The 115,343-nt window shown below is 65.2% G+C and carries 98 protein-coding genes, 1 tRNA gene, 3 rRNA genes and 12 pseudogenes (2 of these 114 only partly in view); 19 read left to right on the top strand and 95 right to left on the bottom strand.

Annotation, left to right across the window (positions count from 1 at the left end; translation table 11 throughout):
- A protein-coding gene (locus tag H8R18_RS03195; protein ID WP_191072322.1) for a hypothetical protein crosses the window boundary here: on the bottom strand, positions 1-1,193 show its 5' portion. The gene continues 331 nt to the left of window position 1, outside the view; only the first 1,193 of its 1,524 coding nucleotides appear in the window; its start codon is at positions 1,191-1,193; the stop codon falls past the left edge of the window.
- A 179-nt stretch (positions 1,194-1,372) separates the two neighbouring features.
- On the opposite strand from H8R18_RS03195, the gene rpmB reads away from it, so the two are divergent.
- Entirely contained in the window at positions 1,373-1,564 is a 192-nt protein-coding gene (gene rpmB, locus H8R18_RS03190; RefSeq protein WP_191072323.1) for a 50S ribosomal protein L28, read from the top strand.
- Positions 1,565-1,670: 106 nt separating this feature from the next.
- Here the strand turns inward: rpmB and aspA are convergent, their stop codons facing one another.
- From aspA to hisD, 14 genes and pseudogenes are all read right to left on the bottom strand, one after another.
- Positions 1,671-3,122, bottom strand: coding sequence for an aspartate ammonia-lyase (aspA, locus tag H8R18_RS03185; protein WP_191072324.1), 1,452 nt, complete (start codon positions 3,120-3,122; stop codon positions 1,671-1,673).
- Between the two features lie 99 nt (positions 3,123-3,221).
- A complete protein-coding gene (gene thiL, locus H8R18_RS03180) occupies positions 3,222-4,214 on the bottom strand; it encodes a thiamine-phosphate kinase (RefSeq protein ID WP_227712863.1) in 993 nt (330 codons plus the stop codon).
- Positions 4,204-5,034, bottom strand: a complete 831-nt coding sequence (locus H8R18_RS03175; RefSeq protein WP_191072326.1) for a TrmH family RNA methyltransferase — start codon at positions 5,032-5,034, stop codon at positions 4,204-4,206. The genes thiL and H8R18_RS03175 overlap by 11 nt, the downstream gene beginning before the upstream one ends.
- 6 nt (positions 5,035-5,040) lie before the next feature.
- Positions 5,041-5,424, bottom strand: coding sequence for a 50S ribosomal protein L20 (gene rplT / locus H8R18_RS03170; RefSeq protein WP_191072327.1), 384 nt, complete (start codon positions 5,422-5,424; stop codon positions 5,041-5,043).
- 29 nt (positions 5,425-5,453) lie between these two features.
- Positions 5,454-5,652: pseudogene (gene rpmI, locus H8R18_RS03165) on the bottom strand (50S ribosomal protein L35).
- Between the two features lie 76 nt (positions 5,653-5,728).
- A complete protein-coding gene (gene infC / locus H8R18_RS03160) occupies positions 5,729-6,343 on the bottom strand; it encodes a translation initiation factor IF-3 (protein WP_265087407.1) in 615 nt (204 codons plus the stop codon).
- Between the two features lie 221 nt (positions 6,344-6,564).
- Entirely contained in the window at positions 6,565-7,305 is a 741-nt protein-coding gene (locus H8R18_RS03155; protein ID WP_191072329.1) for an SseB family protein, read from the bottom strand.
- Positions 7,302-8,023, bottom strand: a pseudogene (priA, locus tag H8R18_RS03150) (bifunctional 1-(5-phosphoribosyl)-5-((5-phosphoribosylamino)methylideneamino)imidazole-4-carboxamide isomerase/phosphoribosylanthranilate isomerase PriA). The gene H8R18_RS03155 and the pseudogene priA overlap by 4 nt, the downstream one beginning before the upstream one ends.
- A gap of 23 nt (positions 8,024-8,046) precedes the next feature.
- Positions 8,047-8,664: an imidazole glycerol phosphate synthase subunit HisH gene (gene hisH / locus H8R18_RS03145; protein ID WP_191072331.1), complete on the bottom strand. Its 618-nt coding sequence runs from the start codon at positions 8,662-8,664 to the stop codon at positions 8,047-8,049.
- Positions 8,661-9,254, bottom strand: coding sequence for a hypothetical protein (locus H8R18_RS03140; RefSeq protein WP_191072332.1), 594 nt, complete (start codon positions 9,252-9,254; stop codon positions 8,661-8,663). The genes hisH and H8R18_RS03140 overlap by 4 nt, the downstream gene beginning before the upstream one ends.
- Positions 9,251-9,850, bottom strand: coding sequence for an imidazoleglycerol-phosphate dehydratase HisB (hisB, locus tag H8R18_RS03135; RefSeq protein WP_191072333.1), 600 nt, complete (start codon positions 9,848-9,850; stop codon positions 9,251-9,253). Before hisB ends, H8R18_RS03140 begins: the two co-directional genes overlap by 4 nt.
- Complete coding sequence (locus tag H8R18_RS03130) at positions 9,847-10,947, bottom strand: histidinol-phosphate transaminase (RefSeq protein ID WP_191072334.1); 1,101 nt, start codon at positions 10,945-10,947, stop codon at positions 9,847-9,849. The genes hisB and H8R18_RS03130 overlap by 4 nt, the downstream gene beginning before the upstream one ends.
- A gap of 37 nt (positions 10,948-10,984) precedes the next feature.
- Positions 10,985-12,226 carry a dicarboxylate/amino acid:cation symporter gene (locus H8R18_RS03125; RefSeq protein ID WP_194189377.1) on the bottom strand — a complete coding sequence of 414 codons (1,242 nt, stop codon included), beginning with the start codon at positions 12,224-12,226 and terminating at the stop codon, positions 10,985-10,987.
- 24 nt (positions 12,227-12,250) lie between these two features.
- Positions 12,251-13,558 (bottom strand): histidinol dehydrogenase, encoded by a 1,308-nt coding sequence (gene hisD, locus H8R18_RS03120; protein WP_191072336.1) that lies wholly within the window; start codon positions 13,556-13,558, stop codon positions 12,251-12,253.
- Between the two features lie 75 nt (positions 13,559-13,633).
- On the opposite strand from hisD, the gene H8R18_RS03115 reads away from it, so the two are divergent.
- A complete protein-coding gene (locus H8R18_RS03115; RefSeq protein ID WP_191072337.1) occupies positions 13,634-13,864 on the top strand; it encodes an RNA-binding S4 domain-containing protein in 231 nt (76 codons plus the stop codon).
- Here H8R18_RS03115 and H8R18_RS03110 read toward each other — a convergent pair.
- From H8R18_RS03110 to H8R18_RS02995, 26 genes and pseudogenes are all read right to left on the bottom strand, one after another.
- The gene (locus H8R18_RS03110) at positions 13,861-14,298 is read right to left on the bottom strand and encodes a Fur family transcriptional regulator (RefSeq protein ID WP_191072338.1); all 438 of its coding nucleotides are present in this window, start codon (positions 14,296-14,298) and stop codon (positions 13,861-13,863) included. The genes H8R18_RS03115 and H8R18_RS03110 overlap by 4 nt on opposite strands.
- Before the next feature lie 49 nt (positions 14,299-14,347).
- The gene (dnaE, locus tag H8R18_RS03105; RefSeq protein ID WP_194189376.1) at positions 14,348-17,899 is read right to left on the bottom strand and encodes a DNA polymerase III subunit alpha; all 3,552 of its coding nucleotides are present in this window, start codon (positions 17,897-17,899) and stop codon (positions 14,348-14,350) included.
- Positions 17,896-18,837, bottom strand: a complete 942-nt coding sequence (locus tag H8R18_RS03100) for an RluA family pseudouridine synthase (protein ID WP_191072340.1) — start codon at positions 18,835-18,837, stop codon at positions 17,896-17,898. The genes dnaE and H8R18_RS03100 overlap by 4 nt, the downstream gene beginning before the upstream one ends.
- Positions 18,834-19,349, bottom strand: coding sequence for a signal peptidase II (lspA, locus tag H8R18_RS03095; RefSeq protein WP_191072341.1), 516 nt, complete (start codon positions 19,347-19,349; stop codon positions 18,834-18,836). Before lspA ends, H8R18_RS03100 begins: the two co-directional genes overlap by 4 nt.
- A gap of 91 nt (positions 19,350-19,440) precedes the next feature.
- The gene (locus H8R18_RS03090) at positions 19,441-20,088 is read right to left on the bottom strand and encodes a DivIVA domain-containing protein (protein ID WP_338088382.1); all 648 of its coding nucleotides are present in this window, start codon (positions 20,086-20,088) and stop codon (positions 19,441-19,443) included.
- Between the two features lie 218 nt (positions 20,089-20,306).
- The gene (locus tag H8R18_RS03085; RefSeq protein WP_223875413.1) at positions 20,307-20,627 is read right to left on the bottom strand and encodes a YggT family protein; all 321 of its coding nucleotides are present in this window, start codon (positions 20,625-20,627) and stop codon (positions 20,307-20,309) included.
- Positions 20,620-21,072, bottom strand: coding sequence for a cell division protein SepF (locus H8R18_RS03080; RefSeq protein WP_191072343.1), 453 nt, complete (start codon positions 21,070-21,072; stop codon positions 20,620-20,622). The genes H8R18_RS03085 and H8R18_RS03080 overlap by 8 nt, the downstream gene beginning before the upstream one ends.
- A gap of 97 nt (positions 21,073-21,169) precedes the next feature.
- Positions 21,170-21,898, bottom strand: a complete 729-nt coding sequence (gene pgeF / locus H8R18_RS03075; RefSeq protein ID WP_227712862.1) for a peptidoglycan editing factor PgeF — start codon at positions 21,896-21,898, stop codon at positions 21,170-21,172.
- Between the two features lie 9 nt (positions 21,899-21,907).
- Positions 21,908-23,212 carry a cell division protein FtsZ gene (gene ftsZ, locus H8R18_RS03070; protein WP_191072345.1) on the bottom strand — a complete coding sequence of 435 codons (1,305 nt, stop codon included), beginning with the start codon at positions 23,210-23,212 and terminating at the stop codon, positions 21,908-21,910.
- A gap of 137 nt (positions 23,213-23,349) precedes the next feature.
- Complete coding sequence (locus H8R18_RS03065) at positions 23,350-24,495, bottom strand: cell division protein FtsQ/DivIB (RefSeq protein WP_191072346.1); 1,146 nt, start codon at positions 24,493-24,495, stop codon at positions 23,350-23,352.
- Positions 24,488-25,873 (bottom strand): UDP-N-acetylmuramate--L-alanine ligase, encoded by a 1,386-nt coding sequence (gene murC, locus H8R18_RS03060; protein ID WP_191072347.1) that lies wholly within the window; start codon positions 25,871-25,873, stop codon positions 24,488-24,490. Before murC ends, H8R18_RS03065 begins: the two co-directional genes overlap by 8 nt.
- Positions 25,870-26,976: an undecaprenyldiphospho-muramoylpentapeptide beta-N-acetylglucosaminyltransferase gene (murG, locus tag H8R18_RS03055; protein ID WP_338088383.1), complete on the bottom strand. Its 1,107-nt coding sequence runs from the start codon at positions 26,974-26,976 to the stop codon at positions 25,870-25,872. The genes murC and murG overlap by 4 nt, the downstream gene beginning before the upstream one ends.
- Complete coding sequence (gene ftsW / locus H8R18_RS03050; protein WP_223875429.1) at positions 26,969-28,246, bottom strand: putative lipid II flippase FtsW; 1,278 nt, start codon at positions 28,244-28,246, stop codon at positions 26,969-26,971. Before ftsW ends, murG begins: the two co-directional genes overlap by 8 nt.
- Before the next feature lie 2 nt (positions 28,247-28,248).
- Positions 28,249-29,682 carry a UDP-N-acetylmuramoyl-L-alanine--D-glutamate ligase gene (gene murD, locus H8R18_RS03045; protein WP_227712861.1) on the bottom strand — a complete coding sequence of 478 codons (1,434 nt, stop codon included), beginning with the start codon at positions 29,680-29,682 and terminating at the stop codon, positions 28,249-28,251.
- On the bottom strand, positions 29,679-30,773 hold the full coding sequence (gene mraY / locus H8R18_RS03040; protein WP_191072350.1) for a phospho-N-acetylmuramoyl-pentapeptide-transferase: 1,095 nt from the start codon (positions 30,771-30,773) through the stop codon (positions 29,679-29,681). The genes murD and mraY overlap by 4 nt, the downstream gene beginning before the upstream one ends.
- Positions 30,770-31,696 carry a UDP-N-acetylmuramoyl-tripeptide--D-alanyl-D-alanine ligase gene (locus tag H8R18_RS03035; RefSeq protein ID WP_338089212.1) on the bottom strand — a complete coding sequence of 309 codons (927 nt, stop codon included), beginning with the start codon at positions 31,694-31,696 and terminating at the stop codon, positions 30,770-30,772. The genes mraY and H8R18_RS03035 overlap by 4 nt, the downstream gene beginning before the upstream one ends.
- A gap of 223 nt (positions 31,697-31,919) precedes the next feature.
- Positions 31,920-32,153: pseudogene (locus tag H8R18_RS09725) on the bottom strand (Mur ligase domain-containing protein); the annotation flags it as partial.
- Between the two features lie 66 nt (positions 32,154-32,219).
- Complete coding sequence (locus H8R18_RS03030) at positions 32,220-32,873, bottom strand: penicillin-binding transpeptidase domain-containing protein (RefSeq protein ID WP_194189375.1); 654 nt, start codon at positions 32,871-32,873, stop codon at positions 32,220-32,222.
- Positions 32,870-33,220 (bottom strand): penicillin-binding transpeptidase domain-containing protein, encoded by a 351-nt coding sequence (locus tag H8R18_RS09900; protein ID WP_420846901.1) that lies wholly within the window; start codon positions 33,218-33,220, stop codon positions 32,870-32,872. The genes H8R18_RS03030 and H8R18_RS09900 overlap by 4 nt, the downstream gene beginning before the upstream one ends.
- A gap of 136 nt (positions 33,221-33,356) precedes the next feature.
- Positions 33,357-34,073: pseudogene (locus H8R18_RS09895) on the bottom strand (hypothetical protein); the annotation flags it as partial.
- Entirely contained in the window at positions 34,073-34,540 is a 468-nt protein-coding gene (gene ftsL, locus H8R18_RS03020; protein ID WP_191072353.1) for a cell division protein FtsL, read from the bottom strand. The pseudogene H8R18_RS09895 and the gene ftsL, both read right to left, overlap by 1 nt.
- A gap of 11 nt (positions 34,541-34,551) precedes the next feature.
- Positions 34,552-35,514: a 16S rRNA (cytosine(1402)-N(4))-methyltransferase RsmH gene (gene rsmH / locus H8R18_RS03015; RefSeq protein WP_191072354.1), complete on the bottom strand. Its 963-nt coding sequence runs from the start codon at positions 35,512-35,514 to the stop codon at positions 34,552-34,554.
- Between the two features lie 130 nt (positions 35,515-35,644).
- A complete protein-coding gene (gene mraZ, locus H8R18_RS03010) occupies positions 35,645-36,076 on the bottom strand; it encodes a division/cell wall cluster transcriptional repressor MraZ (RefSeq protein WP_191072355.1) in 432 nt (143 codons plus the stop codon).
- A 237-nt stretch (positions 36,077-36,313) separates the two neighbouring features.
- Positions 36,314-36,655 (bottom strand): DUF3040 domain-containing protein, encoded by a 342-nt coding sequence (locus tag H8R18_RS03005; protein WP_191072356.1) that lies wholly within the window; start codon positions 36,653-36,655, stop codon positions 36,314-36,316.
- 51 nt (positions 36,656-36,706) lie between these two features.
- Entirely contained in the window at positions 36,707-37,936 is a 1,230-nt protein-coding gene (gene dinB / locus H8R18_RS03000) for a DNA polymerase IV (RefSeq protein WP_191072357.1), read from the bottom strand.
- Positions 37,937-37,938: 2 nt separating this feature from the next.
- Positions 37,939-38,991, bottom strand: a complete 1,053-nt coding sequence (locus H8R18_RS02995) for a PAC2 family protein (RefSeq protein WP_191072358.1) — start codon at positions 38,989-38,991, stop codon at positions 37,939-37,941.
- 136 nt (positions 38,992-39,127) lie between these two features.
- Between H8R18_RS02995 and H8R18_RS02990 the strand changes: the two genes are divergently transcribed.
- Positions 39,128-41,353, top strand: coding sequence for a HelD family protein (locus H8R18_RS02990; protein WP_191072359.1), 2,226 nt, complete (start codon positions 39,128-39,130; stop codon positions 41,351-41,353).
- A gap of 55 nt (positions 41,354-41,408) precedes the next feature.
- A pseudogene (serA, locus tag H8R18_RS02985) lies at positions 41,409-42,628 on the top strand (phosphoglycerate dehydrogenase).
- Here the strand turns inward: serA and nrdR are convergent.
- Together nrdR and H8R18_RS02975 are read right to left on the bottom strand one after the other, a co-directional pair.
- Positions 42,614-43,075 (bottom strand): transcriptional regulator NrdR, encoded by a 462-nt coding sequence (gene nrdR / locus H8R18_RS02980; RefSeq protein ID WP_191072361.1) that lies wholly within the window; start codon positions 43,073-43,075, stop codon positions 42,614-42,616. The pseudogene serA and the gene nrdR overlap by 15 nt on opposite strands.
- A 77-nt stretch (positions 43,076-43,152) precedes the next feature.
- Positions 43,153-43,632, bottom strand: coding sequence for a LysM peptidoglycan-binding domain-containing protein (locus H8R18_RS02975; RefSeq protein ID WP_191072362.1), 480 nt, complete (start codon positions 43,630-43,632; stop codon positions 43,153-43,155).
- A gap of 183 nt (positions 43,633-43,815) precedes the next feature.
- Between H8R18_RS02975 and lexA the strand changes: the two are divergent.
- Positions 43,816-44,504, top strand: a pseudogene (gene lexA / locus H8R18_RS02970) (transcriptional repressor LexA).
- On the opposite strand, the pseudogene H8R18_RS02965 reads toward lexA, so the two are convergent.
- The 3 genes and pseudogenes from H8R18_RS02965 to hflX form a co-directional block, all read right to left on the bottom strand.
- Positions 44,505-45,493: pseudogene (locus H8R18_RS02965) on the bottom strand (L-lactate dehydrogenase). It lies immediately after the preceding pseudogene.
- 71 nt (positions 45,494-45,564) lie between these two features.
- Positions 45,565-47,499 carry an ATP-dependent DNA helicase gene (locus H8R18_RS02960; RefSeq protein WP_227712860.1) on the bottom strand — a complete coding sequence of 645 codons (1,935 nt, stop codon included), beginning with the start codon at positions 47,497-47,499 and terminating at the stop codon, positions 45,565-45,567.
- Positions 47,496-48,980 (bottom strand): GTPase HflX, encoded by a 1,485-nt coding sequence (hflX, locus tag H8R18_RS02955; protein ID WP_191072365.1) that lies wholly within the window; start codon positions 48,978-48,980, stop codon positions 47,496-47,498. The genes H8R18_RS02960 and hflX overlap by 4 nt, the downstream gene beginning before the upstream one ends.
- Positions 48,981-49,040: 60 nt before the next feature.
- Between hflX and H8R18_RS02950 the strand changes: the two genes are divergently transcribed.
- Positions 49,041-49,655, top strand: coding sequence for a class I SAM-dependent methyltransferase (locus H8R18_RS02950; protein WP_191072366.1), 615 nt, complete (start codon positions 49,041-49,043; stop codon positions 49,653-49,655).
- Here the strand turns inward: H8R18_RS02950 and miaA are convergent.
- The 3 genes from miaA to H8R18_RS02935 are packed head-to-tail and all read right to left on the bottom strand — an operon-like array spanning position 49,609 to position 54,476.
- Positions 49,609-50,556, bottom strand: coding sequence for a tRNA (adenosine(37)-N6)-dimethylallyltransferase MiaA (gene miaA / locus H8R18_RS02945; protein ID WP_227712859.1), 948 nt, complete (start codon positions 50,554-50,556; stop codon positions 49,609-49,611). The genes H8R18_RS02950 and miaA overlap by 47 nt on opposite strands.
- Positions 50,553-52,070 carry a tRNA (N6-isopentenyl adenosine(37)-C2)-methylthiotransferase MiaB gene (gene miaB / locus H8R18_RS02940; RefSeq protein ID WP_338088384.1) on the bottom strand — a complete coding sequence of 506 codons (1,518 nt, stop codon included), beginning with the start codon at positions 52,068-52,070 and terminating at the stop codon, positions 50,553-50,555. Before miaB ends, miaA begins: the two co-directional genes overlap by 4 nt.
- 9 nt (positions 52,071-52,079) lie before the next feature.
- Positions 52,080-54,476, bottom strand: coding sequence for an MMPL family transporter (locus H8R18_RS02935; protein ID WP_191072368.1), 2,397 nt, complete (start codon positions 54,474-54,476; stop codon positions 52,080-52,082).
- Positions 54,477-54,616: 140 nt separating this feature from the next.
- Between H8R18_RS02935 and H8R18_RS02930 the strand changes: the two genes are divergently transcribed.
- The gene (locus H8R18_RS02930) at positions 54,617-55,858 is read left to right on the top strand and encodes a DUF1015 domain-containing protein (RefSeq protein WP_191072369.1); all 1,242 of its coding nucleotides are present in this window, start codon (positions 54,617-54,619) and stop codon (positions 55,856-55,858) included.
- On the opposite strand, the gene H8R18_RS02925 is transcribed toward H8R18_RS02930, so the two are convergent.
- The 28 genes and pseudogenes from H8R18_RS02925 to H8R18_RS02795 form a co-directional block, all read right to left on the bottom strand.
- Positions 55,828-56,316, bottom strand: a complete 489-nt coding sequence (locus H8R18_RS02925) for a CinA family protein (RefSeq protein ID WP_191072370.1) — start codon at positions 56,314-56,316, stop codon at positions 55,828-55,830. The genes H8R18_RS02930 and H8R18_RS02925 overlap by 31 nt on opposite strands.
- Positions 56,313-56,912 carry a regulatory protein RecX gene (locus H8R18_RS02920; RefSeq protein WP_191072371.1) on the bottom strand — a complete coding sequence of 200 codons (600 nt, stop codon included), beginning with the start codon at positions 56,910-56,912 and terminating at the stop codon, positions 56,313-56,315. Before H8R18_RS02920 ends, H8R18_RS02925 begins: the two co-directional genes overlap by 4 nt.
- Positions 56,912-58,000, bottom strand: a complete 1,089-nt coding sequence (gene recA / locus H8R18_RS02915) for a recombinase RecA (protein WP_227712858.1) — start codon at positions 57,998-58,000, stop codon at positions 56,912-56,914. Before recA ends, H8R18_RS02920 begins: the two co-directional genes overlap by 1 nt.
- Positions 58,001-58,190: 190 nt before the next feature.
- The gene (locus H8R18_RS02910) at positions 58,191-58,427 is read right to left on the bottom strand and encodes a DUF3046 domain-containing protein (RefSeq protein WP_191072372.1); all 237 of its coding nucleotides are present in this window, start codon (positions 58,425-58,427) and stop codon (positions 58,191-58,193) included.
- Positions 58,428-58,431: 4 nt separating this feature from the next.
- Entirely contained in the window at positions 58,432-58,860 is a 429-nt protein-coding gene (locus H8R18_RS02905; protein ID WP_338088385.1) for a helix-turn-helix domain-containing protein, read from the bottom strand.
- Between the two features lie 71 nt (positions 58,861-58,931).
- The gene (pgsA, locus tag H8R18_RS02900; RefSeq protein ID WP_191072373.1) at positions 58,932-61,073 is read right to left on the bottom strand and encodes a CDP-diacylglycerol--glycerol-3-phosphate 3-phosphatidyltransferase; all 2,142 of its coding nucleotides are present in this window, start codon (positions 61,071-61,073) and stop codon (positions 58,932-58,934) included.
- 42 nt (positions 61,074-61,115) lie between these two features.
- On the bottom strand, positions 61,116-63,668 hold the full coding sequence (locus H8R18_RS02895) for a DNA translocase FtsK (RefSeq protein WP_191072374.1): 2,553 nt from the start codon (positions 63,666-63,668) through the stop codon (positions 61,116-61,118).
- Positions 63,669-63,724: 56 nt separating this feature from the next.
- The gene (locus H8R18_RS02890; protein ID WP_194189373.1) at positions 63,725-64,408 is read right to left on the bottom strand and encodes a PfkB family carbohydrate kinase; all 684 of its coding nucleotides are present in this window, start codon (positions 64,406-64,408) and stop codon (positions 63,725-63,727) included.
- A gap of 282 nt (positions 64,409-64,690) precedes the next feature.
- Positions 64,691-65,286, bottom strand: a pseudogene (locus H8R18_RS02885) (amino acid--tRNA ligase-related protein).
- Complete coding sequence (locus H8R18_RS09890) at positions 65,231-65,539, bottom strand: amino acid--tRNA ligase-related protein (protein WP_420846895.1); 309 nt, start codon at positions 65,537-65,539, stop codon at positions 65,231-65,233. The pseudogene H8R18_RS02885 and the gene H8R18_RS09890 overlap by 56 nt, the downstream one beginning before the upstream one ends.
- On the bottom strand, positions 65,430-66,050 hold the full coding sequence (locus H8R18_RS02870; RefSeq protein WP_194189370.1) for an amino acid--tRNA ligase-related protein: 621 nt from the start codon (positions 66,048-66,050) through the stop codon (positions 65,430-65,432). Before H8R18_RS02870 ends, H8R18_RS09890 begins: the two co-directional genes overlap by 110 nt.
- A 42-nt stretch (positions 66,051-66,092) precedes the next feature.
- Positions 66,093-66,341: a hypothetical protein gene (locus H8R18_RS09125; protein ID WP_227712925.1), complete on the bottom strand. Its 249-nt coding sequence runs from the start codon at positions 66,339-66,341 to the stop codon at positions 66,093-66,095.
- Positions 66,342-66,430: 89 nt separating this feature from the next.
- Positions 66,431-66,634 (bottom strand): annotated as a pseudogene (locus H8R18_RS09885) (phosphatidylglycerol lysyltransferase domain-containing protein); the annotation flags it as partial.
- Positions 66,606-67,016 (bottom strand): phosphatidylglycerol lysyltransferase domain-containing protein, encoded by a 411-nt coding sequence (locus H8R18_RS10045; protein ID WP_476738963.1) that lies wholly within the window; start codon positions 67,014-67,016, stop codon positions 66,606-66,608. The pseudogene H8R18_RS09885 and the gene H8R18_RS10045, both read right to left, overlap by 29 nt.
- 7 nt (positions 67,017-67,023) lie before the next feature.
- Positions 67,024-68,118 (bottom strand): annotated as a pseudogene (locus H8R18_RS02860) (phosphatidylglycerol lysyltransferase domain-containing protein); the annotation flags it as partial.
- Positions 68,119-68,122: 4 nt separating this feature from the next.
- Positions 68,123-69,814: a ribonuclease J gene (locus tag H8R18_RS02855; protein ID WP_191072377.1), complete on the bottom strand. Its 1,692-nt coding sequence runs from the start codon at positions 69,812-69,814 to the stop codon at positions 68,123-68,125.
- A gap of 61 nt (positions 69,815-69,875) precedes the next feature.
- Complete coding sequence (dapA, locus tag H8R18_RS02850) at positions 69,876-70,772, bottom strand: 4-hydroxy-tetrahydrodipicolinate synthase (protein ID WP_191072378.1); 897 nt, start codon at positions 70,770-70,772, stop codon at positions 69,876-69,878.
- Between the two features lie 2 nt (positions 70,773-70,774).
- Positions 70,775-71,269, bottom strand: coding sequence for a GNAT family N-acetyltransferase (locus tag H8R18_RS02845; protein ID WP_191072379.1), 495 nt, complete (start codon positions 71,267-71,269; stop codon positions 70,775-70,777).
- A 76-nt stretch (positions 71,270-71,345) separates the two neighbouring features.
- Positions 71,346-72,092, bottom strand: a complete 747-nt coding sequence (gene dapB, locus H8R18_RS02840) for a 4-hydroxy-tetrahydrodipicolinate reductase (protein ID WP_191072380.1) — start codon at positions 72,090-72,092, stop codon at positions 71,346-71,348.
- A 9-nt stretch (positions 72,093-72,101) separates the two neighbouring features.
- The gene (locus H8R18_RS02835) at positions 72,102-73,370 is read right to left on the bottom strand and encodes a M16 family metallopeptidase (RefSeq protein WP_194189368.1); all 1,269 of its coding nucleotides are present in this window, start codon (positions 73,368-73,370) and stop codon (positions 72,102-72,104) included.
- A 163-nt stretch (positions 73,371-73,533) separates the two neighbouring features.
- Complete coding sequence (locus tag H8R18_RS02830) at positions 73,534-74,316, bottom strand: DUF5926 family protein (protein WP_194189367.1); 783 nt, start codon at positions 74,314-74,316, stop codon at positions 73,534-73,536.
- Positions 74,317-74,487: 171 nt separating this feature from the next.
- Positions 74,488-74,604 (bottom strand): 5S ribosomal RNA (gene rrf, locus H8R18_RS02825).
- 286 nt (positions 74,605-74,890) lie between these two features.
- Positions 74,891-77,988 (bottom strand): 23S ribosomal RNA (locus H8R18_RS02820).
- Between the two features lie 363 nt (positions 77,989-78,351).
- Positions 78,352-79,894: ribosomal RNA gene (locus H8R18_RS02815) — 16S ribosomal RNA — on the bottom strand.
- The 16S, 23S and 5S rRNA genes sit together here, the layout of an rRNA operon.
- Positions 79,895-80,429: 535 nt before the next feature.
- Positions 80,430-80,936, bottom strand: coding sequence for an arginine repressor (locus H8R18_RS02810; RefSeq protein WP_227712857.1), 507 nt, complete (start codon positions 80,934-80,936; stop codon positions 80,430-80,432).
- A gap of 134 nt (positions 80,937-81,070) precedes the next feature.
- Entirely contained in the window at positions 81,071-81,988 is a 918-nt protein-coding gene (gene arcC, locus H8R18_RS02805) for a carbamate kinase (protein WP_191072017.1), read from the bottom strand.
- A 33-nt stretch (positions 81,989-82,021) separates the two neighbouring features.
- A complete protein-coding gene (locus H8R18_RS02800; RefSeq protein WP_191072018.1) occupies positions 82,022-83,026 on the bottom strand; it encodes an ornithine carbamoyltransferase in 1,005 nt (334 codons plus the stop codon).
- Positions 83,027-83,090: 64 nt separating this feature from the next.
- Positions 83,091-84,341, bottom strand: coding sequence for an arginine deiminase (locus tag H8R18_RS02795; RefSeq protein ID WP_191072019.1), 1,251 nt, complete (start codon positions 84,339-84,341; stop codon positions 83,091-83,093).
- Positions 84,342-84,741: 400 nt separating this feature from the next.
- On the opposite strand from H8R18_RS02795, the gene H8R18_RS02790 reads away from it, so the two are divergent.
- On the top strand, positions 84,742-85,221 hold the full coding sequence (locus tag H8R18_RS02790; protein WP_191072020.1) for a hypothetical protein: 480 nt from the start codon (positions 84,742-84,744) through the stop codon (positions 85,219-85,221).
- A 24-nt stretch (positions 85,222-85,245) separates the two neighbouring features.
- Here H8R18_RS02790 and H8R18_RS02785 read toward each other — a convergent pair whose 3' ends face one another.
- The 8 genes and pseudogenes from H8R18_RS02785 to H8R18_RS02755 form a co-directional block, all read right to left on the bottom strand.
- Complete coding sequence (locus tag H8R18_RS02785) at positions 85,246-85,725, bottom strand: peroxiredoxin (protein WP_191072021.1); 480 nt, start codon at positions 85,723-85,725, stop codon at positions 85,246-85,248.
- 22 nt (positions 85,726-85,747) lie between these two features.
- Positions 85,748-85,831: transfer RNA gene (locus tag H8R18_RS02780), tRNA-Leu, on the bottom strand.
- Positions 85,832-85,893: 62 nt separating this feature from the next.
- Positions 85,894-86,985 carry a tRNA 2-thiouridine(34) synthase MnmA gene (gene mnmA / locus H8R18_RS02775; protein ID WP_191072242.1) on the bottom strand — a complete coding sequence of 364 codons (1,092 nt, stop codon included), beginning with the start codon at positions 86,983-86,985 and terminating at the stop codon, positions 85,894-85,896.
- Positions 86,986-87,011: 26 nt separating this feature from the next.
- Positions 87,012-87,608 carry an aminotransferase class V-fold PLP-dependent enzyme gene (locus H8R18_RS09505; RefSeq protein WP_420846893.1) on the bottom strand — a complete coding sequence of 199 codons (597 nt, stop codon included), beginning with the start codon at positions 87,606-87,608 and terminating at the stop codon, positions 87,012-87,014.
- A 28-nt stretch (positions 87,609-87,636) separates the two neighbouring features.
- Positions 87,637-87,867, bottom strand: a pseudogene (locus H8R18_RS09875) (aminotransferase class V-fold PLP-dependent enzyme); the annotation flags it as partial.
- Positions 87,800-88,174: an aminotransferase class V-fold PLP-dependent enzyme gene (locus tag H8R18_RS09500; protein ID WP_194189365.1), complete on the bottom strand. Its 375-nt coding sequence runs from the start codon at positions 88,172-88,174 to the stop codon at positions 87,800-87,802. The pseudogene H8R18_RS09875 and the gene H8R18_RS09500, both read right to left, overlap by 68 nt.
- Positions 88,171-89,151, bottom strand: coding sequence for an electron transfer flavoprotein subunit alpha/FixB family protein (locus tag H8R18_RS02760; RefSeq protein ID WP_191072023.1), 981 nt, complete (start codon positions 89,149-89,151; stop codon positions 88,171-88,173). Before H8R18_RS02760 ends, H8R18_RS09500 begins: the two co-directional genes overlap by 4 nt.
- A gap of 12 nt (positions 89,152-89,163) precedes the next feature.
- A complete protein-coding gene (locus tag H8R18_RS02755) occupies positions 89,164-89,961 on the bottom strand; it encodes an electron transfer flavoprotein subunit beta/FixA family protein (protein WP_191072024.1) in 798 nt (265 codons plus the stop codon).
- Positions 89,962-90,084: 123 nt separating this feature from the next.
- Here H8R18_RS02755 and glgX point away from each other — a divergent pair, with 123 nt between their 5' ends.
- The 3 genes from glgX (at position 90,085) to H8R18_RS02740 (ending at position 95,713) form a co-directional block, all read left to right on the top strand.
- Entirely contained in the window at positions 90,085-92,352 is a 2,268-nt protein-coding gene (gene glgX / locus H8R18_RS02750; RefSeq protein WP_191072025.1) for a glycogen debranching protein GlgX, read from the top strand.
- Between the two features lie 23 nt (positions 92,353-92,375).
- A complete protein-coding gene (gene trpS, locus H8R18_RS02745; RefSeq protein WP_191072026.1) occupies positions 92,376-93,476 on the top strand; it encodes a tryptophan--tRNA ligase in 1,101 nt (366 codons plus the stop codon).
- A 188-nt stretch (positions 93,477-93,664) separates the two neighbouring features.
- Positions 93,665-95,713: a glucose PTS transporter subunit IIA gene (locus H8R18_RS02740; RefSeq protein ID WP_191072027.1), complete on the top strand. Its 2,049-nt coding sequence runs from the start codon at positions 93,665-93,667 to the stop codon at positions 95,711-95,713.
- Between the two features lie 70 nt (positions 95,714-95,783).
- On the opposite strand, the gene H8R18_RS02735 is transcribed toward H8R18_RS02740, so the two are convergent.
- Together H8R18_RS02735 and H8R18_RS02730 are read right to left on the bottom strand one after the other, a co-directional pair.
- Positions 95,784-96,533, bottom strand: a complete 750-nt coding sequence (locus H8R18_RS02735) for a VIT1/CCC1 transporter family protein (RefSeq protein ID WP_191072028.1) — start codon at positions 96,531-96,533, stop codon at positions 95,784-95,786.
- Positions 96,534-96,717: 184 nt separating this feature from the next.
- Positions 96,718-99,081 (bottom strand): annotated as a pseudogene (locus tag H8R18_RS02730) (glycogen/starch/alpha-glucan phosphorylase).
- 174 nt (positions 99,082-99,255) lie between these two features.
- On the opposite strand from H8R18_RS02730, the gene H8R18_RS02725 reads away from it, so the two are divergent.
- From H8R18_RS02725 to H8R18_RS09110, 6 genes are all read left to right on the top strand, one after another.
- On the top strand, positions 99,256-101,508 hold the full coding sequence (locus tag H8R18_RS02725; RefSeq protein ID WP_191072030.1) for an alpha-1,4-glucan--maltose-1-phosphate maltosyltransferase: 2,253 nt from the start codon (positions 99,256-99,258) through the stop codon (positions 101,506-101,508).
- Positions 101,505-103,217: a maltose alpha-D-glucosyltransferase gene (treS, locus tag H8R18_RS02720; RefSeq protein WP_227712856.1), complete on the top strand. Its 1,713-nt coding sequence runs from the start codon at positions 101,505-101,507 to the stop codon at positions 103,215-103,217. Before H8R18_RS02725 ends, treS begins: the two co-directional genes overlap by 4 nt.
- On the top strand, positions 103,208-104,530 hold the full coding sequence (locus H8R18_RS02715; RefSeq protein ID WP_191072032.1) for a phosphotransferase: 1,323 nt from the start codon (positions 103,208-103,210) through the stop codon (positions 104,528-104,530). The genes treS and H8R18_RS02715 overlap by 10 nt, the downstream gene beginning before the upstream one ends.
- A gap of 11 nt (positions 104,531-104,541) precedes the next feature.
- Positions 104,542-105,843 (top strand): MFS transporter, encoded by a 1,302-nt coding sequence (locus tag H8R18_RS02710; RefSeq protein WP_191072033.1) that lies wholly within the window; start codon positions 104,542-104,544, stop codon positions 105,841-105,843.
- A 62-nt stretch (positions 105,844-105,905) separates the two neighbouring features.
- On the top strand, positions 105,906-107,843 hold the full coding sequence (gene glgB / locus H8R18_RS02705) for a 1,4-alpha-glucan branching protein GlgB (RefSeq protein WP_227712855.1): 1,938 nt from the start codon (positions 105,906-105,908) through the stop codon (positions 107,841-107,843).
- Between the two features lie 12 nt (positions 107,844-107,855).
- Entirely contained in the window at positions 107,856-108,149 is a 294-nt protein-coding gene (locus H8R18_RS09110) for an alpha amylase C-terminal domain-containing protein (protein ID WP_227712854.1), read from the top strand.
- 586 nt (positions 108,150-108,735) lie between these two features.
- On the opposite strand, the gene H8R18_RS02700 is transcribed toward H8R18_RS09110, so the two are convergent.
- Complete coding sequence (locus H8R18_RS02700) at positions 108,736-109,068, bottom strand: hypothetical protein (RefSeq protein WP_194189364.1); 333 nt, start codon at positions 109,066-109,068, stop codon at positions 108,736-108,738.
- Positions 109,065-109,319, bottom strand: coding sequence for a GNAT family N-acetyltransferase (locus H8R18_RS02695; RefSeq protein ID WP_194189363.1), 255 nt, complete (start codon positions 109,317-109,319; stop codon positions 109,065-109,067). Before H8R18_RS02695 ends, H8R18_RS02700 begins: the two co-directional genes overlap by 4 nt.
- Before the next feature lie 135 nt (positions 109,320-109,454).
- On the opposite strand from H8R18_RS02695, the gene H8R18_RS02690 reads away from it, so the two are divergent.
- Entirely contained in the window at positions 109,455-109,643 is a 189-nt protein-coding gene (locus tag H8R18_RS02690) for a hypothetical protein (protein ID WP_194189415.1), read from the top strand.
- A gap of 238 nt (positions 109,644-109,881) precedes the next feature.
- Here H8R18_RS02690 and H8R18_RS09105 read toward each other — a convergent pair whose 3' ends face one another.
- Genes H8R18_RS09105 through H8R18_RS02670 form a run of 4 tightly spaced genes read right to left on the bottom strand, consistent with a single transcriptional unit; the run spans position 109,882 to position 112,366 of the window.
- Positions 109,882-110,316 carry a thioredoxin family protein gene (locus H8R18_RS09105; RefSeq protein WP_227712853.1) on the bottom strand — a complete coding sequence of 145 codons (435 nt, stop codon included), beginning with the start codon at positions 110,314-110,316 and terminating at the stop codon, positions 109,882-109,884.
- A gap of 44 nt (positions 110,317-110,360) precedes the next feature.
- On the bottom strand, positions 110,361-111,359 hold the full coding sequence (locus H8R18_RS02680; RefSeq protein ID WP_191072037.1) for a hypothetical protein: 999 nt from the start codon (positions 111,357-111,359) through the stop codon (positions 110,361-110,363).
- Positions 111,356-111,745 (bottom strand): hypothetical protein, encoded by a 390-nt coding sequence (locus H8R18_RS02675; protein ID WP_194189362.1) that lies wholly within the window; start codon positions 111,743-111,745, stop codon positions 111,356-111,358. Before H8R18_RS02675 ends, H8R18_RS02680 begins: the two co-directional genes overlap by 4 nt.
- Before the next feature lie 15 nt (positions 111,746-111,760).
- Entirely contained in the window at positions 111,761-112,366 is a 606-nt protein-coding gene (locus tag H8R18_RS02670) for a hypothetical protein (RefSeq protein ID WP_194189361.1), read from the bottom strand.
- 471 nt (positions 112,367-112,837) lie between these two features.
- Here H8R18_RS02670 and H8R18_RS02665 point away from each other — a divergent pair, with 471 nt between their 5' ends.
- Positions 112,838-114,199, top strand: coding sequence for a cellulose-binding protein (locus H8R18_RS02665; protein ID WP_223875364.1), 1,362 nt, complete (start codon positions 112,838-112,840; stop codon positions 114,197-114,199).
- Positions 114,200-114,279: 80 nt separating this feature from the next.
- Here the strand turns inward: H8R18_RS02665 and H8R18_RS02660 are convergent, their stop codons facing one another.
- Both H8R18_RS02660 and H8R18_RS02655 read right to left on the bottom strand, forming a co-directional pair.
- Complete coding sequence (locus tag H8R18_RS02660) at positions 114,280-115,032, bottom strand: nitroreductase family protein (RefSeq protein WP_191072243.1); 753 nt, start codon at positions 115,030-115,032, stop codon at positions 114,280-114,282.
- Positions 115,033-115,097: 65 nt separating this feature from the next.
- On the bottom strand, positions 115,098-115,343 hold the end of the coding sequence (locus H8R18_RS02655) for an alpha/beta fold hydrolase (RefSeq protein ID WP_191072039.1). The gene runs 585 nt beyond the window's last position; 246 of the gene's 831 nt are visible here — the last part of the coding sequence; its start codon lies off the right edge, out of view — the gene reads right to left on this strand; it ends in the stop codon at positions 115,098-115,100.

Below are 115,343 nucleotides of genomic sequence, written 5' to 3'. Positions count from 1 at the left end.
GGGGCGCAGATGACCACGCCACCGTCGCGGGCCGCATCATCGGGCACGCGTCGGGCACGAGCATCACCCTGAGGCGTGGACGCGGCGATGACGGTAACGGGCTGATCGAGCCGGGCGACAATAGCGGCGAGGTCGCCCTCCCACACACCCGTGCTGAAACACACGTGTACGCCGGCGTGAGCGAGTTCTTCGACGATCCCACGCGCCCCCGTCACGGCGATGACCGCGGGGCGACGCATCTCGCCGCTCGGCCTGCGCTCAAGCAACAGCACGGACGAGTTATCGCGAGGTTCGACGAGATCAAGCGGGGTCGGGGTGTAGACCTCGACGCGCCCTGCCGCCGGCGGAATGAGGTCGAATGGACGATCAGTGCGAGCCGACACGACCCAGGTAGCGAAGCCGAACACGTCAGCCCGCCCCGTCATGACGCCGCTGCTGCCCGTGCCCGCGATGGTCTCGCGCAGGCGACGTGCCCCCTCGGCATCCGTATCGAGGGTGAAATCGACGCGCAACCGCCCGCGCCCGCGCACGCCCGACGGCATGCCCGCCGCCAGATCCTCGAGCATATGGTGGACGACTCCCAACGCATCCGTGGACTCGCTGTGGGCCAGAGCGGCAAAGGCGAGGACGACGATCGCTCCCAGCGCATCGACGACGTGTCCATCGGCGTCGATCAGCGACCCCTGGGTCGCGATCCACGCCTGCTGAACCAGTGTCGCGCACTCGAGTTCCGTGGCCTCGAGATCCACGTCATCGAGGATCGCGCGGGCAGCCAGCTCGAGCACGCCTCCTGCACGCCCCTCGCCCACCACGCAATCCGGCAACGTGCGAGCGAGGGTGCAGACGGCCTGCCCCACCTCGATCGGCCGCAACGTCGGAGCGTCAACGGCGGCGGCCATCGACGCCAACAAGTGGGCGAGAACGATGCCGCCGGCACCCTGGGCGTGGGCAAGCGCCGCGCTGGCGGCAGCATCCAGGACCCACGAGGCGTCCGAGTCTTCACGAACGTCGGCCGCAGCGCGTGCGGCGGCAGCCGCGGCCAACGCCGCGCACGTCCCCGCCTGCTCGTCCAGGCCCCCGGCATGATCGATCGCGTCGAGGATCTCTCGATCGGCCGCGAGGTGACGCGCGAGCCGATTCAGCCAGGCCGTCATGTCCCGACCGGTGACAACATCGGTGGTCGTGGCATCCATCGCGCGCCTCCTTTTTCTCACGTCCTAGTCTAAGTGGCGCGCCTGGTGAGTCCTCGCACACTTACGCGATCACGTTTTGTGAGGCGCACGCGGTCGCGGTAGGGTGGCACAGTTGCCATGCGCGGGCCTGTGCCTGCGCGACACAAATGAGGACATGAGGATTATCGAGGAGGCCGATCGTGGCTGCCAAGTGTGACGTCTGCGGTAAGGGCCCGGGCTTTGGGAAGAGCGTTTCGCACTCTCACCGCCGCACGAACCGCCGTTTCAACCCGAACATTCAGCGTGTGCGCGCCATCGTCAAGGGCGCGCCGAAGCGCCTGAACGTGTGCACGAAGTGCATCAAGTCGGACAAGGTTCAGCGTAGCGCCTAACCTGCTGACTCTCGAGACCGCCGCATGAGATCATGCGGCGGTTTGTGTATCTGCACACCTCTCCGGGTCGGCGGCTCCCCATCGGGTACCGCCGACCCGGCCATAGTTAGCCGCGGGCCGCTCGGATCGGGATGGCCGTCTCCCCCGGGGCGAACGTGCGCCCGTGGTAGGTCGGATTCATGAGATTGTCGGGCGAGAGGATCGCATCGACCTCTGTGGCATCGAGGAGACCGCGCTCGATGATGAGTTCGCGCACGCTCGTTCCCGTCCGGGCGCTCTCCTTGCCGATCGTGTCGCCGATTCCGTGTCCCAACACGTCGTTGAAATACGTGACGACCCCGATGGAGTTCTCGACGTAGTCGCGGCAGCGCTCGGGATTAGCGCTGATCCCGACGATGCACTTGCTGCGCAGCGTGTCACAGGCGTTGCGCAGTAGCGTGATCGACTCGAACATGGCCTCGGCTAGCGCCGGCTCCATGACGTTGAGTTCGAGCTGCCCGGCTTCGGCGGCCATCGTCACCGTCACGTCGTTACCGATGACCTTGAAACACACTTGATTGACGACCTCGGGGATGACGGGATTGACCTTCGCCGGCATGATCGAGGATCCCGCTTGCAGCTGTGGCAGGTTGATCTCGTTGAGCCCGCACCGCGGCCCTGACGCCAGCAGGCGCAGATCGTTGCACGTCTTGGACAGTTTCATCGCCAAGCGCTTGAGCGTCGCGTGAACCATAACGTAGGCGCCGTTATCGGGGGTCGCCTCGACCAAGTCCTCGGCCCGGGTGATGGGATAGCCCGTTACCTCGGCCAGTCGCGCGGCCGCCACCTCGGGATAGCCGTCGGGTGTGTTCAACCCGGTGCCGATGGCTGTCCCACCAAGATTGACCTCGAGCAAGAGGTTTTGTGCGTTGTCGATCGTCTTCAAGTCTTCGCGCAGGTTGCGGCCCCAGCCGCAAAACTCCTGCCCCAGCGTCATGGGTACGGCATCTTGGAGCTGGGTACGTCCCATCTTGATGATGTCGGCAAACTCGTGGCCCTTATCGAGGAACGCGTCGACGAGATCGGCGAGCACGGTCTTCAACTCCTCGACGAGCGCGTACGTCGCCAAGCGAAACCCCGTCGGATAGGCGTCGTTCGTCGACTGTGACTTATTGACGTCGTCGTTGGGATGGATGATGTGGTAGCTGCCCTTGGGATAGCCAAGGTGCTCCAGCGCGAGGTTGGCGATGACCTCGTTAGCGTTCATGTTCACCGAGGTTCCGGCGCCGCCCTGAAAGACATCCTCGGGAAACTGGTCGATGCAGCGGTCATGCTCGATGATCGCATCGCACGCCCACACGATCGCGTCGACGACGTCACTGGGCAGGACGTGGCAGTCGCCGTTTGCTAACGCCGAAGCCTTCTTCACCTGCGCCATCGCTCGAACGAAATGAGGAACGTCGCGTATCCGGGTCCCCGACAACGAGAAATTCTCGATGGCCCGCGCCGTATGGATGCCGTAGTAGGCGTCATCGGGAATTTCTTTGGTACCGAGCAGGTCTTCCTCGATCCGAGCCATGACCGTCCTTCCTTGCCCGAGCTCCCTCGCTCGTGCCTCACGTCGACCCGATCTGGGTCTGATGACAGCCTAAGCCCGCATGAGACAAAAGTCCCGGGTTTACGCGAGGGATTCCCACCCCAGCGGCCCCGTCAGCGGTTGCGAATCCACGGACACGTCGATGCCCGAGGCCGACTCCACCGAGCCAATGATCCGGAATCCGGTGGGAATAGCATCCGGAGCGCACGTCGCAACGAACGCGTGGTCCTCTCCCCCACGCAGCACCCGAGACCACGCGGTGGAACGGCACAGCTCGTCCAGGGGTGCCACGCGTTGACAATCAGGGGCCAACAGCGTCGAATCGAGACACATCGAGACGCCCGATGCTCTCGCGATGCGTTGGCAGTCGCGCGCCAGTCCGTCCGAAACGTCCATCATCGCGTGGAGGCGGGCCGCCGCTCCAATGGCTGTGTGCAACGGCGGATTTGGGGCGCGAAACACCGCGGCGCATGCCTCGGCGAGCTCGCGCACGGGTTTCTCGCTCGTCGCCTCCTCGGCTAGGCCCGTCGGTGTCATCCGGCCGGCATCGTAGAGTTCGAAGCCGGTCCGCGACATCCCGAGCGTGCCGGCAATGACGATGGCGTCGCCCACGCGGGCGCCGCTGCGCAGCACCGGCGTGCGTCCGCGCAGATCGCCCAGCGCCGTCACCGAGATGACGATCCCGCCACGCGACCGCGTCAGGTCACCACCCTCGATCCCCGCACCTATTGCCCGGGCGCGATCGGCAAGGCCACGTGCGCATTCGCGCACCCACTCCCCCGCGGCGTGGCCGGGAAGCGCCATGCCGACGACCAAAGCGCTCGGGTGAGCGCCCATCGCGGCGACGTCGGCAAGGTTCTGCGCAGCCGCGCGTTCCCCGATGTCGTACGGACTCGACCAGTCCTGGACGAAATGTTCACCCTCGACGAGCACGTCGGTCGTCGCGACGACGGGGCCGGTGACCTCGAGAACGGCGCAGTCATCGCCGGGACCCACGATCGTCGTCGGCGCGGATGTGAGAACGTCGGAGATGAGGGCGAGAACGCCGTCCTCTCCCAATTCACTAGCGTCCACGATGCTCCTGACGAGCGCACGCGGTCGCATACAGGCAAATGGCAGCGGCCGAGGCGACGTTGTAGGACTCGGCGTGCCCCCACATGCCAAGCCGCGCCGTCGCGTCCAGATGGGCGATCTCGGCCGCGCTCAGCCCCTGCGCCTCGTTGCCGAAAACCCAGCCGATTCGACCGGTCTCGTCAATGACATCGTCGAGACCGGCCTCGGCGTGTCCGTCGGCACCGACGAGCCGAATGCCGGCGCTCTTACACGCTGCGGAAACCTCCTCCAGACTGACGTCCTGGACGAGCGGCACGTGAAACACCGACCCCACCGACGCACGAATGACTTTGGGCGAGGTGAGGTCAACGGTGCCCGTGCACGCGATGACGGCGTGAGCACCCGCGGCGTCGGCCAGGCGAACGATCGTTCCCGCATTGCCCGGATCTTGGGTGCGCGGCAGAATCACGAGGAATGGCGAGGCTGCCTCAAGCGCAACCGGCAGCGACGTCATCATCGCCTCGGTGCGAGCGACCGCGACGATGCCTTGAGCCGCGGGCGCGATCGCACGTGCGACGGTCTCGCTTACCGGGTGGATCCACACCCCCGCCGCTCGCGCGTCGGCAACGATGTCAGCGTGATCCGCGGCGCAGCGATCGGTGACGTAGAGGTCCTTGATCGCCTCCGGTACCCATGCCACCGCCTCGCGGGCGGCCTGGGGTCCTTCAACGAGCGTCAAGCCCGTCTTGGTACGACGCACCCGCCCGGCCAGCCCCGCGACCTTACGCACACTGCGGGCGTTCGGGTCGTCGAGGCGGGCCGGGCGGGCGGAAGAGTTCACGAAGAACTAGGACGCGGCGGGCGCGTTGACGTCGGCCGGCAGCGCGGCTTTCGCGGCCTTGACCAGCTCGGCGAACGCGTTGGCGTCACGCACAGCCAGGTCGGCAAGCATCCGGCGGTCGATCTCAATACCCGCCAGGCGCAGCCCCTGGATGAAGCGGTTGTACGTCATGCCCTCGGCGCGAGCAGCAGCGTTGATGCGCTGAATCCACAGCTTGCGGAAGTCGTTCTTGCGCTTGCGGCGGTCGTTGAACGCGTACACGCCCGAGTGCGTGACCTGTTCCTTGGCCTTGCGGTACAGCCGCGAGCGCTGTCCGCGGTAGCCCGACGCCTGAGCCAGAACGTCGCGACGCTTCTTCTTGGCGTTAATCGCCCTCTTCACACGTGCCATCTGCTTTTCTCCTTACAGCCTGCGTTTAGCTACTTGCCGAGCAGCTTCTTGGCCTGCTTGACGTCGGCGGGGGCGAGAACCTGGTCCTTCGACAGGCGCCGGGTCACGCGCGAGCTCTTGTGCTCGAGCAGGTGACGCTTGCCCGCGCGCTCGCGCATGATCTTGCCCGAACCGGTGGTGCGTGCGGAAACGCTTCTTGGCACCGGAGTGCGTCTTCATCTTCGGCATTGTTCTATTTCCTCACTCAGCTGGCTCGCGCCAGCACTCTTCCCCGCGACCAGTGGGACACGGGGTGCATCAGTGGTCAGTCCTCGTCTGAGCGCGCCTCGGCCTCGGCGGCACGGCGAGCCTTGCGCTCGTCCTTCAGCTGCTGGCGATTGGGCTTGCGACCCTTCGCCGCCTCGCGATTGCGACGCTGATCCGACTTCGTCTGCTGCTTCTTCTTCGTCGGCGCCAAGACCATCGTCATGTTGCGCCCGTCCTGGCGCGGCATCGACTCGACGGTAGCCAGCTCCGATACGTCGTCAGCCAACCGCTGCAGCAAGCGCACACCCATTTCCGGGCGAGACTGCTCGCGTCCGCGGAACATGATCATGACCTTGACCTTGTCGCCGCCATTGAGGAAGCGCACGACGTGACCCTTCTTGGTCTCAAAGTCATGGTCGTCGATCTTCAGGCGGAACCGAATCTCCTTCAGCTGCGAGTTCGCCTGATTACGACGCGCATTGCGGGCCTTTTGCGCGGCCTCGTACTTGTACTTGCCGTAATCCATGAGCTTCGCAACCGGCGGGCGCGCCTGCGGGGCCACCTCGACGAGGTCAAGGTTGGCTTCGCGAGCCAGCCGAAGAGCGTTCTCGACCTTAACGACACCCACCTGTTCGCCGTCGGGCCCGACGAGACGGACCTCGGGAACACGGATGCGATCGTTGATACGCGGTTCAGCGCTGATGAGATGCTCCTTCTCGAGTTGCGCGCACGAAAAAGCCTCCGTACGCCAGGCGCGCGGAGGCTCTCAATCGGTGTTACCGATGCACTACCCGGATCCGCGTCGGATCCCAGGTGGGAGAAACTCCACTTGCCCATGTCTTGGGGAGAACCACTGAGGTTCTGCCCCAACGGTAGCATCCCGGCGTGGGCCTGTCACGCGCGGGTGTCGCGCGTGTGCTCACCATCACGACGCCCAGCGGCGCGGACGGGAGCTACCTCGATCGTGTCCGTGGCGACGATGAGGCGCTCGAGCGAACCGAGCCGGCGCGTCGCCTCGGTCAGGCGCGCGCGCACGTCCTCGGTTCCCGCCGCTATCGGCACGATGATGCGGTCGCGCGCGAGTTCAGCCGGCTCAAGCCGCACTCCGGAAATCCCGAGATCCGCCAGGGCATCGTCGATAAGGCGCCCCAGCTCGGTATCCGCCCACGCCGGTAGCCACGTGTCGCCTTGCGCCAACGCCGCAACCGCCGGGCGAGGAATCGCCAGGGAGCCGTCGAGGAGGAGCCGAGCCGGACCGGCAACCGCCATGAGGCACGCCCGACGAACGCTGAGAGGTGCCGGGCGCGCTTGCGGGTCGTAGGCCGCCAGCGCGTCGACCGAGCTGAATACCGCCATGGCCTGTCGGGTCGCATCCAGGGCAACAGTCGTCACGCCAGCGTCGTCGAGCGCGGCGGATTCCTCACGGGCCTGCTCCAGGGTGTCGGGACGGGCGTGGGGATAGAGCGGGACGATCACCCGCGCATCGGCCAGCGCCTCGACGACGCCGACGAGCCGCTCGCTCAGTGCGGGACGTGCCAGCGCCTCCAGCAGGCGAGGATCAGCTGCTCCGGTATCGCGCGAGCGCGGTTTCAGCAGACGCTGCGCCAGCTTCTCGCGCTGCGCCTCGGAGATCACCGTCCCTCCCCGACGGCCAGGGCCTCCTCAAGGGTGAAGGCGCCGGCGTACAGGGCTTTACCGACGATCGCACCCTCGACGCCGACGTCAACGAGGTCACGCAGGGCGCGCAAATCGTCCAGCGTCGAGACCCCACCCGAGGCCACCACCGGGGCGGACGTGTGGCCGCACACCTCGCGCAGCAGCTCGACGTTCACGCCGCTCATCGTGCCGTCCTTCGTCACGTCGGTAACGACGTAGCGTTTGCAGCCGCCTGTTCCAGCCGCTCGAGTACCTCGAAGAGGTCGCCCCCCTCGCGGGTCCACCCGCGCGCGGCCAGCGTGTGCCCGCGCACGTCGAGGCCGACGGCGATCCGCTCCCCGTGCTCACCGATGACGCGCGCCGTCCATTCGGGGTCTTCCAGCGCCGCGGTGCCGAGGTTAACTCGCGTAGCTCCGGCGTCGAGCGCACGCGCGAGGCTATCGTCATCGCGGATACCGCCCGACAGCTCCACCCGCATGTCAACCTCGCGAACGATGTCACCGAGCAGCTCGGCGTTCGATCCGCGCCCGAATGCCGCGTCGAGGTCGACGAGGTGGAGCCACGTCGCACCCGCCGCAGCGAAGTCGCGGGCAACCTCCAGCGGGTGGCCGTAGCCGGTCTCAGTTCCGGCCTCGCCCTGTACCAGGCGCACGGCCTGACCGTTGACGACATCGACCGCGGGCAAAATCTCAAGCACAGTGTTCTCCAGGGATAAGGGTCTTACAGGGTATCCAGCCAATTCGCCAGCACCACTCGGCCGGCCTCTCCCGACTTTTCGGGATGGAACTGGGTGGCGCTCACGGCGCCGCATTCGATCGCGGCAACAAAGCGCTCGCCGTGCTCGGCCCACGTGACGACGGCGTCCGGATGAGATGCGGGGACCGCGTGGGCCGCGTAGGAGTGAACGAAGTAGAACAGTTCGCCCTCGACTCCGCGAAACACTCGCGTGCCCTCGCCGGCCTCGATCGGCGACCACCCCATGTGGGGAACGATCGGGGCATGCAGCGCCGAGACGTCGCCGGAAAACACCCCGAGTCCATCGCTCGCGGCTCCCCCCTCAAGACCCTGGCTAAAGAGCACCTGCATGCCGACGCAGATGCCAAACACCGCGGCATCGGCGGCAATTCTCTCGCGAATGAGGTCATCGGCTTGGGTCTCGCGCAGCGCCCGAGCGACGGCGTCGAACGCCCCCACACCGGGGACGACGAGACCGTCGGCGTGCCTGGCGGCATCGCGATCGTCGCTCAAGCGCACGCGCGCGCCGGCCTTCTCCAGTGCTCGGCACGCCGAGCGAACATTTCCCGATCCGTAATCGAGAACAACGACCTGCGGACTCACGCGCGCCCCCTCCTGCGCATGATGCGCCCCAGATGCTTCATCGCCTGCAGTTTGGAGTGAGAACGCGCGTGATCGTGAGTCTCGAGGTCATCGGGGGTGACGCGGCCCAACAGCAAATCCTCGATCTCGGGGGCGCCCGATGACAGCAGCAGGCCGGCGGGCAGCGCGTCGCCGGGTTCTCCGTGTGCGTAGCGCCTGGCCGTGATCTGCCCGGACACGCCCGGCTCGACGTCACCTTCCTCCAGCCACGACACCATGACGACGACCGAGGGCGCGACGATCGCCGAAATCTTGCGCGCCATCGCGTCGACCTCGTCGGGGACGGGACGATCATCGCCCAGCAACGCGTCGAATTCGTCGTACTCGCTCTCGCCCAGACGGAACCACACGAGCGTGCCCGAGCTCGTCGCCATGACCTCCGCATCGATGCCGCCTAGCCCCAGCAGGGCAGCGAGATCGTCGGCCTCACGCACGGGCGTCAGGACGACGGCGACCCCTCCGGGGCGCGCTCGGACCTTTTCCTCGCGGATCAGCTGCTCAAGTTCGGCGTCGAAGTCAATATCGGCGTCCTCGGGTTCCTCGATGCTCACAGCGCCCCCTTCGTCGAGGGAATCCCGCTCACGCGCGGATCGGGCTGGCAGGCCTGCCGCAGTGCGCGCGCCAGAGCCTTGAACTGCGCCTCGACGATGTGGTGAGGGTCGCGACCGCGGATGAGATCGACGTGCAGGCACAAGCCCGAGTTCGCCGCCAGCGATTCAAAAACGTGGCGCGTCATCGATCCCGTGTAGTGGCCGCCGATGAGGTGGAAAACCTGGGCCTCAGGTTCGCCCGTGTGAACGCAGTAGGGACGCCCGGCAACGTCGACGACCGCGCGGGCCAGCGCCTCGTCCAGCGGCACCGTTGCATCGCCAAACCGGGTGATGCCCGACTTGTCGCCCAGCGCCTCTTTCAACGCCCACCCGAGACATATGGCCGTGTCCTCAACACTGTGGTGGACATCGACGTCGATATCGCCGCTGCACCGGATTCGAAGATCGAACAGCGCGTGCTTGCCCAGGGCCGTGAGCATGTGATCGTAGAAGGGAACCCCGGTGTCAATGTCGGTTTTCCCGCTGCCGTCGATCTCGAGATCGAGGCTGATCTGGGACTCCTGGGTTGCGCGCTCCACGTGAGCATGGCGGCTCATCGGTCTACCTCCTCAAGGGCTACTCGAAAGGCCCGGTCGTCGTCGGCCGTGCCGACGCTTACTCTCACGTACCCCTCGGGGCCGACCTCGCGAACGAGAACGCCGCGCTCAAGCAGTTGCTCAAACAGGCGGTGCCGATCGGCAACAGGCCCAAAGAGGCAGAAGTTGGCATCCGATTCGGGGCAGTGAAAGCCCTGCCCGCGCAACCACTGCGCAAGTCGGTCGCGCCGATCACGCAGCTCCCCGACTTGAGCCAGCTGCTCATCGGCGTGACGCAGCGCGGCTCGAGCGGCGACCTGGGTCAATCCGGACAGATGGTAGGGCAGGCGCACGACCATGACGGCGTCGATGATTTCGCGTGCGGCGACGCAGTACCCAAGTCGCAGCCCCGCCATGCCGAAGGCCTTCGACATCGTCCGTGTGACGACGAGGGAGTCGTAGTCGGCCAGTAGCTCCAACGCGCTGGGAGTGCCATCGCGGCGGAACTCGCCATAGGCCTCATCGATGATGACGATGCCGCTGGTCCCGTCCGGTCCGTTGGCCGCCGCGGCCTCGATGATGGCGCGGGCCTGTTCTACCTCCAGCGCGGTCCCCGTTGGATTATTGGGCGAGGCGAGGAAGATGATCGCCGGCGTGTGGCGCTCGATCGCCGCGATCATCGCGTCGATATCGAGGGCAAAATCGTCGCGGCGCGCGACGGTGACAAAGTCCGTGCCGGTATCGCGGGCGTATTCGGGATACATCGAATACGACGGCACCGCCGTCAGCGCACACCGCCCAGCACCACCGAAGGCCTGCAACAGCTGGGTCATGATTTCGTTTGACCCGTTCGCCGCCCACACGCGCTCCCACTCGACCTCAACGCGTGACTCGGCGCGCAGATAGGCGGCGAGATCCTCGCGCAGACCTACGCAATCGCGATCCGCGTACCGGTTGAGCGAGGCCGCGGCCTCACGAACGGCCTCGGTGATGTCGGCGATCATCGCGTCCGAGGGCGGATAGGGATTCTCGTTGACGTTGAGCCGGTGGGCGACGTCCAGCTGCGGGGCGCCGTAGGGCTCGATGCCCGCCAGCTCGGGGCGCAGGGGCAAGCTCATCGATTCCATCACCTTCTACTGTAGGCGCACTCGCCGCCTAGTCGGTGCCCGATAAGATGTCGTCGGCGGCCTCAAGCGAACGCGCCCGCTCCTTGCCCAGGCTGCCGGCCGCCAGCCGATTGACGACGAGCGCGATCGCGCCGTCGCCCGTGACATTGGTCGCCGTGCCCACCGAGTCGATGGCGATGTAAAGGGCAACCATGAGCGAATACATGGGATCGGTGAAGCCGAGCAGCCCGACGAGAACGCCCTGGGCCGCCGTGATCGCACCCCCGGGCACGCCCGGAGCCGCCACCATCGTGATGCCGAGCATGACGATGAACAGCGCATAGGAACCGAGGTCATAGCTGCTGCCCGTCATGAACAGCACCGCCATAGAAAAGGCCGTAATTTTCGTCATCGATCCGGCCAGATGAATAGTCGCGCACAGCGGGATCGTGAATCCCGCGATATCGCGCGAGACGCCGTTGGCCAGCGCGCACTCGTACGTCACGGGAATCGTCGCCGCCGACGAGGAGGTGCCCAACGCCGTGAAGTAGGCGCGCAGCATCCGCCCGAGTGCCCGCACGGGGTTGCATCCCGCGACGAGCCCGGCGAGGACATACTGAATGATGAGCAGCGCGAACGTGAGGATGATCGAGACGACGATGACCTTGACCATCGCGCTGATGACCTGGGCAATCTCGCCGGTGTAGGCCATGTTGAGGAACGACCCGAAGATGTAGAGCGGCAAACACGGCACAATCGCGCGCTTGATGACCATGATGATGTCGCGGAATTCGTCGAAGCCCCGACGAATGATGCGGGGATTGAGCGCGGCGATCGCGATACCCAACACGAAGGACAGCACGAGCGCCGACATGACGGAAAACATCGGTGGAATCTCGAAATTGTCGCCAAGTACGGAGGCGACAGCCGAGGTCGGCTCGGTCAATTCACTGACCTTCTCATTCGCCAACAGCGATGGGAACACGGCTCGGCACACCCCATAGGTGGCGAATCCGGCAAACAGGGTCGATCCGTAGGCGATGCCGACGGTGATGAGCAGCCACTTGCCGGCACCGGCTCCGAGGTCCGCGAGCGCCGGTGCGACGAGGCCGACGATGATGAGGGGAACGCAGAAGCTGAGGAATTCACCGAATACCGCGTTGAACGTCGCGAAGGGGACGATGGCCCACGCCGGCAGAACGAGGCCGAGAAGGGAACCCGCGATGATCGCGATGATGACCCAAAACAACAGGGTCCGCATGAGTGGGGGCAGCGTGCGAATGACAGACATGGGGAGTCTTTCTCGTAGGGACGGCTAGGCGCGGGCGCGCGCGGCTTCACCGTGTGCTGGCAGGTCTTCGCTCTCGGCGAGAGCACCCAGGTGAGGCGTGAGCTCGGCCAGCGCCTCGGCGGTGTAGTGAATCTGCTGGACAGGTTTGATAAACGCCATGACGTTGAGGCCGGCGGCGTAGCGCGCGGTGCCCGACGTGGGCAAGACGTGGTTCGACCCGGCAACGTAGTCGCCGAGCGGAACCGGCGAGTACGGACCCACGAAGATCGCCCCGGCGTTGTGGATGCGCGCGGCATCCGCCTCGGCGTTTGCCGTGTGAATCTCGAGGTGTTCGGCGGCGTAGGCGTTCGCGACGTCGATCGCCTGGTCGATGTCACTGACCAGGAGAATTCCCGATTGGGGTCCCCCCAACGCCGTGCGACACCGATCGCTGTGGCGCGTGGCGGCGACGATCGCCTCGAGCTCGGTGTCGACTTCGCGCGCGAGTTCCTCGCTATCCGTGATGAGGACGGAGGCCGCGGCAGGATCGTGTTCGGCTTGCGAGGCCAGGTCGGCGGCGACAAAACGAGCATGTGCCGAGTCGTCGGCAATGATGGCGATCTCGGTCGTGCCGGCTTCGGCGTCGATGCCGCACACCGAGCGGGCGACGCGCTTGGCCGCGGCGACGTAGATGTTGCCCGGCCCGGTGATGACGTCGACGGGTGCAATGGGGGCCTCGCCGTCGTCAATGCCCCAGGCGAGCATGGCGATCGCCTGAGCACCGCCAACCGCGTAGACCTCGTCGACACCCAGCAGGGCGCAGGCGGCGGCAATCGTCGGGTGAATATTGCCGTCGAAGTGGCGTTGCGGCGGTGTGACGAGCGCGGTCTCGGCGACGCCGGCAACCTGCGCGGCGACGACATTCATGACGACGCTCGAGGGATAAACAGCCAGACCGCCAGGCACGTAAAGCCCGACGCGGCGCACGGGAATCCACCGCTGGCGCACGATACCGCCGGGAACAATTTCGGTAGCAACTTCGCGTGGCATCTGGGCGCGGTGACCGGCACGATTATGCGCAATCGCGATCTCCAGCCCGGTCCGCACCGCCGGGTCGAGCTCGTCCAAACACCGATTGAGGTAGTCGGGCGAGACGCGCAGCTCCTCGGGGGCCGACCCGTCGAAGCGACGTGACCACTCGGCAATCGCCTCGCGCCCGCGCGAACGCACGTCCTCCATGATCGGGGTGACGACGTCGATGGCAGCATCCAGATCGACGCGCGCACGCGGCAGCAGCGCATTGAGCTCGGCGGGACTGGGCGAGAGATCACGCAAATCGGTGACGGAAAGCATAGGCACATGCTAGGGGATCTCGATGGCCCCTCCCCTGCCCCGTCCGCGCGGCGGGACGCGAGTAGGATTCGACACATGAGCGAGATCCTCACCCTGCCCGTGCGCTGCCCGATCAAACTGGGCCAACTCCTCAAGTTGTCCGGACTCGTCGAAGACGGTGCCGAGGCGGGCGTGGCCATCGCCTCGGGCGACGTGAGCGTCGACGGTGAGGTCGTCACCCAGCGCGGGCGCAGTCTTCACGCCGGACAGCACGTGACGCTTGCCCTGCCGACCGGCGATGTCGTTATCGCCGTGCGCGACGCCTAGGCGCCGCGAGCGCACTGCTCGCGCGCGCACTCCGGGCAGCGGCCCCAGTAGATCACCTCGGCGACGTCCACGTCCCACCCCGGCTCGAGGTTCATGGGCTCCAGGCAGGGCGCGCTGCCAACAGCGCAGGCGATGTCCCCCATGCGACCGCAGTCGCGGCAAACGACGTGGTGATGGTTGTCGCCGTGGTTGAGTTCGTAGCGCGCCCGCGATCCGGCCGGAGCGATGCGTCGCAAAACGCCGCGCGCCGTCAGCGTGTTGACGGCATCGTAGATGGCTTGTCCCGAGATCGATCCCAGTTCCGCATTCACGCCCGAGCGGATCTCGTCGGCATCGCAGTGGCCGCCCCGATCGATGACGTCCAATACGGCGATGCGCGCCGCGGTCACACGCAGACCGGCGCCGCGCAGCATCTCGGTATAGGGTCCAGCCATACGCCTCATTATGGTGGCCTTACTTGAGTCATTCAAGTGTAGGCGCGCCTCACGCCTCTAGGCAGTTTCGTCCGAGCAGGGCCTTGAGCTCGGAATACAGGCTCGCCTCGCTGTTCACCCGCAGCGCATCATCGAGTTGCACCGTCGTCACGCTCGACGACGAAACGAGACGCATGCGCACGACCGATCCCCCGGGGTGGTTGCGCAGGATCTCGCCGAGGTCTTCGGCCACCTGTCGGGTGCATCGCTCCGCGCGCATCGTGACGACCAGCGGCCCATCCGAGCCCATCGCGACGTTCGGCACCGTGAGCTCCTGGGCGACGAGCGAGGCCGATCCCTCGTCGGTGTACTTCACTCGCCCGACGACCGAGACGATGGCGTCGTCGGTTAGGTAGGTGGCAAAGGTCTCGTACTGGGTGGGGAAGAACGTCGCCTCGATCGACCCCGACAGGTCCTCGAGCGTGATGATCGCCATCGGAGATCCCGATTTCTTCGTCACCTTGCGCTCAATACCTGCGATGAGCCCGCACAGGCGCACGCGCGCACCCTCGGGAACCGCTCCCCCATCGGTGATGATGTCGGCAACCTCGTGGTCGCTGTTGCGATTGAGGACGTATTGCAGGCCGTTGAGCGGGTGGTCCGACACGTACAGGCCGAGCATCTGGCGCTCAAAATCGAGCTTGTCCTTTTTGTCCCACTCGGGCATCTCGGGAATCTCGAGGGTGAACACATCCGCCGGTCCCTCATCGAGGGCGCCAAACAGATCAAACTGACCGATCTCCTCGTTGCGCTTGAGACCGACCATCGACGACACCGCTTCCTCGTGACGGGCATGAAGGGCTCGACGCGTCATTCCCAGAGAGTCAAAGACTCCGGCCTTGATGAGGGACTCGACGGTGCGGCGGTTGCAGACCGCCTGCGGCACCTTTTGCAGGAAGTCGGTAAACGACGTGAAGTCGCCCTTTTCCTGGCGGGTCGCGATGATGGCGTCGACGACATTTGCCCCGACGTTGCGGATAGCCGAGAACCCGAATCGGATCGAATGACCGACCGGCGAGAAGTTGGCCTGCGACAAATTGATGTCGGGAACGAGGACATCGATGTCCATGCGCCGGCACTCGCGCAGGTACATCGCCAGCTTGTCGCGGTTATTTCCCGTCGAGGTGAGCAGGGCGGCCATGTATTCGGCCGGGTAGTTCGCTTTGAGGTAGGCCGTCCAATAGGACACGAGGCCGTAAGCCGCCGAGTGCGACTTGTTGAAGGCGTAGGACGAGAACGGGACGAGGATTTCCCACAGAGTCGTGATCGCCTCTTCGGGATAGTTGCGCTCGAGCATGCCCGCCTTGAACGTGGCGAACTGCTTGTCCATCTCGGCCTTTTTCTTCTTGCCCATCGCGCGACGCAACAGGTCGGCTTCGCCGAGGGAATACCCGGCGAGTTTCTGGGCAATCGCCATGACCTGCTCTTGGTAGACGATGAGGCCATACGTTTCCGACAGGATCTCGTTGAGGGGTTCTTCCAGCGTCGGGTGAATCGGCGTGATCTGCTGGCGACCGTTCTTGCGCAGCGCGTAATTCGTGTGGGACTGGGCCCCCATCGGTCCGGGTCGATACAGCGCGCCCACGGCCGAAATGTCGTTAAAGTGCGTCGGCTTCATCAACCGCAGCAAGGAGCGCATGCCCGAGCTATCGAGGTGGAACACCCCCAGCGTTTCACCGCTGGAGAGGAGATCGAAGGTCGCCTGGTCATCCAGCGGCACCGATTCCAGGTCGACGGCCGGCTTATTGTTGGCGACGATGTTGTCCTGAGCATCCGAGAGAACCGTGAGGTTACGCAACCCCAGGAAGTCCATCTTCAGCAGGCCGAGCGTCTCACACGTGGGGTAATCGAACTGGGTGATGACGGCACCGTCTTTGACGCGCCTCATCATGGGGATGATGTCGGTGAGCGTGTGCGAGGACATGATGACGGCGCACGCGTGGACGCCCCACTGGCGAGTCAGACCCTCAAGCTCGCGCGCGAGATTAACCACGGGCCCCAGCTCGGCCTCGTTCTCGGCGTAGTAGCGGCGGAATTCCTCGGCCTCGGAATAGCGCGGATCCGACGGGGTGAACATCCCCGACACGCTCATGTCCTTGCCCATGATCGCCTTGGGCATCTTCTTCGTCAGCTGCTCGCCCACCGAATAGGGCTTCGACAAGATACGCGCAGAGTCCTTGAGCGCCTGCTTCGCCTTGATCTTGCCGTAGGTGACGACCTGGGAAACCTTATCCGCGCCGTAGCGTTCGGTCACATAGTCGATGACCTCGTCGCGGCGGCGTTCGTCGAAGTCGACGTCGAAGTCGGGCATTGAGACGCGCTCGGGGTTGAGGAACCGCTCGAACATGAGACCGTATTTGAGCGGGTTGAGTTCGGTGATTCCCATCGCGTAGGCAACCATCGATCCCGCACCCGAGCCACGCCCCGGTCCCACGCGAATGCCCTGATCCTTCGCCCAGTTGATGTAGTCGGCGACGACGAGGAAGTAGCCCGGGAACTGCATGCGCTCGATGACGTCGCACTCGTATTCGGCCTGGCGTCGCTCGGCTTCGGGGACGCCATCGGGGAAACGTTTGTTGAGGCCGCGTTCGACTTCCTTGATGAACCACGATGTCTCGTCCTCGCCCTCGGGCACGGGGAATTGAGGCATGTAGGATGCACCGTCGGCGACGGTGTGGAACTCGACCTCGCACTGCTCGGCCACGCGCAGCGTATTCATGCACGCTTCGGGCAGGTCGGCAAACAGCCGATGCATCTCGTCGCCGGGACGCAGGTAGTAGCCGGTGCCGTCGAACGTAAAGCGATCGGGATCGGACAGACGCGACCCCGAGTTGATGCACAGCAAGGCGTCCTGGGTCGGCTGGTCCGCCTCGGTGACGTAGTGCGAATCGTTTGTTGCCAGCAGCGGGGCGCCCAGGTGCTTGGCCAGGTCCAACAGCTCGGTGCGCACGCGCCGTTCGATGTCGAGTCCGTGGTCCATGAGCTCGACGTAAAAATAGTCCTTGCCAAAGATGTCTTGCAGCTCCTCGGCACACCGACGTGCCTCGTCGAACTGGCCGAGCCGCATGCGCGTTTGCACTTCGCCAGACGGGCACCCCGTCGTGCCGATGAGGCCGTTGCCGTAGCGTTCGAGCAGGTCGCGGTCAGCGCGCGGCCACTTGTTCATCTGCCCGTCGAGACTGGCCTGCGACCCCAACCGAAAGAGGTTATGCATCCCCTGGGTCGTGCGTGCCAACAGCGTCATGTGGGTGTACGCACCGCGAGCCGACACATCGTCGGAGGCCTGAGACTCATCACCCCACCTCACGCGCGTCTCCTTGTCGAAACGGGAGGTACCGGGCGTGACGTAGGCCTCGAGGCCGATGATCGGCTTGATCTCGGCGGCCTTGGCAGCCGCGTAAAACTCATAGGCACCAAACAGGTAGCCGTGATCGGTAATCGCGAGCGCCCGCTGCCCGAGGCGCTTGGCCTCGGCGACGAGCTTGCCGATCTGAGCCGCCCCATCCAGCATCGAATAGTCGGTGTGAACGTGGAGGTGGACGAAGTCGGACGAGGCGCTCATGGCTCGATCCTAGGCCCGCGCGACACGCTGGCGCGTGCCGCCGTCAGCGCCGACGAGAGGTCGGACGTGTAGGGAGCCTCGATGTCGACGCGCTGGCGCGTGAGCGGATGGTCGAACGTGAGGTTCCTCGCATGAAGCCATTGCCGCGTCATGCCCACGCTGGCAGCCAATACGGGATCGGCACCGTAGGTCGAATCGCCGACGATGGGATGACCGATCGCCTGCATGTGGACGCGAATCTGGTGGGTGCGCCCTGTCTCCAGCTCGACTTCCAGCAGCGTCGCCCCGGGCAACACCTCGAGCGTGCGATAGTGCGTGAGCGCGGGTTTGCCGCCGTAGACGACCCCCATCTTGAAATCGCGTGAGGGATGACGCCCGATCGGAGCATCGATGCTGCCCTCGGTGGGATCGGGATAGCCCTGGACGAGCGCGTGATAGATCTTGCCGACGCGGCGGTAGCGGAAGTCGTTCTTGAGTTTCGCATACGCCAGCTCCGTCTTCGCCACGACCATCGCCCCCGTCGTCGCCGCATCGAGGCGATGAACGATACCCGTGCGCTCGGGGGGACCCGAGGTCGAGACGCGGTGCCCAGCGGCAAGCAAGGCGCCGATGACGGTTGGCCCCGACCACCCCGGCCCCGTGTGGGCAGCCATGCCCACGGGCTTGTTGACGACGACGAGCTCGTCATCCTCGTAGAGGATGTCAAGATCGGCCGGAGTGCGCAGATCTGGTTCTGTCTCATCGGGCAGATCGACCTCGAGGACGTCGCCGACGCGAAGCTTGTGCGCTTTCGTGCACGTCGCCCCGTTAACGCGGGCCTCGCCGCTCCTCACGAGCACACCGGCCTGGGAACGAGAAATGCCAAATAGTCGCGACAGGCCGACGTCGACGCGCTCGTCGTGGAGCGAGTCATCCACCTCGGCCCACTGCGTCGTCATTGGCGCGCCTCCACACGCCGACGCCGGGGGCTGCCCAGCGGAACGCCGGCGAGCGTGAGACCGACCACGCCTATTACCGCGGCAACGATGGCGATATCAGCGACGTTGCCGATAAACAGGCCTCCGTAATTGAGGAAATCGACGACATGGCCGCTACCGAAGGCCGGCGGTTGGATCAGCCGATCGATGAGGTTCCCCATCGCTCCGCCGACCAGCAGCCCGAGCACCGTCAGCCACCAGCGATGCTCGACGTGCGGCGCAATGTAGGCGACCGCCGCGATGACGACGCAGGCGACCACGGTAAACACCCACGTCGACGACGACGCGAACGAAAACGCCGCCCCGGGGTTACGGACGAGCTGCAGCGAGAGCAGTGAGCCGAGGAGCGGATAGGCCTCGTTTGGCTCCAACCGAGCCACGGCCAGAGCCTTCGTCACCTGATCGATAAGCAGGGTCGGGATGGTGACGGCCCCATAAAAATACGCAAAAGAGCGCCAGTTGATGGGTCGCATCGCTCCACCCCCTCCCTCGGACTCACCGTCGACTGCTATGCACACCGAAGGCGCGCATGCCACTCACATACGCGCCTTGGTGATGATCGTTTTAGTTGCCAGCGCCGGCGTCGACGTTTTGAATCAGCGACTCCAGGTGCGAGCGCAGCTGCGTACGGTACTCGCGCTCGAACTGCTTGAGATCGTCAACCTTCGACTGGAGGCTGCCACGCTCAGTCTCGAGCTTGTCGAGGACGCGGGCGGCCTCGTCGTTGGCCTCACGAATGATCTGCTCGCCCTGGGCGCGGGCCTCACCGACGATCCGGTTACCCTCTTGCTCGCCGTCACGGACGTATTCGTCATGAACGCGCTGGGCCATAGCGAGCATCGAGGACGCCTCTTCGGTCGATCCCGTCGAGGTGGGGGCGGGCGCCTGCTGCACCGCGCGACGGGCCTCGTCGAGCTCGGCCTGAAGCTGCTGCTTCTCCGCCTCGAGCTGAGCGATGCGCTCGTTCGCCGCGTCGTACTCAGCACGGAGCTGACCGTGGGCCTCATCGCCGCCGTCGACAACCGGGGCGGGCTGGGTCGCGGCGGGCAGCGGCTCGCCGGTGCCAACGCGCTCCTCAAGCGACTGGATGGTGAAGACGACCTGGTCGAGGAACTCGTCCACCTCGTCCTGGTCGTAGCCCTCGCGGAACTTCGTCGGCGTGAACGTCTTGTAGTGGACGTCATCGGCGCTCAGCAGCGGCATGTCACTCATCTCAAGTTCTTCCTGTCACTAGTGCCGCGGGCGTACCCGCGACTGCGGTTGGCATCCGTTGACCAGACACTGCCTCTCATCGTAGTCCGCGTCCACGTCACACGCAGCCGTACCACCATGAGGCGACCTGGTCGATCCCTTCCAGTCTACCCGATCATCACGTGAGCACCACCCTTCCCGTGCGCCACAACTGTCACTTATGTCGCACGGTGGCCAACTCACATGAGCAGGTAAGCGAGATACCAGATCACCCGACGCAGGATCATCAGACCAAAAAACAGGACGATAAATCCGACATCAAGCGAGACTGATCCCAAACGCGCCGGCGGAATGACACGCCGCAACGCCCGCAGGGGCGGATCCGTCAGCGCGTAGACGATGTTGGCAATAACGAGCAGCACTCCGGGAGGACGCATCTGGGGGACGAAAAAGCGAATCCACTCCAACACAGCGCGCACGAGAAGAATGAGCAGGTAGATCGAGATGATCCACGAGCACACCTGTGCCGCAAGCAGCACGATACCGTGGGGATTAATCAAAGAAACCTCGCGTCGAGTCATCCTTGACCGCGCTCACGGCAACGGTCTCGGGCGAGAGCAAAAACACCCGGTGCGTCACACGTTCGAGCTTACCGCGCAGGCCGTAGACCAGTCCTGCGGCGAAGTCGATGAGGCGGCGAGCATCACCCTCCTTCATACCCGTGACATTGAGGATGACGGGAACGCCCTCGCGAAAGGCATCACCGAGGCGGGTGGCATCGGTATCGAAGTTCGTCGTCTTAATCGTGACGATCCGGTGAACGTCACTACCCGATGAGACGACCTGCGGCGCGGGGAAAGGAGTCACATCACTGCCGGTGTCGCGATCGCTGTCGTCGAAGTCGTAGTCATAGTCGTCGACGTAGTCATGCGCATCTTCGTCGGCGCCCATTTTCGGCTCGGACAACCCCATGAAGTCCATCGCCTTGTGAACTACTCCGACCATCGGTGTCCCCCTCAATCAGTCGTGTATGGCTTAGACGTTTACGCTATCGGGTTTCGCGCCCGTCACCGCCGAGCCGGCGCGGCGTGTTGCCCACGCGTTAAGACATGATGAGACCGGCAAAGCGTCCCGTCGGGTGATAGCGGCGATGCGAATACAGCTCCCCCGATTCGTACGTGCACCGCTTCGAAATAAACGACACGGCGATGCCCTCCTCGCGCAGCTGCGCCTGGGCCGCCCCCCGCAGATCTAGCGCGGGGGTACCGAGTCGAGTCGTCGCCCAGGCCTCGGGAAGAGACTGCGTGACGTGGGCGCGCATGTCCTCGCCCACCTCGTAGCAGTGCGCGCAGATCGACGGCCCGATTGCCGCATGAAGCGTGTCCCCGCCCGCGCCCGCACGCTTGAGGACGCGAGCGGTCTCGGCGATGACGCGGCGGACAATGCCGGCGCGCCCGGCATGGATCGCCGCCACATATCGACCGCTCGCCGAGGCGATCAACACGGGAACACAATCAGCCACCATGACGGCGAGTGCCGGCACGTTAAGCCCTAACCGACGGAATTCCTCGGCATCGCATACGAGCGCGTCGCAGGTGGGCGTTACGTGGGTGTGCCCCGGGCGAACGACCTCGACGCGCGCCGAATGAACCTGATTCATCCACACGACGTCGCGCTCGATAGCGCGCGCGACGATGCGGCGATTACGTGCAACCGCCGCATCGTCGTCGCCGACGTGAAATCCGAGGTTGAGGGTGTCGTAGGGCGGCAACGACACCCCGCCCTTGCGATTGGTGAAGACCGCTTGCCCGGCTCCGCCGATGGCAAACACGCGCGGCGATCAGCGAAGGAAGTCGGGAATGTCGAGGTCGTCCTCGTCGGTGTCGTCGAAGACGCGCGGCACCTGCAGGTTCGACGTCGACGGCGCGGCGTCGTCGGCCGAGACGTAGAGCGGCACCTCGTGGGTGCGCGGCGGCAGCGACGTGCTGATGGCCGGCGCGGGTTCCTCGGCGATGATCGAGGCACGGTGCGACGGACGCGGCGCCTGAATCGAGGCGCGGTGCGAGGCCGTGCGCGGAGCAGCCTGCTCGTCCAGCGGGGGCAGCTCACCGGGACGACGCGACGTCGTCGGCATCGCGGGAATCGCGGCGGCCTGGCTCGAGTGGTTCGTCGTCTCGACGGGGACCTCGGGCTGTTCATCCACCGGGTCGAAGCCGGCGGCGATGACGGTGACGCGAACCTCGTCGCCGAGGGCCTCGTCGATGTCCTGACCGAAGATGATGTTCGCTTCCTCGTGCGCCGATTCCTTGACGAGCTCGGCGGCCTCGCGCATTTCCTGCAGCGAGACGTTCGAGCCGCCCTGGAAGAAGATCAGGGCGCCGTGGGCGCCGTCGATCTTCGCCTCGAGCAGCGGCGAGGAGATGGCCGCGTCGGTCGCCGCGATGCAGCGGCCCTCGCCGGTGGCCGTACCGATGCCCATGAGCGCGGTGCCCGCGCCCTTCATGATCGACTTGACGTCGGCGAAGTCGACGTTGATGAGGGCGTTCTTCGTGATGACGTCGGTGACGCCCTGCACGCCCGCGCGCAGCACGTCGTCGGCAGCGCGGAAGGCCTCCATCACCGAGATGTTGGCATCCGAGATCTCGAGCAGCCGATCGTTAGGAATGACGATGAGCGCGTCCACCTCGTCTCCCAGCGCCTGGATACCGGACTCGGCCTGCTTCGAGCGACGCGTCCCCTCAAAACCGAACGGGCGTGTGACGACGCCGACGGTCAATGCCCCTTGCTGACGGGCGATACGCGCCACGACCGGGGCGGCCCCCGTTCCCGTGCCGCCGCCCTCGCCGGCGGTCACGAAGACCATGTCGGCATCGCGAAGGATCTCTTCGATGTCCTCCACGTGGCTCTCGGCGGCTTTCTGGCCCACCGACGGGTCGGCGCCAGCGCCGAGACCGCGGGTCTCCTCGCGACCGATGTCAAGCTTGACGTCGGCCTCGGACGCGAGCAGCGCCTGGGCATCGGTGTTGATGGCAATGAACTCGACACCCTTGAGGCCGGCTTCGATCATCCGGTTGACGGCGTTACCGCCCCCGCCGCCGACACCGACAACCTTTAGCACCGCCAAGTAGTTTTCGGGGATAGCCATCTTTTCTCCTTCATCATTCCTTGAGCGGCAACCTTCAACTTCTTGTTGAGAGTTAACGTTTTGTCGTTCTCGAAGCGCATACATGATAGGAGCGCAAGCCCGACCCACGCGAGCGCGCGCGGGCGTGTCGCCAAGTCCTATCGGGTCGTCGGATTGAGCGGATCGGTGAGGTCGTAGACCTTCGCCTGGCGCTGGATAAGTGTCGCGAGGACCCGCGCTTTCAACTCGGAATCATCGACGGTGCCCCAACGGACGCTCGCCTGCGAATCCAGACTCATCGTCACGCGATTCTTGTCGTCAATCGTGATCGAGCGGACCTTCGCGCGCGTGTCGTCATCGAGCAGCGCCGCGATGCGCGCGCCGTCGCGTCGCGACTGACGTGCCGAGGACGTGTCGGCGACGACGAGAGACGGTAGCCCCTCCGCCGCCGTGCCGCTGGCGGGCACAATTGCCCCATCAGCCGAGACGAGCTGCGTCGTCGAGTCCGCGTTGCGCGCAACGGCACGGCGCACGTGTACGACCACGGTCAATCCGTGCGGGTAAGAACGGTCGATGTCAACCCCACTCACCCAGGGTTGATCGCGCGTGAGCATATCGGCCAGCTCACCGGTGTCGACGCGTGGTAGCGGTGTCCCCACCGCGGTGTGCACCACCTTCGTCACCGCCGTGGCCTCGACCGGCGCGCTCACGCCCCGAATCGTAATATCGCTGGCCCGCACGGCGAACAGCGGCGAGAATCCGGCGATTCCCCACGCGAGCGCGGCGACAAGGACGACGGCGGCCGCTATCGACCATGCCCGCCACACGAGGCGCCGGCGCTTGCGGGCACGCTCGCGCAACTTGACTTCGAGCGAGGTCGAGACTACCGAGTCGGCCCGCCTGTGGTCCGCGCCCGCCTGCGCAGCCGATGCGCTCGCGCGCGCGGCAGGTGCCGACGAGCGGCGAAATCGCGACACGAGACGTCGGGCGCCATCGCGTGGTGGCCGTCGAATCGACGTGGACGCCGATACCGTCGCGGCATTGGTAGCACTGGCCTGCTCGTGCGCCGCGGCTAGATCAAGCTGTTCCGTCGCCTGCGAATCGGCGGGATTGGGCACCGGCCGGCGTCGCGCACCAGCCTGACCAGAGCGTCGGAACGCGGAGCCACCGGAGCGCGTCTGCCCTGCCGCCGCGTGCGAACTCTGTGGACGCAGACGTTCCTGCGCATCACGCGACGGGCGGTTCGGAGTCTCCGAGCCGCCCCCGTCACGCATCGTGCGCGGCGTCGGCGGTCGCCTAGCCATCGGCGTGAAGCTCGCGCAACCGGGCCAGAATCGTCTCTGCGGCCGTCGTCACCGAGCCGGCGCCGACGGTAATGACGAGGTCGCCGGGGCGAGCGCGGTCGGCAAGGAATCGCGCGGCCTCATCCAGGTCGCCGATGAGATGGGCACCGGACATCGCATCGGTAATGAGAGCACTCGTGACCCCGTCAACAGGATCCTCGCGAGCACCAAAGATATCGGTAACGACAGCGACGTCCGCCCCGGCGAGCGCCTGGGCAAATTCCGTCGCGAAATTGCGGGTGCGCGAATACAGATGCGGCTGGAAGAGAACGAGGACACGACCGGTACCCGCCGCGACCCGCGCCTGCTTGATGAGGGCATCGACCTCGGTCGGGTGGTGGGCATAGTCGTCAATGACGCGAATGCGCCCCACTGCTCCACGGGTTTCAAAGCGTCGACCCGTTCCTCGAAACGCCGCGAGTGCTCTCGGCATGGTGTCGACGTCGACGCCCAGTTCGACCCCGGCGATCATCGCCGCGACGGCGTTGAGAACGTTGTGGGTGCCGGGAACGGGAACCTGAACGTTGACCTCGCCGGCACCGGGCCAGTCCACGGCGACGCTGGACGAGTCCGGATTCGCCTCAATCGAGGCGATGCGCACGTGCTCCGCCCCTGCGGGCGCATCGGCGAGGCCGTAGGTGAGGACACGCACAGATCCCGCCACCTCCTCGGCGAGAGAGCGCGAGCCAGGGTCGTCGGCACACGCGATGAGCGTCCCCGTGGACCCCAGGCGGGCGGCAAAATCGACGAAAGCCTGCCGAAAGGCCTCGGTGGTGCCGTAGTAGTCGAGATGATCGGGTTCAATATTCGTGACGATCGCAATGCTTGGCGAATAGTTGAGGAACGACCCGTCGGATTCGTCAGCCTCGGCGACGAAAGCGCGCCCGGCTCCAAGGTGAGCACCCGAGTTGAATCCCAGCACAATCGACCCGACGGCGTACGAGGGATCGACACCCGCGGCGGCAAGGCCGGCGGCCAACATTCCGGCTGTCGTCGTCTTGCCATGGGTCCCCGCAACGGCGACGAAGTCGCGGCCCTGCGCGGCAAGAGCCAGAGCCTGCGAGCGGTGGATGACGCGCTGACCGCGTTCGCGCGCCGCCCTCAGTTCAGGATCGCTCTCGCGAATCGCGCTCGAGATGACCACGGTTGCGCGCGGGTCGATGGCGTCCGGGTCATGTCCTACCCAAACGGTGCCGCCGGCCTGGCGGATGCGCCCCAGGCTCGGCTGATCGGCACGGTCGGATCCGGTAACGGCAAAGCCGCGACTGAGAAGCAGTTCGGCGACAACGGACATTCCGGCACCGCCGACGCCGATGAGATGGAAACTCTGATCGCTCATCGCCTCGCTCCTTCCACCAGTTCAGCAAGCTGGTCCGCCGCGTCGAGGTGGCCGCATGAGGCGGCGGCACGTGACATCGTGGCCAGGCGCTCGGAGTCATCAAAAATCGTCGTGATCTCGGCGAGGAGACGTTTCGCCGAGCACTGAGAATTGGGCACGATCCGCGCCCCACCCGCCGCGACGACATCGGCGGCGTTCAGACGCTGTTCCCCATTTCCAATGGCGAGGGGGACGTAAATCGCCGGGATCCCGAGCGCACACAGCTCGGCTACCGTGCCCGCACCGGAGCGGCAGACAACGAGGTCGGCGAGCGCCAGCGCCGCTTCCATGTCGCGGAGGTAATCGATGATGACGTAGCCCTCGCGCTCGCCCACATCGGCACGCACGGCAGCGTCCTTACCGCGTCCACACAGGTGAATGACCTGGACATCGGGACGAAGCTGCGCGGCCGCGCTCGCCATCGCGTCGTTGATCGTCAGCGCCCCGAGAGAGCCGCCCGTCACGACGACGATGGGACGATCGGGATCCAGCCCAAAACGTGCGGCCTGTTCCCGGCGGGCATCCCCGGCCCCTCCCTGCGCGCGCCGGCGCGCGAGGGCGGCGATCGGGGGCCGCAGCGGCAGTCCGATCGTGCGGGTGAGACCGCGACGGGCGCGCAGCGGAGTCGAGTCAAACGTCAGCGCGACGACATCGGCGAACCGGGCCCCGAGGCGGTTAGCCAGTCCGGGCCGGGCATTTTGTTCGTGTATGACGACCGGAATCTTCTCGCCGCGAGCGGCCAGATAGGCCGGTGTCGAGACATATCCGCCGAACCCCACGACGACGTCGATCGAGCGCTCGGCATAGAGTCGCCGCAGCCGACGCACCTGAGTGCGCATCGCCCCCGGCAACCGCACGAGGTCGGGCGAGGGGCGTCGTGGCAGCGGGATCTTCGCGATCGTCACGAGTTCGTGGCCGGCGTCGGGAACGAGCTCTGCCTCGAGTCCCTCGGCCGTGCCCAGGCACACGATCTCGTGATCGGCGAGCGCCGACGCGGTGGCGAGCAACGGATTGACGTGTCCGGCTGTTCCCCCACCGGCGAGAATCAGCCGCATCTTAGTCATCGCGTGTACCTCCCCGTGCTCGTTGCCCTGCGCTCTGCGTGCGGCGGTGCCGCGTCCCCAAAAGTTTCTGCGCTCCCGGTTCTTCTCGGGCACAGGCTAACACCACGCCCATGATGATGAAGCTCGCGAGCATGCTGGATCCACCGGAGGAGATGAACGGCAGCGGCACGCCAACGACCGGCGCCCAGCCGATGACGACGAGAATATTGATGAGAGCCTGCGTAATCAGCCATCCGGAAGTGGCCGCGGCGAGCACCCGCACGGCGGGATCCTTCATCCGCGTCACCAGTCGGAACAATCCATAGGCCAGAAGAACAAACAGAATGAGGACACTCACCGTGCCAAAAAAACCGAATTCTTCTCCGAGGATGGCGAAGATGAAGTCTGTGTGCGCCTCGGGGAGATAGTTCCACTTTTGCCGCGACGCCCCGGGACCGACCCCGACGAGACCGCCGGTGCCGAGACCCCATTTTGCCCGCAACGTCTGCAGGTCGGTGCCCAGGGGGTCCGACGACGAGGAGAAGATCGCCATCACGCGGGCCCGGCGCGACGGACTCATGGCGACGGCCCCGGCGACGGCCATGACGACAATCCCGCTCGAGGCGAGCAACCATCGGCGCTCCCATCCGATAACGAACAGAGTCGCCGCGCAGATCAGTCCGAAAATCATCGCGGTGCCCAGGTCCTTGCCAACCATGACGATGGCGACGGCGACGATGCACGGAAAAATAATCCACTGCCCCACGGATGCGAGGTTGCGCACGCGAACCCGACGGGTGTGGAACACCCACGCCAGCCAGATAACAATGGCGACCTTGAGCAGCTCCGATGGTTGAAGGGTTGTCACCCCGAGTGAGATCCAGTTGCGGTTACCGGCGACCTCTTTTCCCAGCGGAGTGAAGACCGTCAGCTGGAGGAGAATGGCGCCTGCCAGCCACACGGGTGCCCCCGACATGATGACCCGATAGGGAATGCGGGAGATGATGGCCATGAGGGCGAGACCGATGACGACGATGGCCAAGGGCCGCAGCACCGCCAGGTAGGGGTTGGAATTGGCCGACAGCTCGCGAATCGTCGAGGCCGAGAACCCCATGACGAGGCCGATCCCGGCGAGAAGAACGGTGACGGTGCGGATGAGGTAGAAGGTGAACCCGGGCGTTGACGTCAGGATGTGCCACGGCTTGAGCACGCGCTGCGCCGCGTGGACCTGTTCGCCACTCGACTTCTCGATACGCACGACCGGAAGGCGACGACGCAGCGCGTCGAACATCTTCACGACTGCTCCAGTCCACGGACCGCGGCAGCGAATGCCTCGCCGCGAGCGCGGTAGTTGGCAAATTGGTCCCACGACGCGCAGGCCGGGGCGAGGATGACCTGGTCACCGGGCAGCGATAGGGCAACGGCCTCGTTGACGGCTGACGTCATGATCTCGGGGTGATCTTCCAGCTCCATGACGGGGACACCGCCGCCGTGGCGTGCCAGTGCCTCGCGCAGCGGGGTGCGGTCGACGCCGATGAGGACGACTCCGCGCAAGCTCGGGGCCACCTGCGCCACGAGATCGGCGAAGTCTTGGCCCTTCGCGTCGCCGCCGGCGATCCACACGACGGAGCGTGGCGGGCACCCCGACAGCGACGCCAGTGCCGCGTGTGCGTTTGTCGCCTTGGAATCGTCGATCCACGTCACGCCCGTCGCGTGTGAGACGACGGCGCGGCGGTGGGATGCCGGGGAAAAGGCGCGCAACCCGCGCGCCACGGCGTCAGCGGGAATGTCGAGGGAGCACGCGAGCGCCGCCGCCGCCAGGGCATCGCTGAGTGTCGTCGCCGCGGGAACCTCCCCGCCGAGGTGGGCGAGGTCGGCGAATGTCGCGAGTTCGCGCGCGTGCGTGCGGCGGTTGGCGATGTAAGCACGATCGCACACGACGTCCTCGACGACCCCGATCTCGCTGAGACCGGGAATCCCCCGGGTGAATCCGATTGCCCGAGCGCCCTCACTTACGTCGGCGTCGGCGACCATGTCGATGGTGCGCGGCTCGTCACGGTTGTAGACGCACGCGAGACGGGTGCCGCGGTAGACGCGGGCCTTCGCGGCGACGTAGTCCTCGACGCTCCCGTGCCAATCGAGGTGATCTTCGGCGACGTTGAGGCACACGGCCGCGTGCGGGCGCAGCGAGTGGGTCGAGGCCAGTTGGAAACTCGACAACTCCACGGCCAGGGCATCCGCGTTGTCTTCGGCAACGGCCGTGATGATGGGATCCCCGACGTTTCCCACAGCCGGGGTGTGCCACCCCGCGGCCTCGAGAATGGCCGCGGTCATCGCGACCGTCGTCGTCTTGCCATTCGTTCCCGTGATCGCCAGCCACGGGCGCTGCGGGTGCGCGGACTGCTGCTGGTATCGCCAGGCCAACTCGACCTCGCTCCACACGTGCGCCTTCGCACTCAGTGCCGCCGCGTGCAACGGTTGGCTCGGCGCGATGCCGGGACTGACGATGACGACGTCCGCCCCGTCGTAGGCGGCGCGTACCTGCTCGAGACTGCTCGCCCGCACCAGGTCGCACGAGGCCTCAGCCGTGCGCGCGCGCTCGAGCGCGTCCTCGGAGCCGTCAACGCCGATGCAACGCGCTCCCATATCGGCCAACACCTGCAGGCACGCCAGTCCCGAACGGCCGAGACCGGCGACCGCGTAGGTCAGCTCACCGAGTGCACTCACTGGCTCGTCACCACCCATTCGGCGTAGAACAGGGCGACGCCGAGGATGGCGAACAGCCCCGCGATGATCCAGAATCGCACGACGATCGTCACTTCCGGCCACCCCTTGAGTTCAAAGTGGTGGTGCAGGGGCGCCATCTTGAACACGCGCTTGCGCGTGGCCTTGAAGACACCGATCTGGATGACATCAGAGATGACGATGACGACAAACAGGCCGCCGATGAGGATGGCGAGGAACTCCGTGTGGGTGAGGATCGACAGGCCGGCGAACGCGCCTCCCAGCGCCAGCGATCCGGTGTCTCCCATGAAGATCTGGGCGGGAGAGGTGTTCCACCACAAAAAGCCGAAGCACGCCCCGACGATTGCCGCGCATATCACGGCGAGGTCTAACGGATCGCGCACGTCGTAACACGCGCGGGCGACCTCGCTATTGAGCTGTGGACAGCGTTGATAGAACTGCCACACGCTGATGACGGCGTAGCCACCGAACGCGAACAGGCACGCCCCCGTTGCCAAGCCGTCGAGGCCGTCGGTGAGATTGACACCATTCGACCACGCGGCGACGAGGAAATTGACCCACACGATCATGATGATGAGCGCAACGGGCAACCCGTAGCGCATGAAGTCACTCCACGCGAGATCGCGCACGACCGAAAGCGCGGCTGAAGCCGGACGAATTCCGCGTTCGTCCGGACGCATGAGCGCGCCGATGGCGAACACCGTCCCCACCAGGCCCTGCCCGCCGATCTTCGCCCAGGGACGTAACCCGAGTGAGCGTTGTTTCGAGATCTTGATGTAGTCGTCGAGGAAGCCGACCGTGCCCAGACCGATAAAGAGGAACAGCAACAGCAGACTTGTCAGCGACGGTAACTGCTGGCGGAACAGGCACGCGGCCAGCCAGCCGATCACGGCGGCCGAGATAATGACGACCCCACCCATCGTCGGCGTCCCCCGCTTGGTGAAGTGCGCGGTGGGACCGTCTTGACGAATGAACTGGCCGTATTCGCGCCGACGTAGGAAGCGGATGAAACCGGGAGTCCCGACGAGGGCCGCGATGAGAGACACGCCGAGAGCCAGGCCGATAGCGATCACCGGGGTTCCTCCTCACTCACCGCGTCTGCCACCCGGCAGGCGCCCGACGCGTTCGATCCCTTGACGAGGACGACGTCGCCCGCGTGCGCCCACTCGCGAATAAAGGCCACGGCATCCTCGAGGCTGTCGGCTCGCGAGTGAGACCCCGCAGCGGCGGCGAAGTCGTCGGCGTATCCGCCCAGGCTCACCGTGTGGGTAATGCCGAGCGATCGCGCATATTCTCCGCACTCGGCGTGCAGTCGCCGCGACTCGTCGCCGAGCTCGCGCATCTCGCCGATGACGGCGAGGCTGCGGCCGCAGCGCGTGCGACTCATCTCGCACAGCGCATCGAGGCCGGCGCGCAGCGAATCAGGGTTGGCGTTGTAGGAATCGTCGATGAGGATTGCTCCGCCCGTTAGCTCGGAGACGGCCATGCGGTGCGGCGACAGGGGCCGCGCCTCGCTCAGGGCCGCGGCGATCGTGTCAAGATCGACCCCGACGCTCAGGGCCGCCGCGGCCGCCGCGAGTGCGTTGGTCACGTGGTGGTCCCCCACCAGCTGCAGACGGACGGGGGCGCTGGCTCCGCGCCACGTCAGGGTGAAGCACGGACGCAACGCATCGAGGCTCACGTTCGTCGCGCGCACGTCGGCGTCCTGGACGCGTCCGAACGTGACGACGTGCTCGGCCCGCGATGCCATGGCGGCCGCACGCGGATCATCGGCATTGAGGACGGCGGTGCCGCCCGGCACCAGCCCGTCGACGAGCTCGGCCTTGGCCTCGCTCAGCGCCTCGACCGAGCCGAATCCGCCGAGATGAGCCTGCCCGATGATGAGTTCGACGGCGACGTCGGGAGCGGCGATCTGCGTCAAATAGGCAATGTGTCCGACACCGGAAGCCCCCATTTCGAGGACGAGGTAGCGGGTGTCGGGGCCGGCGCTCAGCACGGTCAACGCATGACGACTCGTTGTTGTACGACAGCCGGGGTGCGACCGTGACGGCAACGCGGTCGAGGACCTGGCGCAGCAGGTCTTTGGTCGTCGTCTTGCCCGCGCTGCCGGTGATCGCGATGACCGAGCGGGGGCCGGTAGCGCGCAGGCGCTCCAGGTGTGCTCGAGCGAGGTCACCTAGGGCGAGCGTGGGGTCGGCGACGACGACCGCGGGGAGGCCCGCGTCGGTTGCCGCCTGAGCATCGGAGACGACAGCGGCCACGGCTCCGCCGGTCGCCGCCTGGGGAAGGAAACGATGCCCGTCGACGTTTTCGCCTTCGCGGGCAATATAGAGCGAGCCGGCGCCTACCTCACGCGAATCGGTCACGATGGGTCCGGTGACGCACACGTCATCGCCCACCAGCTGCCCGCCCACGGCCTCAGCTATCTCACTGAGCCTCCAGTGCGTCTGCATATTGCCCCTTTAGTTGCCTTCTTCTCGCCTGTCAGTCTAGGCCGCTTCACCACGGCGGCTAAATGTTTACTCGACCCGCTGCGGATAGAGGGTCTGCGCGTTCGTCGAGGGCGGTACCTCGAGCAGTGCCATCGCCTGAGCGCCGATCTTCGCAAACACCGGCCCGGCCACCGTTCCGCCCCAGACCACTTCGCCCTGGGGCCGATAGACGACCACGGCGATGACGACGCGGGGGTCCTCGGCGGGCAGCGAGCCGACGAACGAGGAGACGACTCCGTGTTCTTGGCCAACCGAACCCAAAATCTCAGTCGTACCCGTCTTACCGGCGGTGTGGTAGCCGGGCACTGCCGCCGCCCGCGCCGTCCCCTCGTCGGTGGTGACGGCCTCCATCATCTTCAACAGAGTCGATGCCGCATCCGCGTCCAGAACCTGCTTGGGTGCGTCGTGCTCGACCTTTGTCACGGCCCCCGCCGGTGTGCGGTAGCTATCGACGATGTGAACCGGCTCTTTGACACCGCCGTTCGCGATCGTCGCGACCATCGAGGCCACCTGTAGCGGCGATGTCGCCATTCCCTGACCGAACATCGTCGTGTAGCGCTGGCGTCGATCCCACTTGTCGGGCGGGCCGATGATGCCCGAGGTCTCGCCGGGCATCTCGATCCCCGTAGGTTGCCCCAGCCCCAGCGCGCGCATCATGTCCCACCGCTGCTGATCGCTCACCGGTCACCTAGTTGAACCGTGCCCGTGTTGGAGGATTCGGCCAATACTCCCGCCGCAGTGAGCTGCAACGTCGGGTGATCGTGCGCGTCGCGGAAGGTCTGGTTGTCGCGCATGGTGATCTCGTACGGCGTGGAAACCCGAGTCAGCGGAGTGAACGCCTCGTGCTCGAGACCGGCGGCGAAGGTCACGAGTTTGCCGGTCGAGCCGGGCTCGTACGTGTATTGCACGGCGCGTGACCCCGTGGTTTTCGCCTTGCCTTCCTTGACCTCGTCGGGCGACATCTGTCCCGAGTCGGCCAACGCCAACACGGCGCCGGTCTTCACGTCGAGGGCGATGGCCGTCCCCATTCGGCATGATGTGATCGACGGCCTGATCGATAGCGTCTTGAGAAAGCGCCTGTAGGTCGGCGTTGATCGTCAGTGTCACCGTGTTGCCGTCGACGGCGGCCTGCTCTTGCGAATAGCCCCCCGGGATCGTCTGACCCGACGGCGAGATCTCCACTCGGCGCTGCCCGTTCTTGCCGACGAGCAGCTTGTTCTGCGTAGCCTCGACACCGGCCTTGCCCTCGAGTTCGCTCCCCGGTGCCCCATCGCCGGCCAGCGCCGTGAACCCGAGAATCGTCGACGCCGTCGCCCCGTTGGGATACTCACGCCGATACGACGTCACCCCGTCGATGCCGGGGATCCCCATCTCCCGGATCTCGCGCCACGTCGAGACCGGCACGTTCGTCGCAATGATGCGCGAGCCTTCCGTCCCCGACAGCTCACCGCCGAGTTCAGCAGCATTCTTCTTGAGCTTTGGCGCGAGTAGCCGAGCGGCTTCGAGCGCACCGTAGCCGCGAACACGCGTGCTAATTCCGGCTCGCTTCTGCCCGTTAACCAGTGCCTTCTCGCGTGGCACCTCGTTGCCGTCGGCATCGACGTACACGACGTGCGCCCAGTTCCACAGGTATTGCCGGGCTGCGTAGATGTCATAGGTCGGCACCGACGTCGCCAGCACGGTGCCACTCGAATCGACGATGTCGCCGCGCTTGGCCGGAATGGTCACCGTCGTCACGCGAGAGGCTTCTGCTGCCTGAGCGAGTTCGGGTGCGGTGACGATCTGCAGCCACCCGAGCCGCAGCGTGCACAGCCCGAACGCGCACAGGAACAGCCCGAACAACACCCGGGCGCGACTGTTACGCCGGCGCACTCGCGTCATCACTGCCCAGCCTGGGCTGTCTCAGGGGCCTGGGTACCAGCCGTGTCATCCGCCTTCGAGTCCTCGGTTTTGCGCGGGGGCTCGCTCGCTTCTTCTCCCCCACTGATCTGGTGGGTGGCCAGGGTGAGGTAGCCCGTTGAACCCGCGGGGACCATGCCCTCTTTTTCGGCAACCTCGCGCAACCGCGCCGGAGACGACGCCTCGTCGATGCGTGAGCGCAATTCATCGTTGTCCTGTTGCAGCCGCGCCAGCGCGACTTGATCCGCGTGGGTCGAATACGACAACACCGCCGCCTGGGTGTTGATGACGATGGCGGCGACGATGAGGACGATGGCACCGATGACGAGACCGATGATGGTCGCGAGCGCCTGGCGCGGTCGCGGCTGCGGCGCGGCGGTGACGACGCGTGCGGGTGGCGTGCGCCGCCGGGCGGGAGCAGGCCTGGCTGATCGTGCCGACGCTGGCATGGCGTGTCCTCTCATCGGTGGGTATCCGTCTTCTCTAGGCAGCGCAGGCGCACGGGCGCCGAACGCGAGTTTTCCTCGACCTCAGCCGCGCTTGCTTTGCGCGCGCCGCGATGAACGAGGCGGTATTCCACGCCGCGTTCGCTCTCGCGCAGCGGCAGGTCGGCCGGCAGATCCGTGGTCGTTGCCTGCCGAAAGGCCGTCTTCACGAGGCGGTCCTCGAGCGAGTGGTAGGACTCGACGACGAGGCGCCCGCCCTCCCGCAGCGACCCGATGGCGGCGGGAAGCGCGCGCTCGAGGATGTCGAGTTCGTCGTTGACGGCGATACGCAACGCCTGAAACGTCCGTTTCGCCGGATTCCCCCCGCGCCGCATCGCCGCTTGCGGCAACGCCGCACGAATGATCTCGACGAGGCGCGCCGAGGTTGTCACCGGCGCCTCGCCGCGCGCCGCGACGATGGCGCGAGCGATCCGCCCGGCATGGCGCTCTTCCCCATACGTTGCGAGAATCCGTGCCAGTTCGCCCGCATCGGCACGGGCCAGCAGATCGGCTGCGGTGTCGCCGCGAGTGGGATCCATCCGCATGTCTAGCGCGGCATCGCGCGCGTAGGAGAACCCACGCTCGCGCTCATCGAGTTGCATCGACGAGACTCCCAGGTCCATGAGGATGGCGTCGGCGCGCTCGTAGCCGGCCTCGGCGAGGCAGTCCTCTATCCGGTCGTAGGTTGTACACACAAAGTGGCAGCGCCGGGCATCATCTGCCACACGTTCTCGCGCCAGCTCAAGCGCCCGCGGATCACGGTCGATGGCAACCGCGCGCACGTGAGGATATGCCTCGAGCACGAGACTGAGGTGCCCACCCAAGCCCGTCGTCGCATCGACGTACACTGCACCGGGATGCTCCAGGCACGGGCGCATGAGCTCAACGCACTCGCGCGCCATCACGGGGATGTGACGCGCGGCAATGGTTGAGTTCATGTGCACCTCCTTGAAGACAATCAGCGCTGAGATACGGCGGGGCGGGTAACGGATCGTGACATCGGGACCCGCTCTCGATCTGGGATCGGGGAAGTGACTCCAGAGCGTGAACGAGTCCGAACGTCGCGATCTAGAACAGTCCGGGAACCACCTCGTCTCCGGTCTCGGAGAAGATTTCCTCCTGGGCGCTCAGGTAGTCGCTCCACGCCGTCGCGTTCCAGATTTCGACGCGCGCGCCGGCACCGATGACCGCCAACTCGCGATCGAGACCGGCGTAGGCACGCAGGTTCTGGGGAATAACGATGCGCCCCTGCTTGTCGGGGGTGTCGTTGGATGCGCCCGAGAGCATGACGCGGATGTAGTCGCGCGAGGCTTTCGACGACAGTGGCGCACGCCGCAACTCGTTGTACATCTGCTCGAACTCCGCGGCGGGGAACACGTAGAGACATCGCTCCTGCCCGCGCGTCATGACGAGACCGTCGGCCAGCTGATCACGAAACTTCGCCGGAAGAATAAGGCGGCCTTTGGCGTCGAGACGCGGCTCGTAGGTGCCGAGAAACATCCGACCACCCCTCCTTCCTCACTCCCAGCCGATCCGATACGCGCCACTTTACCCCACTTTCCTCCACCTCCACAGGTGCGACGGCCTCTTTTCTCACATAACGCCAATAATTGCCGGCGATGGCGCGGCAAAACGCAGGGAGGACGGTGGAGGCGTCGCGCCGTCAATCGAGAGAGCCAACGATAAAAAACCACCATCCGGCCCGCAGAAGCCGGATGGTGGAGCGAAGTGGAGGGGTTAGCGGCGGCTGCGCCGCTCCCACTGATCGCGTTGACGATCCATAAATGACGACGAACGCGTGCGCTTGGCTTTGGCTGACGAGGACCGCGTGGCTACCAGCCGTGAGAACGGCAGCGACAGCCCGGCCACCATCAGAGCGAAGCCCACGACGGCGACGGCGATGCTCGCCAGCTGGTGCGGCAGCGAGACTCCGACGACGAGGAGAACGAGGCCGACGAGGAGAAAGACGACCATGGCCGCCCACACGCGCGGACTCACGCGTGCCCCGCGCACGGGCGTCGGCCGAAATTGGGCCTCCATCTGCTCGAGGACCTGACGTTCGTACTCGGAAAGCGCCACCGTGGGCCTCCTCTCTCAACCGCTGTCTAGTCTACCCGTACTCGACTGGCCTCATTCCGACTCGCGCCCACGCGCCCGCAGCAGCCGCGCAGGCGTGAGCGTGCGCGCTCCGAAACGCGCCGAGACCGCGTCCATCGCCTCCTCCACCGCGTGGGTACGCTCGTCATCCAAGATAGCCAGCTGCCACCCGGCGTCGACCGGTTGCAAGTTCTCGGCACGTACACCGATGAGGCGCACCCCGGCGCGGGGAATGGCAATGCGTCCGATGAGATCGTGGGCAATCCGGGCGATCTCACGGCCGGTATCGATCGGGTGGGTGAGGGTGTGCGAACGCGTCAGCGTCGTAAAGTCGGCAAAGCGAATCTTCACGGCAATCGTCATCGCCTTCATGCGTCCGGCTCGCAGCCGCGCCGCCGTCGCGTGAGCCTGGTCGAGCAGGCACGCGCGCAGAACCTCGATGTCGGCAACATCGTCGGCGAATGTCGTTTCCGTTCCCATCGACTTCTCGCGCTCGCGCTGCGCGACCGGACGCGGGTCGCGCGCCCAGGCGAGCTCGTGGAGTCGGTGCGCACTCGTCTCGCCGAGCACCGAGACCAGGGACTCCACCGGCTCGTGCGCGAGATCTCGGATCGTGTGGATGCCGCGCCTCTCCAGGCGCGCACGCGCCGCGGGGCCGACACCCCACAGGGCGCCGACGGGCAGCATGTGAAGGAAGTCGGTCGACGCGGCCTGGGGAATGAGCAGCACTCCGTCGGGCTTGGCGTGGGAAGAGGCGACCTTCGCGACGAGCTTGGTCGCCGCAATCCCCACCGAGGCGGGCAAACCGACCTCGGTGCGAATTCGGCGGCGAATCGCCGCGGCGATCTCGACCGGGCTCCCCCACAGCCGGCGCGCTCCCGACACGTCGAGGAACGCCTCGTCGACGCTCACCTTCTCGACTGCGGGGGTGAAGGAGGCAAGAATATCCATGACACGACGTGAATAGGCCGCGTAGCGGCCGTGAGAGGTCGCGAGCACCACGGCCTGGGGGCACAGCCGACGCGCCTGCGAAATCGGCTGGCCAGCGTGGACTCCCGCGGCTCGAGCCTGATAGGAGGCAGAGGAGACGACGCCGCGCGCAGACGAGCCGCCGACAATGACAGCACGCCCGCGCAGCTCGGGCCGATCCAGCAGTTCGACCTCGACGAAGAACGCGTCCATGTCGACGTGGAGGATCGGCGTTGCCGAGTCGTCAGTTCCCCAGTCGCGCCGGGCTGCGCCCAAGCGCGGCGCCGTTGACATCGCTAATCCTCGCTGACGCGGCGGTGACGCCCCTGCGGACCCGGGGCTGACGGATCATGCTCGGTCGTCGAAGGGTCCTTTGCCGCCGCGTGGCGTCCGCGTTTGCGCAACCGCTCGCGCAGGCTGCGTCGTGCGGGAGCGTCCGCTTCAAAGCGACGCGCCCGCTGGCGGTCGTTGTGCTCGAGAAAGTCCTCGAGCGACTGGGCCAGTGCCTCACCCGTCGGCAGCGGCATTCCCTGTTCGACGTCGCCACTCGGGTGCCAGATTTCGTTGTCATAGTCGCGCTCGAGCTGAGAGACGATGGCTGCGATCTCGGAGGTCTCGTCCATCGCGGCGTCCACACGCGTGCGCATCGAGGCCGCGTAGGCCTCGAGATCGCCCAGCGGCAGCGACAGCTCGGTCATGTCCGAGACCTTTTCCAGCAACGCCACCGCGGCCGAGGGATATTCCATCTCGGACAGGTAATAGGGCACCCCGACGACCAACCCCACCGAGTCGAAGCCGACGCGCCCCAAGTAGGACTGCAGGTAGAGGTCCATCGATGCCCGCATCGTCACCTGCCCGGTCTGGGCGGGTTGATCGGGAATGAGTTCGGGAGAAGATCCCGTGCGGTGAACGAACGTCGCGCGCGTGTGCGGCAACGTGGCGGCGAATCCCATGAGCGACGCCGTCATCGTCACCCCGTGTGAGCGCAGGACGTCGGCGAGGGTGGCGGCAAATTCCTGCCAGCGGACATCCGGCTCGGAGCCGTGGAGCACAAACATCGTTCGGCCCATATAGTCCTCGACGACATCGAGGGCAATATAGGGATCCTGCGTTTGAGAGATCACCCAGTTCGTCATCTCGATGATCGGACGGCGCGCCCGGTAGTCGATGAGGGCATCCGGCGAGAACGTCGCGACGCGTCGGCACGGCATCGAACTGAGGATCTGACGCACGGCCAACCGCCCGGCGTCACCGGAATCGAGGGCACCGTGAAGATAGTGGAGAAGAAACGGCGCGCGGGCCTGGCCGCCCGGGCCAAGCTCGTACAGGGCAGACGTCGGCTGGTCCATGATCGCCTCTCCTTTCTCTCGCTCCCACCCTATCCCGCGCCCCTCACGCAGGTACCGCGGACCCACCCGGCTACCCTCCTAGCGAAAAAACGCGAATAATAGATGCCCGGATTTGCGCCGCGAGAAGGGGGACGACATGGGCACTCGCGAGGAAGAGCTCGCACACGAGCAGCGAGTTGTCGACGACATCTATGCCGTCCTCGACGCCACCCGCGATCACTATCGCGCTCGCCAGCGCGCCGTCGCGGCCACCCAACCGGGCGGCTCGCCGCAGAACCGCTCCGAGCGCGATGCCCAGGCCGCCCACTACGGTGACCAGGCTCACCGTCTCGACAACGTCGAGGATCGCCTCGTTTTTGGCCGCCTCGACACCGCCGATGCCGACACCCGCTACATCGGCCGCGTCGGACTGAGCGGGGCTGACCATGAACCCCTCCTCATCGACTGGCGTGCCCCGGCCGCCCGCCCCTTCTACCAAGCGACCGCGCTAAAGCCCGCCGGACTGGTTCGTCGCCGCCACCTCCTCACGCGGCTGCGGCGCGTCACGGGCATCGAAGACGAGGTGTTCGACGTCGAGGCAGCCTCGACGTCGGGGTTGACCCTGCAGGGCGAGGGGGCGCTCATGGCCGCGCTATCTCAGGGGCGATCGGGACGCATGGGCGACATCGTGTCGACGATCCAGGCCGAGCAGGACGAAATCATCCGCGCCGACACTCGCGGTCTCCTCGTTGTCCAGGGAGGTCCGGGCACGGGGAAGACCGCCGTGGCGCTACACCGGGCCGCCTACCTCCTTTACGCCGAAGCCGAGCGATTGAACCGCTCGGGCGTTCTCATCGTCGGCCCCTCGGCGACGTTTTTGCGCTACATCGAGCAGGTGCTGCCGACGCTGGGGGAAACCGGGGTCGTCTCGACGACGCTAGGCGATCTCGTCCCCGGACTTCGCGCAACGGCGACGGAGTCCCCCACCCTCGCCGCCATCAAGGGGTCGATGCGGTGGGTCGACATCCTCGCCGCGGCCACGCGTTCACTCGAGCGTGTCCCCAAGGCGTCGCTGCACTTCGAGATCGACGGCCTGAAGCTGACGCTGCAGCCCTCGCGCATCGCCACGGCGATCGAGAGGGCCCGACGCGATCATCCGACCCACAACGGCGCTCGTGCGGCCTTCGTCGCCGACATCCTCACCGCATTGACGACGTCCTATATCAGCGCCGCGCGCGCTCAGGGCCAGGATCTCGGCGATGCCGATCGCGGCTGGGTGCGCGAGGAGCTGCGAACTCATCGCGATGTGCGCCGCGAGGTCAATCTCTGCTGGATGCCCTACACCCCCGAGAACTTCCTACGCCGCCTCTTCGCCCGCCCCGCGCTGCTCGAAGAGGTTGCCGGCGACCTGCTCAGCGCCGATGAGCGTGCCGCCATCGCTCGGGAGTATTCCGCTCCGCTGACCGAAGCCGACATCGTCCTCATCGATCAGCTCAGCGAAACCTTGGGGGAATTCGAGGATCCCCGTGCCTTACGACGGGCGGAACTTGAGCGGCGCCAGAACGAGCGCGCCCTCACCCAGGCGCGCGACACCCTCGCCAACGCGGGGTTCGAGGACGGGCTGACCCGCGCCGCCGATCTCGTCGATCGGGCCAGCGCTCCGCTGCGAGGAAATGCCCTGGCGGAGCGGGCCGCCGCGGATCGCACGTGGACCTACGGGCACATCGTCGTCGACGAGGCGCAGGAGCTGAGCCCGCTCGCGTGGGAGGCCCTGCTGCGTCGGTGTCCATCGCGCTCGCTCACCGTCGTCGGTGACCTCGCTCAGCGCCACGCCCCCACCCGCGCCGACAGATGGGCGGACCTGCTCGGTCCCGCGGCGCGCGCACTGAGGGGCGAAGCCGTCTTAAGCGTGTGCTACCGAACCCCGGCGACCATCATGGACGCCGCCGAACGCGTCGCCCGCGCTGCGGGCCACCCCTCCCCGCACGCCCCGCGCGCCGTGCGCGACGTTGCCGACGCACTGACCATCACGACCGTTCCCGACGTCGATGCCGCTCACCTGCGTACCATCGTCGAGGACGAAATCGCCAGACTCGACGCTCGCCTCGGTAGCGGCGCCGGGACGCTGGCCGTCATCGCCGCTACTGACGTCGTGGCCGACATCGCTGCCGCGACGGGGTGGGCCACCGACGCCCTCGCCGGTCGCATCGGCCTCTGCGATGCCCGGGCCAGCAAGGGCCTCGAGTTCGACACGGTGGTCCTCGTCGATCCCGCGGCCATCGGTGAGGCCTCCCCGGGTGACCTCTACGTCGCGATGACCCGCCCGACGACGCGGCTACACATCGTCACCGCGGGCCGACTCCCCGCCGGATTACGCGACTAGGTCCACCTAGCGGGCATGCGCGAGCACGGTGCCCAGATGTGGAACCATCGGCCGTATGACGAAAGCCGTGCTGCTTGAGGATCCCCACCCGTCCGCCGACCCCATCTTCGCCGACGCCGACATCACCGTCGAGCGTATCTCGGGAGCTCTCGATGAATCGGAGCTGATCGATGCCCTCTCGGATGCCGATATCGTCGGCATCCGCTCGAAGACATCGGTCACGCGGCGCGTCATCGAAGCCTGCCCGCGCCTGTCCGTCATCGGCTGCTTCTGCATCGGGACGAACCAGGTGGATATCGATGCGGCGACCGCCGCGGGAATCGCCATCTTCAACGCTCCGTATTCGAACACTCGCTCCGTCGTCGAGCTGGCCATCGGTCACATCATCTCGCTGACGCGCCGCATCCCCGCCAAGAACGCCGCGCTGCACCGCGGCGAGTGGCAAAAGACGGCCTCGGGTGCCCACGAAGTGCGCGGGAAGACGCTCGGCATCGTCGGTTACGGCAATATCGGCACGCAGCTGTCCGTCCTCGCCGAGGCCATGGGGATGAACGTCGTCTTCTATGACCACACGGACCGCCTCGCCCTGGGGAACGCCGTCAAGCTCGGCTCCCTTGACGATCTGTTGCGCATGAGCGACGTCGTGAGCCTTCACGTCGACGGGCGCGAAACCAATCGGGACTTCTTTGGCGAGCGGGAATTCTCCCAGATGAAGGACGGCGCCCTGTTCATCAATCTCGCGCGCGGCTTCGTCGCCGACATCGAGGCCCTGCGTCGCCATCTCGTGTCCGGCCACCTCGCCGGAGCCGCCGTCGACGTCTACCCAGCGAACCGAAGAAGAACGGCGACCCGTTTACCTCTCCCCTCGTCGGCCTCGATAACGTCATTTTGACCCCGCACATTGGCGGGTCGACACTCGAGGCGCAAAACGATATCGGTCGCTTCGTCGCCGGCAAGATCGTCGACTATCGGACTCGCGGCATCACCGAGATGTCGGTCAATATTCCCAACCTGACACTGCAGGCAAACCCCGACGCCCGCTACCGCCTCTGCCACATTCACCGCAACATGCCGGGTGTGCTGGCTGCCGTCAACCAGACGTTTGCAACCCAGGGCGTCAACATCAACGGCCAGATCCTCGGCACCCAGGCCGAAGTCGGCTACGCGCTGACGGATATCGCCTCGGAACTGCCCGTCGAAACCGTCGCCGCGTTGCGCGCGATGACGGAAACCGTCCGCCTGCGCGTGCTCGAGCTGGACTCAGCGAACGCCTGAGCCCGTCTCGTCGCGCAGGGCGTCGATCTCGGCTTGAAAGTCGTCGAGGCCCTGAAAACACGAATACACCGAGGCGAAGCGCAGATAGGCAACGACATCCAGAGCCTTCAGCGGCTCGAGAATCGCCCGCCCGATCGCCTGCGTATCGATCTGGGACTTGCCGGTTTCGCGCAGCGACTCTTCGACACGGCCGACGAGGACCTGTAGATCATCGTCGGTCACCGGCCGACCCTGGCACGCCTTGCGCACCCCCGCGGCGACCTTGATGCGCGAAAACGGCTCGACGACACCGGAGCGTTTGCGCACCGTGAGCGCCGCCGTCTCGATGGTCGTGAACCGCATGTGGCACGCCAGGCATTCACGGCGGCGCCGGATCGCATTACCCTCTTCGGCGCTGCGCGAGTCGATGACGCGCGAATCGTGATGCTGGCAAAACGGGCAGTGCACGCGGACTCCTTGACGGTGACGAGATGTCGTTTTAGCGTAAACATCCCCCGCGCAGCCCGCAAGCACGCGCTCTGCCATCAGCGGGGCAACCGAATCTGCTGACCCGCCGCGATATTCGAGCTCTCCATTCCGTTGAGCTGACGAATGGCCTCGGCCCCGTCTTCGGGATGTCCCGGAGTGGTGCGCTGCGCAATCGACCACAGCGTGTCGCCGTCGTGGACCGTATAGACCGCGCCGGCCTCGGGAGCGTCCGGAGCCAGCAGTGTCCCGCCGACCCACCCAATGCCGGCGCACCCCATCAGGAACGCGATGGAGGCGAGCACCGTGACGACGGGCCGTCGTGGCGTCGCCTCGCGAGGCTCAACCGGGGATCCGACAGCCCGTTGCTGCCGCGCCAACACCTCACGCTGTCGCGCACGCAGGATGGCTTCGCGCGGACCCCACACGTCGGCGCTGCTTCGCCGCTCTTCGAGGCCACCGGGAATCACGCGCAGATGCGGGCGCCGGGTATCCGAGTGAGCCGGAACCAATGGAGGCATCACGTGGGAAGTCGCCATCTCTTCTACCTTTCCGTCGAACGTCCGTTCGGCGAACGTCTGTTCGATAGGCTAGCGCGACATCGCCACGGTTTCAAGTACCACGGGGAGGAAAATCGAACATACGTTTGCCGAACGGCGCGGTGTTTTCTACTCTGGAACTAGCGTTGCATCCACCGCCGACATCTTGGGAAGGGTTATCTCATGGCCTCACCGATTCTGGCCGACCTCAAGCGTCGCCGACCGACGACCTACGCCACGTATCTGGCCATCGCCCGCGCCGTAGCCGCCGACGGCTTCGCCCCGAGTCTGCGCCAACTCGCGCAGGCGATCGGCGTCACCTCACCGGCAACCGCGAAGTACCACATGGATATCCTCGTCGACGCCGGTCTCATCCGGCGGGTTCCCGGCGCTCCTCGCGCCATTGAACTGCTCGCCACCGAAGATCCGGAACCGGCGTCGCCTCACCACGCCGATATCGTGACGATCCCCCTGCCGACCAGCACCAGCGACGGACAGGGCGCCGTCGAGGTACCCCTCGTCGGCCGCATCGCTGCCGGTGCCCCGATTCGGCCGACCAACACGTCGACGACGTCGTCACGCTGCCGCGCCAGCTGACGGGGTCGGGCGAGCTATTCATGCTCGAGGTGCGCGGCGACTCGATGATCGATGCGGCCATCTGCGACGGGGACTTCGTCGTCATCCGTTCCCAGCCAACGGCCAACAACGGCGAAATCGTCGCCGCAATGATCGACGGCGAGGCCACGGTCAAGGTGCTAGCCACGCGCGACGGGCACCGCTGGCTCGATCCGCGCAATAGCTCCTACGCACCTATTCCCGGTGACGACGCCACCATCCTCGGTCGCGTCGTCACCGTCATGCGCGCGCTGTAATCAGTAGCCGAGATCGGCCGTCACGTGACGCAGCGCGAGCGCCGAGGCACTCAACGCCTCGCGCTCGTCCAGCGTCATCGGCGGCTCGAGGACGCGCCCGGCGCCCTCAATCCCGACGATGGTCGGGGCCGCCATGCACACCCGGAGATCCCCGCCCAGCCGTCGAGCAGAGTCGAAATCGTCAATACGCGTTCCTCGTCGCGCAGCGCGGCGTTAATGATGTTCGACGCGGCCAGACCGATCGCGTAGTTGGTCGCCCCCTTGCCGTCGATGATCGTGTAGGCCGAGCGTACGACCTGGTGGGCAATGTCCGAACGGATCTCGTCGTCAAAGGGACGCCCATCCGCGGTCGCACCCCAGCGCGAGACGGGGACGTTGCCGATCTCGGCGCACGACCACAGGGCAACCTCGGAATCGCCGTGCTCGCCGGCAATGTAGGCGTGGATATTGCGCACGGCCACGCCGGTGGCCTGGGAGACGAGGTAGCGCAACCGCGAGGTGTCGAGCACCGTCCCCGAGCCGAAGATTTGCGTGCGGGGCAGTCCCGAGATCTTCAAGGCAATGTACGTGGCGACGTCAACGGGGTTCGTCACCATGAGGTAGAGGGCGTCCGGGGCGACGTTCAGCAGGCTGGGGATCATCTTCTCGAGCATCGCCGCGGTCGCGCCGGCCAACTCCAGCCGCGACTGGCCCGGCTTTTGCTTGGGGCCGGCGGTGATGATGATCATGTCGGAATCACGCATGGCCTCGACATCGTCGGAGCCAACGATCGACCCCACCGGGGTGAACTGGATGCCGTGGGCTATATCGAGGGCCTCGGCCTCGACGCGGTCCTTCGCGATGTCGTAGAGGACGACGTCGCGGGCGACGCCCTTGATAACACAGGCGTACGCGAGGGCAGTGCCGACGGCACCGGCACCGACGATGGAAATCTTTGACGGACGCAGCCGCCGCGTGGGGTACAGGGTATCCGCGCGTTCTGTCGACATCGGTAACCTCGTTTCTGCTCGCGCCATAACACTCCCAGTCTACGAGCTGTTGACGGTATGGACGAGGACTATCATCCCTCGTCCGTCGCGAGCGTCGCGGCCAGGCGGCTGAGCGCGGCATGCGCGATCTCGGCGTCCTCCGTCGGCCACAGGCCCGGCAGGCTCTTGCGCAGGTAGCCGCGGTAGCGCGCATGCGCCAGTCGCGAATCGAGAATCGCCACCATGCCGCGATCGTCCTGGCTGCGGATGAGGCGACCGGCGCCCTGCGCGAGAAGGAGCGCCGCGTGGGTCAGCGACACCTGTTGAAACGACGAACCACCCATAGCCTCGACGGCCTGAGACCTGGCCTGGATGAGCGGATCGTCCGGGCGAGGGAAGGGGATGCGATCGATGATGACGAGACGGCACGTCAGGCCCGGCACGTCGACGCCCTGCCACAGCGACAGGGTTCCCAGCAGGCACGAATTCGTCTCGCGCGTGAACGCACGCACGAGCGTGGGAAGCTGATCGTCGCCTTGGACGTAGACGGGAAAATCGAGGTCGCCCATTGCCTCGGCCGCCTGCGACAGGGCGCGGTGGGAAGAGAACAGCCCGAGCATCCCCCCGCCGCTGCTCTTTGCCAACGCGAGCAATTCGTCAATGGCCTCATCCGAGAGCCCCGAGCGGCCGGGGCGTTCCAAGTGCGCGGCGATGTAGGTGATGCCCTGACTGGCATAGGGAAACGGTGAGCCGACGTCGAGGCAGTCGTAGCGTGCACCGCTCAGCGGTAGTCCAATCTGAGCCGCCACGGCCTTAAAGCTCCCACCGAGTGCCAGGGTCGCCGACGTGAACACCGTGGTCGTCTCGGCCAACAGCGTCCGAGCCAGATCGGGGGCGACGTCAATGGGCGCGCAGTTCAGGTGCGGTTCGTCCTTCGACATCGACACCCACAGCGCATCGTCGTCCATTCGCGCCCGCCGAATATGCTCGATGGCCTCGCGCAGGTCGGCTAGGAGGGATCGATTCGTTCGGTCCGTCGCCGTCGCGTCTTTGCCCGTGGGGATGTCCTCCATGAGGGTGCTTGCGGTCGTCGCAAGCTCTCCCAGTGCCGCACCGAGCGCCTCCGGCATCGATGTCAGCAGCCCCTCTCCCGCCCCGGTCAGGGCCTCGCGCAGAGCTTTGGCGCCCTCGCGCAGATCATCGGTGCCGACGACTTTGCCGCGCGCCAGCCGCGCGGCCAGTGAGGTGATCTCGGCGGGCGTGAGCTGCGCCGACGCGGCCTGGCGAATCCGGTCGATGAGATCGTGGGCCTCGTCAATGACGGCGATATCGACGTCGCCCAACAGGTGGGAATCACTGAACGCGTCGACGCCCAGCAGCGCGTGATTGGTGACGACGACATCGGCCGCGAGCGCTCGGGCGCGGGCACGCCGCGGGAAGCACTCGGCGGCGAGGGGACAGTGGTCGCCGGGGCATTCGCGCGGCGATATCGACGCATACCGCCAGGCTTTATCCGAGACGGTGAAGGGCACATCGTCGCGGTCGCCGGTGTCCGTTTCCTCAGCCCATGCGCGAATCTTGACGACGGTTTTACCCATGCGTGATCCGGGTTCACGGGCATCGGCGACCTCGAATAACCCACCGTCGTCCTCGCCGGCGCGCAGCTTGTACACACACGCGTAATTTGACCACCCCTTGAGCGCCGCCACGTCGGGGACGGGCATGTCGAGGCTGGCCGCGACGCCAGAGACCATGGGGATGTCTTTGGTGACGAGTTGGCGTTGGAGGGCTTTCGTCGCCGTCGAGATGACGACGCGTCGTCCCTCGGTCGCAGCTGGCAGCACCGCGGCGAGATAACCGAGGCTTTTTCCCGTTCCCGTTCCCGCCTGCACCATGATGTGACGGTTGGCGTCGACGGCGGTAGCGATCGCCTCGCACATGCGTTCCTGGCCGGCGCGGTACTCGCCCTTCATCTGCTCGCGACAGGCCTCGAGCAGGCGTGTCGCTGTTGAGCGTGCCTCGCTCACGGGGTCCTCCTCGCCTCACGCAGGGCATCGGCGAGGTCGGGGCGGGCCCGTCCGACGATGTGTACGCCCTGCTCGGTGTAGTCCTCGGTGTCGATCTCACCCTCGGTATGAAGCCGGGAAACGAGGTCGAGATGGGAAAAGGGAATGAGCGCGTCGATCGGAACGTGGGGTCGCGGCAGCGCCTCGGCGATGAGCGCGCGCAGCTCGTCGATCCCCTGCCCCGTCAGTGCCGAACACACAACGTGTCGCCCCAGGTGTGCGCGCAGTGAGGCCAGTTGAACGGGGCTGGCGAGATCGGCCTTGTTCAGCGCGATGATCGACGTAATCTCGCTCGCGCCGGGGATCGTCGCGAGCACATCGGTGACGGCGCGGATCTGTGCGAGCGGATCGGGGTGGGCCGCGTCGACGACGTGGACGATGACGTCGGCTTCCGCGATTTCCTCGAGCGTGGAGCGGAAGGCCTCGACGAGTTCGTGCGGCAGGCGCGAAACGAATCCGACCGTATCGGTGAGGGTGTAGTCGCGCCCATCTGGGGTACGCGCGTGGCGCACCGTCGGATCGAGCGTGGCAAACAGCGCGTTATGAACGAGGACGTCGTCACCGGTGAGCCGATTGAGCAGCGAGGACTTACCGGCGTTCGTATATCCGGCGATGGCTACCGCCGGAACAGCGCGTGCCCGCCGGGTTGCGCGCGAGGTCTCGCGGTGGCGCTTCATGTGGGCGATCTCGCGGCGCAGTTTTGCCATGCGCTGATTGATTCGGCGCCGGTCGAGTTCGATTTTCGTCTCCCCCGGACCGCGCGATCCGATGCCGGCACCGGCGGCGACGCGGCCACCCGCCTGACGCGACATCGACTCGCCCCACCCGCGCAGGCGCGGCAGCAGGTAGGTGAGCTGGGCGAGTTCAACTTGGGCCTTGCCTTCGCGCGAGCGCGCGTGCTGGGCAAAGATGTCGAGGATGAGGGCCGTGCGATCGATGACCTTGACCTTGACGACGTCCTCGAGACCGCGACGTTGGGAGGGGTGGAGTTCGGAGTCGACGATGACGGTGTCCGCCCCCTCATCGGCGACGAGGGACGCGAGTTCGCGGGCCTTGCCCGAACCGATAAAGGTGGCGGGGTCGGGGGTGCGCCGGCGCTGGACGACGCCGCCGAGTACCTGGGATCCCGCCGTTTCAGCCAGCGCGGCCAATTCGCGCAGGGAGATCTCGGCATCCTCGACACTTCCCGTGCTCGCCAGCCCGACGAGAAAGACGCGTTCGAGGCGAAGCTGGCGATATTCGACCTCGGAGATATCGGTGGCGTCGTGGTGAAGGCCCGCCACGCGGCTGAGAGACGTGCGCTCGTCCCAGTCGAGGTCACCGGCACTGGTCGCGTCTTCTGGCGCGTTCAGTGCGGTCCCCTCGCGCGACAGTACCCGCTGGGCGATGCGCCAGGCGCGCTCGTCGCCTGGCACGGGCGAATTATCAACCTGCTCGGGCACCTATCGTCCTTCCGTCGACGTCCTCGATTCAGCCGGGCCCGGCCCACTAGGCTGGCAGGCGTGACCTCTCACTACTTTAGCGACCGTCGTCCCGCCGCTGCCGAGGATAAACACCCGCTGCACGTCACCCTCGCGGGCCGCACCCTCGATCTCGTCGGCGCCGACGGGGTGTTTTCGGCATCGGGACTCGACAAGGCCACCGCCGTTTTCCTCGATGCCGTGCCCACTCCTCCGTCCGGACGTGTCCTCGACCTCGGATGTGGGTGGGGACCAATCGCCATCAGCGCAGCCCTGCGTCAACCGGACGCACACGTGTGGGCGGTCGACGTCACGGCCCGCGCTCTCGACCTCACCCGCGACAACGCTCGCCGCGCCGGGGTCGACATCGAGGTATGGGATGCGGCCGAGGCATGCGAACGCGCCCGCACCGAGGGGATCCGCTTCGATGCCATCTGGTCTAACCCCCCGGTGCGCATCGGCAAGGATGAGCTGCGCACCCTGTTGACGACATGGTTCTCGCTGCTCACACCCGACGGCATCGCCTACTTCGTCATGGGACGCCACCTGGGGGCCGACTCGATGGCCGCCTGGCTCACCGAGCAGGGGTTCCCCACGCAGCGCATTGCCTCTAAGCGCGGTTTTCGCGTCCTCGCCACTCGTCGAGATCTCGCCTGAGGCGAGCGAATAGCTCATCGCGTTGTCGGGGATCCTCGCCATCGAGCCACGTGATGCGCGGATCGCGGCGGAACCACGTGATCTGGCGTCGGGCGAGTTTCCACGTCTGCTGAGCGATCGCCGCGGCGAGGTCGGCCTCGGGGAGCTCGCCGGCGAGGACGCTTAGCGCCTCGCGATAGCCGGTCGCACGCACTGCCGTCGGCGCCTCGCTCAGCCCGCGCGAGGCGAGATCGCGCACCTCGTCGAGGAAACCCGCCTCGACCATCTTGAGCGCGCGTTGCTCGATTCGATCGCGCAAGACGGCGCGGTCCCAGCGCAGCCCGACCTGGATCGCCGCGCGTACGTAGGTGTAGCTCGGCAACGTAGCCGAGAAGGGACGCCCGGTCAGCTCACACACCTCCAGCGCACGCACGACGCGGCGAGTGTTCGCCGGGTCGATGCGCGTCGCCGAAACGGGATCTGCCGCGGCCAGACGCCGGTGTAGAGCGGCGGCACCATGCTCGCGTCCCCACTGCTCGATCCGGTCGCGAAGGGCCGGATCGGTGCCGGGAAACTCCAGGTGATCGAGCATGGCACGCACGTAGAGTCCCGATCCCCCGCACACGAGCGGGACGCGTCCGCGCCGAGTGATGTCATCGACGGCAGCGCGCGCCTGAGTCTGATAGGCGGCGACGGATGCCTCCTCGTCAATGTCGAGGACGTCGATGAGGTGGTGAACGATCCCGCGGCGCTGCTCGAGTGGGGTCTTCGCCGTACCGATGTCCATGCCGCGATAGAGCTGAAACGCATCGGCTCCGATGAGTTCGGTCGCGTCACGTCCCAGTGACTCGGCAAAGTCGAGGGCGCACTCGCTCTTTCCCGAGGCCGTCGGACCGACGAAGGCGATGATCGGGACCGTCACTGTGTCCTCACGCTCGGCATTCCCAGCGAGACCCCGCCACCGGCTGACCCGGTCTCGCCCTGTCGGGCGGCCCAGGCATCACCGGCGCGCGTGCGCCGCAGGTGATAGTCCCCGTCGAACGCCGAGTCGGCGACGAGGTGGTGCGGGGCCGTGTGGGTCACCCGCACACTCACCATGTCGCCCGGCCGCGGCCGCTGCTCGGCGGCGAGGTCATCGGGCAGACCGACGTGGACCAGGCGGTTGTCGCGGGCACGCCCCGACACGCGGTTCGTCTCGCCGTCCTTGCGTCCCTCTCCCTCGGCGATGAGTACGTCGAGGGTGCGTCCGAGCAGCGCGCGATTGTTCTCGGCGGAAATACGCTCTTGCAGCTCAATGAGACGCATGTAGCGTTCCTGCTTGACCTCCGGGCTCACCTGGTCTTCGCGATCGGCGGCGGGAGTGCCCGGGCGCGGCGAATAGAGGAACGTAAAGGCCGACGTGAACCGGGCTTCCTCGACGACGTCGAGCGTGCGCTGAAAGTCCTCCTCGGTTTCGCCCGGGAATCCGACGATGATGTCGGTGGTGATCGCCGCATCCGGCATCTGCTCGCGCACCCGGCTGAGGATTCCCAGGAATTTATCGCGCCGGTAGGAACGCCGCATCGCCCGCAAAATGGCGTCAGACCCCGATTGCAACGGCATGTGCAGCGACTCCATGACGTTGTCCGTCTGCGCCATCGCGTCGATGACGTCGTCGGTGAACGCCGCCGGGTGCGGGCTCGTGAAGCGTACCCGTTCCAATCCCTCGATCCGCCCGCAGGCGCGCAACAGGTCGGCGAACGCACCGCGCTGACCGAAGCCCACCCCGTAGGAGTTGACGTTTTGGCCCAGCAACGTGACCTCGATGGCACCATCGGCGACAACCGCCTCGACCTCGGCAAGGATGTCGCCGGGACGACGATCACGTTCCTTGCCACGCAACGAGGGCACGATGCAGAACGTGCACGTGTTATTGCATCCCACGGAGATCGACACCCACGCCGCGTAGGCCGACTCGCGCTTCGTGGGCAGCGTCGATGGAAAGACCTTGAGGGCCTCTTCGATCTCGACGGCGGCGGCCGCGTTATGCCGCGATCGCTCGAGCAGCACCGGCAGCACGTCGATGTTGTGCGTTCCGAAGACGACGTCGACCCAGGGGGCGCGCTCGACGATGTGCTCGCGCATCTGCTGGGCCAGGCAGCCGCCCACGGCGATCTGCATGCCCGGACGAGAACGCTTGACCTCGGCCAACTGCCCGAGGTTGCCGAAGAGGCGGGTGGCAGCGGCTTCACGAACCGAACACGTGTTGATGACGACGACGTCGGCTCCTCCATCGCCCGCCGGAGTCGCCCGAGCCACCGCTTCGGGCACACTATCGACCGGCACGTATCCGGCTGCCGAGAGCAGACCGGCCATCCGTTCCGAGTCATGCACGTTCATCTGGCACCCAAGCGTGCGCACGTGATAGGTCCGAGGGCGCGTTAACGTCGATTCCACGGGGCTAGCCTAGCCACGGTGCACGCGCGATGTCCCCTCGGCGTCGTGTGAGACGGTATCCCACTCCTCGCCGCGCAGCGCAGTCTCGTGCGGGGAGGTTCGATGCAACCACCGCGGCGCCCACCAGTTCAGGGCCCCGAACAGGGTCATGAGCGAGGGAACGAGGCACAGCCGCACGATGGTCGCATCCAAGACGACCGCGACCGCCATGACGAATCCCACCTGCTTGAGCGCGATCATCGACGACGTGCAAAACGCCAAGAAGACGCACACGAGAATGCCGGCGGCCGAGGTGATGATACGCCCGGAGTGAAAAACCCCTGTGACGACCGCCCGGTCGTTGTCGCCGGTGATGACGTAGGTCTCGCGCATTCGAGCCAGCAGAAAGACCTCGTAATCCATCGACAACCCGAACCCGATGCACAGCATCATGACGACGACGTAGGATTCCAGTCCCCCGAGCTGAGGAGCGCCGAGCAGAGCGACGCCGTGACCGTCTTGGAAGACCCACGTGCAGATCCCCAATGCCGCCACGAGCGACAGCGAATTGATGACCAGTGCCTTGATCGGCACGATGATCGAGCGCGTCATGGCGAACAACAGGATGAGAGTCGCCCCCATGATGATGGCAAGGCAGCCCGGTAATCCGCGTGCGAGCGCCGCGACGAAGTCGTGTTGCTGTGCAGCCTGCCCGGTGACGTACACGGTCATCCCCTTGGGCACGTGCTCGCGGATGCGCGTCACCAGCTGTTCGGCCTCGGGGGAACCACGATCATCGTCGGTGAGCGAGACGCGCATGTAGCGATACCCGTCGCCGATGGGGCGCGGTTCGCTGACCTGACGAACGTGATCCCATGTGGCGATGTCCTCACCCCACGCCCTCACCTCGTCCGGGTCATCGGCGCGGGCGACGATCGTGATGGGCGTCGTCGCCATGGCCTCGACGTCAGAGAACTTCTCGAGAGTGATCCGCTGCGGATTGGACGCCGAGAGCAATTCGAGCATGGAATTGCGCAGTTGCAGGTGCCCGACCGGGATAACGCACGTGAGCAGGACGATGACGGAGACGAGGAGGAACGGCCACGGATGCCGATTCACCGTGCGTCCCAACCGGTACCACGGCGAGCGGGCGGGATCACGCTGCCCCTCCAGTTGCGGACCGACCAGCCGCAGCAGGCGCCAGCGCGACGGGCGCGCAAGGCGGGCCGAGGCGAGGAAAGCGAGGGCGGGAACGAGGGTGAGGGCGCAGGCGGCGGCGAGGACGACGACGCTCACCCCGGCCACGCCGAGGGAGCGCAGAAGATTGGGCTCGAACACGAGCATGCCGAGAATAGACACGGCGACGGTGATGGCCGAAAACAACACGGTCCGCCCGGCCGACGCGAGGGTGGCCTCGAGCGGGCGCACGTAGCGCTGCCGTGCCGGTGCGATGCCGGGGAGCACGAGCGCCGTACCAGAAGCATCGGCTCGCAGCTCCTCGCGGTAACGCGACAAGATGAGCAAGCCGTAGTCGATGGAGAGTCCGAGTCCGAGCACCGAGATGACGTTGACGGCGAAAGACTGCTGCTCGCCGATATAGGTCATCCCGAGCATGACCGCGAGCGCCGTCGAGATGGCGACGATTGCCCCGGCCGCGGGCATGAGTGCGGCAAGCACTCCGCCAAATACGAGGACAAGGATGATGATCGACACGGGGATACCGATCGATTCCGAGACAACGAGGTCACGCTTGAGCTCGGCGATCGACGTCGACTCGAGCAACCGCGCATGTGTTACCGAGACGCTCGCGTCGTCGCCGACGACGTCGCGTAGCCGCGGCTGCAAATCGTCAAGCGCCTTCTCAACCGCATCGATGCGGGCTTTCCCGCGTGCGCCGATGACTCCCCCGCCGTCATCGGCGTTAACCGTCACGATGATGGCGGCGTGGGTTCCCGCGTCGTTGACGAGTTCGTCGGTGGCCGGGTCCAGGGCGGCGAGCGTGGGGTGAAACACCGAGGCGACCTGGCTCACCCCGTCCATGTGTGCGATGCGATCGAGTTGGGGGCCGAGCGCATCGTCGAGGGCCTGCAGACGGGGGAAAGCGCCAGCTGGTGGGGCCGCGGCACCCGCTCCACCGGCTGCCGCGCGCGCGCGCATCTCACGGGCGCGGGCAGGGTCGTCGCCGAGATCGAGATGATCGAGTCCCGCAACGATGGAATAGCTACTGGCTTGCTCGCTCTCCATGATGGCGTTACCACGGTAGGACTGCGAGGTCTGGGCCTGCGGCAGATCCGAGTGAAGCCGATCGAACAGCGGGGTACCGAATCCCCACAAAGCAATGGAAGCGGTGACGACGACAAGCAGCATCCAGCCGGCAATGATCCGCTTGGGGTACCTCGCCACGTGGCGCGCGAGCGCTCGATACATAGGCCCAGTCTAGAGTCATAGATGCAGCTGCGCCTGGGTTAGAGAGTGGGTGAGCGAACCGGTCGACGGACGATGCCGAAGCACTCGGGGCGAGCTTGTTAGGCTTCCCCCGAGAAGCCCACCTGAGGAAGGTCCGACTCATGAGCGTCTTTGCCCCATTCCGTGCCGTGCGTCCGGCCCCCGGCCTGGCCGAGCAGATGGTGTCTCTCCCCTACGACGTCGTCTCACGTGAGGAAGCCACAGCGCTTGGTGCCGCCAATCCCTACAGCTATCTCCACGTTGTTCGCGCCGATGGCGACGTCGCTCCCGAGATCGATATGCACGCCCCGGCCGTCCACGCGCAGGCGCGTGAGACGTGGCGCCGGTGGTTGGCCGAGTCCATTCTCGTTCTCGACGATGCGCCGACCTACACGATTTACCGCGAGCATCAAGACGGCCGTAGCCAGGTTGGCATCGTGGGGTGTGCGTCGATCGATGAGTACCTCGACGGCACAATCGCACGTCACGAGGTGACGCTGGTCGAGAAGGAACGCGACCGCATCACCCATTTCGATACGGTCGACGCCCACACCGAACCAATTTGGCTCGCTCACCGTCCGTCGCCGGCGCTGGCGGCGATCATCGACCGCTATGTCCGCGACGCAGCCGACGTCGACGTCGCAGATCCGCAGGGAGTCCGTCACGAGTTGTGGCGCGTCAGCGACGCCGACGACATCGCTGCCATCCGTGAGGCCTTCGCGGCACTTGATCGCCTTTACATCGCCGACGGCCACCACCGAGCCGCCTCAGCCGTCAAGGTTGGCCTCGAGCGTCGCGCGCGCGGCGCCGGCGCGGGTCCTCACGACTACGTCCTCGCCGTCGCGTGCGCGGGCGACCAGCTGCACATCATGGACTACAACCGTGTCGTCACCGACCTCGGCGACCTCGATGCCTGTGGCCTCGTCGCCGCCGCGCGCGAGGCCGGTTTCCGTGTCACCGCCTCGGCTGATCCCGTCCGCCCCCGCGCACCACGAGAGTTTGGCATGTATGTCGGTGGAACGTGGTACGTCCTCACCGCGCCGGCCACCCCCGATCGCGAGGGTGCCGACGATCTCGACGTCAGCCTCCTCCACGATCTGCTGCTCGAGCCGGTCCTCGGCATCGTCGATCCCCGCACCGATTCGCGGATCGACTTCGTCGGCGGCATCCGCGGACTCGCGCCGCTCGTCGCTGCCGCCGATGCCTCCGGCGGCGCGGCCTTCACGATCCCGCCCGTCACCATGGAGACGATCATGACCATCGCCGATCGCGGCGAGATCATGCCGCCGAAATCGACGTGGTTCGAGCCGAAGCTCGGCTCGGGTTTGTTTGCTCACGCGTTGGACGACGTGACCACCGCGTAGGCCAGACGCAGCGCCTCGCCCACGGTCTGCTCGCGCACCTCGGCGCGAGTGCCGTCCAGATGAAGCAGCACGTGTGCGGCACCGCAGGGAGCGGACACCGCGATGTGAACCGTCCCGGCGTCGTAGCCGTCAGCGGGGCCCGGGCCGGCGACGCCCGTCGTCGCAATGGCGACATCGGCGCCTGTCGCCTCGATCGCCCCCAGGGCCATCTGTTCGGCAACCACCTGATCAACGGGGCCCGCCTCCTCCAAACGCGACCGATCGACGCCGAGTAGACGAGCCTTGAGTGAACTCCGATAGGCGACAACGCCCCCACGAACGACGTCCGAGGCCCCCGCTACGTCGGTCAGTGCCGTACACACGCCGCCACCCGTGAGCGACTCGGCCGTCGCCAGGCTCCATCCGCGCTCGCGGCAAGCGTCGAGAAGAACAGCGGCGTCAGTCATCGTCGAGGTCATTCGTCTAGCGTATCCGTGATCTCGTCCCACGCCGTGCTGACGGCCTCGCGGACCAGCGAGGGAGCGTAGCCGCGCCGGGCCAGGTAGGACGAACATCGCGACCACGCGCGTTGGCGGTCGAAACCGCGGCAGGTCGCCATCTTCTTGCGCGCCAGTTCACGCGCGCGCTCTGCGGCTTCTTCGGTCTCGATCTGCTTACACGCTGGACCGATCAACTGCTCGTCGACGTGTTTCTTGCGCAGCTCGGCGACGAGCGCCGGACCCGTGAGACCGCGATCGCGAAACCGGGTCCGCGCGAGCGCCTCAGCGTAGGCGCGGTCGTTGACAATTCCCACCTCGACCAAACGGGTGAGGACTGTTTCGATGACCTCGGACCGATAGCCACGCTCCCGCAGCTTCGTGCGCAATTCGCCGGTGCAGCGATCCTGGCGATCGAGCAAGGTGAGCGCCGCCTCGCGCGCCGCATCGATGCCCGCCTGCCCCTCAAGACCAGCGTTGTGGGCGCGTCGCTCGGCAAGGCGCCTGGCCACGTCGGTGCGTCGACGCCGCCGAGCCGCCGAGGTGTCCTCGTACTCAGGATCGGCGTAAGAGACCACTATTCGCCCGTGGCTGCTGCGTCGTCGTCGGTGTGTGCCTGGTCGCCGGCTTCGGCGTCGTCGGCGATGATGCCGACCTCGCGGAGAATCTTCTCCTCGATCTCATCGGCCAATTCGGGATTATCTTTGAGGAAATTCCTGACGTTTTCGCGACCTTGTCCCAGCTGATCGTCACCGTAGGTGAACCACGATCCCGACTTGCGCATGATCCCGCACTCGACGCCAAGGTCGATGAGTGAGCCTTCACGCGAAATGCCCTGACCGTAGAGAATGTCGAACTCGGCCTGTTTAAACGGCGGGGCCATCTTGTTCTTGACGATCTTGGCCTTCGTCCGGTTCCCGACCGGGTTCGCGCCGTCCTTGAGGGTTTCGATGCGGCGCACGTCGATGCGCACCGACGCGTAGAACTTCAGAGCCTTGCCGCCGGTTGTCGTCTCGGGAGACCCAAAGAACACACCGATCTTTTCGCGCAGCTGGTTGATAAAGATCGCCGTCGTTCCCGTCGCCGAGAGCGCACCCGTCATCTTGCGCAGTGCCTGCGACATGAGCCGGGCCTGCAAACCGACGTGGGAGTCCCCCATTTCGCCTTCGATCTCGGCCTTGGGCACGAGCGCGGCGACCGAGTCGATGACGATGAGGTCTATGCCGCCCGAGCGCACGAGCATGTCGGCGATCTCGAGCGCCTGCTCGCCCGTGTCAGGCTGGGACACGAGAAGTGCGTCGGTATCGACGCCGAGTTTCTTCGCGTAGTCGGGATCGAGGGCGTGCTCGGCGTCGATAAACGCCGCGTTCCCTCCCTGCTTCTGCGCCTGAGCCACCGCATGCAGCGCCACCGTGGTCTTACCGGAGGACTCGGGCCCATAGATCTCGATAATGCGCCCGCGCGGCAGACCGCCGACGCCGAGGGCGACGTCAAGGGCAATCGAGCCGGTCGGAATGACCTGGATCGATCGCTTGGTCTCCTCCCCCAGGCGCATGATCGATCCCTTGCCAAACGTCTTGTCGATATGGGCAAGCGCCATCTCGAGCGCACGGTCGCGATCAGTCACGGGTTCGCGCAGGTTGCGGGTTGAGGTCTTTTTCGCCACGATCGTCTCCTTACGTCACTGCGCTCATCGCGCCGGGCAGGGCTGGTCTCGGGAAAACTCCCCTCTCCGGGGAATTTTGGGATGAGACTATGTCCGACCATCGACATATCCGCGCGATCCGCTCCCACGGGTGGGACGCGGATGCGTTCGTCATCACCGGGGACAGCGTATATCGAACGCGCGTTCGACACTAGCGGCGCCGCGCACCCCGATCGCGCACATCGGCACGATGAAGCCATTCCAGGCGCGGATCGAGATCAAGCTCACGCACGAGAGCCGACCACACCAGCTGAGGCTTCTCGCCGCGCTCAAGTGCTTCGTTCGCTGTCGCCGACAGCTCGCGCAGATACAGGTCGGCAGCGACAGAGCGCCCATAGGCCGAGCCGAGAACCTCCTCGAGAACCTCGGTGAATTCGGAGGATCGCACGATCTTACGACGTGGCGACGACGGCGGAGGCGACGAGATTATCGGGGACCGTATCGGGCACGGCCACGCCCTCGTAGGCGGCGATGCGCTCGGCGACCTCGCGCAAAACGATCGACAGCGGCACGCCCAACGCGCGGCAAATCGCGTAAAGCAGCTCGGAGGAGGCTTCCTTCTGGCCGCGCTCAATTTCCGACAGATATCCCAGCGAAACTTCCGCACTGGCGGAAACTTCTCGCAATGTCCGCCCCTGGGAACGGCGAATCAGACGCAGAACGTCGCCCAGGTGCTCACGCATGACCGGGCGGGTGCGGCGAAGTGGTTCGGGGGTCGGCATGGTCCCAGCGTAGCGCGCCTTCGGCTGCGTGCGCGCTCCCGGCCGTCTGCTGACGGCGGGGACGCTCGGGCGGGCCGGGCGCACACTCGGGGTCGTCATGTCACTCATAATCCTTTCAATGCCGCCCGTGGCGTTGGTATTCCCTGCCTATCGGGTGACCTCGTTCACGCTCAGTCATCCCACGCCGGCGGGGGCGGGACAAACAACGTGCCCGACCCGATGCCCGGCCCGGCGATGCCGGTCTGGCCGCTGGCGCGAGCCGCTTTCGCGTCATCGCCGGCGGATTCCTGCTGCGTTTTTTCGGCGGTCGGTTCTATCGGTGTCGCCGGTGAGTCCTGCACCGAGTGACGCGCGGCCAGCCTGGCCAGGATCTCGGACGTCGTCTCGATATGTGTCGGCGCGCTCGAGATCTCGGCCCGGTCGGTCTCGATCATCGCCTCCAGCTGACGCAGTCGCTCTTCCGCCTGGCTCAGCGCCTCCTGGAGCCGCTGCGACGACGTCGACGCGCGCTCGCCCCCGACGTCCTCGGTGCCGGCCTGCGGGCCCTTGCCCATCGCGTCGGTTGCTGTCGAGAGTACTGGCGCGTCGGGCGTCGCGCTCTCGGCCGCTTCGTCTGCCTGAGTCTCACGGATGCTTGCCGGGCGTTGCGGTGCCGCCGTGTCCTCTGTCTCGGGTGGTTCCTGCACAGGAGGAGCGGCGAGGTCGGACACCTCGACAGGATCGATTCCGCGCAGTTCATCGTCACGCAAGTGGCGCAGCACCTGCGGCCCCCGCTCAGGCTGAGCGGGCGATGCCGCCCTCGCGGAGGCGGTACTCGGTACGGCAATACTCGGCGTGGAATCCCATGCCGTGTCGCTCCATTCGTTAGCGCGCGGACGATCCGTTTCCTCGCGGGCCACGTGCTCACTCGAGGCGGAGCGAACCTCATCGCGAGGACGAGCGTCCTCGCGACGCTTCGGCTGTCCCGAGCTGGCGCGCTCAGGTTTAACGGTCTTCTTCGCGCTCACCGGCTCGCTTGGCGGCTGTGCATCCGGCGTCGCGGTAGCGCGATGCGTCGCTTCTGTTCGTACGCGTCGCTTACCTTCTCGCACGGACACCGGTCGCGCGGGGCGAGCATGTTCCGTCTCTTCTGGGTGTCGGCGCGGTTCGTCGTCCGCGACGATGGGCTGGCGAATCGTCTCGGTCGGTGCCTCATCCGGCCGCGAGGGCCGGGCCTTGTCGCCACCGGCACCGTGCACCTCGACCGCAACGGGGGCCGGTTTCGCGTCGACGTTGCCGCGGGTAGCCTCCCCGCGGTTCTCAGGCGCGGCCGATGCCCGCTCCCCAATCTCGATCACCGGCTCGGTCCCCATGCGCGGAATCGTTGAGCGCGGGATCGAGCGCTCAGAGGACTTGGTATCGACGTGCTCGTGGCGGGCGCGGGTACGAGCACGGTCTCGGGCGCTGGGTGCGGGAGCATCGCGTCCGGGCTCGGAGCGACGATGGGGCGATGCCGCGGCATCGACGTTTCCTCGCACGTCCTCACTGTCATCGGCCGCGGGGCGTGATGAGGACTCTAGCCTTCGAGACCGGCCAGCCTCGGCACTGTGATCCGCGTCGCGGCTGTCCGCAGCTTCCTCGGCCGTTGCGGCATGCGCGCCGCTGCCGGCGCCAATGCGCCGCTGCTGAGCGCGCGCCTCTTCCGCATGGGCTCGTTCGAGCTTCGCCCGTTTGTTGTCGGTGTAGGCGTCCGTGAAGTAGAGGATGCCCGTAATGACCGTGACGGCGAAGGCCGCGACAAGGACGACGACGGCGATGTAGAACAGTGCGACGCTCGCGGGTTGCGAATAGGGCTGGACGAGCTGGCCACACATGATGACGAAGACGAGCAAGATCTGCAAGACCGTCTTGGCTTTGCCCCCCTGCGAGGCCGGCAACACCTTGCCGCGGCGCAGCAGTACGAAGCGCAGCAGCGTCACGGCGACCTCCCGCACGGCGACGATAATCGTGAACCACCACTGCAACACGCCGATCACCGACAGCATGACGAAGGCCGTCAACATGAGCGCCTTGTCGGCAAAGGGATCCGCGATTTTACCGAAGTTCGTGATGATGCCGCGTTTGCGCGCGATCTTGCCATCGAGGCGATCGGTATAGGCGGCGATGCAAAACACGATAAGAGCCGCGAGGTAGGCCCACCAGTGCGCCAATCCGATGTAGGCGCACACGGCGAACACCGGGACGAGAATGATGCGCAGCACCGTGAGCGCATTCGGGAGATTCCATGCGGACACGGTCGCTGCCTCGTCCGGCTTCGTCTGCTGATCATCCATCGCTGCCATCCTAACGGTGGACGCGATAAGTACGCGGCGTTCTTAACGCCCCGTCAGCTCCCACGCGTCCTCGCCACTGACCTCGACGACCGGCAAGGAGGCGTCATCCACCGCCCCGCCCGCATCAGAGGAGGCCGAGGCGGTCGGCTCTCCGCGCAGCAGCGCGAGAACGCCGGGCAGTTCCTCGGGGCGCACCAGGACGTCGCGGGCCTTAGATCCCTGAGAGGGACCGACGATATCTCGCGACTCCAACAGATCCATGAGGCGGCCCGCGCGGGCAAACCCGACGCGAAGCTTGCGTTGGAGCATCGAGGTCGACCCCAGCTGCGTGTTGACGACCAATTCGGCGGCTTGGAGGAGGTCTTCCAGATCGTCGCCGATGTCCTCGGCGATCTTCGGCTTGGCCTCTTCGGGCACGATGACATCGGTGCGGTATTCCGGCTGCGACTGGTTCTTGACGTGATCGACGATCGCGTGAATCTCGTCCTCGGTGACCCACGCCCCCTGCACGCGCTGGGGCTTCGACGATCCCGAACGCAGGTAGAGCCCATCGCCCTTGCCGATGAGCTTGTCGGCACCAGCCTGATCGAGAATGACGCGCGAATCCGCCAGCGAGGACGTGGCGAACGCCAGTCGCGAGGGGATGTTGGCCTTGATGAGACCCGTGACGACGTCGACCGAGGGACGTTGAGTCGCGACGACCAGGTGGATGCCGGCCGCGCGACCGAGCTGGGTGATGCGCTGGATGGAGGCCTCGACATCGCGCGGAGCCACCATCATGAGGTCGGCGAGTTCGTCAACGACGACGAGGAGGTAGGGATAGGGCTCGAGGACTCGCTGAGAACCGAGCGGAACCTCGACCTTGCCCTGAGCGATCGCCTGGTTGAAGTCGTCGATGTGCTTGTATCCGAAGGCCGCCATGTCGTCGTAGCGGTGGTCCATCTCCTTCACCGACCACTCCAGTGCCTCAGCCGCCTGTTTGGGATCGGTGATGATTGGGGTGATGAGGTGGGGAATTCCCGCATAGATCGTCAATTCGACGCGTTTGGGATCGACAAGGATGAGGCGGACCTGCTCGGGGGTCGCCCGCATCATCAGCGACGTAATCATGGAGTTGACGAACGAGGACTTACCCGACCCCGTGGCACCGGCGACGAGCAGGTGCGGGGTCGCCGCGAGGTTCGTGACGACGTAGCCGCCCTCGACGTCCTTACCGACGCCGACGAGAAGTGGGTGAGCAGAGCTCTTGGCCGCCGCGGAGCGCAGCACGTCACCGAGGGCGACGACTTCGCGGTCGGTATTGGGAATCTCCACCCCGATGGCCGACTTGCCGGGAATCGGCGACAAGATCCGAACGTCGGCGGACGCGACGGCATAGGCGATGTTCTTCGACAGCGCGGTGATCCGGTCGACCTTGACACCGGGGCCGAGGCGGAGCTCGTAGCGAGTGACCGTCGGGCCGCGCGAGAATCCCGTCACGGTCGCGTCAACCTTGAATTCCGCCAGGACGCGCTGGAGTTCGGCAACTACGCGATCGTTCGCCTCCGAGCGCCGCTTGTGTGGGGCACCGCGTCGCAGCAATGACTCGTCGGGCAGGGTGTAATCGCCGAGGTCGGCCCCCTGGGCGCGCTCAGGCATGAGCGAAGTGGCTGCCTCGCCCTGCTCATCACCGGCCGGTTCCTCAACGACCTCGGTCGTTAGCGGGACCGTCTCAGGTGCCACCGTGTCGATCGCCGACGTGGCAACGTCGTCAGCTGACGGCTCAGCAGCCGCATGCGCGTCAGGATCGAGGATGACCGTGTGAGTGTCGGCATTGGCGCGCTCGGCGTCGTCGCGGCGGCGGGCAAAGGCCCGCGCCGTCGGGGACTCCTCAGTCGATTCCTCCCCCGCCGAATCGGCCTGAGCGGCGTGACGGGACCACCTCGGCACACGCGCCTGACCCTCATCGGCCACGTCCTCGTCCTCGGGCTCGTCAGCCTCGGCATCGCTGCCGCCGCGGGCAGCGATTCGCTCGCGCACCCAAGCGATAGCCCGGCTCAGATAGGCGCCGACCTCGGCAACCGACGTATTCGTCATGATGAGGAGCGCGTAGATGCCCCATAGCACGAGGATGACGATGGCACCCACGCCGCCGAGAAGAAGTTCAAAGGGGCGCCCGATAAACCATCCGATGACGCCGCCGGCGGCCTCGACCCCGTCGAGTGAGACGCTGGGAGAAGGCGCCCCGGCGGCCACATGGCTGATGCCCAAAACGGCCAGGGCAAAGCCAACACAGCCGATATAGACGTTACCGCGCGCCACCGTCAGGGGTTTGCGGGTGAATAGCGGCAGGGCGATCCACACGAGCAGTAGCGGGATAAGCAGCGAATACATGCCGACGCTGCCGGCCGCTGCATGGTGAATGACTCCGCCCGCAAGCCCGGACATGTGGAACCACTCGCGCAAGGCGACGATGACCGCCAGCGCGATGAGGGCGAGTCCGGCGCCGTTGCGCCGCATTGCCACCTGCTCGGGCGTGGCGGGAGTGCGGGTCGTGTTCTTACGAGATGTGGATTTTTTCTTTGCGCTCGACGAGCGTGAACGTTTCCCAGCCATAACACCCCAGACGATAGCCCGCCTCCCCTGCTCAGCTTGGGCGGCGCGCCGCGCCGTCAGGACAAGGTGGCGGCGAGGCGGGTGATTTCGGCGTCGTCAAGCGCGCCGTGGGCACCGGGACGAGAGACCGCCATCGCACCCGCGACGTTCGCGCGTCGCAAGGCGTCGAGCGGATCGCAGCCCGCGACGAGACCGGCCAGGAAGACGCCCGTGTGAGTAGCGCCGACGCCAAGGGTGTCGACGACGGGGTAATCGAGTGAAGCGACCTGACGCCGCTGTGGATAGGCGCGCGTGCGCAGGTACGCTCCCCGCGCACCATCACGCACGACGGCAATTGCGTTCTCTCCGTGCAGGATCGACAGGAAGTCTGCGGATTCGACGTCGCAGCCGATGACCGCGCCGAGTCGGCGGGCCTGGTCGACGTTTCCGGTGAACACGTCGACCATGGGCAAGATGTTCTCGAGCCAGTCCGCGTGGACATCGCGAACGAGCGAGGAGGCCGCGAGCGCGATCGTGACGCCCTCGGGCAGGCCAGCCACCCAGTGCACGATGACGTCGCGGTAGGAGTCCGATACAAGGTCGCCAGCCGAGATGTAGATGCAGTCCCCGGGGCGAACGGTGAAGTTGCTGAGTGCGCTCAACTCGAGGTCGACCTCGATGCCCGAGGTCATGACGGACGTGTAGTAACCGCCCTCCTCGCGAGGACGGACGGGCCAGGACAGGCCGATGTCGCCGACCATCTCAACCGCCTGGTTGTCGATGAGGACGCCGGTGCATCTCCTGGCGAATGGCCATCGAGTTTGGTCCGGTCCCCAGCGGGCACAGGTTGACGACCTCGGCTCCCACGGAACGCGCCGCCGTGAGGACGTCGAACGCCCCGCCGATACCCGATCGCGCCGACTGAGCCGGAACGGCGCTGCCGCGTTCAGGAAAAAGCGGGGACCTCGAGGCGCAACGTCATGGCGAGCGACGCCACCGAAATGATGCGTCCGTTTGCGCTCGGCATGAGTCACCGCCTCCTTTCACTGACCAACGTCCCCTAGTCCTACCACACGGACGCCGTTAACGCGGCGTTCACGAGACGTCAGGACGCACGAAGGGAACGCAAGGATCTGGCGAATATTGGCACCCGTTGCGGCCATGACCAGGCGATCAACCCCGAGTCCCAACCCGCCCAACGGCGGCATTCCCAGCTCGAGAGTGCGCAAAAAGTCATCGTCGAGACTCATGGCCTCGGGGTCGCCGGCGGCCGCCGCTAGAGACTGTTCGGTGAAGCGTTCGCGCTGGTCGACGGATCGGTCAGTTCGGTGTAGGCGGTGCCCAGCTCCATCCCAAAGGCCACGAGATCCCAGCGTTCGGCCAACCGCGCATCGACGCGGTGGCGTCGCGTCAGCGGCGACGTCGAGACGGGAAAGTCCGTGTAGAACGTCGGATGAATCGTCCGGGCCTCGACCAGGTCGTCGTAGAGCGCCGTGATCATTCCCCCGGCATCCGCCCCGGAGCCGGCTCGATGTCGAACTTGCGGCAGATTTCGGCAAGCTTCTCGGTCGACGTGGTCGTTGTCACGGTTTCCCCAACGGCCTGGGAGACGGCGTCGAGAACCGGGATGACCGGCCACGTTCCCCCGATGTCGAACTCGACCATGTCGACGCCATCGACGCAGGCAACGACGGACCGTGCACGCCCGGGCTGTCGGCGGGACGATGAACGATCTCGCGACCGTGAACCGCGCGCGAGCAACCGCGCGGATAAGGCGTTCGGTCAGCACACCGCATCGTCGTGTAGTCGCCACCGGCGCGGTAGACCTCGAGCGAGGTGAACTCGGGATTGTGTGTGGCGTCTGCGCCTTCGTTGCGGAAGGACCGTCCCATCTCGAAGATCGCGTCCATTCCGGCCACACACAAGGCGCTTGAGGTAGAGCTCGGGGGCGATGCGCAAAAAGACGTCGGTCGAATAGGCGTTGAGATGGGTGACAAACGGTCGCGCGTTGGCACCACCCTGGACGGCCTGGAGCATCGGAGTCTCGACCTCGGCGTAACCTTCCTCGGCGAGGACTCGACGGATCGTCGCGACGGCGGCCGAACGCTGGCGCAGCAAGCGCATCGCCGATGCATCCGTCATGAGGGCGAGGGCGCGTTCGCGAGTACGCGTCTGAGAGTCAAGCTTCGCGTGTCGCGGCGGATGCGGGCGCAGGGCCTTAGCGGCCATCATCCACGATGCCACCTCGATGGATTCCTCGCCCGAACGCGACAGGGTGACACGGCCGGTGACCGTAACGATGTCGAGATCGATCAGTCTCCACGCGGCGAAATCGCGCTCAGCAAGAATACGCCGCTCGGCCAGAGCCCTGAATGCTCGCGCCCTCGCGCGACAAGACGACAAAGATGACCCCCACCAGGTCACGGAACGCGCTCACGCGACCCGTCACCGTGACGGTCGCTCGTCGTGCCCCGGCTGGACTTCGTGATAACGCGCCGGAGTGAGGCCCAGGTCGTATCCCGCAGGGAACGGGTCGTACCCAAGCTCGACCAGGCGCATGGCCTTGTCCCGACGCACGCGTTCCTGCTCGCGCAAGACCACCTCGGTCGCTTCGCGCTGACGCGACTGCCAGTCCTGTCGCAGCTGAGCGAGATAGTCCTCGTCGGGCGTCCAATCGGGTTCGATACTCGGCACGAGGATGGACGGGCGGGCAGGAACCCTTCGAGCATTCCCGATGCCGCCAGCACCATCGACACGGTGGGGTCCGAGGGGTAGCACAGGTAACGCGAATACCAGTCGGGCTGATAACGCGCGTTCGACTCGTACAGCGACTCCAGCTGCCACACTTTCGACGCCTGCCTAAAGGCGAAGAACACGAGCTTCTTCCGCCAGCCGGCATCGACCGCAGCACCCGAGACGAAAACCTGCCGGAACATCGCAAAGTTCAGCGAGATTCCCTCAATCCCCTGATCGCGAGCGGTGTCGATGAGCGCAAATCATCGCCTCAATGACGCCGTTGACTGAATCGGGCTTGCGCCGCATAAGGTCAAGGGACAGCCCGTGCGCGCCCCAGGGCACGAACGTGAGCACGCACTCGATCGTTCCTTCGGCATCGCGAGCGACGACAACGACGGTATCGGCGTCCTCCTCGGCAAACTCGCGCCCAAGTGCATCGAGAATCCGCGTTCGTCCCCGATGCGGTAGCGGTGCGCGGCCTCGACGAGTTCGCGCAGGGTCTCGGGGGCCAGCTCGTATTGGCGATTGATCTCGATCGTGACCCCGGCGCGCCGAACCCGGCGCGCAGCAGCCTTGAGGGCTTTCGCCGACTCCGTCGACGCATCGAAGCGCGAGGGACGCACGATTGCTCATCGCCCATGAGGCGAGCCGACATCTTCGCCTCGGCACGGTAGGCCGCAGCCCCTGCCTCCGAAGCCGAGATGACAGCGGGCACGTATCCGGATTCGTAGGATCCGATGGAATTTCCGGATGGCGTCGCCCAGGAGGAGCGATCCCCGATGGGATCGCCGCCGGCCAACGCGATCCCGGCCGCCAATCCATAGGACACGCACGCCTTGCCGTCGGCAGAAAAAACCACCCGACGGTTGTCGCGCGTCGCGAAGTAGCCCAGCGAATCGGCACTGCCGTAGGCGTAGAGAAGGTTGCGCAGCTGCCGGTCTTCCTCGCGTGTGCGTGAGGACATCGACTGCGCGCGGAAGAACGCGAGAATCGCCGCGATGATGACGATCGCGACCCACACCCCGATGAGAATCGCAAGCCAGTGGGTGCCGTGAATCTGGCCGACGTGATGCCTGCGCATGAGGCCCGGCAAGAACGAGAGGAAGGGCTTGATGAGGTGGAACAGCGACCACCAGATGTCCTCCGACAGCGGTCGGGCCTGGGGCCTTGTCAGCTGAAGCAGACCGACTGAGCCGATGAGACCGATCGCGAGACCACCGATGAGGATAAACACCGTGCGGCCGATCGCCGCCACACCGATGCTGCCGGGAAAATCCCTGCGGTGCCGCCACATCAAGATGATGTTCGCGACCGTGAACATCATGGCGACTACCGTCAGCGCATACCCGACGAAGAGCTCGGCATCAGAGCGGCCGTGGGGAATAAACCACACGAGGATCAGCAACAACGTCGCCGCCCGCAATCCCAGTAGGACGAGGCCAATGATGACGACGAGGCGCTTGCGCAAGAAGGCCAGAACCGCCAGGAAGAGGTAGATGACGACGTACCCCAGCGATACCCCTGCGGGAATACCGAGGATCCATAGCCCGAAGGTCGTCACCGTCGCGATGCCTCTCAGACCCGTCTGGTGCGTGAGGAAACTGACGAGGATCGCGATTGCGGCAATGAGGCAGACCCAGCCGGCAAGGGTCGGGTAGCGCGACGCACTACGCAGCGGCAGCGTTTCGGGACGCGCGTGCTTGTGGCTGGTCGTTGACTGGGACGGGGTCGTCACTGTTCTATACCTCGACAACAACGGGAACGATCATGGGACGGCGACGCAGCCGGCGAGCGATCCAACGTCCGAGCGCGCGCCTGGCCGCCTGCTGCATCTTGTAGGTGTCGACATTGCCGGGTTCGGCGGCGTTGGCAAGCGCAGTCGTCACGTCGCCGAGGACCTCGCGGAACACGGCGTCGTCTTCGGCCATTCCTCGAGCGGTAATGTGTGGGCCGGCGATGAGGTGCCCGGACTCGGCGTCCACAGCGGCAAAAATCGACACGAATCCCTCTTCGCCCAGGGTCAGCCGGTCTTTCAGCTGCCCCTCGCCAATTTCACCGATCGAGCGACCATCAACGTAGACGTACTCGCACGGAACCTGGCCGACGATGTGGGCGCGCCTGTCGATGAGGTCGACGACGACGCCGTCTTCTGCCAGAGCCACCCGATCGGGATCGACCCCCGTGCGAACCGCCAGAGAACCATTGGCAATGAGGTGGCGGATCTCGCCGTGCATGGGCATGACGTTGCGCGGCTGGATGATGTTGTAGGCATACAGCAGCTCACCCGCCGCCGCGTGCCCCGACACGTGCACCTTCGCGTTATCGCGGTGCACGACGTGGACTCCCAATCGCATGAGGGCGTTGATGACGCGGTATACGGAATTCTCGTTGCCGGGAATGAGCGAAGAAGCCAACACGACGGTGTCGGTTTCTGCCAATTCGACGGTCCGATGATTTTGCTGGGCCATGCGCGAGAGCGCCGCCATCGGCTCGCCCTGGGACCCCGTCGCCATATATACGCGGCACTCGGGCGGCAGATCTCGAGCTTCACGCTGGTCGACGAGGATCCCCTCGGGAATGTTGAGGTATCCCCCCTCCGCGGCGATGCGCATGTTACGTTCCATCGACCGCCCGATGAGACAGACCTTGCGCCCCGTCGCCGCGGCTGCGCCGAGCACCTGCTGGACGCGGTGGACGTGCGAGGCAAAGGAGGCCACGACGATCTGGCGCTGCGCGTCGCGGAACACCTGTTTGAGGACGGGACCGATTTCGCATTCTGAGGTGACGAAACCGGGGACCTCAGCGTTCGTCGAATCGACCATGAACAGGTCCACGCCCTCGTCACCCATGCGGGCAAATCCGCGAAGATCCGTAATGCGACCGTCAAGGGGGAGCTGATCCATCTTGAAATCGCCAGTCAGCAAGGCGTTGCCAGCTGCCGTGCGAATCATGATGGCGAGGGCGTCGGGAATGGAGTGGTTGACGGCGAGGAATTCACACCCATAGCCGTCTAGTTCGATGGCGTCGCCCTCGGCGACGACGTGAAGGTGCGTGGTCGGCAGCCGGTGCTCGCGCAGTTTTGCCTCGAGGAAGGCGATCGTCAGCTTCGAACCGTAGATGGGAATGTCCTCGCGCAACCGCAGCAGATAGGGCACCGCGCCGATATGGTCTTCGTGACCGTGCGTGAGCAGCAGAGCCGTCACATCATCCATGCGCTGAGCGATGTAGCTGAAGTCGGGCAGGATGAGGTCCACACCGGGTTGGATCTCCTCGGGGAAGAGCACACCGCAGTCGAGCAGCAGGATCTTCCCGCGATGCTCCATGACCGTCATATTGCGCCCCACTTCGCCCAGTCCCCCGAGGGGAACCACGCGCAGCGAATCGGGATCCGCCGGGGGCGGGGGCGTCAGGTCTGGATACAAAGGCTTCACGGCGCTATTCTTGCACGCCGTTACAACGTGCAAGCGTCACCGCGCGCGGGGCGTGTCCGACCTAAGAGAGCAATCCGGCGCTCACCAACGCTGCCTCGAGCGCCTCCAACTCGGATGCGGTGGCCTCCACCAGCGGCAGGCGCACGCGCGGGGATTCGATGACTCCCATCATGTGCAGCGCGTGTTTGGCCATGACGGCCCCCTGGCCGCCCCCCATGATCGCGTGGACGAGGGGACGCAGGCGCACAGAGATCTCTCGAGCACCCGGCAGATCGCCCTCGCGAACCTTTGCGATCATGTCGCGATACGAGCTGGCCGCGACGTGGCCGACGACGCTGACGCAGCCGGATGCACCGTGAGCAAGCCAGGAATAGTTCAGCCCGTCATCGCCGGAATAGTAGGCCAGCCCCGTACGTTCGCTTCGTTCCTCGCCAACGACCACGTTGCCGGTGGCGTCCTTGACGGCCTGGATTTGGGGGTTCTTCGCCAGTTCGTCAAGAACCTCGTCCGAGAACGCCAGCCCGGTGCGACCAGGAATGTCGTAGAGCATGATGGGCAGATCGCTCACATCGGCAACCGCCCTGACGTGCGCGAGAAGGCCGCGCTGGGAGGGTCGATTGTAATAGGGGCTGACGACCAGCAGGCCATCCGCCCCGGCTTCCGTTGCCGAAGCCGCCATCGCCTGCGCATGGAGGGTGTCGTTGGAACCGGCGCCGGCGATGATGAACACGTCCTCGCCAACGGCCGCACGCACACAGGAAATGAGTTCTTCCTTCTCCGGGCGATGTGTCGTTGGGGACTCCCCGGTCGTGCCCGAGACGAGGATCGCGTCGCACCCATCGGCGACGAGTTTGCGGGCCAGACGAGCCGTCGAATCGAGGTCGAGTTCACCCGACGCTCTAAAGGGCGTGACCATGGCGGTCGACAGCGTACGGAAGGGAGCGGCGGTCGCGATCATCGTTAGCCTTTCGTCGTCTCGAGATCGGTATACCACAGGTGCTGTGTCAGCGACGCCGCCTCCACAGACAGAGTTCGCGCGATGCCCGCGGGGGCAAACCCCGCGTCGGCGAGGAGCCGCGTCACCCAGTCGTCGCCGGCGATGGCCCACTGGCACAGGCGCTGCCCGCCCTGGGATTCGACGGCTTCGGCGACCGCGTTCAACAGGCGGTCTTCATGGCCGAGGCCTCGGCGGTTGGGATCAACCTCGAGGGCGACGATCTCGTAGTCAGGCGAGCGCTCGGCCAGCGGCGTCGCCTCTGCGACCTCTCCGAGCTCAGGCGCGGGAGCTACGGCGGCAAATCCGAAGATCTCCCCGCGCTCACCGGCCGTGATGACGCGGTGACGCAAACTCGGGGGACGCTCAACCGCCTGGCGCCACGAGGTGACGATGACGTCGTTATCGAGACCGAGCTCAAGCCCGGCGTCACCGCTTCCCGCCCGCGCAGCCTCGCGCATCGATGCCGCATGAATTCGGCCCAGAGCGGGGGCATCGTCGCTGACAGCCGGCCTGATCCACGGCTGTCTCGCCGTCTCAGTGTTCAAGGCCGAGCACCGGGGCGAGACCGTGGGTAAGACCGGGGCGATTGCGGACGGCTCGCACGGCGGCGAGAACGCCTGGCATGAAGCTGCTGCGATCAAAACAGTCCGAACGCAGCACCAGCTGCTCGCCGGTGTTCCCGAAGAGGACTTCTTCATGGGCGTTAAGCCCGGCGAGACGCACAGCATGGACCGGGACGCCGGCGACCATTCCCCCACGGCAGCCATCCGGATCCATTTGGGTGGCATCCGGCATGGGTGCCGCGCCCGCATCGCGACGAGCCTGGGCGATCAGTTGCGCGGTTTGCGCGGCCGTACCGGAGGGGGCATCGAGCTTGTTGGGATGATGCATCTCGATCACCTCCGCCGACGTGAAGTAACGTGCCGCCTGGCGCGCGAACTCCATGACGAGGACCGCCGAGATCGCGAAATTCGGCGCGATCAGTGCGTTAACACCGCTGGCGCACGCGTGTTCACGGACCCGTTCCAGGGCGGCGTCGTCCCAACCCGTCGTCCCGACGACCGGAGCAACCCCGGCATCGAGCAACGCATGTACGTTGGCCTCGGTATGGGCGGGAATCGTGAACTCTACCGCAACGTCTGCGCCGCACAGGTGGTCGGCATCAATGGCGTCGTCCGCGTCGAGGCGAGCCACGAGCGTCATATCGTCGACGGCTTCTACGGCCTGACAAGCCGTCTGCCCCATGCGCCCCGCGGCACCGATCACAGCAACTCGGATCATGCTCCCACCCTAGCGAGCGCCGTCCCGCGATGTGTCGTCGTCCAGATCCCGACTGGGGCCGACGACGACGCACGCGCGGGGTGTGCCGATCAACTCGGCCGCCAAATCGCGGACATCCTCGCGCGTGACCGAGGTGACCGCGGCGAGGTGATCGGCGACCGTCGTGTAGGAGCCGCGCACGATTTCAGACCCGCCCAGGCGCGACATCCGCGATCGGTTGTCGTCTAGGCCCAACGCGAATGACCCCCGCAGCTGCCCGTAAGCATCGCTGAGTTCGGTATCGGAGGGGCCCGAGTCAGCCAGGCTCGCCAACTGCTCGAGCATGCGCGCCTCGACGTCGTCGACGCGCTCGCCGTCGCATCCGGCGTAAAGTGCCAGCGCACCGGCGTCGGTATAGCCGAGGCTAAATGCGTAGGTGGAATAAGCTAGTCCGCGCTTTTCGCGCACCTCCTGGAAGAGCCGCGACGACATGCCGCCGCCGAGGATCATGGCCAGCACCGACAAGATCGGCCGACGCGCACTCGTGGCCGAAGGAGCGGCGAACCCCGTGAGAATATGGGTGACTTCCACGGGTTTGGCGATATTCAGACGTTCCGTGACGACCGTGCCCGCGCCGGGTCGACGTGGCGGACACATCAGGGCATCGGCCGCACCGAGGTCCCACCCGCCGTCCTCAAGGCGATCACTTACCATGCGAACCAGCTCATCGTGGTCGACATTGCCCGCCGCCGTGACGATGAGTGTATGAGGCGCGTAGTAGCGGGCATGGTGGCGTCTCACCGCCTCCACGCTCGTGGCCTCGACGGATGCCACTGTGCCGCCGGTGGGACGCGCGAGGGTGCTTCCCGCGCCAAAGATCTGACCGGCGAACGCTTCGTGGGCGACGTCGATCGGGTCGTCTTGAGCCAGTCGCAGCTCATTGATGATGACGCCCCGCTCGAGCGAGAATTCGGACTCGCTCAATTCCGGCGCGGTGACCATGTCGAGGAGAACCGCGCACGCCATCGGCAGGTCCTCGCGCAACACCGTCGCGTAGTAGTTCGTATATTCCTTCGTTGTCGTCGCATTCGTCTCGCCGCCAACGCGATCGAAAGCCCGGGCAATATCGGCGGCGCTGCGCGTTGGCGTGCCCTTGAAGAGCAGGTGTTCGAGGTAATGTGTCGAGCCTTCTTCGCCCGCTTTCTCGTCTCTCGATCCCACGGGAACCCATGCAGCCAGCGAGACCGATGGCGACGTCGAGACGTATTGGCTGATAATCCGCGTCCCGCATGGCAACACCGTGCGGCGGGATCGGAGTGAGGCCCTCGGCAAATTCCTGGTGTGTCCCGCCCTGCAGCGGAAGCGGCGTCGATTCGATGTCTATCATCGCCCCTCATGGTAAGCGAGGGCCGCGGCGCGCACCCACTGGCGCTCCGCGGCCCTCGCTCCACCCCTTCGCAGGTCAGCGGATGGAGACCTGGCGCGACAAGATGCCTTCGCGCACCTGCCGTTCTCGCGCACTCAGTGCCCCGTCCCGCGCGATCGCTTCGTCAATTCTGCTCCGCAATGCCGCCACCGCTTCGGCAATCTCGTCGGCGTTGACTCGACGCGAGAATTCCCATACCGGCGTAACCAAACCCAGCATGCGGAATGCGCCGATGAAGCGAGCATCCAGCGAGCCATCGCTGATGTCGAGCTCACCCGACGCTCGTAGTCGTGCCAAACCGTTAACGACAGCGTCTTCATCATCGGGAAGCACCATGCGGACAAAATCGTGCGTCATCGTCGTCAGGTATGTCGCCCGCTGGCCCGGAACACATTCGCAGGGAACAATCTCCTCGCCCGTGCGCCGGATCGCCTCTTGCGCGTCTTCGTCGCGATCGCCTTCGGCAAGCCAAAAGCCGAGGTCGGGTTCGATCGTGCACGTACCGCGCGTATCGCCGAATAGGTCTTGCAGACTCGGTCCGTGTTGGCGAAGGTTAATGGTCGACGTCGTCGTCTGTTCAGTAACGTCGAGCATCTCCTTGACCACGACGCCAAGGTCGTGCGACGCATCGGCGGTGCGTGAGCGCGTCTGCATCGCGACCAATAGCCGCCCGTCGCTGCGCACCATCGCCTGACCAGTACCGGCGACGATCGTCGCAAAAGTCACCTCTCGCTCGCCGTACTCGGGCGTCGTCGTCAGTGTCAGGGTCGCCGCGGGCAGCAACTCCCGCATCGCTGCCAACTCGAGTTCATTCGCCAATCCCGCGAACGGACGCGGATTCAGTGGCGGAACATACAGATCAGGCCGAGCTGTGGCGCGATTTCGCCGGGAGTTACGTCGAGATTTCTTTCCCATAGCCCCCATTCAAACACGGAGGCCGGCGGACCCATAAAACAAAAATGTGGGTGGTGGGTTGTGGTGGGTCATGTCGTGTGGCAGCGTCTTAGTCTCCCACACCCGCAAAGGTGCAGTACCATCAGCGCTGGCAGGCTTAGCTACCGGGTTCGGAAAGGGACCGGGCGTAACACTACCGCTATGACCACCACACAACACAACCACCACAACACCACCCACACGCAACCACCCACACACACGCGCGAGACAGTCACGAAAACTAGGGCAGCGGACCACAAGGGCCGCAACACCACAGATAGTGTGTGCAAGCCACACCCCACACCCCCCCCCACAAAAACAAGAGGAGGCACGGCCTAGGGGTGTGTGACGTCTGTTGTGACACCCAACCCACACACGCACCACCCACCACCAACAACAGGCCAGGCGACAGGCACGCGTGTGTGAGCTACAAGAGTGTTCATTGTCTATTTATGGCTCGTCGTGTTTGTCATCAGGCAATTAGTACCAGTCAGCTCCACCACTCACGCAGCTTCCACATCTGGCCTATCAACCCCATCATCTCTAGGGACCCTCCCACACAAAGTGTATAGAGACCTCATCTTGGAGCCGGCTTCCCGCTTAGATGCTTTCAGCGGTTATCCATCCCGAACGTAGCCAACCAGCCATGCACCTGGCGGTACAACTGGCACACCAGAGGTTCGTCCGTCCCGGTCCTCTCGTACTAGGGACAGCCCTCCTCAAGTCTCTTAACGCGCGCAGCGGATAGGGACCGAACTGTCTCACGACGTTCTGAACCCAGCTCGCGTACCGCTTTAATGGGCGAACAGCCCAACCCTTGGGACCAACTCCAGCCCCAGGATGCGACGAGCCGACATCGAGGTGCCAAACCATGCCGTCGATATGGACTCTTGGGCAAGATCAGCCTGTTATCCCCGGGGTACCTTTTATCCGTTGAGCGACCACGCTTCCACAAGCCATGGCCGGATCACTAGTTCCTGCTTTCGCACCTGCTCGACCCGTCAGTCTCACAGTCAAGCTCCCTTCTACACTTACACTCAACACCTGATTACCAACCAGGCTGAGGGAACCTTTGAGCGCCTCCGTTACCTTTTAGGAGGCAACCGCCCCAGTTAAACTACCCACCAGGCACTGTCCCTGACCCGGATCACGGGCCGAGGTTGAGATGACCAATTACATCAGAGTGGTATTTCACTTGCCGACTCCACCCCCACTAGCGTGAAGGCCTCACAGTCTCCCACCTATCCTACACAAACATAACCAGACACCAATACCAAGCTATAGTAAAGGTCCCGGGGTCTTTCCGTCCTGCTGCGCGTAACGAGCATCTTTACTCGTAATGCAATTTCGCCGAGTTCGCGGTTAAGACAGCAGGGAAGTCGTTACGCCATTCGTGCAGGTCGGAACTTACCCGACAAGGAATTTCGCTACCTTAGGATGGTTATAGTTACCACCGCCGTTTACTGGGGCTTAACTTCAAACCTTCACCCCCAAAGAGGTTGAGTCTTCCGCTTAACCTTCCAGCACCGGGCAGGCGTCAGTGCGTATACATCGCCTTACGGCTTCGCACGCACCTGTGTTTTTGATAAACAGTCGCTTCCCCCCAACATGTGCCCCCCACAAGCCCTAGCCTAGTAAACAGGCTTCAAGCCATGGGGCCTCCTTCTCCCGAAGTTACGGAGGCAATTTGCCGAGTTCCTTAACCACGATTCTCTCGCTCGCCTTGGTATACTCTACCCAACCACCAGAGTCGGTTTAGGGTACGGGCGGCTCATACTCTCACGCCGAGGCTTTTCTAGGCACCACAGGCACACCCTGTTATCCCCACAAAAAAGTGGGCCACCATCACCCCTCACCCTTCACGCCTCCCGGATTTACCTAGAAGACAGGCTGCGGGCTTGAACACGGACAACCACCGCCGCGCCAGGCTACCACTGTGCGTCACCCCTGTTAACACGCTTGACAACCCACCCATGCCCCACCAAGACCACCACACAACCCACACCCCCGAAAGGGCACAGACAGGCAGTAGCGTCGGTGAGACAACACTGATGAGCGCCATGGACGATTATGAGCCGGTACCAGAATATCAACTGGTCAACCATCGACTACGCCTGACGGCCTCGCCTTAGGACCCGACTAACCCAGGGCGGATAAACCTGCCCCTGGAACCCTTGGTTTATCGGCGGACAGGATTCTCACCTGTCACTCGCTACTCATGCCTGCATTCTCACTCCCACGCAATCCACCACACGCTCACACGGCGACTTCAACTCACGCAGGACGCTCCCCTACCCCACACACCACACAGGTGTATAGCCGCGGTTTCGGCGGTATGCTTAAGCCCCGCTACATTATCGGCGCGGAACCACTTGACCAGTGAGCTATTACGCACTCTTTCAAGGATGGCTGCTTCTAAGCCAACCTCCTGGCTGTCACAGCAACTCCACATCCTTTCCCACTCAGCATACTCTTAGGGACCTTAACCGGCGATCAGGGCTGTTTCCCTCTCGACTACGAAGCTTATCCCCCGCAGTCTCACTGCCCCGCTCAACTTAACGCGCATTCGGAGTTTAGCTGACGTCAGTAACCAACACGGCCCATCAGCCAACCAGTAGCTCTACCTCACGCAAGCACACGAGACGCTGTACCTAAATACATTTCGGGGAGAACCAGCTATCACGGAGTTTGATTGGCCTTTCACCCCTACCCACAACTCATCCCCCCAGTTTTCAACCTAGGTGGGTTCGGTCCTCCACGATGTACTACCACCGCTTCAACCTGGCCATGGGTAGATCACCCCGCTTCGGGTCTACAACACGCAACTACACGCCCTTACCAGACTCGCTTTCGCTACGACTACCCCACACGGGTTAACCTCGCCACGCATCATAACTCGCAGGCTCATTCTTCAAAAGGCACGCCACCACCCACCACACAGGCAGGCTCTGACGGCTTGCAGACGCTTGGTTTCAAGAACTCTTTCACTCCCCTCCCGGGGTACTTTTCACCATTCCCTCACGGTACTAATCCACTATCGGTCACCAGGACGTATTCAGGCTTACCCAGTGGTCTGGGCAGATTCACACGAGATTCCACGAGCCCCGCGCTACTCGGGGACACCACTCAAACCCCACCAAACGATCAACCAGCTACACGACTCTCACGCACTCCGGTACAGCATCCCAACTGTTTCACCTCAACCGTCCGATAGGATCTTGGCCACGGCAGCAACCAACAAGCAGACCCCACAACACCGCACATGCAACCCCTGCCGAGTATCACACACACACGGTTTAGCCATCATCCGCTTTCGCTCGCCACTACTCACGGAATATTTTCCTGTAGGTACTAAGATGTTTCACTTCCCTACGTCACCCACCACAAGACTATCAATTCACCCTGTGGCAACCCGACACAACTCGGGCTAGGTTCCCCCATTCGGAAACCCCCGGATCAACACTCACTCGCCAACTCCCCGGGGCTATCGCCGGCCGCAACGTCCTTCATCGGCACCTGGTACCAAGGCATCCACCAAACGCCCATACCAACAAACACAACAAACCAAAAACAAACAAGAACAAACTCGCTAAACAAGCATCACAAAGACACTCACACACACTATCCAACACACAAACACCACACCCACACCCACAACCAACCCCAACAACGAGACCAGTCACAAGCGAAGCCAACAACACACACCACCAACCACGGTCACCCCACACCCGCACGCCACCAATCAAGGCGACACACGGAACAACAGGGAACTATCAGCAGTGCACAGACGTGTTGTCCCTACACCCAACAGCATGCCGAGCATCCACACCCAAACCACCCCAACAACAACACCCAACCCCTAACAAGACCAGGCGCCATCACTAAGATGATGTTGTGTATAACCAAAAAAATTCTCCCTAGAAAGGAGGTGATCCAGCCGCACCTTCCGGTACGGCTACCTTGTTACGACTTCGTCCCAATCGCTAGTCCCACCTTCGACCACTCCCCCCACAAACGCGGTTAGGCCGCAGGCTTCGGGTGTTACCAACTTTCGTGACGTGACGGGCGGTGTGTACAAGGCCCGAGAACGTATTCACCGCAGCGTTGCTGATCTGCGATTACTAGCGACTCCACCTTCACGGGGTCGAGTTGCAGACCCCGATCCGAACTAAGACGCCCTTTAAGTGATTCGCTCCACCTCACGGTATCGCAACACACTGTAGACGCCATTGTAGCATGCGTGAAGCCCAAGACATAAGGGGCATGATGATTTGACGTCATCCCCACCTTCCTCCGAGTTAACCCCGGCAGTCTCCCACGAGTCCCCACCACAACGTGCTGGCAACATAGGACAAGGGTTGCGCTCGTTGCGGGACTTAACCCAACATCTCACGACACGAGCTGACGACAACCATGCACCACCTGCACACCGACCCGAAGGAAAACCCATCTCTGGACCGATCCGGTGCATGTCAAGCCTTGGTAAGGTTCTTCGCGTTGCATCGAATTAATCCGCATGCTCCGCCGCTTGTGCGGGCCCCCGTCAATTCCTTTGAGTTTTAGCCTTGCGGCCGTACTCCCCAGGCGGGGCACTTAATGCGTTAGCTACGGCGCAGAAACCACAACAGCCCCCACACCTAGTGCCCAACGTTTACAGCATGGACTACCAGGGTATCTAATCCTGTTCGCTCCCCATGCTTTCGCTCCTCAGCGTCAGTAACAGCCCAGAGACCCGCCTTCGCCACCGGTATTCCTCCTGATATCTGCGCATTCCACCGCTACACCAGGAATTCCAATCTCCCCTACTGCACTCAAGCCTGCCCGTACCCACCGCAAGCTAGAGGTTAAGCCCCTAGTTTTCACGACAGACGCGACAAACCGCCTACGAGCTCTTTACGCCCAATAATTCCGGACAACGCTCGCGCCCTACGTATTACCGCGGCTGCTGGCACGTAGTTAGCCGGCGCTTCTTTACCCACTCAACTCAACACACCCGAAGATGCGCCTAGACCATGAGCGAAAGAGGTTTACAACCCGAAGGCCGTCATCCCCCACGCGGCGTCGCTGCATCAGACTTGCGTCCATTGTGCAAAATTCCCCACTGCTGCCTCCCGTAGGAGTCTGGGCCGTATCTCAGTCCCAGTGTGACCGACCACCCTCTCAGGCCGGCTACCCGTCAAAGCCTTGGTAAGCCATCACCCCACCAACAAGCTGATAGACCGCGAGCCCATCCCCCACCAGAAAAAACCTTTCCCAACCCCACCATGCGACAAGGCCAGAATATCCAGTATTAGCCACAATTTCTTGCAGTTATCCCGAAGAAGAGGGCAGGTTACTCACGTGTTACTCACCCGTTCGCCACTCTCACCACACGACGACAAGCGCCACGCGGATCCCGTTCGACTTGCATGTGTTAAGCACGCCGCCAGCGTTCGTCCTGAGCCAGGATCAAACTCTCCAAACAAAACAAAACAGAAAAAACCAACCCCAACCAACACACAACCCCAAAACACACCCACCCACACAAGAGCAAGCACACCCCAGAGCCACACGCCAGCCAGAACCAGTCGATCCCAACCATAAAACGACTACCCAACCACAAACCACACCAACCACCCAGCCAGCCAACACACACCCCACAAAAGAGCACGCATCAACCAAACCAAACAACCAGCGCAACAGTCAGGCCGAGTACCCAAACAAGCATAAACACTCGACACACTGTTGAGAACACAAACAACACACCCACACCCACAACCAACCCCCAAACACGGAGACCAGCCACAGACAAGGCCACACACCCAAGAAACCCAACCACACCAACCGATCCACAAGAACCAGTCCCGGCCAAGCCCTCAACGGCGCAACAGGCATAAACACTACCCACCCCACCCCCACCCGTCAAACCAAAACCACGTGACCCCCGCCACACTATGTGGCGGGGGTCGGCTGCGTCAGTCATCGGGCCCCGACATCACGGGTGACGGTGAGGCAGCCGGTCAATCGATGGCGTCGATCTCGCCCATGGCGAGGCGCAACAGCGAGGTATTGAGGGTGGCCGCAGCCTCGTCGGAGGCGCAGATGACGAGGATCGTATCGTCGCCGGCGACACAGCCAAGCACCTCGTCGAGGCGGGCGTTATCAATCGTCGAGGCGAACAATTGCGCGCCGCCTGCGGGCGTGCGCAGCACGAGGAAGTTGTCTTTCGCCACCGAGGACACGAGCAGGTCCGCGCTCCACGTCGCCAACGCCCCGATGGCCGTGTTCTTGATGGCCTGGGCATCGGTGGACTGCATCTGGGGAAAGGCGTAATACGGTACGCCGTTGGCCATGCGCAGTTTTGTCGCGTGTAACTCGTAGAGATCCCGCGAAATCGTCGCCTGGGTGACGCTGATGCCGTGTTCAGCCAACAATTCGAGGAGGTGAGCCTGCGAGCGCACCTTGCACTGGCTGATGACCTGGACAATCAGCGCTTGGCGGGCAGCCTTCGTATTTGGAGTATCCACCGCGTCCCTCTCTGTGTACTCGGGTCTCACGCGCGACCACACCGGATGAGTTGGCTACAGCATAACGACGCCGATATGCCTCGGTGCCCGCGCCACATAACGGGCACGGGCACCGACTGGGGATATCTGGGCTGTTAGTCCGCGACGACGCGAGTCCCCGCGGTGCCGGCGACGATTGCCTCGATGTCTTCCAGCGATCCGATAACCGCCGGCTTACCCGTCGCCTCGACGAATCGGCACGCCGCCTCCACCTTCGGTCCCATCGACCCGGCGGCAAGGGTCATGCTGCGAAGTCTCGAGATCGTTTCCTCCTCGATGCAGTGAGCATCGGGAGTGCCCCAATCGCGGAAGACTCCAGCCACATCGGTGGCGATGACGAGCATGTCGGCGTCCAGCTCGCGGGCCAACAATGACGCACACAGGTCCTTGTCGATGACCGCTTCGATTCCCGTGAGCGTACCGGTTGCCTCGTCATAGGTTGTCGGGATCCCGCCGCCACCGCCACACGTGACGATCGCACCGTCTTCGATAAGTCGACGAATCGAGCGAAGCTCGATGATCCGTTGCGGGTCGGGACTGGCGACGACGCGGCGATACTTATCTCCATCCGGAGCGATCGCCCAGCCTCCCTCGGCAGCGAGGCGCCGGGCTTCCGCCTCGGAATAGACCGGCCCGATCGGCTTTGTCGGATGATCGAATGCCGGGTCATCGGCGTCGACCTGCACCATGGTCACCAACGTGACGATCGCGCGCTCGGGCGCGACGATGTTGCCCAACTCCTGTTCGATCATGTAGCCGATCAGCGCCTGGGTCTGGGCCCCCAACACATCGAGCGGATACGGCGTGACGTCGGGATATGCGGCCGCCTGCAACGCGAGCAGACCGACCTGCGGGCCGTTGCCGTGAACGATCGCCAGCTCGACGTCATCATCGCGAGCAACTTTCGCAATCTGTTCGGCGGCCACTTTAACGTTGGCGCGCTGCGTTGCCGCTTCCATGGGCTCGCCGCGCCTGAGCAGGGCGTTGCCGCCCAACGCTATGACGATACGCATCCTTTCGCCTCCTTCCCCGTATCCGCTTCTCGGTTAGGCCAGCGAGGCGACGAGAACGGCCTTGATCGTGTGCATCCGGTTCTCGGCCTCCTCGAAGGCCAGGTTGATATCGGACTCGAATACGTCCTCGGTCACCTCGATGCCGTTGGCCAGCTCGGGATAGCGCTCGGCGACCTCGGCCCCAATCTTCGTGTCGGAATTGTGGAACGCCGGCAGACAGTGGAGGAACTTGACGTTCGGATTGTTCGCTGCGGCGACCAGATCGGCGTTGACCTGGAACGGCATGAGTTCATCGATACGCTCACCCCACGCCTCGACCGGCTCGCCCATCGACACCCAAATGTCGGTGTAGATGAAGTCAACGCCGTCAACGGCGGCCTTGGGATCGTCGGTAATCGTGATCCGCGCCCCCGATTCCTCGGCAAATCCGCGACACATCTGCTGTAGCTCGTCCGTGGGCTGCAGCTTGGCGGGCGCACCGATGCGCACGTCCATCCCCAGCTTCGCACCGATCAGCAGCAGCGAGTTCGAGACGTTGTTGCGTCCATCGCCGACGAAAGCAAAGGAGATGTCCGTGAGCGGCTTGTCGCAGTTTTCCTGCATTGTCAACACGTCGGCGAGCATCTGGGTTGGGTGATACTCGTCCGTCAGCCCGTTGAAGACCGGCACGCCCGAATACTCCGCCAGCTCCTCAACCGTCGCCTGGCTAAAGCCGCGGTATTCGATGCCGTCGTACATGCGCCCGAGCACGCGGGCGGTGTCCTTCATCGTTTCCTTGTGCCCGATCTGGGACGAGGACGGCTCGATGTACGTGACGTTCGCGCCCTGATCGTGGGCGGCGACCTCGAACGCACACCGGGTGCGCGTTGAGGTCTTCTCAAAAATGAGGGCGATGTTTTTGCCGCGCAGGCGCGCCACCTCGGTACCGGCGTACTTCGCGCGCTTGAGGTCGCGGGAGAGATCGAGCAGATAGTGGATCTCACGTGGGGTGTGCCGTGTCAGCGACAACAGGTGACGGTTCTTCAGGTTGAATCCCATGAGTATCTCCTTGATTTCCTAGCGGATGAGCGCGGCTGAGACGCACACCCCAGCCACGGGAATATTAGACATAGAGGGCATCGCGTTCGATCGGGCACGTCATGCATCGCGAGCCTCCGCGCCCACGTCCCAATTGCGCGCCATCGACCTCAATCACCTCGATGCCGGCGTTGCGCAGCGCCGCATTGGTCACGGTGTTGGAGGCGTAGCCGACGACGACACCCGGCGCAAGCGCCAACGTGTTATTCGCATCGTTCCATTGCTCACGCTCGATGTTGAAGTAGTCACCGCCGGTGGCAACGACATGAAGTGGGGTGTCGAGGACGTCGCTGAGCGTGTCAATGAGCTTCGTCCCATCGCGGCGAATATCGATTCCACCGCGCGCGGAGGAATCGGGCCGCAGCGACATCGTCCAGACGTCGTTGACGATCGGCAGGTAGGCGTTGACGACATCCTCCGAACAGAACGTGAAGACCGTGTCGAGGTGCATGGCCGCACGCGTCTTCGGCAGGTGCGCAGCGATGACACGCTCGGCCGCGCCGGCGGCGAACAGCGACTTCGCCAGCTGCGTTGCCGCGTTCACCGAGGAGCGCTCCCCCATCCCGACCAGCAACACCCCCGGCTTGATGGGCATGATGTCGCCGCCCTCAAGGAAAGTATTGGGGTTCCATGCCCGATCCGGATCGCCGAACCACACCTGGTAATCCGCCTCGGCAAACCGCGGGTGGAACCGATAGACCGCCGCCGTCAACAGCGTCTCTTGTCGGCGAACGGGCCAGTACATGGGGTTGAGCGAGACCCCGCCGAACATCCACGCCGTGTTATCTCGCATGAATTGGGTATTCGGCAGGGGAGGCAGTAGCCAGTCTTCGTCAATACTGCCGTCGGGAATGAGCGCGTCGGTGTAGGTTCCCCCGATCTCGGCGGGCACCTCCCCCACCCCGAGACCTCCGATGAGGTGAGACACGAGCCGGCTTGGCTCCATGTCGTCGAGCCAATCGCGCACACCGGCGCACACGATGGGGTTGACGGCGTCCTCGGTGATCTTGCGGTCGAGAATCCACCGCCGTGCCTCGGGAATCGCGACGACGTCTTCGAGCAGATCCGTCATATCGAGAACGTCGATGTCGCGCTCACGCATGAGATCGACGAATTCCGCGTGATCGTCACGAGCCTTATCGACCCACAGCACATCGTCGTAGAGCAGGTCGTGGCAATTGCGTGGAGTCAGTCGTCGGTGGGCAAGGCCGGGACGACACACCATGACCGTGCGCAGCCGACCTGCCTCAGACCAGACGCCGGGCGTTTTCTCCATCGTCACTCCTTTCGGCTACCGCCGCGTCACCCGCGACGCATAAGTCGGGCACCGTCTCGCCCGGGGCAGCGTCACCGCGGTGTAACGTGCGGCTTTCCAGGATTGCTCATAAGAAGTACATCACACCAGCTACCCCGACGCCTACAGGTCCGCTGAACACCGTTTAGCGATATTCATTCACCCGTATATTCATGTCGCATTAAATGCCGGAATTGGTAATATCAGCCGAACACTCTGGAGATAAGCCGCATAACATACAGGAAGATATACGACACGCGCGACACGCGGCCGTCACACCTCGCGCTAGTCTGAGCCAGGTAGCGACACGATGCACACGAGGAACAGCAGACGGGAGGCACCAATGGTCAAACGCACACTCACCGCAACTGAAGAGCAACTGGTGGCATCCCTGCGCACCGCACTGTCATCCTCACCCCGACCGCTCGCGATCGACGAGGACGACATCGACTCGATCGTTGCCCTCATCACCTCGGTGAGGCGCGCAGCGGGCAACCAGGTCGACATCGGCCCCACCTGTCTCACGCCGGCGCTGGCGGACTGGCTCGGCATCTCACGCCAGGGCATCAGCAAAGGCGTACGCGAACGCCGGATCCTCGGAGTCCAGATCGGCAGAACGTGGCACTACCCGATGTGGCAGCTCGGGGCCAACCAGATCGCACCCGCAGCCACCCAGGTATTCAAATCACTGCTCCCACCCGATCCATCGCCCGCGCAACGCGCCTCCTTGGCGGCGTGGGCGTGGCGGCAGTCCGAGGACGATTCACCGCTGCGCGGCGCATCACCGGCAACGTGGATTCGCGAGGGCGGCGAGACCGCGAGCGTGCTCGACTACGCTCGCCACACCTGGCATTGTAGGTAGCCCGCCGGCCGACGGCCAAGCTCCTCAGTCGTCGAGGCCGAGTTCGCGGCGCAATCGGGCGACGTGCCCCTTTGCGCGAACGTTGTAGAGCGCTGCTGTCACCACACCCGAGGGATCGATGACGATCGTCGAGCGGATGACGCCGACGCTCGTTCGCCCGTAGTTCGTCTTCTCGCCCCACGCGCCCCACGCCTCCATGCAGGCGTGATCGGGATCGGATGCCAGCGGGAAGGACAGCGCGTGCTCGTCGGCAAAGGCCTCAAGCTTCGCCAGGCGATCGGGAGAAATGCCGATGACCTCATATCCGCTCGAGCGCAACGAGGCCAGCGAATCACGAAAATCGCACGCCTCAGCCGTACATCCCGGCGTATTGGCCCGCGGATAGAAGTAGACGACGAGACCGCGCGTCGTCGACGCCGCGAGATCGTGCAACCGGTAGGGGCCTGAGGGGATGCCGTCGAGCGTCATGTCCGGGGCATCCTGCCCCACGGAAAGCCTCGCCATGGTGTCGTCCTTTCACCGAACGTGCGCGCGGAGGGACTCGAACCCTCACGCCGTCACCGGCACCAGGACCTAAACCTGGCGCGTCTACCAATTTCGCCACGCGCGCGCGTCGCCTAGTGTAGCGGTCCCGCCACGCTGACGCACACCACACCCGCTTCGCTGCCGCGGCTATTCGCGGCGCGCCGAGGAGATCGTCGCCTGGGCGAGCACTCGGGTGCCGTCGTAAACGACGAGACTTTGACCGGGCGCAACGGCGCGTCGCAGCTGCATGAGCTCGACTCGCATCTCGTCGCCGCGAATGCGAACGAGTGCCGGAGTGAGGCTCCCGTGAGCGCTCACCTGAATCGCCACCTCGCGCTCGGCACTCAGCCCGGGATGGGCGGCATCAGCGAGCAGCACGGCGTCGGCGGCGTCGATGCGGTTGACACTCAACAGCTCGGCGGCGCCGACAATGACGGTGTTCGCGCGCGGGTCCGTGCGCACGACGTAGCGGGGACGCCCATCGGGAGCTGGGCGGTTCAGTCCGAGTCCTCGACGCTGACCAACCGTGTAGGCGTAGGCCCCCCGGTGGGTACCCACCTCGTTGCCTTCGGTGTCGAGAATCGGCCCGGGTTGGGTACCCATACGCGAACGCAAAAACCCGGCGGTGTCGCCATCGGGGATGAAACAGATGTCATAGGAGTCGGGCTTGGCGGACATTGGCAGCCCACGCTCGGCGGCCTCGCGCCTGACCTCGTCCTTGGTCACCGCGTCGCCGAGCGGGAAGAGAACTCGCCCCAGAGCCTCGCGGCCCATCACCGCCAACACGTAGGACTGGTCTTTGGCCTCGCACGCCCCACGATGAAGCTCGGGACCGTCAGCCCCGGCGACGATTGATGCGTAATGGCCGGTGCACACGGCATCGAATCCGAGCGCGGCACCGCGTCGAGCAAGCTCGCGGAACTTGATGAACTCGTTGCACCGAATGCAGGGATTCGGCGTCCGCCCGGCGCGATATTCGGCAACAAAGTCGGCCACGACCGTGTCGTGAAACTGCTCGGCGAGGTCCCACACATAAAACGGAATCCCCAGCAGCGCGGCGGCACGGCGAGCATCCTGGGCGTCTTCGAGCGTGCAGCACCCGCGTGACGAACACCGAGATGTCTGGGGATTTGACGTCAACGCCATGTGGACGGCCGTGACATCGTGGCCGGCATCGCAGGCGCGCGCCGCGGCAACCGCCGAATCGACGCCGCCCGACAGGGCCGCAAGCACCCGCATCATTCCTCCTAATGTCCCCGCGAAGCCTACCGCGACCTGGGCCGCGCCAGCTCGGCGTAAGCGTGAGCCGCATCGAGGGCACCGGGCAACGCCTCAAGAAACGCCTCGACGTCGCGCATGCGCGTGGCCCAGCCGAAGGAGACCCGCAGGGAACCGCTGGCATCCTCCTCGCTGATTCCCTGTGCTAGCAGTGTCGGGGAGGGACGCGAGACTCCCGTGTGGCAGGCCGAACCAGCCGACGCGGCAATCCCGGCGGCGTCGAGGGCGACGACGAGGGCCTCGGCGGAGCAACCGGGAGCGACGAACATCGTGATCGACGCAGTCGCCTCGGCCTGGGTCGCCACCGCGATGCCATCGGGAAGCCCCGAGATCAGTCGTTCGCGCATCCGGGCATGGCGCTGCGACATCGCCGGGCGCTCCTCAACGGCCTCGGTTAGCGCAGCAGCCAGGGCTTGAGCGGTGGCGACAGCGGGCGTGCCCGAGCGCAGCTGACGCTCCTGTCCCCCGCCCGTCATGACGGGAACGATGCCGACTTCGCGCGTGGCGAGCAGCACCCCGCTGCCCGACGGGGCGCCGCACTTGTGGCCGAGGCCCCAGCGCGAGAAGGTCGACGCCGAGGGCATGAAAATCGACGGGAAGTCGCCCGATGGCCTGAGTCGCATCGAGCAGAATCGGCACCTCGCGCCCCCACCGCGAGCGCGCCCGGGCGACAATATCGCGTACGGGCGCGATGACTCCCGTTTCGGACGCGACGGATGTGAGGGCGAGAATCGCCGGCGCGGGGCCGGCGAAGGCAGCCTCGGCGTCGTCGAGATCAATCCCGCCATCGCGGCGAAGCCCGATGATGCGCACGTCTGCGATCGTGGCCGCCGTCTGCGCGATCGCCGGGTGATCGAGGGCGGTGTGGATGACTCGGCGTGCCGGGCGCCGCCGCGGCACCGCGAAGGGCGATGACATCGGACTCGGTGGCTCCGGAGGTAAAAATGACCTCCGTCGGATCCGCGCCGAGTGCCAGGGCAATGCGCGCGCGAGCGTCATCGAGCAGGAATGCCGCGTCGCGACCAGCGGCGTGAACCGACTGGGGATTCAGCCCGGTCCCCTGCGCCCGCTCCCACGTGCGCACCATGGCCTCACGCGCCACCGCCCGCATGGGTGCGGCCGCGGCGTTGTCGAGGTAGATGAGGCTCACTGCCCGTCCAGAGCGCTCAACGCCTGCGGGATCACCACGTTGATGTCACCGACGACCCCAAAATCGGCGAGTTCGAAGATCGCCGCCTCGGCGTCGTCACACACGGCGACGATCGTCTGTGCTCCGCGTATGCCCGAGACGTGGTGGATATCGCCGGAAATGCCCAGGCCGATGTAAAGGTTGGGGGCGATGGCAACGCCGGATTGCCCAACCTGCGCGGCGCGGTCGATCCACCCTTCCTCGGTGGCCACGCGGGTTGCCCCGACCGCGCCTCCGAGACGCTCGGCAAGCTGGTTGACGAGCGTGAAGTCGCCCTGGGTGCCGCGCCCTCCGCACACGACGACGGGGGCGTCGGTGAGCGAAACCGTGTGGTCCTCAGTGCGCGAGGATTTCACCGCCACGGCCTTAGACGCCTCGCGGAAGCTAACGGAGAGATGCTCGACCTCGGGAGTCGTCGGCTCGGGCGCGTCGGCGGCTACCAACCCAGCCGTGCGCAAGGCGATGACGGGTACGCCGCCGCTGACGTGGAACTCCGTCTCCCACTGCCCGTCAAGGACCGACTTTGAGGCCAGCAAACGCGACTGAGTGATGCGCAGCGACGACACGTCGACAGAGGCACCGGTGCCCAGCAGCACGGCAACTTGCCCGGCAACGTCATGACCACGCGCGTTCGAGACGTTGAGAATCGCTTCGGGATCGCACTCGCGCGCGGCAGCGACGACGCAATCGGCGACGATGCCGGGGACGCGTGGACTGAACCGGCCGAGGCGAGCGGCGATGATACGCGTCACCCCCTGCGCGGCAAGCGCGGCCACGTCAGGAGCCGAGTTCAGCGCGAGCGCGACGATGTCGCCGCCCGCGATCTCACGCGTCGCCGTGAGCAGGCGTTTCGATGCCTCGGTGAGGACGTATCCGTGCTCGTCATCTCCCGTGTGGTCGGTGACAACGAGGATGGTTCCTTCGATCAGTTCGCTCATTCTCGCCCCTCCTTAGTTGCCCTGCGCAAATCCGGCCTCGCGCAGGAACTGCGCGAGTTCGACACCGCCGGTGCCCGAATCGGTGACGATGCGGCCCTCGCCTCGTCGCTCGTCGCGCTTATCCGCGCGCAACATCTGCGTGCCGGCGGCCTCGGAACCGTAACGCGGCTGACCATCGATGGCCAGCGCGTCGAGATCCCATACCTCGATGGGCTTCTTCTTGGCCGCAAGCATGAGCTTGAATCCCGGAGTGCGCGGCTGATTGGCCTCGTCGGTCACGGAGCAGACGAGGGGGTAGGGCGCCGTCAACACGTCGGCGAAATTGTCGAGATAGCGAGAAACCGTCACCGCGTCGTCCTCGATGGCGAAGGTCGCCGCCGCCGTCAGCGACGGCCATCCCAGCGTTGCTCCGAGGGCGCCGGGCAGCATTGACGTCATGCCGTCCAGCGACGTCGACCCCGTGAGAACGAGATCGATCGGGGCATCCTCACCGAGCTTGGTGATGGCGGCGGCGAGAACCTGAGCGGTGCCGATGACATCGGAGCCGGCCAAGCGATCGTCTGTGATCTGGATGGCGCGATCGGCGCCCATCTGGAGAGCCCGCATGACCGCGTCCTTAGCTCCCGCCGGCCCCATCGTCAGCGCAATGACCTCGCCGCCGTGGTTCTCTTTCGCCGCGAGCGCCGCCTCAATTGCGTTCTCGTCGAGGTCGTTGAGACTGTCCTCTTCACCACGCACGAGCGTGCCGCCCTCGAGACGGCGATGAGATTGAGCATCGGGAACGTATTTCACGCAAACGACGATTCGCATGTCTCCCAGACTGCCATAAGTGCGAAGTCAACAGGAATGCGAGGGCTCTAGCGTGGGCAAATCCACGCCGTTTGGCGGGTCTTTTGGCACTGCGCGTAAACGGGACATGAGAGACTATCGGGCATGCCTGAGACGTTTTCAGCCTATGAGTCCGGCCCCGTGAGTCCCCGGGTTCCCCGCGGCGCAACCAATCCCTCGCGTCTGGGCGGGCATATCGTCGCTGATGGCGTGGACATTGCTGTCGTTGCCCCTCACGCTAAGGCCGTCGAAGTGTGTTTCTTCGATTCGTATGCCGCCGACGCCGAGGAGACGCGTTTCCAGTTGATCGGCCCCGATGAGGGCGTGTGGCACGGCCACGTCGCCGGCTACCACACGGGGACACCGTACGGGTTTCGCGTGTGGGGCCCGTGGGATCCCCAGCGTGGCCTCGTCTATAACCCGAACAAGCTGGCGCTTGATCCCTACGCGCGCGCTATCACGGGGGCGGTCGACCTCACGGATGCCGTCTATGCGCACCGGTGCGATGACGATCTCTATCCGATTCATCCCCTACAGCCGGATTCGCACGATTCGGCTTCCCACACCGTGCGCGGCGTCATTCAGGCACCGTCGTTCCCAGTCGTCGCGGGGCCGCGCACGCCGTGGAACGACACGATCATTTATGAGGCCCACGTCAAAGGGCTGACAAAGAACCTCCCCGACGTTCCCGAGCACCTGCGGGGAACCTATGCCGGCCTCGCCCACCCCGCGACGGTGTCCTACCTGACCGACCTCGGGGTTACGGCAATTGAGCTGCTGCCGGTCCACGCCAAGCTGGACGAGCCGTTCCTCACCGAGCGGGGGCTATCGAATTACTGGGGATATTCGACCCTGTCGTACTTCGCTCCTGAGCCGTCCTACGCGTCGGCGGCCGCGCGCGCCGGCGGCCCCTCCGCGGTCCTCGACGAATTCCGTGGCATGGTGTCGCTGCTGCACGAGGCGGGCCTCGAACTCATCCTCGACGTCGTCTACAACCACACGTGCGAGGGCGGCATGTCTGGCCCTGGCGTCTCGTGGCGGCTCATCGACAACGCGATGTATTACCGCATCGATCCGGCCACCGGCCACACGCGCGACTTCACCGGCTGTGGAAACTCCCTCGACTCCTCCGAGCCGCGCGTGAATGAGATGATTCTCGATTCTCTGCGCTACTGGGCCCGCGACATGGGCGTCGATGGGTTCCGCTTCGATCTGGGGGTGACGAACGGGCGTCTGCACGAGGATTTCTCGCCGGACCATCCCCTGCTCCAGGCCTGTCTGCTCGACCCGGTGCTGCGGCAGAAGAAGATGATTGCCGAGCCGTGGGATGTCGGGATCGGCGGGTGGCAAACGGGAGGCTTTCCGCAGGCGTTCTCGACATGGAACGATCACTATCGCGATTCTCTGCGTCAGTTCTGGCTCGTTGATGCCGGCACTCAGTCGCGTGGAATTGCCCGTGGCGGCGGCCCCTACGACCTGGCGACGCGTCTGTCGGGATCGCAGGACCTCTACGGCCACCTCGCCGACGCGACTACCGCAGCCACGCGGCGCTCGATCAATTTCGTCACCGCCCACGACGGCTTCACGATGGCGGACCTCACGTGCTACGAGCGCAAGCACAACGGGGCGAATCTCGAAGAAAATCGCGATGGGACGAACAACAACCTCTCGTGGAATCACGGCGTGGAGGGTCGCGCGGCGGGACCGTACCTGACCAAGGACGACGTCCCCCAGGCGATCGAGATGCTCACCGAGCTGCGCCCCCTGCGCTCGCGCTCGCTGCGCAACCTCTTCACGATGCTGATGATTTCCGCGGGCACGCCCATGTTCGTGGCGGGCGATGAGTTCGGGCGCACGCAGTTTGGCAACAACAACGCCTACTGCCAAGATTCCGAGATCTCGTGGGTGGACTGGGATCTCGAGGACTTCCAACACGACCTCCACGACTGCGCGCGCATGCTCATTCACCTGCGTCGCAACCACCCCGTGCTGCGCCCGGCGCGATTCCTCACCGGGCAGGCGATCGACGATGTTCTGCCCGACGTGTCGTGGTACACCCGTGCGGGCACCGAGCTGAGCGATCACTCGTGGCATGACCCGGAAAATCGCGTCTTGCAGATGCTGCGCTCGGGCAAACCTCACGGCGACGTCGACCTGTTGGCAATCATCAACGCGACGGCTCAAGAGACCGAGGTGCGCCTGGCCGAAGGCCGAGGGACGGCATACACGTTGCGGTGGGACACGACGTGGGAGCGCCCCGAAGATCCCGACGAACTCACGCGTTACGTCGGCGGACAGAAGATCCTCATGGAACCCTTGAGCATCGCGCTGCTGCTGTCCTCCCCCGACGTGAAGTCTCTGCTGGAGCACTGAGCCGGCTCGATATGATGGGCAACATGCACGATGCCGAAGAGACCCTGAGTGATTCCCTGACCGATGCCTCGCTTCGTCGGTGTAAGGAGCGCTCCGCCGAAATCGAGGCCGAGATCTCGGACAATCCCGCGCGATTTCGGGTATTGACCGGCGATCGACCGACGGGAAACCTCCATCTCGGTCACTACTTTGGCACGCTGAAGAATCGCGTCGACCTGCAAGCGCGCGGCGTCGACACGTGGCTCGTCATCGCCGACTACCAGGTCATCACCGACCGCGACGGCACGGGACCGGTCAAGGAGCGCGTGTATTCCCTCCTCGCCGACTACCTCGCGTGCGGCATCGACCCCACGACGGCGACGATCTTCACCCACTCGGCGGTGCCCTCGCTCAATCAGCTCATGCTGCCGTTTCTCTCGCTCGTCACCGAGTCCGAGCTGCATCGCAACCCCACGGTCAAGGCCGAGCTGGAGGCCTCGGATCGGGCCATGTCCGGCCTGCTACTGACCTATCCCGTCCACCAGGCCGCCGACATCCTGTTCTGCCGCGCGAACCTCGTGCCCGTCGGCCAGGATCAGCTGCCCCACCTGGAGCAGACCCGCCTCATCGCCGATCGCTTCGACAAGCGCTACCGGCGCAAGTCAGCGCTCACCCGGCGTGTCTTCCCCCGCCCCGAGGCACTGCTTTCCCAGGCCAGTCACGTGCTCGGCCTTGACGGGACAAAGATGTCGAAGTCGCGCGGAAACGCCATTGAATTGGCGATGAGCGCCGACGAAACAGCCAAGCTCATTCGCAAAGCGAAGACGGACTCCGATCGCGTCATCACCTTCGATCCGGTTGCCCGACCGGAGGTGTCGAATCTCCTCACCCTCGCCTCGCTGGCCGGGGCCGGCGATCCCCGAGAGATCGCCGCCTCCATCGGCGACCAGGGTGCGGGTGCCCTCAAGCGTGTCGTGACCGATGCGCTCAACGCGATGCTCGAGCCCATCCGGGTCAAGCGCGCAGCCCTTCTCGACGATCGAACCTATCTGCGCGAGGTGCTCACCGCCGGTAACGAGCGGGCTAACGCCGAGGGCGAGGAGACGCTGGCCCTCGTGCGCGAGGCTATGTCGATGGTGTACTAGGCGCGAAAGTCCCGCGATCTTCGCTGTTTTCGCGCTATTTCTCGCCGACGCGTCAAGGTCACACCCGCAATCACGGCAAACGTGTCTAGACCGGGTGCGTGAGCGTGCTAGTCTCTCTGCGTTCAGCCCAACAGCGCCGGCGCGGAAGCTGGCCTGGGGGCGTGATCTCCCTCAGAGAAAGGACAGCGATGGCTACAACCACCGCGTCGGGAATCATCGACAATGTCGGCGGTCCCGCAAACATCGCGCACCTCACGCATTGTGCGACGAGGCTGCGTTTCCAGCTCCATGACGCATCGAAAGTCAACACAGAGGCTCTCGACGCGTTGCCCGGGGTCATGGGAACGGTTCCCCAGTCGGGTGAGCGTTTCCAGATCATCATTGGCGGCGCCGTCCAGAGCGTCTACGACGAGATCATGGGACTGCCCGAGATGGCGACGGCCGGAAAGCTCTCGGACGACGACGTCAAGGCCCAGGCACGCTCTAAGGGCCCGCGCGGAAAGTTCTCCTGGCTCGACAACTTCTTCGAGTTCCTCTCCGACTCCTTCCGTCCCATCATCGGCGCCCTCCTGGGAGCCTCGCTGTTCATCACCGTCATGGCGCTCATGGGCACGCTCGGCATCATCGGCAACTGGGCTGACCCGCGCGTCGACCTGCCCCCGCAGTGGGCGTTCGTCAACCTGTGCTGGAAGTGTGTCTTTACGTTCCTGCCGCTGCTCGTCGCCTACAACGCCTCCAAGAAGGTCGGCGCTGATCCCTGGGTTGGCTTCGCCATCATGGCGGCGCTCATGCTCCCGGGCTTCTCGGCCTTCTCCGAGGCCGCTCGCGACGTCCACTTCATGGGGCAGACCATCAAGGTCATCGACATCGCCGGCCTGCCGCTGACGATCTTCGACTACTCCTCGCAGGTGTTCCCGCCGCTGCTCATGGCCGCCCTGCTGGGCCCGCTGACGAAGCTGCTGAAGAAGATCTTCCCCGCGAACATCCAGCTGATCTTCGTCCCCTTCTTCTCGATGCTCATCATGATTCCGCTGACGGCCTTCATCATCGGCCCGATCGGGGTCTACGTCGGTGCTGCGCTCGCGCAGTTCCTCAGCGCGATCAACGGCTTCTCGCCGCTCATCTTCGCCATCGTCATTCCGTTGGCCTACCCGTTCATGGTGCCGCTGGGCCTACACTGGCCGATCAACGCGATCATGCTGCTTAACATTCAGCAGCTCGGCTACGACTACATTCAGGGCCCGATGGGCTGCTGGAACTTCGCCTGCTTCGGTGCCACGGCCGGCGTCCTCATCCTGTCGGCGCGTAACAAGGACAAGACGATGCGCCAGACAGCGACCGGCGCGCTTGCCGCAGGTCTGCTCGGCGGTATTTCCGAGCCGTCTCTGTACGGTATTCACCTGCGCTTCAAGCGCATTTACCCGTCGATGCTGCCCGGCTGCCTCGTCGGCGGTCTCATCATCGGCCTGGGCGGCGGCGTGACGACGAAGGCCTTCGTCTTCACCTCGTTCCTCACGATTCCCGCTTTCGACTCGGTGGGCCTGTACGGCGTCGCCGTGTTGGCCTCCTTCATCACCGCCTGCGTCCTCGTCGTCATCCGCGGCTACAAGGACAAGGAAGAGCCGGTTGCGGTCGCCGCCTCCACGGCGAGCGACACCGCTGAGGTCGCCTCCGCCGAGGCTCCGGTTGCCGCGGTTGGCGCTGCCGACACGAACGAGCCCGCCGAGGTCGACGTGGCGCAGACCACCGAGGCCGAGATCGTCCAGATCACCGCCCCGCTGGCGGGCCGTCTCGTGGCCCTTTCGAACGTTCCCGATCCCGTGTTCGCGCGCGGGACGATGGGTGAGGGCGTGGCCATCGAGCCGTCCTCGTCCACCGTCGTCGCGCCGGCTGCGGGCAAGGTTATGCTTGCCGCCGAAACCGGTCACGCGGTCGCTCTGAAGCTGGCAGGTGGCGTTGAGCTGCTCATCCACGTCGGCTTGGACACCGTCAAGATGGGTGGCGACGGCTTCGAGGTCCACGTCAAGGCCGGGGATCGCGTGAACGCGGGTGATCCGCTGGTGACGTTCGATCTCGACAAGATCGCCGCTGCCGGTTACCCATCGATCACGCCGATCATCGTCATGAAGTCGAAGAAGATCGCCAAGGTCACCCAGACCGCCTCGGGCGAGGTCACGCCCGACACGGTCATTCTGGCGGCCGAAAAGGCGCTTCAGCCGGCGTCCTCCGCGAACTGACGTATACGCGCTAACGGGGCCCCGCTCGACGTGAGCGGGGCCCCGTTGTGTTGTCGCGTTGGCAGTGTCGCTACACGATGCCGCCGGTGCCAAAGACGTGACCGATGACGTAGCCCAAGCCCATCGCCACGACGCCCCCGATGACGAGGCGCACGGCGGCACGTCCCTTCGGTGCTCGGCCGAGCTCGGCCGAGATCACGCCGGTAAGCGCGAGGGCAATGATGACCGCGGCGATCGTCGCCGCAACGGCGATCGACGGGGGGAAAAGCAAAATCGCGAGCATTGGCAGCGCCGACCCGGCGAGGAACGCAATAAATGACCCCGCAGCCGCGTGCCAGGGGTTCGTCAAATCGTCGGCGTCGAGGTGGTATCGGGCCGTCAGGTGCGCCCCCACCGCGTCGCGCTCGGACAGCTCGGTAGCGACGATCAGCGCGGTCTCGGCCGACAGCCCCCGGTCGAGATACGCGCGCGCAAGTTCGCGCTTTTCGCCCTCGGGATCGCGCTCGAGCGCGGCGCGTTGGCGCTCGATGACCTCCCGCTCGGTATCGCGTTGGGTCGACACCGACACGTACTCGCCCACGGCCATCGAGGATGCGGCCGAAGCGATCCCTGACAAGCCGGCGAGTGCGATGAGACCCCGGTTCGTCGGATCGACAACGGCGACGCCGATGACGAGACCGGCAATCGACACGATGCCGTCATTGGCGCCAAGAACAGCCGCGCGTAACCAATTTAGGCGCGAGGACAATGAGCCGCGCTCGCGGGTGGGCGATGACGTGCTAATCGATGTGCGTGTCGGGCAGTGCGGAGGTGTTGTCATAGCGACACAGGCTAGGTCGCGGCAGAATTGCCAGCAACGAAGCTGATACGTCGCCACGTAGGCCCAGCCGATGCACACTAAGACATGCCTGACCGAACCCCTCGGCCTCATATGCCCTCTGACCTGGGCATATGCGTGAGGGTAGGCGCGAGGTTTCCCTCGCGCCTACCCTCATACGTGGGTCTCAGATCGCGGTCGGGGCGATCTTCCACACCTCGTTCGCGTAATCGCGAATGGTGCGGTCGGAGGAGAAACGTCCCGACGCCGTGATGTTATTCCAGCACTTGCGCGCCCACGATTTCTGATCCGCATAATCGGCGGCCATGCGGTCACGCGCCTCGCGATAGGCCGCGAAGTCACCGAGCAGGTAATACACGTCAGCGGGCTCGTAGCCGTTGGAGTTGAGCAGCGACCAGTGCAAATCGTGGAACATCCCCGAGCCGTCATCGCTCAACGTGCCGTCAACGAAGGCATCCATGACGCGTTGAGGCCCGGCACCTGTTCCGTCGCCTGCTTGGGATCGTAGGTGCGGCGCAGGTCGGGCAGCTCGTCCTCGGTCGCGCCGAAGATGTAGGCGTTGTCCTCGCCCACGGCGTCGAGGATTTCGACATTGGCGCCGTCAAGCGTTCCCAGCGTCAGGGCACCGTTCATCATGAACTTCATGTTCGAGGTTCCCGAGGCCTCCTTGCCGGCCATCGAGATCTGCTCGGACACGTCGGCCGCCGGAATGATCTTCTCGGCCGGAGAGACGTTGTAGTTCTCGACGAACACGACGCACAGTCGCCCGGCGACATCGGCATCGTCGTTGACGAGGCGCGCCACCTCGTTGATGAGCTTGATGATGGCCTTGGCGCGGACGTATCCCGGGGCCGCCTTGGCGCCGAAGATGAAAACGCGCTTGGGGACATCGAGCGTGGGGTCGTCCTTGATCCGGAAGTACAGATCGAGGACGTACATGATGTTGAGCAGCTGGCGCTTGTACTCGTGCAGACGCTTGATCTGAACGTCGAAGATGGCCTCGGGATCAATCGTGATCCCCTGGCGATCCTTGATCCAGCGGGCGAATTCGACCTTGTTCGCGTGCTTGACCTCCATCAACTGCGCCAGAACATCGTCGTCGGCCGCATCCGCGACCGTGGCGAGGACATCGAGGTCGCGGACCCAGTCGTCGGATCCCGTGACCTCGGTCAGCAGGCGCGCCAGGCGAGGGTTGCACTGGTTGAGCCAGCGTCGGGGGGTCACCCCGTTCGTCTTGTTGTTGAAGCGCTCGGGCCACACGTCGTGCCAGTCCTTGAGCGTCTCGCGCTTGATGATCTCGGTGTGGAGCGCGGCCACGCCGTTGATCGAGAATGCCGCGTAGCAGGCGATCCACGCCATGTGGACCTTGCCGCCCGAGACGGGCGCCATGTAGTCGATGCGGGCCCCGTCGAGGCCGCGCTCGGACATGTCCTGACCGGAATCGGCGGTCGATCTCGTAGACGATTTCCGTCAATCGCGGGAACAGGCGGTCGAAGATCGACACCTCCCACTGTTCCAGAGCCTCGGCGAGGACCGTGTGGTTCGTGTAGGCAAACGTCTCGGACACGATGTCCCAGGCGTCCTCCCACCCCAAGCCGTGCTCGTCCATGAGCAGGCGCATGAGTTCGGGAATAGCGAGCACCGGGTGGGTGTCGTTGAGCTGGATGCAGTTGTAGTCGGCAAACGACGTCACATCGCCATGGACCTCGATGTGGTTGTCGACCATCTGCTGCAGCGACGCCGAGACGAAGAAGTACTGCTGGCGCACGCGCAGAACCTTGCCCTCGAACGTCGAGTCGTTGGGGTAGAGAACGCGCGAGATGTCCGAGGTGCGCTCGCGCTCGACGATAGCGTCGGTGAAGCGCTGGGAGTTGAAGGCGTCGTAGTCGAATTCTTCCATCGGCTCGGCGCGCCACAGCCGCAGGGTTCCGACGTTATCGGTGCCGTAGCCCGTGATCGGCATGTCGTAAGGGATCGCCCGCACCGTCATGTCGGCATAGGTGACGAAACGCTGATCTTCCTCATGGCGGATGACGAAGGGGTAGCCCTCCTCCATCCACGCATCCGGAGCTTCCTTTTGATAGCCGGCCTCGAACAGCTGCTTGAACAGGCCGTAACGGTAAAGAATGCCGTAACCGACGACCGGCAGATCCTGGGTGGCGCACGAGTCGAGGAAGCACGCTGCCAGACGCCCCAGTCCCCCGTTGCCCAGCGCGGCATCGGGCTCCTGTTCGAGGATGTCGCTCAGCTCGACCCCGAAGGAGGCTGCGGCCGCCTCGGCGTCGTCAAGGAGACCGAGGTTGAGCAGGTTGTTGAGCAACGCGCGGCCCATGAGGAACTCGGCCGAGAAATAGTGCTGGCGCCGACCGGCACGATAGGCCTCGTGGGTGGCCTGCCACCGCTCGGCAATTCGGTCGACAACGCTGGCCGATAGGCCCTGCCACATTTCCATTCGCGTCGACGCCGCGATGGAGCGGCCGGAGGCGGCGCGTGTGTGGGCAGCCGCGATGTCGGTAAACGTCTCGGTCATCGGGTAGGTTCCTTTTCTCACCAAGGGGCGAAATCGCGACCAGTCTAGCGGCAATGGCACAGGGCCGAAGAATCCGCCCGCTGGATCCCGGCGGAGCCAATCGTCACGCGCACCGAGCGGGTAGCCGATAGCCTGGGAGGGTTGCCGAAGATGTTGTCGATTGAGGAGGCGTCAATGACCGCGCCGCGTTCACCCCGCACCCGTTCCACGACCGCGAAGCACCGCGGCAGCGAGGAGACGACGACACCGTCGACACGGGCTGCTGAACGTGCCCACACCCGCAAAGCCTCGCGAGCGGCGACGCGATCGACTCCCCCGGCACCGGGTGCCTCCCAGGACGCCGATGCCGCTCTGAAGTATGCGGGCTCGGCCGAGACGCCCACTCCCCAGGCACCGACGTTGCTGCGCGAGGATTGCCGCATCAGCCGGATCCCGGCAACCGAGGTGTGGCCCTCAATCGAAGATGGCCGCTGGCCCGCCAAGGCTGTCGTCAACGAGTCCTTCCCCGTTCGTGCCACCGTCTTTCGCGAGGGGCACGATGCCTTCGCCGCAGAGGCCGTCCTCTACGATCCCGCCGGTCAGGAGGTTCAGCGCAGCCTTATGCGCGACATCGCCCCCGGACTCGACCGCTACGAGGCACGGCTGCGGGCGGGTGAGCAGGGACTGTGGAGCTTCGCCATCTCGACGTGGTCGGATCCCTTCGCGACGTGGAGCCACGACGCCTCGGTGAAGATCGCGGCGGGCATCGACTCCGATCTCATGCTCGAAGAAGGCGCCTTGCTCATGGAACGCGCCGCCGCCTCCCTGAGCGTGACCGGCACCGAGGCCGACGAGGCCCGCGAGGTGCTGACGCAGGCGGCCATCGGGCTGCGCGACGCCTCGGCGTCGGCGCAAACGCGGCTATCGGCGGGCGTACATCAACAGGTTCGCCGCGTCATGCGTCGCTTCCCCCTGCGCGACCTTGAGGAGACGACGAAGCGCTATCCCGTCTATGTCGACCGCGAGCGCGCGCTCGTCGGGTCGTGGTACGAGATCTTCCCGCGCTCGATTGGCGCCCATCGCAACGAGTCGGGGGAATGGACGTCCGGGACGCTGCGCAGTGCGGCCGGCGATCTCGAACGGATCCGGAATATGGGATTCGACGTCATCTATCTCACCCCGATTCATCCCATCGGCACGACGATGCGCAAGGGGAAGAACAATTCGCTCACGGCCGCACCCGGCGAGCCGGGGTCGCCCTACGGGATTGGGGCACCCGAGGGAGGCCACGACGCCATTCATCCGGATCTGGGGACGTTTGCCGATTTCGACGCCTTTGTCGAGCGAGCGCAGGGCCTGGGCATGGAGGTCGCCCTCGATATCGCGCTGCAGTGCTCGCCCGATCACCCGTGGGTGAGCGAGCACCCCGAATGGTTCACGAAGCGCTCCGACGGCTCAATCGCCTATGCCGAGAACCCGCCGAAGAAGTATCAAGACATCTACCCCCTCAACTTCGACAACGACTACGCCGGCCTGTATCAGGCCATCGTCGACGTCATCGAGCTGTGGATTGCCCACGGGGTGACGATCTTCCGCGTCGACAATCCCCACACCAAGCCGCTGCGCTTCTGGCAGGAGTTCCTTGCCCAGATGCGGCGGGATCACCCGGACGTGCTGTTCCTCGCCGAGGCCTTCACCCGCCCGGCGATGATGCGCACCCTCGGCGCGGTCGGGTTCCACCAGTCCTACACGTACTTCGCCTGGCGCACCCACAAGCAGGAGATCGAGGACTACCTCACCGAGGTCGCCCGGGATACAGCTCATCTCATGCGCCCGGCCTTTTGGCCGACGACCCACGACATCCTCACCTCTCAAATGGTCGACGGTGGCGAGGCCGCCTTCCGGTTACGCGCCGTGCTCGCGGCCACGGGAGCGCCGACGTGGGGCATTTATTCGGGCTACGAGCTGGCCGAAAACGTCCAGCGCCCGGGCTTTGAGGAACAAAACGACAACGAGAAATACGAGTACCGGCCCCGCGACTACGCGTCCGGATGCGGCCCCGAGATGTCGCGGTTGCTCACGGCCCTCAATGAGGCGCGAGCCGAGCATCCGGCGCTGCAACGCCTGCGCAACATCACGATCCACACGACGACCCATCCCGAGATCATCTGTTTCTCGCGCCATGTCGAGGCCTGGGAGTCGCCGACGGGTGAGGCCGATACCGTCATCGTCGTTATCTCGCTGAATCCGCACGACCAGGTCGAGGGCCTCGTCACCCTCGACCTCGGCGCGCTCGGCCTGGGCGGGGCGTCCATGGGACCGGGTGTGCCGCTCATGCGCGTGCGCGATCACCTCGACGGTCAGGATTACACGTGGGGGGCGACGAACTTTGTCCAGCTGCAGCCGTGGGGTCGCCTCGCGCACGTCTTTTCCGTGGAGGCCCTGTGACCGGTTCGCTTACCCCGCTCGCGCACAGCTACGAGGGAGTAGAGGCCCCCTCTCACGATCCGCACTGGTACCGCCAGGCCGTCTTTTACGAGGTGCTGTTGGCCTCGTATGCCGACGCCAACGGCGATGGGGTCGGCGACTTCGCCGGCTTGCAGTCCAAGCTCGACTATCTGGCGTGGCTGGGGATTGACGCCATCTGGATTCCGCCGTTTTATCCCTCCCCGCTGCGCGACGGCGGCTACGACATTTCCGATTACACGGCGATCAACCCGCGCTATGGGACGATGGAGGACTTCACCGCCCTGGTCGGTGCCGCGCACGAACGTGGAATCCGCGTCGTCATCGACATGGTGCTCAACCACACCTCCGATGAGCACCCGTGGTTTCAGGCCTCACGCTCCGATCCGACGGGTCCCTACGGGGATTTCTACGTGTGGCGCGACAGCGACGACGACTACCGCGATGCCCGGATCATCTTCATCGATACCGAAACGTCGAACTGGACCAAGGATCCCGTGCGCGGGCAGTACTTCTGGCACCGCTTCTTCTCCCACCAACCCGACCTCAACTACGACAATCCGGCCGTGCGCGCGGCTATCCGCAACGTCGTGCGGTTTTGGTGCCGCACGGGTGTCGACGCATTCCGCCTCGACGCGATCCCCTACCTATACGAAAGCAACGGCACCAACTGCGAGAACCTGCCGGCCACTCACGAATTCATCGCCGAGTTGCGGGCCATGGTCGACGAGGAGTTTCCCGGGACGGTGATGATCGCCGAGGCCAATCAGCCGCCGGCCGACGTCGTCGACTATTTCGGCACCGAGGCCACGCCTGAGTGCCACATTTGCTTCCACTTTCCCATCATGCCGCGGCTCTTTGCCGCGCTGCGGGCCGAGTCTGGGCGCGGGCTGCGCCAAATCCTTGCGACCCTGCCGCCCCTTCCCGGAGGTGGGCAGTGGGGGACGTTCTTGCGCAACCACGACGAGCTCACCCTCGAGATGGTCGATGAGACCGAGCGCGCCGACATGTACCGCTGGTATGCCCCCGAGTCGCGGATGCGCTCGAACGTCGGGATTCGCCGTCGCCTCGCTCCCCTGCTCGGTGGCTCGAGGCGCAAGATCGAACTGGCCCACGCGATGCTGCTGTCACTGCCGGGCAGCCCATTCCTGTACTACGGCGACGAAATCGGCATGGGCGACAACATTTGGCTGCCCGACCGCGACGGCGTGCGCACCCCGATGCAGTGGGATCCAACGTCGGGTGCGGGATTTTCCCACGCCGATCCCGAGAGCTTCCTCTACCCCCTCATTGACGCTCCCGGCTGGGATCCGCGCTCGACCAACGTCGAGGAATCGATGGCACGCGAGACGTCCCTGCTCAACTGGCTTCGCCGCGCCCTCGCGGTTCGCCGCGCCTACCCGTGCTTCGGCCAGGGGGCCATGCAGCTGGCGACGACGTCGCGCGAGGAAGTCATGGCGTTCATTCGCCGCGATGAGACGACGACGCTGCTGTGCGTGTACAACCTCGCGGCGTCTGCGCAGGCGGTGAGCATCGATCTGCCGGGGATGGCCGGATGGCACACGCGCGACATCGTCGACGGCGGTGAGTTCCCCCGCGTGAGTGACGCGGACGAGCTGACGGTGACGCTCACCCGTCACGGGTACTACTGGCTGGAGCTGACCTGCGGAGGTGAAAACTCATGTCACTAAGTGTTGCCACCTGGCCGGCGCGTTCGGTGATTCTTGACCTGCTGGCACCCTGGCTGCTCGAGCGCCGGTGGTTTCCAGCCTCGAGCATCGAGGGGGCCCAGGTCATCCACTACGCCGATTTCGCCGGGTCTGACGACCTGCGTGTCCTCGTCATCCAGCTGGCCCAAGGGGCATGGGTCCACGTCCCGCTGGCGTGGAAACCGACGTGGTCGGAGGCGGGTCGCATCATCGATCTCGACGACGGCGGCGTCCTCGTCGACGCCCTCTACGACCGGGAATTCTTGACGGCGTGGATTGACCAGACCCACCGCGACGGCGGTCTCGGGGTGCTGCCCGACCAGGACGGCCCTGCGATTGCCGCCCAGCTGCGCGCGGCGGTGGCCGATGCGCGTCACCTCGGGCAGGAGCAGTCGAATACCTCGCTCATTTTTCCTGCCTCTCCCCCGGCGATCGTCAAATTCTTCCGCGTCCTCGTGGTCGGCGAGCACCCGGAAATCGCCGTCCCGCTGGCGCTGGCCGGTGACGGTTTCGAGTCCGTGCCCGAACCGCTGGGATATTCGACCATGATGGTAACTGGCCTCGATCACGAGGCCGAGGAGACGTGCACCGGCGTCGTCTCGCGGCTGGTGAGCGACGCCGAGGACGGCTTTGCCTACTTTGTCGAGCGGGCGCGCGCCGATGAGGATCCCGCGGATGCGGCGCGGGCGCTTGGCGAGATGACGCGCTCGATGCACGAACACCTGCGCGCGAGCCTCGGCGAGAGCGAGCCCATGTCCGGTGCCGCGCTGGCGCTGCGCATACACGGGGAAGCCCGTCAGGCGATGGCGGCGTCCTCGACGCTCGCGGCGGACACCAATACGCTCGAACGCCTCGACCGCCTGACAGGAATGCTCCAGCACGTCGGCGCACTCCCCCCCGCTCAACGCATTCACGGCGACTATCACCTCGGGCAGTGCCTGCGCTCCGATCGCTCCTGGTATGTCCTCGACTTCGAGGGCGAGCCGCTGCGCCCGCTAGCCGAGCGGATCCAACCCGATCAGCGCCTGCGCGACGTCGCCGGGATCATCCGCTCCTTCGACTACGCCCGTGCGATCGGTAATGGCTCGTCGGCCTGGTGCGCAACTGCGCAAGACGCGTTTGTCCGCGGATATTTTGGCGAGGACGGCCCCGGTGAGGCCGAACGCATGCTGCTCGGCGCCTTCGTCGTCGAGAAGTCCCTCTACGAGATTCGCTACGAAGCCCAACAACGCCCCGCCTGGGAAACCATCCCGGCAACCGCTCTGCGAGAAGAACTGATCAACCTGCCCGAGTGAGGAGGACGACGATGTCTGCCCACCCCGAAACGTTCCGCCGATTCCTCTACCGCCAAAAGGTGATCCTCGGGGTCGCCTTCGTCGGCTACGTGTGCGCCTACCTCGTGCGTAACAACTTCAAGATCATGTCGAAGGACATGATCGACGCCTACGGCTGGGACAAGATGAACGTCGCGGTCCTCCTCACGTGCTTCACCGTCACCTATGGGCTGGGGAAATTCGTCATGGGGATGCTCGCCGATCGGATGAGCCTGCGTCACCTCTTCGGCGGGGCGCTGGCGCTCGCCGCGCTATTGTGCATCCTCATGGGTGTGACGAGTTCCTTCGTCATCATCGCCATTCTCCTCATCGCCGTCGGCCTCATCCAGGGCGCCCTCGCCCCGTCGTCTCAGGCGATGATCGCCAACTATTTCCCCAACCGCACCCGCGGAAGCGCTATTGCCGGCTGGAATGTCTCCCAAAATGTCGGTTCCGCGCTGCTGCCCCTCTTTATCGGCGGAATCGGCGTCATTGCCCCGGGAAACATTGCGCTGACGTTTATTCTGCCGGGCATCTTTGTGCTGATCCTCGCCTTCTTCGTATGGAAGCTCGGTGGCGATAATCCCGAATCCGAGGGACTCGGCTCCCTGCGCGACCTATACGGCGAGGAAGGCGAACCCAATGTCGGCGAGGACTCGTCGACCGAACTGCCCTATTGGACCCTCATCGGACGTTACGTGTTCGGTAATCCCGGCATTCTCCTCGTCGGTTTTATCAACGCCGCGTTGTACTTCGTGCGATTCGGCGTCGAAGACTGGATGCCGATCTATTTGTCCGAAGAGGCCGGATTCGCCCAGCATCACTACCTGACGGCCGTGTCGGTCCTCGAGTGGGTGGCGGTTCCCGGATCGTTCTTCTTTGCCTGGCTGGCCGTAAAGTTCCCCAACAAGATGACGTTCATCGGCGCCATCGGCTTGTTCGTCATGGCAGGGCTGATCTTCTACTACGAGACATTGGAATACACCGGGACCTCGTCCTACATCACCCTCCTCGTCGTCTCGGGATTGTTGGGCACCCTCATTTACGGGCCGCAACTTATCGTCAACATCCTGACGCTGAATTTCGTCCCCCTCAAGGTCGCGGGGACGGCGCTGGGATTTGTCGGCTTGATGGCGTATTTGTTGGGCAACCTCGGGGCCAATTGGCTCATGCCGATACTGGCGGATCATTCCTCGTGGACGACGTCCTACATGGTGGTCGCCGTGCTGTCAGCCCTGTCCGGCGTTGGTTATCTCGTACTTGCTCGGCGTGAGCGGCGAGTCGTCGCCGTGTAAAAGTCGAAAAACGCCGGGCCGTTTCCACCCCACCCGGGCGCGGAACGTGCCACCCTTGAGACATGGATACGACGCCTTTCCCCGTAGATCCGCAGGTCCTTGCTGACGTTGCGCAGGCTCGCTATCACGATCCGCATTCGGTGTTGGGTGCGCACGTGAGAGACGGCCTGGTGACGATCCGCACGGTCAAGCACCTGGCTGACGCCGTCCAGATCGTCACACCCGACGACACGATCGACGCCGTGCACGAGCAAGACGGCGTGTGGGTGGCAACGTTGCCGGGCGAGGATGTTCCCGACTACCGGGTCAACGTCACCTACGGCGACGTCACCTCGGTTGTCGACGATCCCTACCGGTTCCTGCCGACGTTGGGCGACCTCGACCTTCACCTCATCGGCGAGGGGCGCCACGAAAAGCTGTGGAACGTCCTGGGGTCTCACGTGCGCCACTACGACGGCACGCTCGGCGAGGTTCACGGGGCATCCTTTGCCGTGTGGGCTCCCAATGCGCGGGCCGTGCGCGTCGTCGGCGACTTCAATTACTGGGATGGCTCCGGCTCGGCGATGCGCACCCTCGGGTCATCCGGCGTGTGGGAATTGTTCATCCCCGGCGTTGAAGTGGGGGCGCGCTACAAGTATGAGATCTGCGGGCCCGATGGCTCGTGGTTCCAAAAGGCCGACCCCATGGCACGCGCGACCGAAGTGCCGCCGGCGACGGCCTCCGTCGTCACCCGCCGCTTCCACGAGTGGGGCGACGGCGATTGGATGGACGCGCGTGACACGCGTGACCCCCACACCGAGCCGATGTCGGTCTACGAGGTTCACATCGGGTCGTGGTCGCAGGGCCTGAGCTACCGTGACTTGGCCGAAGAGCTCGTCGACTACGTCACCGAGATGGGCTTTACTCACGTCGAGTTCATGCCGGTAGCCGAGCACCCGTTCGGCGGCTCGTGGGGATACCAGCAGACGTCCTATTTCGCACCCACGTCGCGTTTTGGCACGCCGGACGATTTCCGCTATCTGGTCGACCACCTGCACCAGGCGGGCATCGGCGTCATCCTTGACTGGGTGCCGGGGCACTTCCCGCGCGACGAGTGGGCGCTGGCGAATTTCGACGGGACGAAGCTGTACGAGGATCCCGATCCGACGCGCGGTGAACAGCCCGACTGGGGCACGTTGGTGTTCAACTATGGTCGCCGCGAGGTCCGTAACTTCCTCGTGGCCAACGCCCTGTACTGGCTCGACGAGTTCCACATCGACGGCTTGCGCGTGGACGCGGTGGCCTCAATGCTCTACCTCGACTACTCCCGTGACGACGGTCAGTGGCATCCCAACATCTACGGCGGCCGCGAAAACCTCGAGGCCATCTCGTTCCTCCAAGAGGCCAACGCGACGGCCTATCGCCTCCACCCCGGCATCGTCATGATCGCTGAGGAGTCCACAGCGTGGCCGGGCGTCACAGCGCCGACCGACGCCGGCGGCCTCGGGTTCGGGCTGAAGTGGAACATGGGGTGGATGAACGACACCCTGCGCTACCTCAGCGAGGATCCGGTCAACCGCTCGTGGCACCACGGCGAACTCACGTTCTCGCTCGTGTATGCCTTCAGCGAGAACTACATTTTGCCGCTGTCTCACGACGAGGTCGTCCACGGGAAAGGCTCGCTGCTGGCCAAGCAGCCCGGCGATCACTGGCGTCAACTGGCCGGCCTGCGGTCCCTTTACGCGTACATGTGGTCTCACCCCGGCAAGCAACTGCTGTTCATGGGACAGGAATTCGGCCAGGCGGCGAATGGAACGACGGGCGATCGCTCGACTGGTGGCTCATGGACGACCCCGCCACGCCAAGCTGCGCGACCTCGTTGCCCGCCTGAACGCCCTCTACCGCGCCGATTCCTGCCCTGTGGGGACGACCAGCACACGGGCTTCGATTGGATCGAGGCCAATGACGGCGAGCACAACGTCATCGCCTTCCAGCGTCACGGTCGCGGACAGGACGGGTAGGAGCACCGCCTCGTGTGCGTCTCCAACTTCGCCGGGGTGCCGCACGAGGGCTACCGGTTGGGGCTTCCCGAGGGCGGGGACTGGGAAGAGGTCCTCAACACCGATGCCGAGGAATTCGGCGGCTCGGGCGTGGTCAACTCTCGGTTCGGTTCGCGCCGAAGAGGTCCCGTGGATGGGCATGCCGTATTCCGTCGAGCTGCGCGTTCCCCCCTGGGCGCCTGTGGTTGCGGCCGAAGGCGGACTAGTCGCTCAGACACTTCACGGGGGCGGGCATCCGGAGATCATTCCGGCACCCGCTCCCGTTGAGGTCATGTCCTAGAAATTGGCCGGAGTTGTGCGGCCTGACGCACCGTGGCAAAAGCCGCCCGAGTGCCGCTGCATCGCCGCTAAGCAGACCGGCGTCGGCAAGAACATGGGCGTTCCGTGTAGCCGAAGTACAGAGCCCGCGAGGTCATCGAGGCTGATGCGTAACTGCGATTGCTCAGCGTCTGTACCGACGCGCTCGACATCGGCCGTCCCGCATGAACGCGCACGCGGTATGTCCCCGTCTGGGACGGGCAGCCGGCTCGTCGCCGATCCCCCTCACGGGGCTGAGTGCATCGAGGGGATCGCTCACGTATAGGAGCACCTCGCCCTCACCGGCCCACTCGCGTTCTCGCAGGAGGGCAGCGACATCGAGAATCCGCATCCACATGTGATCGTCGTCGCGGGTGATCGTGATGCGCCGCGGATCGGTGAGACGAGCCGCCAACCGTGCGGCATGATTCCCCACATCGTCAGCGTGTTGACGAGTTCGATTCTCGATAGTCTCCGATCAACCCGTCGCGGCGTCCGGAGTCGTCCACACGGTCGTTGAGGCGCAGCTTCGCCTCATCGCCGTCGGTTGCCGGAATTACTGTCGCAAGGCCGTCGATCTCCCCGTCGCACAGGTGAATGAAGCGCCGGATGGTCTGGACTTCTCGTAGCTGCGCATATCCAACCGAGGCGATGAGAACTGGGCATGCGAGCGAGTGGTCGCACCTGGAATGGCCAGCCGCATCGCGTCATAGAGCCGTCGATGCTCGTCGACACCGGCCTCGGGATCGATCTCGACGACGTCGCCGCGCGGAGGGTGCCTAAACGTCAGCGGCTCACGAATATCGATGGTCGCCGCACGGACTCTTGTCGCCGGGCCAAAGCCAAACCGTCGGTACAGCTGCGCGCTCGAGGCCGTCAGCACGCTCACGCAGGCGCCCTGGGCGACACCGTAGCGAGATGCTCACCCATGAGCCGAGTCATCAGTCCGCGTCGCGTATGCGTGGACGCAACGCCCATGAGGCTCACCGTCGCTGAGTCGACGGCGTGCCCGGGCCGCAGCGTGAGGCGCGAGGGCGAGGTCCAGCACGCTGCGGCGATCGTATCTTCCAAGTCGTGGCGCGGACGCTGAGGCCTCGCCTCGACGATGCGCGTGCGATCGGAGCGGATCGCCTCTGCCATGATCGGTCGGCTGTCTGTGGGGCAGCCTCGTGAAAGAGCCGATCTCAAAAGATGATGTGCCGAGTCAGCTCGTCGGCGTCATTCACATCGACCCTGTCGAAACCGATAGGTCATGGGATCTCCTAAACAACAGTCGTGACAGCTTCGCGCGGGCTTCCTTACGGCGTCGGCGTCCTCGCCCACGCGCAACAATTCGACGAGACGAGCCCGCGCCTGTTCGCGTTCATCACCGCTCACCGACGAGATGACGTCAGAAAGCACGCGATAGGCCGCCGGTTCATTGCCGTGAGCGACAACTGGTCGGCATCGCCATCGGGTCGGTAGCATCCGCGTTTCTCGGCCAGGCGAGCCTGTAGCTCAATCGAGGCCGCTGCTTGGCATAGGCGACCTTGCGCGAGGGGTTGTTCGTCATCGCCTTCGTCACCAGGGAGATGGCTCGGTCGTATTCGCCCGCACGGGTGGCATCGGCGATCGCCTGGTCTTCCTCGCTGATGGCCGGCTCTCCGCCCTCGCGCGCAACCGCCCGGCGAGGCCCATCTGCTCGGCGGCTGCAACACCTTCGTCAATACCTCGTCAATTGCCGAACGCGGCTGTGCCCCCTGGAACAGAGGAATCGGTCGCCCGCCAAGCAGGCCATGACGGTGGGCACCGACTGAACCTGGAAGGTTTGGGCCAATCCGGGATTGGCGTCAATGTCGACCTTCGCGAGCTGGATGCGTCCTCCCAGCTCGCGTACGGCCTCTTCGAGGATCGGTCCCAGCTGCTTGCACGGCTGACACCATTCGGCCCACAAATCCAGGACGATGGGTACCTGCATCGACAGGTTCATGGTGTCCTCGAACGTCGCGTCGGTGACGTCGACGACGAGGGGCGCATCAATTCCACCTGCGACGTCGTCGGCCCCGGCCGCGGCGGGTGGAATCGCGGGCGTGGCCGACAGATCGACGGCGCCGTAGGTCTGTGCCGGGCTCACCGTGGGTTCAGAGGTATCGGCCATGAAACGTTTCTCCTTCGCTATCGAGACCCACCCAGGCTAGCGCGTCAGTCGCGCGTCGCTTCGGTGAGGACCTTCTCGCCGGCGATGACGCGGGTCGAGGCGTTATCGGCGTCCGCCGCGGGAACGTGGATGAGGACGGTGATCGTGTAGGTCCAGTGCGCCTTGCCAGTGACCTTTCCGCCCTCACCGAGGAGAGCCCCGACGTCGCCCCCCATCTCGATGCCACCTTCGCCGGACTTGATGGCGACGTCGGTGCGGTACGTGTACGACGTGGCGACGAGCGCTCCCCCGTCCTCATCCGAGAACACGAGGAGATCGTCGGCCGGAGATACCGTGTAGGACAGTGTCCCCGTCTGACCGATGGCCTGTTGCCAGTTCTTCTGTTCATCGCGGATATTCGCCATGAACTCATCGGTGTCGATCCCGGCGCTCTTCTGGGCATCGGCGTCGGTGACACTCTTCGCCCACGCGTCTTTCGCCTGCTGCCCGCTCATTGCCAAGTCCTTGCCGTCGGCCGCGTCGCGCAACTGGGAACCTGCGGCCACGGCAGCCGTCGGCGGGACGGATTGTTTGGGAAGCAGATGCATCCACTGCCACAGCCGGTAGGGGCTGCGAGCGTCGGCCTGACGCAACACGAGGACGAGCGGGGTGGCGCCGTCGGCGGCCCCCGTAACATCGAGGATCGCCCGGGGCCAGGCCGGTCCCTTGGAGACGCTGACGGCCACCGGGTCGGCGACGAGGGAGGGCACCGCGAGGTCTTTGTTGGCGGCGTTGAGGCGGTACTGCGATAGGCGCATCGATAGCGCCGGGTTTTCTAGGCGCGCCTGGAGGGACTCGGACGTGCGGTCCTTGTCTGCCGTTTCCAGGGTGTGCGCGAGCGAGTCGAGGACGTCATCAACCTGCGTCGTCGACAAGGCCGGATAAGCCGAAGTGTCGAGCTCGGCGTCGCTGCGCAGCTGCGACTGCCCGCACCCGGCCACTCCGCTGGCCAGCAGGGCGGCGCTCACACAGGCGGCAAGGCCACGAAGGTGGTGTCGGCTCACGATCGGGGCTCCTCACCGAAGACGCTGTCGCCTCCAAACTCGTCGATGTCGGCACCCTCCTCGGAGTCCGACACGGCGAGCACCTGATCGCGCACGACGGGAATGAGGCCCGTGGGGTACTTGACGCCGTCGATCTCGATTGTCGCCTGGCCCCGCTTGCGGGCCTCGCGCATCTGCTTGCGCGAGGGGGTGTGCGCCGACAGAGGCGGCGGCGCCGGAATGGTGCACTCCGCAGACGATTGGTCGTCCACCTGTTCCTCGCGCTCCTCGCTCTGCCCACGCGGCAGGTGCGGCGAGGGTGCGGTACCCCGTCGTGGGGTCGTAGACGCCAGCTTCGTCGTCGGCCGCGTCCCACGCGGCTTCCTGCTGCGCCTCGATGCTGTCATCGGCCTCGCGTTCGCTCACCTGCTCGTCGTCTTCGACGGGAGATCCGCGGCGATGTCGCTCTCGGCCTCGCGCTCATCAGCCGGCTCGTCGGTAGCGGCGACCTGAGCCACGGGGTTGCCCCACTCGTCAACCTCGGTCGGCGTGGCCGGGCGCTCGTCAACGTGCCCAGCATCGGCCCGCCGAAGTCGGCGCGCACTCAACCAGGCGATGAGGGCCGCGAGGAGAAGCGCGATAATGCCGGCGATGACGAGAGGCCACAGCCACGGCGTCTTCACACCTGTGTGCCATTCCAGGCTCACCTTCGGGGCGCCAGACGGCGAGTAGGCGATGAGCGACCACTGCCCGTCGTTGTGCTGGGGCCACTCGAGGCTCGCCGATCCCTTGGTCACCTGACGCGAAGCCGCCCACATATCGGAATCAGCCGGCGACGACACCTGGGCGTCGCCGGTGGCCTTGACCGTCGAGACGAGCAGCGTGCCGTCGGTGTCGATCCCATCGATGCGGGTGTGCGCCATGCCGTCGACCCAACCAGCGACGTCGGTCGAGCGGCCGATGGCGACGACCGTGTCAGCGGGTCCCGAGGCCTTCACCGTGAGGTCGCTCGAATATAGCGACAGCACGCCGGACGAGTGACGACGATCTGCGAGTCCACCGACGAAGGCAACGTCGCCGTTTGTGTGTCGGAGGGACGGAACACAGTCGCCGTCGCGATCCCGGCACAGATAAGGACGAGGCCGATTGCGGCGACCAGCCAAGCCAGCCAGAATCGACGAAAAACAGTGGCCACGCGGGCTCTCCTTCGGTTGAGTGGACGCGTTACCCCTGGCGTCGCGCCCTCGAACACGGTCCGGACGTGGCCATTCTATCCGTACCGTTACTGCTGCGCCTAACGTGACGTTTGTGACTGATGGTGAGCGAAGCGACAGCTCGGTAACTTTGCTGCCAATCGCGGCGAATCCGGACTAGCCTAGGAGGCGAACTCGCCGCCCTCGTCCCATGTACACTGGCGGCAACGACATCTTTGACAGGCGCGCTCAGTGGGCGTAGGAGGATCCATCACAGTGGAAGAGCAGACCGATTTCCCGATCGTCATGCGCGGTTACGACCGCGTCCAGGTCGATCTGCAGATTCAGACGCTAACGAATCAGATCTCCGAGCTGGAGCAGAAGCTCGATTCCGTCGATAAGCGCAACGTGTCCCTGTCGGAGCAGCTGGCGGGTGCCCAGAACCAGCTGCGTAACGCCGACCGCTCCTCCTACACAGGAATTGGCGCACGCATCGAACAGCTGCTGCGCTCGGCCGAAGAGCAGTCCACGGCCGTCATCAACAAGGCCAACACGGAAGCGGAAAAGCTTCTGGACGCCACACGCCAAAACACCCAGAACATGACGGAGCGCGCCGAGGCCGAGGCCGCCTCGCTCATCTCGGAGGCTCGCCGCGAGGCCGAAGAGCGCACGACCACGGCGGCCACCGAGGCCGAAACCGTCCTCACCAATGCCCAGCACCGCGCCGACGAACTCGTCGCCGCCGCCGAGCGCGAGGCCGCGGGGTTGCGCGCCGAGGCCAACACCCAGATCAACGACCTGAAGGCGACGGTCGATCGCGAGACCGAACTTCAGCGGGCCCAGGCCGAAAAAGACTACGTCGAGATGCGGGTCAAGGCCGAGCAGGAGGCTTCGCGACTGCGCACCGAGTCCACCGCCGAGGCTCAGCAGGTGCGCGAGGCCGCGCTGAGCGAGGCGTCCAAGGCACGCGAGGACGCCACCCGCGAGGCCGAACGTCTGCTCGCCGACGCCCGCGTCGAGGCCGACCGCATCCTCAAGCAGGCCCGCGTCGACGCCGATCAGCTGGCAGCCGAGATGGCCCAGCAGCGCCACGAAGCCGAGACCGAGATCGCCGCCGCTCGCGCCGCGGCGCGCGAGGCCGATGCCCAGGCGCACGAGCAGGCCCGCTCGGAAACCACGGCGATGGTGGCCGCCGCCAAGGCCCAGGTAGCCGACGCCGAGAAGCACCTGGGCGAGACCCTGCAGCGCGCCGAGCGCCTGCTCACCGATACCGATGCCGTCATCCGTCGTCGCCAAGAGGACGCACGCCGTGCTGCCGAAGCGACCATTGCCGCCGCCGAGGCCGAGGCCGAGCAGACCCGTGAGGCCGCGCGCATCGAGGCGCAGTCCGAGCGCGCTGCCGCTCGACGGACCGTCGAAAAGCTCGACCGTCAGCGCGAGTCGGTGGCCGCCTACCTCGAGGAGATGCGCGGTCTCCTGGGCACGGAAACCGCCACGGGCATCGAGGGACTCACCCCGCTGCGCGAACTGCCGGCGACTGTCCAGGCCCAGCAGGGCGACGTCGAGGCCGCCGTCGCGGCTCAGGCCGAGGCCGCTCGCGCAGCCGCGAACGCGGCGTCACCGGCTCGCGGCTCCGACGAGGCGCGCACGACCGACCTGTTCAACTAGTCCAACGACAACGGTGAGGGGGGCGGAACCACCTGGTTCCGCCCCCCTCACCGTTTCGCGTACCGTTACCCTCGCTGCTGTTAGCGCAGCGCCAGCCCCTGATCGTGGAGGACCGCGAGCACGTCGGTGACTTCGGCTCCCCCACGCCCCGGGTTGGTCGCGATTTGCCGGGTGAACGAGTCGACCCGACGATTCGTGTCGCGCAGGTCGTAATACGTCTGGACGACCTCGTCGTAGTCGGCCAGTGCCTCGCATACCGATTCTCGCATCGGGTAGGTATCGCACGCCGTCATCGCCGCAATCGGCAGGCGCGGCTTGATCTGCGGTTTCTCGGCCGGGTGCCCCACGAGGACACCGACCAGCGGGTACGTGAGGGTGGGTAGCTCGAGTGCGGAGATGACCTCGCGAACCTCGCGACCGATCGAGCCGAGGAACACCGTGCCCAGACCCATGGACTCGGCCGCAACAACGAAGTTCTGCGCGGCCAGCATCGTGTCGCCGACCCCCGTGAGGAATGCCTGCGTCGTGTGGTACCACTCGGAATCGACACCCTGCTCGGCGCGGATGCGCGAGTTGCGATACAGGTCGACGACGAAGATGAACAGCTCGCCGCGCTCGGCCGCCACGTAGGGCTGAGTCGACGAGTGCGCGATGACCTGGCGAATGCGGGGGTCACGCACTCGAATGATTGTCCGATGCTGGTAAAACGCCCACGTAGCCGAGCGGCGGGCCGCCTCGTAGAGGGAGGCGATGGCCTCCTCGCTCACCGGCTCATCGGTGTAGGAGCGGATCGTCCGATGCGCGAGTTGGGTGGCGATCGTCGGGGTCATCACCGGTGCGCTCGGCACCTCGGTGCTTGCTTCCGATACGCTCCAATCGGCCTCGGCGGCGTGCGTCATCACTCATCATCCTTTCGTCTGGTCGCAACGTTGCCTCTCAGGCAGCGAGCGTAGAGGCCGAGCACCGCCCGCGCCACCGCACCCGGTTGCTCGATGGGAATCAGGTGTCCGGCACGCGGAACGTTGACGACATAGGACTCTCCCACCGCCCGCGCCAGCTGATCGGCCTGCGAGGCGGTGGTGTAGCGATCCTGTTCGCCACGCACGACGACGCCCTTGACATCGGCACGTTGCAGCATTTCCAA

The organism is Nanchangia anserum (genome assembly GCF_015240065.1).
GTDB lineage: Bacteria > Actinomycetota > Actinomycetes > Actinomycetales > Actinomycetaceae > Nanchangia > Nanchangia anserum.
Note: the sequence above shows the minus strand (reverse complement) of the source record. Positions and strands in the feature narration are given on the sequence as shown.

Bases quoted from the DNA above. Each gene is read 5' to 3' on its own strand.
- hisD (WP_191072336.1), bottom strand. From the start codon at position 13,558: ATGCTTTCCGTCACCGATTTGCGTGATCTCTCGCCCAGTCCCGCCGAG.
- trpS (WP_191072026.1), top strand. From the start codon at position 92,376: ATGCACGATGCCGAAGAGACCCTGAGTGATTCCCTGACCGATGCCTCG.
- H8R18_RS02760 (WP_191072023.1), bottom strand. From the start codon at position 89,151: ATGAGCGAACTGATCGAAGGAACCATCCTCGTTGTCACCGACCACACG.
- murG (WP_338088383.1), bottom strand. From the start codon at position 26,976: ATGACTAAGATGCGGCTGATTCTCGCCGGTGGGGGAACAGCCGGACAC.
- murC (WP_191072347.1), bottom strand. From the start codon at position 25,873: ATGAGCGATCAGAGTTTCCATCTCATCGGCGTCGGCGGTGCCGGAATG.
- H8R18_RS02895 (WP_191072374.1), bottom strand. From the start codon at position 63,668: ATGGCTGGGAAACGTTCACGCTCGTCGAGCGCAAAGAAAAAATCCACA.
- H8R18_RS02905 (WP_338088385.1), bottom strand. From the start codon at position 58,860: ATGACGACCCCGAGTGTGCGCCCGGCCCGCCCGAGCGTCCCCGCCGTC.
- H8R18_RS03110 (WP_191072338.1), bottom strand. From the start codon at position 14,298: ATGGCTGGACCCTATACCGAGATGCTGCGCGGCGCCGGTCTGCGTGTG.
- H8R18_RS02710 (WP_191072033.1), top strand. From the start codon at position 104,542: ATGTCTGCCCACCCCGAAACGTTCCGCCGATTCCTCTACCGCCAAAAG.
- H8R18_RS02930 (WP_191072369.1), top strand. From the start codon at position 54,617: ATGAGCGTCTTTGCCCCATTCCGTGCCGTGCGTCCGGCCCCCGGCCTG.
- H8R18_RS03065 (WP_191072346.1), bottom strand. From the start codon at position 24,495: ATGGCTAGGCGACCGCCGACGCCGCGCACGATGCGTGACGGGGGCGGC.
- arcC (WP_191072017.1), bottom strand. From the start codon at position 81,988: ATGCGTATCGTCATAGCGTTGGGCGGCAACGCCCTGCTCAGGCGCGGC.
- H8R18_RS02665 (WP_223875364.1), top strand. From the start codon at position 112,838: ATGCGCGGTTACGACCGCGTCCAGGTCGATCTGCAGATTCAGACGCTA.
- H8R18_RS02800 (WP_191072018.1), bottom strand. From the start codon at position 83,026: ATGGGATTCAACCTGAAGAACCGTCACCTGTTGTCGCTGACACGGCAC.
- H8R18_RS02725 (WP_191072030.1), top strand. From the start codon at position 99,256: ATGACCGCGCCGCGTTCACCCCGCACCCGTTCCACGACCGCGAAGCAC.
- H8R18_RS02795 (WP_191072019.1), bottom strand. From the start codon at position 84,341: ATGGAGAAAACGCCCGGCGTCTGGTCTGAGGCAGGTCGGCTGCGCACG.
- H8R18_RS02735 (WP_191072028.1), bottom strand. From the start codon at position 96,533: ATGACAACACCTCCGCACTGCCCGACACGCACATCGATTAGCACGTCA.
- glgB (WP_227712855.1), top strand. From the start codon at position 105,906: ATGGATACGACGCCTTTCCCCGTAGATCCGCAGGTCCTTGCTGACGTT.
- H8R18_RS02990 (WP_191072359.1), top strand. From the start codon at position 39,128: ATGGGCACTCGCGAGGAAGAGCTCGCACACGAGCAGCGAGTTGTCGAC.
- H8R18_RS02695 (WP_194189363.1), bottom strand. From the start codon at position 109,319: ATGGCAGAGGCGATCCGCTCCGATCGCACGCGCATCGTCGAGGCGAGG.
- dinB (WP_191072357.1), bottom strand. From the start codon at position 37,936: ATGTCAACGGCGCCGCGCTTGGGCGCAGCCCGGCGCGACTGGGGAACT.
- rplT (WP_191072327.1), bottom strand. From the start codon at position 5,424: ATGGCACGTGTGAAGAGGGCGATTAACGCCAAGAAGAAGCGTCGCGAC.
- H8R18_RS02995 (WP_191072358.1), bottom strand. From the start codon at position 38,991: ATGGACCAGCCGACGTCTGCCCTGTACGAGCTTGGCCCGGGCGGCCAG.
- lspA (WP_191072341.1), bottom strand. From the start codon at position 19,349: ATGCGACCCATCAACTGGCGCTCTTTTGCGTATTTTTATGGGGCCGTC.
- hisB (WP_191072333.1), bottom strand. From the start codon at position 9,850: ATGAGCCGCCATGCTCACGTGGAGCGCGCAACCCAGGAGTCCCAGATC.
- H8R18_RS09890 (WP_420846895.1), bottom strand. From the start codon at position 65,539: ATGGGACGGTCCTTCCGCAACGAAGGCGCAGACGCCACACACAATCCC.
- dapA (WP_191072378.1), bottom strand. From the start codon at position 70,772: ATGATCGCGACCGCCGCTCCCTTCCGTACGCTGTCGACCGCCATGGTC.
- H8R18_RS09105 (WP_227712853.1), bottom strand. From the start codon at position 110,316: ATGGCCGATACCTCTGAACCCACGGTGAGCCCGGCACAGACCTACGGC.
- H8R18_RS02890 (WP_194189373.1), bottom strand. From the start codon at position 64,408: ATGGTCGGCGACATCGGCCTGTCCTGGCCCGTCCGTCCTCGCGAGGAG.
- H8R18_RS09900 (WP_420846901.1), bottom strand. From the start codon at position 33,220: ATGGGGACGGCCATCGCCCTCGACGTGAAGACCGGCGCCGTGTTGGCG.
- H8R18_RS02785 (WP_191072021.1), bottom strand. From the start codon at position 85,725: ATGGCGAGGCTTTCCGTGGGGCAGGATGCCCCGGACATGACGCTCGAC.
- mraZ (WP_191072355.1), bottom strand. From the start codon at position 36,076: ATGTTTCTCGGCACCTACGAGCCGCGTCTCGACGCCAAAGGCCGCCTT.
- H8R18_RS02975 (WP_191072362.1), bottom strand. From the start codon at position 43,632: ATGGCGACTTCCCACGTGATGCCTCCATTGGTTCCGGCTCACTCGGAT.
- H8R18_RS10045 (WP_476738963.1), bottom strand. From the start codon at position 67,016: ATGAGCAATCGTGCGTCCCTCGCGCTTCGATGCGTCGACGGAGTCGGC.
- ftsZ (WP_191072345.1), bottom strand. From the start codon at position 23,212: ATGGCTATCCCCGAAAACTACTTGGCGGTGCTAAAGGTTGTCGGTGTC.
- mnmA (WP_191072242.1), bottom strand. From the start codon at position 86,985: ATGCGGGTGCTTGCGGCCCTGTCGGGCGGCGTCGATTCGGCGGTTGCC.
- ftsW (WP_223875429.1), bottom strand. From the start codon at position 28,246: ATGTTCGACGCGCTGCGTCGTCGCCTTCCGGTCGTGCGTATCGAGAAG.
- H8R18_RS03080 (WP_191072343.1), bottom strand. From the start codon at position 21,072: ATGGTCGGAGTAGTTCACAAGGCGATGGACTTCATGGGGTTGTCCGAG.
- H8R18_RS02740 (WP_191072027.1), top strand. From the start codon at position 93,665: ATGGCTACAACCACCGCGTCGGGAATCATCGACAATGTCGGCGGTCCC.
- H8R18_RS02715 (WP_191072032.1), top strand. From the start codon at position 103,208: ATGTCACTAAGTGTTGCCACCTGGCCGGCGCGTTCGGTGATTCTTGAC.
- dapB (WP_191072380.1), bottom strand. From the start codon at position 72,092: ATGATCCGAGTTGCTGTGATCGGTGCCGCGGGGCGCATGGGGCAGACG.
- H8R18_RS03125 (WP_194189377.1), bottom strand. From the start codon at position 12,226: ATGTCTGTCATTCGCACGCTGCCCCCACTCATGCGGACCCTGTTGTTT.
- H8R18_RS03090 (WP_338088382.1), bottom strand. From the start codon at position 20,088: ATGAGTGACATGCCGCTGCTGAGCGCCGATGACGTCCACTACAAGACG.
- H8R18_RS02935 (WP_191072368.1), bottom strand. From the start codon at position 54,476: ATGTATCGAGCGCTCGCGCGCCACGTGGCGAGGTACCCCAAGCGGATC.
- aspA (WP_191072324.1), bottom strand. From the start codon at position 3,122: ATGGCTCGGATCGAGGAAGACCTGCTCGGTACCAAAGAAATTCCCGAT.
- H8R18_RS02925 (WP_191072370.1), bottom strand. From the start codon at position 56,316: ATGACCTCGACGATGACTGACGCCGCTGTTCTTCTCGACGCTTGCCGC.
- ftsL (WP_191072353.1), bottom strand. From the start codon at position 34,540: ATGCCAGCGTCGGCACGATCAGCCAGGCCTGCTCCCGCCCGGCGGCGC.
- pgsA (WP_191072373.1), bottom strand. From the start codon at position 61,073: ATGGATGATCAGCAGACGAAGCCGGACGAGGCAGCGACCGTGTCCGCA.
- glgX (WP_191072025.1), top strand. From the start codon at position 90,085: ATGCCTGAGACGTTTTCAGCCTATGAGTCCGGCCCCGTGAGTCCCCGG.
- H8R18_RS03115 (WP_191072337.1), top strand. From the start codon at position 13,634: ATGAGCGAGATCCTCACCCTGCCCGTGCGCTGCCCGATCAAACTGGGC.
- rsmH (WP_191072354.1), bottom strand. From the start codon at position 35,514: ATGAACTCAACCATTGCCGCGCGTCACATCCCCGTGATGGCGCGCGAG.
- H8R18_RS09505 (WP_420846893.1), bottom strand. From the start codon at position 87,608: ATGCCCTCGGCGTCGACCTTCTCGCGCTGGGGCCTCGGCCACAAGTGC.
- dnaE (WP_194189376.1), bottom strand. From the start codon at position 17,899: ATGAGCGCCTCGTCCGACTTCGTCCACCTCCACGTTCACACCGACTAT.
- H8R18_RS02755 (WP_191072024.1), bottom strand. From the start codon at position 89,961: ATGCGAATCGTCGTTTGCGTGAAATACGTTCCCGATGCTCAATCTCAT.
- H8R18_RS03100 (WP_191072340.1), bottom strand. From the start codon at position 18,837: ATGACGACGCAGTGGGCCGAGGTGGATGACTCGCTCCACGACGAGCGC.
- H8R18_RS03130 (WP_191072334.1), bottom strand. From the start codon at position 10,947: ATGAGCTTGCCCCTGCGCCCCGAGCTGGCGGGCATCGAGCCCTACGGC.
- H8R18_RS02845 (WP_191072379.1), bottom strand. From the start codon at position 71,269: ATGCGCGAGGCTGCGCGGGCGGGAAGCGGTGACGCCGGGCTTGAGCTC.
- H8R18_RS02675 (WP_194189362.1), bottom strand. From the start codon at position 111,745: ATGACAGCATCGAGGCGCAGCAGGAAGCCGCGTGGGACGCGGCCGACG.